A 113,679-nucleotide genomic window follows, 5' to 3' on the forward strand; every position below is an offset into this window, starting at 1 on the left:
TACCAGGCGCGAAAGCATCAGCCGTTTGATGTCATAACGGTCCACCTACCCGTTTTCGAGCGCAGCCTTGCAAGCGTCCTGCTCCCAGGGTTCGAAATCGTCGTTGGCGCCGCAAGCCTTCGATAGGTGGACCTGTTTCGCTGCCCCACAGGTCAGTGCGTCCGGATTCTGAAACCGGATATCCGAGATACGCAGCGCCGTCCCTTCCCCGACACTTGCCCTGTTGAAACGGAAGATAACGGCATGCAGCTGGGACCGGTCAGCCTGAGCCTCTTCGCCGTCACCGGCATCGTCCGATGCCGCAAAATCCGGCTCCTCTTCAGGCACTGACCGGCCGAGATCGACGAACAGCGTGACACCGCGATATCGGTTGCTGTCGCGATCCTTGTCGGTAAAGACGTAGCAGCCGAAATGATTGACACTTGCCGGTCCGGAGAGCTGATCGAATATCTCTTCGAGCGCTTGCCGCCCTCCGGCGCCCGAACTCGTGGTGAAGGCAGCGCCGCCATCGATGACCGCACCGACATCCAGGTGGCTGTATAGGTCCTGTTCCCTGAACTCCCTATCGGGGTTCTTGGCCTTTAAAAGGGTCCCGATGCGACCCAGGACGGATGATAGCTCGTTAACGCTGAAACCATCGCCCAACGCCTCATCTTGAGCGGCCGCAGCCTCGTCTTCTGCTTGCTGAGCACGTTCCCTTTCCTGGCGCTCCAGGCGGGCCGTCACCTCTTGCTGCGCGACATAGACCGCATTCCAGTCGGTGTTGATCTTACGAAGCTCAGCAAGGCGATCGACCCGGTTCTTTGTCAGACAGGTCCAGAACCAGGCGATCCGGTTGTCTTCATTGATGTCGACAAATCCCTCGAGCGCACCGCGAAACACAAGATAAATCGGCAGGACATCTGAGGAGTCCATATTGATCGTGGTCGCATTGACGACACTCGTCAGATTGCGGCAGAACGCCGATATATCGTCGTCCAGAATGTATTTTTCGTCCTTCCAGAAGAACTTGCCGTCTTCGATTTCCTCAAGCGGCTCTGTGACATCGGCAATCGAGAGCTTTTTGCCGTCGGCGTCAGGCTTGGCAAAGGCATCGAGATACCGCACAGTTGCATCCGCATAGCCGGATATCTTGGCCTGCTCGAGGTAAGGTTCTGCCGGCGAGAGGATCGTTCTTGTCGTCAATCGGTATACTTCCTGTCCCCTGTAGAACAGATGCATGCTGTTGAGGTCCCGGTTCAGCCCCACATTGTCACCGACAAATTCGCTGCCGTTGGAAAGTGCAAGAATCGGCGTGAGGATCGTGCTGTAGTTGGTCTGGGTAGCGTCGGCCAGCGTCTTGATCTTGCTGTCAGAATATTGACTGAACAGGATCGGGAGTAGCAGATTGGCCGCCTTGGCCAGAACCCCCGGAATCGGGCCGGGCGTAACACTGCGTGACGTATCAATACCGAATGCGACACGGTAATCCGACCCATCCGGCTGCTGGTGGGGAAAGGTCACGATCTTGACGGGGTCGCTCGGGCACAGGTTTGTCCGAACAAACTCCTCGATATTGGCGGCCGATGTGGCCAACAGGCTGTATATCTTCTTCGCATTCTCCTGAGACCGGCTGTCATAGGTGAACAGCGATACATCTCTGTTGTTGTCCCGCGAAGTGAACAGCCCCCCACTGCTCCGGAAACTGTCGATCATGGACCGGGCGGCCCGCCCGGACCGGCACTCGATAGCGAGTTCCCCATAAAGCCCGAACCGCTTCGTACCCCCGTTCAGATATTGCGCATTGTCCGTATAGGTGACGAAGGAGAAATCCCGGTTGTGCCGGCTGATGGTCACATTCTGCCGTGGGTGTTCGCAGTCGATGATTGTGCCGGTGGCATCGCGCACCTGCGCGGCGCCGGATTGCAGGCAAGCGCGAATGAGCGGATCACCCAGCGGATTCGCAGCCCACCCGGTCGCCGGCAAGTTGAATGAGATCAAGATGATGAATAAGTAACCCGTCAGATGTCGCATATTGCCCCCCAATTTCAGGGGTAGAATACGCCAGTCACGCAGGAAATAACTCTGTATAAATACTGGTAGGAAAGACGGAGCGCAGCTCTCTTGGCCTCCTCGCGACGTCTATCCGGAGACCTCATCCTGAGCCCTCATGGTGAGCTCGTCGAACCACGAAGGGCGAGGGCGAGCAGCCGGCAGCCGTGCGAGGCGTCGCAGCCATTCGAGCGCAGCTCTCATGGCCTCCTCGCTTCAAATCGATCCACTGGATCGATTTGGCGCTGCACGCACGGCTCGGAGTGGTGCGGGCGGCGGGGCTCGAACCCGCACGGCCATACGGCCTCAGGATTTTAAGTCCTGTGTGTCTACCAGTTCCACCACGCCCGCGGCGGGCATCTGTGTACATTGAGGCCGCGCAAAAGCAAAGCGCCGCCGCCAGCGCATCCCCGGCTCAACAAAAAGGGCCGCACAGCGGCGGCCCCTTCCGAGTTCATCTCACGTCAGCTCCGGCCTTCACCCCTTGTCGGGCAGCGGTTCGAGACTGCGCAGATAAAGGATGATCGCGTCGAGATCGTCCGGCGTCATCCGCGCGAAATAACCATAAGGCATTGGCGGGAACATGGGCCGGCCATCGGGGTGCACACCCTTTGTGATGATGGCCTTGAGTTCGTCATCCGAATAATTGCCGATCCCGTCCTCATGTGGCGTGATATTGGCCGCCACCGAAACACCCCAAGGACCATGGAATTCGAAACCGCCGCGCCCGAGATCTGTCTCGAACATCGGCCCCATCTCGCCCATCGGCGTGTGACATTCCGTGCAGTGGCTGATCGCATTGGCGAGATATTCGCCATATTCCACAGTCACGCCCTGCTCGGGCGCTGTCACGCTTTCGATCGGCGGGCCATAGGCCGGCGGCAGCGGGATGTTGTATTGCGATTCACCCGGGTCGTTCTCGACCGCCGGCACCGTGCGCAGATACATCACGATCGAGGCGAGATCGTCGTCGCCCAACCCGCGATAGAGCCCGATGGGCATGGGTGGGCCGATCACCGAGCCATCCGGCCGGATGCCTTCGCGGATCGCCTTGGCCAGCTCTGCGTCCGACCAAGCGGCAATCGGGCCACCCGGCGTGATATTCGGCGCGATGGCGGTGAACGCCTCGCTTTCCTCGACCACGCGGCCGCCAAGGTCCATGTCGAACATGGGTCCCTCGGGCCCTAAAGGGGTGTGGCAGTTGCCGCAACCGCCAGGACCCTGAACGATATATTTGCCCCGCTCGACAGTTGGTTCCGCCAGCGCAGGCGCCGCTGCCACGGACAAGGCCGCCACAACGCACAAGGCTAGAGTTTTCATGATGAGTGCCTCCCTCGCACACCACCATTATAGCACGCCGGAAGCAGGCCCTGACAGGGAAATCCTGCGGTCCACCGGGGGTGGTCGGCCCCTAGTCGGCCTGCCCCGATATGGGCGGCACATAGCTCACGTCGAGGTCCCAGGGGAAGTAGATCCAGGTGTCCTGGCTCACCTCGGTGATGAAGGTGTCGACCATTTCGCGGCCCTTGGGCTTGGCATAGACCGTGGCGAAATGCGCGCCCGGCAGCATGTCGCGCACCACCCGCGCCGTCGCCCCGGTATCGACCAGATCGTCGATGATCAGCACACTGCCTTCGGCCCCGCCATTGGCTGCCAGAACGCTGTCGGCGATCGGCTTGAGCACGCGGATATTGCCCTGGTCCTTGTGGTCGTAGGAGGCAACCGAAACGCTCTCGATCACCCGAATGCCCAGTTCGCGCGCCACGATGGCCGCGGGCACCAGCCCGCCACGGGTGATGCAGACCACCGCCGAATACGGCCCCTTGTCCATCAGGCGCCAGGCCAGCGCCCTGGAATCGCGGTGGAATTGGTCCCAGGTGACGGGAAACGACTTGGAGGACGGACCGTTCATGGTTCTGGTGTGCCCTTGCTTCAGGTTTTGGGATGGTTGGCGATTTCCGCCTGGTGTTCGGTGTGCAGCCGTTCGACAAGCGCCTGTACCGCGTCGGTGGCCGCATTGAGCCGGCTTTGATCGGCGGAGCGTAGCACGACCTGGGTCAAAAACCGCCGCCCCCCGCCGAATTGTGGATAGCTGCCGATCTTGACGTCGGGGAACTCGGCCTGCAATGCGCCCAGCGGATCACCGAGCCGTCCTTCGCCGACAAAACAGTCGATCGATGTGCTCAACACCCGCTTGCCGGTCTCAAGCGTCGGCGCGATCGCCGCCAGCATCGCCTCGAACACGCTCGGCACGCCCGCCATCACATAGACATTGCCGATGTGAATGCCGGGCGCCGCCGAAACGCTATTCTCGATGAGGTCGCCCCCTTGCGGGATCCGCGCCATGCGCAACCGCGCCGGGGTCATCTCGTATCCGGGGAAACGGTCCATCATGGCTTGCTTGGCGGCTTCGCTGATCTCGAGCTCGACCCCGAACGCCGCTGCCACCGCATCGGCGGTGATATCGTCATGGGTCGGCCCGATCCCGCCCGAGGTGAAGACATAGCGGTACTTCTCGCGCAGGGCATTGAGGGCGGCAACGATCTCGCTGAGCTCGTCGCCGATGATCCGCACCTCCTTGAGGTCGATCCCGAGTTCGCCGCAGAAATCGGCGAGGACGCCGATATTCTTGTCTCTCGTCCGGCCGGAGAGGATCTCGTCGCCGATAACGAGCATGGATGCGGTGATGTCTTTGGCCGGCATATCGGTTCCCAGATGCGCGTTGCGCCATGACGTGGCGGGGTTGCGTTGCGAACTGTCTGGATTAAACAAGGCGGCGCAGATTGCAAGCGCCGCGCATCCGCGCGGTGTGAACGAGTTCGCGAGGATGCAGCCGGTGAAACTCCCCCAGCCCCTGGTCAAAGCCCGGCTCGAACGCCGTTACAAACGGTTCCTTGCCGATGTCACGCTGGAAGAGACGGGTGAGACGATCACCGCGCACGTTGCCAATCCAGGCGCCATGACCGGCCTTGCCATGCCGGGTCTGACCGTCCACCTCTCGAAAAGCGATAATCCCAAGCGCAAGCTTGCCTATTCGCTGGAACTCGTCGAACTGGAGACCGGCCTTGTCGGCATCAACACCGCCCACCCCAACCGGATCGTGCGTGAAGCACTCGAGGCGCGGGCCATTCCCGAATTCGCGGCCTATACCAGCGTCCGCCCCGAGGTCCGCTACGGCGAAAACAGCCGCATCGATTTTCTTCTTACCGAGCCGGGCCTGCCGGACTGCTATCTCGAGGTGAAAAACGTCCATCTGTGCCGCAACCCGGGCCGGGCCGAATTCCCGGACGCCGTCACCGCCCGTGGCGCCAAGCATATGGGCGAACTCGCTAAAATGGTGGAGGCCGGTCACCGTGCCGCGACCCTCTACCTCGTTCAGCGCATGGACTGCGAGACCTTTTCCCTCGCCGGCGATATCGACTCCGGCTATGCCGCTGCCTTCGCCCATGCGCGAAAATCCGGGGTAGAAATGATCTGCTATGATTGCGATATCGGTAAGGTCGAAATCACCGTTCGGCGGTCCCTTCCCATTTTGGCGGGGGAGAGTTAGGGTCCGACCGTTTTCAGGAAGGCTTCATGGTTACCTACGCACCCGCAAAACCCGACAGCAAGCGCATCTCCGGGGTCATCCCGCTCCATGGCGAGGAAGGCTTTGAGGGCATGCGCCGTGCCGGCCGCCTCGCGGCGGAGGCACTGGATCTGCTTTACGATCATGTCGAACCGGGCGTCACGACCGAGAAACTGGACGATCTCGCCTTCGAATTCGCCCGCGATAATGGCGCCTTCCCCGCGACCCTGATGTACAAGGGCTACCGCCATTCGGTCTGCACCTCGATCAACCACGTGGTCTGCCATGGCATTCCCTCGGACAAACCGCTGCGCGAAGGCGATATCGTCAATATCGATATCACCCTGATCGTCGATGGCTGGCATGGCGACACTTCGCGCATGTATCCGGTCGGCAATATCTCCCGAAAGGCCGAACGCCTGATCGAGGTCGTCTACGATTCCCTCGCCCTCGGCATCGAGGCCGCCAAACCCGGCAATACCACCGGCGATATCGGCGCCGCCATCCAGGCCCATGCCGAGAGCGAGCGCACCTCGGTCGTCCGCGATTTCGTTGGCCACGGACTTGGCCGCCTCTTCCACGACGAGCCGAACATCCTGCATTTCGGCACACCCGGCACCGGCGCCGAACTCAAGCCCGGCATGATCTTCACTATCGAGCCGATGATCAATCTCGGCCGCCCGCATGTGAAAGTGCTCTCCGATGGCTGGACCGCGGTCACCCGCGACCGCACCCTCTCGGCCCAGGCCGAGCACTCCATCGGCATCACCGAGACCGGCCATGAGATCTTCACCCTCTCGCCGCGGGGCCTGTTCAACCCTCTCGCCGCCCGCAACGCGCAATGACCGACGGCAAGCCCCAGCCCGAAACCGCTGAGGCTTCTCCGTCAGAACCGGACACCGCCGTCCGCGCGCCCAAGCCGCATTTCCACGGCCACCGCGACCGGTTGCGCGACCGCTTTCGCCGCAACGGCGGCGACGGCATGGAAGACTATGAACTCCTCGAAATGCTGTTGTTCCGGCTCCTGCCCCGCCGCGACACCAAACCGGTCGCCAAGGCGCTGATCGCCCGCTTCGGCAGTTTCTCGGAGGTTCTGAGCGCGCCCGAGCACCTGCTGGCCGAGACCGAAGGCCTGGGCCCCACCGCCATCGCCGATCTCAAGGTCATCCACGCCGCGGCCCGCCGCTATGGCCGCGACAAGCTGCCCGGACGCCCGGTGCTGGGCAGCTGGTCGGCGCTATTGGATTACTGCCGCGGCCAGATGGCATTCGAAAGCAAGGAGCAGTTCCGCATCCTATTCCTCGACAAGAAAAACCGCCTGATCGCTGACGAAGTGCAACAGGTCGGCACTGTCGATCATACCCCCGTCTATCCCCGCGAAGTGATCCGCCGCACGCTCGAACTCTCCGCCACCGCGATCATCCTGTTGCACAATCACCCCTCGGGCGATCCCACACCCTCCTCGGCCGATATCCAGATGACACGCGCCATCATCGACATTGCTCAGCCGCTTGGTGTCACCGTGCATGACCACATCATCATCGGGCGCGATGGCCACGCCTCGATGAAGGGCCTCAAACTGATTTGATGCAAGGGGTCAGGAGGCTGCGCGCGGCGCCAGGGCAATGATCGCCGCCCCCGCCAGAACCACCAAAGCGCCGGCAACATCCCACAGGTCTGGCCGCCTGCCCTCGGCCAGCCACAACCACATGAGCGAAGCGACGACATAGATCCCGCCATAGGCCGCGTAGGTTCGGCCCGCGTGATCGATGGGAACCAGGGTCAGCAACCAGGCAAAGACCGCGAGCGCGGCGAGCCCCGGCGCCACCCAGAACACGCTTCCACCCTGTCGTAGCCAGACCCAGAATGCGAAACAGCCGGCGATCTCTGCAATCGCCGCCCCGACAAAAATCAGCATCGCCAAAGGTGTCATGGTCATGCTCGGCCTCCCCAATCTCGGTGAGGAGGATAGGCGCATAGAGTTTGGCAATGAAGGGGCCGGACCGGTCCGCTAGTCGTCGTCACCCTCGGAGGCAGCGGCGGTAACGCCCTTGGAACGCAGCCGCTTGTAGAAACCGAACAGCTTCTCATTGCTCTTGATCGCGACCTTGATCCCGTCGGCGCTCTTGCGCGCGAGCATATAGGCCAGTCCCTGCGGGGTCCGCGGCAAATAGTGGTGACAAACGCCAAGCTGCACATTGCACCAGTTGCGCTTTTCGTCCGATGCGCCAACGCCCAGATCGTACGACCGCCAGCCCTCATCGAAAATGGTCTGCACAATCCTCAAAAGGGACTGTTTGCCTGGCGAGCCCACCTGGAACGCGGGATCTTCAGACATCGAGGAGATCAGCGCGAACAGCCTGTCCCCATAACCGATGCAATAGCGCACCGAGACATACTCGCCGTTCAGCAGCATCACATAAAGCAGGGGTTTGAGCGTTTCCGAGCGCGCCAGCACATCGTGATAGGCCTTCTGGATCGCCGGATCCGCGAACGGATCGCGTATGCCCAGCACTTTGAAACGCTCAGCCTTTTGCGCGAACATCGTATCGAGCGCCGCCTGGTATTCCTCGGGACCGGCAACCCGGAACGCCACATCGCCCAGGCTGTCGAGCTTGGTGCCCTGCTGGCGGTCACGTTTGCGCCGTTTGCGATTGCGCTGGACGGAATCGCATTGCTCCCAGCTCTCGAATTCCGAACGATAGAGAAAATCGCAGGCACCGGTTCTGCTGGCCCCACCGAACAGATCGGCCTGGCCGAGAATATCCGCGGGAATGGCCTTGAGAGAGATCACGTCATGGGCCGGCAATGCCGCAATGATCCGCCGCCAAAGCGCCCGGCGCCCGGCATCGCCCAGTGCGGCAAGTCGCGCCTTGGCGGCCACCGGTGCATTGCAGCCCACGTGATCGCCGGGAATCCATTCGAGCTTGCGCACGCCAAAGCGGCTCGAACGGCACAGCGCCAGCACAAGCACGGGACGCCCGCCTTCGCGCACACAGGCGTAGACCTGCTTGTTCCTGGGCAACCCGATCGCGTCGACCCAGGCCCGGATAAAATCATAGCTTTGCCCGGGCGAATCGATCCCGGCCTGTTCAAGCTGCCGCCAGTCCGCCTCGAAGGCGTCGATATGATCCGCAACCGCGATCTCAGCGGTGTCGACCCAGCTGGCGTCACTGCCGGCTGAAGGTACAGTTTGGCTGTCGATGATCGAGCTGGCGTCCATTGCGCCCTCCGTTTGTCGCGCGAAAACGCTAGCGCCCGCGCGGTAACGGATTGTGAATCAACACCATTGTGCGGGCATTGAGCACGAAATCATCGATTCGAGGGTTAAGGCCGGGCTAACGGTGCTCAGCCAAATGTCTGCAGAACCGGGAAGGTATCGAGCAACCAGAAGGAAATCCGGGTGAAATTGCCGGTGATGAACAGGAACCCGGTGACGATCAGCAGCGCGCCCATGATCTTTTCCACCGTCCCCAGATGCTTGCGGAACTTCGCAAAGAACCCGAGGAACGGCCCAAAAGCCAGCGCCGCGATCAGGAACGGCACCCCAAGCCCGGCCGAATAAACCGCCAGAAGCCCTGCGCCTTGCCAGGCCGTCTCGCTGGTGGCCGCCACAGGCAGGATCGCGGCCAGGATCGGGCCGATACACGGCGTCCAGCCCAGCGCAAAGGCAAGCCCGAGCAGATAGCCGCCGCCCGGTCCGGTCGCGACCGAGGGGCCTTCCATGCGCGCCTGCCGATAAAGCAGGCCGATCCGCAACACGCCAAGAAAATGTAATCCCATCAATATGATAACCACACCCGCGACCTGCGCCAGGATCGGCAAATACTCGCGCAGCACCTGCCCGAACACCGTGGCCGTCGCACCGAGGCCCACAAAGATCGTCGAGAATCCGAGGATGAAGAAGATCGAGGTGAACAGCACCCGCCACCAAACCTGGCTGCCGACGCGGCTATCCGTCTGCAATTCCTGAAAGGTGGTGCCTCCCATATAGGTCAGATAGGGCGGAACCAGTGGCAGAACGCAGGGTGAGAGAAAACTCAGAATGCCGGCCCCGAATACGATCGGGAGGGATAAGTCGAGCATCGGTACCTTCCTTGTGAGGCCTGAATACCGGATGAGTTCGCGAAGGCAATGAGGTAAACCGACGCTCCCGGGGAAGTGAAGCCTGTGGCGGCAGGTGAATTACGCCAAAACCGGCAAAAGTGCCCCTGCCCCGCTTGCGATTTGACCCAACATTGCTAAGGCTTCAAGGCCCCGTGCCCGCGTCTTCGGGCCCTGACAACCCGGAGAGAATAATGCTTCCCCATCGCCTCGTCATGGCGGTCTTCTTCTTGCAGCCCTTCGTAATGGGGGCCTGGATTCCGCGTATCCCGCAAGTTCAGAGCGCCCTCGGGCTTGACCACGCCACCCTGGCCCTGGCCCTGATCGGCATGCCGGTCGGCACTCTGTTCGCCTTGCCTGTTGGCGGCCAGCTGGTCACGCGCTTTGGCGCCCGCAAGATCATCATCTGGGGTTTCGTGGCCTATCTCATCGCAGTCTGTTTCCCGGTCTGGGCCTGGGATCTGCTGTCGCTGTTCCTCGCGCTTGCTTTTGCCGGCGCCTCCATCGCCATCCTTGAACTCGGCCTCAATGTCGAGGCAGATTCCGTCGAGAAATCCTCGGGCAAGATGATCATGTCGACATGCCACGGCTTCTGGAGCCTCGGCATGATGACCGGCAGCCTGATCGGCGCAGGCCAGGCCTTTATCGGCCTCGCCCCTGCCCTTTCCCTGCCCATTCTGTCGGCGATCATGGCTGTACCCTGCTTATGGGTCGCAACCTCGCTGCCCAAGCCGCTGCCTTCCTCGGAAGAGGAGGGGCCGAAGGGGCCACGCTTTGTCATGCCCCATCCGATTCTGCTCGGCGTCTGCCTGTTTGCTTTCGGCATCACCATGAGCGAGGGCGCGGCCGCAGACTGGTCGGCCATCTTCCTGCGCGACATGTTCGCGGCCGGCCCCGCCATCGCAGGTCTCGGCTATTCGGTCTTCGCCCTTATGGTGTCGGTTGGCCGTTTCAGCGGCGATTATGCCCGCAAGGCCATCGGCCCGGTCATGCTCGCCCGTATCTGCGCGGTGCTGGCGCTTATCGGTGTCACGATCCTCTATTTCGCCCCGAGCACTACCATCGCCATGATCGGTTTCGGTTTTCTTGGCGTCGGCGTGTCGGTCGGCTTCCCCCTGGGAGTCACCGCCGCAGCGTCTGCACCGGGCCGCTCGCCGGCAGTCAATGTGGCCACCCTGAGCTTCATTGCCCTGGCCGGTTTCCTGGTCGGTCCGCCGTTTATCGGCTTCGTGGCCGAAGCAACCAGTATCCGTATCGGTCTGACGCTCCTTGTCCCCATGCTGCTGGTGTCCCTCGGACTGACCGTTTTGCTCAAGCCCCGACCTGCCTCACAAACCGAAATGCGCACAACTGCCGCAGAGTAGGCCGAGGCAATTGCGGGTTGGCGTCGCGCATGCTAGAGGCCGCGCGACGCAACCGGAAACCCCGGAACCAGCATGAAACCGATCCGCATTGCCCCCTCGATCCTGTCCGCCGATTTTGCCCGCTTGGGCGATGAAGTCCGCGCCATCGACGAGGGAGGCTGCGACTGGGTGCATGTGGATGTGATGGACGGGCATTTCGTGCCCAACATCACCATCGGCCCGCTGATCGTCGAGGCGATCCGCCCGGTCACTGACAAGGTGCTCGACGTTCACCTGATGATCGAGCCCGCCGATCCCTATCTCGAAGCCTTCGCGAAGGCCGGCTCGGACATCATCACCGTGCATGCCGAAGCCTGCAAACACCTCGACCGCTCGCTGCAGGCCATCAAGGCACTGGGCAAGAAGGCCGGCGTGTCGCTCAACCCGGCCACCCCGGTCTCGGTGATCGAAAATGTTCTCGACCGGCTCGACCTCGTCCTCATCATGAGCGTCAATCCCGGCTTTGGCGGCCAGGCCTTCATCCCGCAATCGCTCGAAAAGCTGAGGCAGACCAAGGCCCTGATCGGTGATCGGGATATCGAGATCGAGATCGATGGCGGCGTCACTGCAGACAATGCCGAAGAGATCGCCCGCGCCGGAGCCAACGCGCTGGTCGCCGGTTCCGCGATCTACAAGGGCAATGATCCGGCCACCTATGCCCCGCGCATCGAGGCGATCCGCGCCGCGGCGCAGAAGGGCCAATGAGCGCCGGGCGCGCTCCTCAGCCCTCCGGCATCAGCCACATCACCCTCATTGTGCGCGATCTCGACCGCGCCGAAGCCTGGCTCACCAGCGTGCTTGGCGCGGAACGGGTCTATGACAGCGGTGCGGAGACCTTTTCCCGCTCGCCGGAGCGTTTCTTTGTGATCGGCGCCGACCGGGTCTGGGTCGCCATCATGCAGGGCGAGCCTCAGGGCGATCCTGGCTATAATCACATCGCTTTCAAAGTCGACCCCGGCACACTTGCCGCCTACCGCACCCGCCTCGAAACCGCGGGCCTCGAGATCGAAAACGGCCGCAGCCGCGTCCAGGGCAAAGGCGATTCACTCTATTTCCGCGATTTCGACAACCATCGCTATGAGCTTCACACGGGCACGCTCGAAGAACGTCTGGCCCGTTATGCCGAGGGGCGTTAGGCCCCAGACCCTCACCTTTCAGATAAAGAAACGACGATAAACCCATGATCCCTCGCTACTCCCGCCCCGAAATGGTCGATATCTGGTCCCCCGAGACCAAGTTCCGGATCTGGTTCGAGATCGAGGCCCATGCGGCCACCGCCCAGGCCGAGCGCGGCGTGATCCCGAAAGAGGCTGCCGAAATCGTCTGGGCCAAGGGCCGCGACGCCCGGTTCGACGTCGACCGCATCGACGAGATCGAGCGCGAGGTGAAGCACGATGTCATCGCCTTCTTGACCCATCTCGCCGAGATCGTCGGGCCGGAAGCCCGGTTCGTGCATCAGGGCATGACCTCTTCTGACGTGCTCGACACCTGCCTGTCGGTGCAGCTCGCCCGTGCCGCCGACCTGCTGCTCGCCGATATGGACCGCCTGCTCGAGGCGCTGAAAAAGCGTGCCTACGAACACAAAGACACCATCACCATTGGCCGCAGCCATGGCATCCATGCCGAACCGACCACCTTCGGGGTCAAGCTGGCCCAGGCCTATGCCGAGTTCGACCGCTGCAAAAAGCGCCTCGAAACCGCCCGCGAGGAGATTGCCACCTGCGCGATTTCCGGTGCGGTTGGCACATTCGCCAATATCGACCCGAGCGTTGAGGAATATGTCGCCGAACAGATGGGCCTCGCCGTCGAGCCGGTCTCGACCCAGGTCATTCCGCGCGACCGTCACGCCGCCTTCTTTGCCGCTCTGGGTGTCGTGGCCTCGTCAATCGAGCGCCTGGCAACCGAAATCCGGCACCTCCAGCGCACCGAAGTGCTTGAGGCCGAGGAGTTCTTCTCGAAAGGCCAGAAGGGCTCGTCGGCCATGCCGCACAAGCGCAACCCCGTGCTCACCGAGAACCTCACCGGTCTCGCCCGCATCGTGCGCTCCGCGGTCACCCCGGCGCTCGAGAATGTTGCCCTCTGGCACGAACGCGATATCTCGCACTCTTCGGTCGAACGCATGATCGGCCCGGACGCCACCATTACCCTCGATTTCGCCCTAGCGCGCCTCGCCAACGTCATGGAGAACCTCGTCGTCTATCCCGAGAACATGCGCAAGAACCTCGACCGCCTTGGCGGATTGCACAATTCCCAGCGCGTGTTGCTCGCGCTCACCCAGGCCGGATTGAGCCGTGAAGACAGCTACCGCGCCGTCCAGCGCAACGCCATGAAGGTCTGGCGCGGCGAAGGCGATTTCGCCACCTTCCTCAAGGCCGATGAGGAAGTCTCGGCCGCCCTTGAGGACAGCGCAATCGACGCCATGTTCGACGAAGGTTATCATCTCAAGCACGTCGACACGATCTTCTCGCGTGTCTTCAAAGAGGGCTGAGATGCACATTTCCTACGCCGTCGAGCCGGACCTTTCGCTCGACGAGTTCATGTCGGTGGTCACCCGGTCGACACTGGGTGAGCGCCGGCCCTACAAGGACGATCCTGAACGCGCGCAGCGCATTCTCGACGCCTCCGACCTCATGGTCACCGCCCGCGACGAGAACGGTACCCTGCTCGGCATCGCCCGATGCATCACCGATTTCGATTATTGCCTGTATTGCTCCGATCTCGGCGTTGTCCCCGAAGCGCAGGGACACGGCCTCGGCAAAGGGTTGCTGGCGGCGGTCAAGGATCTCGCCCCGGGCTGCAAGAACTACCTGCTGATCTCGGCGCCAGGCGCCGTCAGCTTCTACGAACAGGCGGGCTACACCCGACACGATCACTGCTTTCTGTTTTAGTTGGCGTGATCGAACCCATTGAAAATACTGATTTGTAATGGGTGCGGGGGCGGACAATAGTCTGCCCCTCGCCTGTTTCAGGCGCTCATCCGCCTGAAAGGCTCCGCCATGCCCCTCAAAGACGTCCTGCTCGCCCTGATGGTGACGATGATCTGGGGCTTCAATTTCGTCATGATCAAGCTCGGGGTCGGCGACGTCCCGCCCCTGATGCTGACCGGTCTGCGGTTCCTGTTCGCCGCCCTGCCACTCGTCTTCTTCATCAAGCGCCCGGCCGTCGGTTGGCCAACCCTGGTGGGCTACGGCTTCGTCCTCGGCGTCATCAAGTTCGGGCTGCTGTTCGTCGCCATCAAGATCGGGCTGAGCGCCAGCCTGTCCTCGCTGGTCCTACAGCTCCAGGCGTTCTTCACCATCGCCTTCGCATTCCTCGTGCTTGGCGAACGCCCCGGCCGTTGGCAGATCCTGGGCGCCGCCATTGCCTTTGCCGGAATCGGGGTCATCGCCGCCGAACGCTGGGTCGATGCCGAGTTGGTGCCCCTGCTGCTGTGCGTCGCCGCAGCCGGGTTCTGGGGTGTGGCCAACATCGTCTCAAAGCGCGCCGGCAAGCTCGACATGCTGAGCTTCATGGTCTGGGCGTCTCTCATCCCGCCCTTGCCGCTTTTCGCGCTCTCGGCCATTTTCGAAGGCGAGGCCGCGCTCACCGCCCTCAGCCACCCGACTCCGATGGCGATCGTCTCTGTCGCCTATCTTGCCTATCCAACGACCGTTCTCGGCTTCGCCATCTGGAACCATCTGCTCCACAAGCACCCGGCCTCGACGGTCGCGCCCTTCTCGCTGATGGTGCCTGTTTTTGGCTTCATTTCCGGTATGCTGGTGCTGGGCGAGACCGTCAGCCCCGCCGTTGCCATAGGCGCCGTGGCGATCTTCGCCGGCCTGCTGGTCAATGTGTTCGGGCGCCGGCTGTTTGGCCGGCGCGCCCCTGTCCCGGGTATCTAGAGTGCCTGGCCTCTAGTTTGCCTTCACAAGCGCTGCATAGCTTTCAAGAATGCCCGGCCAGCCTGTCGGTGACGAGATCGACTGCCGCACCCCGGCAGCGTTCTCGCCATAGCGCTCGAGATTACGGTGTTCGAGCCGCACAAGCGTTCCGCTGTCGACCGCGGCAAAAGTCACTTCGACTTCGGTCACGAAACCGGCATCGAACACCCATTCGGCATTGAGCTGCCAGCCGAGCACCAGGCGTTTCCCCGGCTCGAAGGCGATCACATGTCCCCATTCGCAGCGCACACCGTCGGCATCGACCTCGTACAACGCGCCGCCCTCACGAGGTTCGATCACGACCGTATCGAGCGCCGCGTCCGACAGCTTGTGATCGCGCGGCCACCATGTCCCAATGCCATGGACAAACACGTCAAAGGCCCTGTCCGGTTTGGCCGGCACCATCAGTTCCTTGACCACCGGTTCCAGACCGGCCTCATTGGCAATCGCATTCATTTGTGTTCCTCCCCATTCGCTTCATCCTCAAACGCGGCGGCATACCCTTCGAGCGCCGTATCCCAGAACCCGTCGATCCAGTCGCGCATGGCGGTCAGCCCGGCCCTGTTGATCGCATAGATCCGTCTCACACCCTCTGCCCTGTCGGTCACCAGCCCGGCCTGCTTCAACACCTTGAGGTGCTGGCTGACCGCCGGCCGGCTCACCGGCAATCCCGCCGCCAGCACGCCCACCGGAGCCGCCCCGCGCTTGAGCTTTTCAAAGATCGCCCGTCGGGTCGGGTCGGCCAGGGCCACGAGAGTGTCTTCTATGTAAGTCATAACTTACCGTAAGTGATTACTTACTGATAGTCAAGGCGGTCGCCCCTTGCACCCGGCCGGACAAATGGCGCATACCTCACCCCCCGCCCGTCTGCCCGCCTTCGAAGGAGAAGTCCGCGTGAAGATCGCCGAAGCCGATGTCCTGTTCGTTCCCGGCCTTGGCGGTGCCCCCGCCGATCACTGGCAGGCGCGCTGGGTCGACCGGCTTTCGACGGCCCGCCTGATCGAACAGGCGGAATGGGATACGCCGGCGCTTGAGGATTGGGTCGACGCCATCGCCCGCGAGATCATGATGGCAACCCGCCCTGTCGTGCTGGTCGGCCATGCCCTGGGCGTTGCCGCCATCGTGCACACCGCCGGCCGCCTCGCCGACACCAAGGTCCGCGGTGCCTTTCTCGTGGCGTGCCCCGACATCGAGGAAAACCGCGACGCCCCAAGGGAAACTGCGCCCTTCGCGCCCATGCCACGCGATCCTTTGCCATTCCCTTCAATTCTGGTTGCTTCGGCCACCGATCCCTATTGCTCGCTTGAGCGCGCCGCCGAATTCGCATCGGCCTGGGGTTCGGATTTCCGCGATGCCGGCAATGCGGGCGGCATCAATATCGAGAGCGGACATGGCGCCTGGCCGGAAGGCTCGCTGGTCTTCGCCCGCCTCATGAAACGCCTCAAATAGAAAAGGCCGGCGAAACGCCGGCCTTGAACTGTATGGTGATGTGGCCGTGAGACCGGAAGGGAGAGCTAGCCTTCCTTCGAAACCTGCTCGCCGGCCAGAGCCAGCAATTCGAGCATCTTTTCGCGGATATCGGCCTCGGACACATCGACCGACCCGGCATCGAAATCCGACTTCACCTTGCGGAACACGTCCTCATCGCCCGATTCTTCGAAATCGGCGGCAATGACTTCGCGCGCATAGGCCTCGGCGTCGGTACCGGTCTTACCCAGCTTTTCCGCTGCCCACAGCCCCAGAAGCTTGTTGCGGCGGGCTTCTGCCTTGAACTTGAGTTCCTGGTCGTGGGCGAACTTCGCTTCGTGGGCGCGCTCGCGATCGTCAAATCCGGCCATGGTGGGTCCCTTTCGCATGCCATAAGAGGCGCAACAGCGCCGGCTCGTGTTGCCAATATAGGCATTATTCGCGCAAATCAACGGCCCAGACTTTCGCCGCGACACTGCGCCCCGCGCTGTGAGTGTGGCCACAAAACCCTTGCAATCCACCCCGGAAAAAGCGCAAGAGAGGCGCCTGAAGCCACCCTCCCCAAACGAACGGATGAAACCGAATGAATCGTCGGCGCCGTATATATGAAGGCAAGGCCAAAATCCTTTACGAGGGCCCCGAGCCCGGCACGCTGGTACAGCATTTCAAGGACGATGCCACCGCCGGCAATGGCGCCAAGCACGAGATCATCGACGGCAAGGGTGTGCTCAACAACCGGATTTCCGAGTTCATCTTCGACAAGCTGAACGGGCTGAATATCCCCACCCATTTCATGCGCCGTCTCAATATGCGCGAGCAGCTGATCCGCGAAGTCGAGATCATCCCGCTCGAAGTGGTGGTCCGCAATGTCGCCGCCGGCTCCCTTTGCAAGCGCCTGGGCCTCGAAAGCGGCACGCCCCTGCCCCGTTCGATTATCGAGTTCTACTACAAGGACGACAAGCTCAACGATCCGCTGGTCGCCGAAGAACACATCACCGCTTTTGGCTGGGCGAGCCCCCAGGAACTCGACGACATCATGTCCCTGGCCATCCGCGTGAATGACTTCCTTTCCGGCTTGTTCATGGGCGTCGGCATCCAGCTCATCGACTTCAAGATCGAGTGCGGCCGGCTGTTTGAAGGCGACATGATGCGCATCGTAGTCGCCGACGAGATTTCCCCTGATTCCTGCCGGTTGTGGGACATCAAGACCCGCAACAAGCTGGACAAGGACCGCTTCCGCGAGGATATGGGCGGACTCGTGGACGCCTACCGCGAAGTTGCGCAGCGGCTCGGCATTCTGGTCGAATCCGAAAACGCACTCGCCACCGGCCCCCGCCTCGTCAAATAGCGCTGCAATTTCAAAGCCCAGAAGGACTGAACCGTGAAAGCCAGAGTTACCGTCACCCTCAAGAACGGCGTCCTCGATCCGCAGGGCAAGGCCATTGAAGGCGCGCTCGGCAGTCTCGGCTTCGACGGGGTGGGCAGCGTCCGCCAGGGCAAGGTCTTTGACGTCGAATTGACCGCCGGCTCCGAAGGCGAAGCCCAGGACAAGCTCAAATCCATGTGCGAGCAACTGCTCGCCAATACAGTTATCGAGGACTACGCGATCACGCTCGTCGAGTAACGCAGCGCCTTCTTTCACCACATCGCCAAATGGGCCGGCCTGGCACCCCTTACCGTTCAGGCCGCGTTCATGCTGCGCGACTTAACGTCAACGTCACAAATTCCACCTACAGTGGAAAAGCCCCGGGAAATGCCGTCAGCGGCGTATAGGGGCAGCAATCAGGGATGCAATCAATGATCAGAACCATCGGCATGTCCGTCCTGTTTGTCCTCGCCCTCGGGCTCATGATCGCGGCCTACGCCTCCGTACCGGTCTGATTTCGCTGGCGGCACCTGCCCGCGTCGCCTCTCTTGAAACCCCCGCCAATCGGCCGCACATAAGCGGCTTCCGCCGTGTTGTCTCAGGCGGAATGGGGGTGTACACACCCGTGAAACGAGATCGGGTCCTCACTTAATGGCGAAATTCGCGATCCTGGGTGTCGCTGCTCGCGGGCATTTCAATCCCAGCCTTCCGGTCATTGCAGAGCTCGCCGCACGCGGGCACGACGTCACCGTCTTCAACTGTGCGGAATATGAATCGATCGCACGCAGCGTCGGCGCGGATTTCGTTGAATTTCCGGGCGATTTTTCGTCCCGAAAGCTTGCAGAGGTCCTTTACGACGGCAATCTCGGCCGCGCCCTGACCTTCTCTCGCGAAGCAGCGATGGTCGTGGTCCCATGGCTCAACGAACAATTACCCCGCTTCAACCCCGACGTCGTGGTTTATGACGCGCAGGCCATATTCGGGCACATCTCGACCAAGATGCTCGATATGAAGTCCGCCGCCATGTTCCCCTACCCGGTGATCGAGGCGACGCGCCACCTGATGGGCTGGCAGGCGACCCTGCGGTCGATTCGGCTGAATGGGCCTTTCCTGTTCCCGCTCCTGAAGACCCGCTTCGATATCGAGCGGAAGTTCGGTCGCGAGACCTTTCCTCACACCCGGCCCCGTTTCCAGTCGCGCGGCGACATCACCCTGATGCTGACCAGCCCGGTGCTTCAGCGCCCCGATGCCTATCGTGACGACTCCATGTTTTATGTGGGGCCCTGCATCGAGGAGAAGTCCCGCGAGGACGACTTTCCCTGGGACAAGCTCGATGAGCGCCCGCTGATATACATTTCCATGGGCACGTTGGTCACCTCGAACATCGAGTTCTTCCGCACCGCCATAGCGGTACTGAAGGATCTTCCTGCCCAGTTCGTCATGTCGATCGGGCAGCTGTTCGATGTGAAGGACCTTGGTGAAATTCCGGATAATTTCATCGTCCGGCCCTACGTCCCGCAACTTCAGATACTCAAGCGTGCCAGCATGTTCGTCACCCATGCCGGCTTCACCGGCTTTCAGGAAGCCCTGTGGTACGGCGTGCCCATGGTCGCCATTCCCCAGCAACTCGAACAGCTCATGAATGGCCGCCTCGCGGGCGAGCGTGGCGCCTGCATTTCCATCGAGGATTCCTATATGGGCAAGCCGGTGGATGGCACCAGACTGCGCCAGGCAGTCGAACAGATGCTGGGGGATCCGTCCTATCGCGCGGGTGCCAAGGCGCTGGGAGATGAACTGCGCGGGCTTGGCGGGGCGACCCGTGCCGCAAAGGTGCTCGAGGCCTTTGTCGAAACACCCGGCCACACACCGCCGCCTCCGGCCATCGGCCTCGACGGCTAACTCCCTAAAATTAAATTCGAATTGGCGTATCTGGTTAACCCTAGCAGGTGAATTGAGGCGCGCCAGGACCGCCATTAACCGCGCGCGACGGCATTTTTCGCTATGTGTTTTCCAGCACATGCTGGAGGACCACTCATGAGCGCCCAATCCACCAACCGTATTGCCTGGGTCGACGCCGCCAAGGGCCTCTCGATCATGCTGGTTGTCATGATGCATTCGACCCTCGGGGTGGGCGAAGCCACCGGCCAGATCGGCTTCATGCACTATGTCGTGGCCTTCACCATGCCCTTCCGCATGCCCGAATTCTTCTTGATTTCCGGCCTGTTCCTCTCCGCGGTCATCGCCAGGGAGTGGAAGCTCTATGCCGACCGCCGAATCGTCCATTACCTTTATTTCTACGCGCTCTGGGCCGTGATTACCCTTGTGTTCAAAGGGGGTCTCCTGACCGGCGACATCACCGGATTCGGCCAGTCGCTCCTCACCGCCATTGTCGAACCCTATTCGGTCCTGTGGTTCATCTATGATCTGGCGCTGTTCGGGCTGGCAGCCAAGCTTCTCCATACCCTGCGCGCACCGCACTGGCTGGTTCTGATCGGCGCGGCGATGCTGCAGATAGCGCCCGTCCATACCCCCAGCTACGCCCTCGACCAGTTTGCCGAGTATTTCGTCTACTTCTATGCCGGCTATGCCTTGGCGCCGCTGGCCTTCCGGGTGGTCGAAGAAGTCATCGCCCGCCCTTTGCTCGGCCTTGCCGGCTTCCTCGCCTGGGCCGTGATCAACGGGTTTGCGGTGTTCTCGCCGGGCTTCTTGATGGAACTCAGCCATATCGAGGCCGGATTCGCCGACCTGCCGGGCATCCATCTCGCCTTCGCCCTGACTGGCGCTCTGGCCGTCTGCGTCGCGGCGGGCCTGTTGAGCACCCTGCCCTTCATGAAGTGGCTGAGCTGGCTCGGCGCCCGCTCCATCGTGGTTTACCTCGCCTTCGTCATCCCGATGGCCGCAACCCGCCTTGTGCTGATCAAGCTCGGTTTCATCACCGATGCCGGCGTGCTGAGCCTTCTCGTCATGATCTCTGCGATTATCGCGCCGCTGATCCTCAACGCCGCGATCGAATGGACCGGCTGGGGCAAATTCCTGTTTACCCGGCCCCGTTGGGCGCATCTGCCGGGCGCTCTTGCCCAGCATGAGGCGCGCCGCGCAGCCCGCCGGGCGGCGGTCCAGCCTGCCGAATAGGCCGATTTCACAATGCCATCGCCGCGCCGCAGAGACGCGGCGCTTTGCCCGGGATTGTCTTGCCACAGCCCCTTGCCTTTTGTGCCAAACCTGCAACAAAGGGCCTCGCCGGACCCCGCTTGTCCGGATACCGAGATTGAAGAGGCTCCGCGATGAAATCCGCCATCATTCAGTTTCCCGGTCTCAACCGCGATCGGGACATGATCGCGGCCTTGACGAAGATCACCGGACAGGCCCCCGAACTGGTCTGGCACCGGGAATCGGCCCTGCCCGAGGTTGACCTCGTCGTTATTCCCGGCGGGTTTTCCTATGGCGATTATCTTCGCGCCGGTGCCATTGCCGCCCGTGCGCCCTCGATCAAAGCCGTCAAGAAACACGCGGAGGCCGGCAAACTGGTGCTCGGCGTGTGCAACGGCTTCCAGATCCTCACCGAATCCGGTCTGCTGCCCGGTGCGCTGATGCGCAATCGGGACCTCAAATTCCTGTGCAAGACCGTCCACCTGAAGGCCGAGAATACCGACACGCCCTTCACCCGAGCCTATGCCCGCGGCCAGGTCGTCGCCTGCCCGATTGCTCATCATGACGGCAATTACTTCATCGATGAAGTCGGGCTCAAACGCCTCGAGGACAAGGACCGCGTGGCCTTCCGCTATTGCGGGGCCGACGGCGCCGTCAATGACGACACCAACCCCAATGGTTCGGTCAACAACATCGCCGGCATTCTCAATGAAAAAGGTAATGTTCTCGGCATGATGCCTCACCCCGAGAACCTGATCGAACCCGCCCACGGTGGCCAGGACGGCCGAATTCTGTTCCAATCGCTCCTGGAGGCTGTCGCTTAACATGGGCCGAGCCCTTGCAGCACTGGGACTGATTATCGGCGTTCTTGCCGTCGCGACCCAATTCGCGATCTCGCTTGAAGCCTATATGGCGAGTGGCCGCAGTTTCGGCTTCTCTTTGTTCAAGCTGCTGAGCTTTTTCACCATCACCACCAATATCTTCCTGGTGCTGGCTTATCTCGGCTACCTGCTGCCCGGCGCCCGGTGGCTGAGCCTGTTCCGCAAGCCCGTCGTGGTCGCGACCGCCGCCGCCTCCATCACGCTTGTCGGGGTCTACTATCACGCCTTCCTCGCCGCGCACTGGAAGCCCGAAGGGCTGTTCTACGTCTGTGACATTTTCCTGCACTATGTGACCCCGATCCTGTTCGTGGTCTGGTTCGCAGGCTTCAATCGCACCGGAACCCTTCGCTTCTCTGCGCTGTTACCCATGCAGATCTACCCGATCGCCTATCTGGTCTGGGTGCTGATCCGCGGCGCCGTCGCGGGGGATTACCCCTATCCGTCGCTTGACCTGGCAAGGCTCGGGATTGGTGGTCTGGCATTGAACTGCCTCATTTTTCTCGTCTTGTTCCTCGTGCTGGACAGCCTCGCCATTCTGATCGACCGCTTTTCGCCCAACCGGCAGCGGTAACGAACCCCTTTTCCTTTTTGAACAAACGCCCTTTCAGGACGACATGACCTTTCGCAACGACATCGACATCACCAAGGACCTCATCGCCGATCACGGCCTCAAGCCCGATGAGTACCAGAAGATCCTCGAGCTGATCGGCCGCGAACCATCCCTGACCGAGTTGGGCATCTTCTCGGCGATGTGGAACGAGCATTGTTCCTACAAAAGCTCCAAGAAATGGCTGCGCACCCTGCCGACCGAAGGTGAGCGCGTCATCCAGGGTCCAGGCGAGAATGCCGGTGTCGTCGATATCGGGGATGGCCAGGCCGTGGTCTTCAAGATGGAGAGCCACAACCACCCCTCCTATATCGAGCCATATCAGGGCGCGGCCACAGGGGTTGGTGGCATCCTGCGCGACGTCTTCACCATGGGCGCCCGCCCCATCGCGGCCATGAACGCCCTGCGTTTCGGTGCGCCCGAGCATGAAAAGACCCGTCACCTCGTTTCCGGCGTCGTGGCCGGGGTCGGCGGCTATGGCAACTCCTTCGGCGTCCCCACCGTCGGCGGTGAGGTCGAGTTCGACGCCCGCTACAACGGCAATATCCTCGTCAATGCCTTTGCGGCCGGCCTCGCCGACACCGACAAGATCTTCTATTCCAAGGCCGAAGGCGTCGGCCTGCCCGTCGTCTATCTGGGCGCCAAGACCGGACGCGACGGTGTCGGCGGTGCCACCATGGCCTCGGCCGAGTTCGGCGACGATATCGATGAAAAGCGCCCCACCGTTCAAGTCGGCGACCCTTTCACCGAGAAACGCCTGCTCGAAGCCTGTCTCGAGCTGATGGCCACCGGCGCGGTGATCGCCATCCAGGACATGGGCGCTGCGGGCCTCACCTGTTCGGCGGTAGAAATGGGTGCAAAGGGCGACCTCGGCATTGAACTCGATCTCGATCAGGTTCCAGTGCGTGAAGAGAACATGACGCCTTACGAAATGATGCTCTCGGAAAGCCAGGAGCGCATGCTCATGGTACTGCGCCCGGAAAAAGAGGCAGAAGCCCGCGCCGTTTTCGAGAAATGGGAGCTCGATTTCGCAACCGTCGGCAAGACCACCGACGATCTGCGCTTCCGCGTGCTGTGGCAGGGCACCGAGGTCGCCAATCTGCCGATCAAGGAACTGGGCGATGAGGCCCCCGAATACGACCGCCCCAGGACCGAGTTCAAGAAGCCTCGCCCGCTCGGCAAAGTGCCTTCAGATTTTGACGTGGCCAACGCGGTCTTCACCCTGGTCTCCAACGCCAATGGCGCCTCGCGCCGCTGGGTGTGGGAGCAATATGACCACCTCATCCAGTCCAACACCCTGCAGATCCCTGGCGGCGACGCCGGCGTTGTCCGCGTCGAAGGGCACGACACCAAGGCGCTCGCCTTTTCTGTCGATGTCACCCCGCGCTATTGCGAGGCCGACGCCCGTGAAGGCGGCAAGCAGGCCGTCGCCGAATGCTGGCGCAATCTGACCGCTGTCGGCGCCGTTCCCCTCGCCTCGACCGACAATCTTAATTTCGGCAACCCCGAAAAGCCCGAGATCATGGGCCAGTTCGCCGAAGCGATCATGGGCATTGGCGAAGCCTGCCGTGAACTCGATTTCCCGATCGTTTCGGGCAATGTCTCGCTTTACAACGAGACCAACGGCATCGGCATCTTGCCCACCCCCGCCATCGGCGGTGTCGGGCTCATTGCGGACTGGTCGAAAATGGCCCGCATCGGTTTCGAGGAGGAAGGTCAGGCTATCGTGCTGATCGGCGCGCCGAGCCAGTGGGGCAGCCATCTCGGCCAGTCATCATGGCTGCGCGATGTTGTCGGCCGCATTGAAGGCAGCCCGCCGCCTGTCGATCTCGAACATGAGCGCAAAGCCGGCGAATTCGTGCGCAACCTCATCGAACAGGGAATCACCCGTTCGGTCCATGACTGCTCCGATGGCGGCCTGGCCGTCGCGCTCGCCGAAATGGCGATTGCCTCGGGCATCGGTGCCCAGGTCAACCAGCTCAATGATGTGTCCCCCATCGAGACCTTCTTCGGCGAGGACCAGGGCCGCTATGTCGTCGCCCTCGATCCGCGCAATCTCGATGTAGTTTGGGAAAAGGCCGCGCGCCGGGAAGTCTCGGCCTTCTGGATCGGCAATACCGGCGGCGACTCGTTGATCCTGGGCGAAGCGCGTGCCATATCAGTGGAAGCGCTGATCCAGGCGCATGAGAGCTGGTTCCCCGACTATATGGACGACGAGCCCTCCGCTGCCGCAACAGCCTGACGACGATACCGGGACGTGTTTCGCCCGGCGAGACTATTGGGGAAGACCTTTATGCCGATGGATGCCCGCGACATCGAAAAACTCATCCTCGAGGCCCTGCCCGACGCCCGGATCGAAATTCGGGATCTGGCCGGCGATGGCGACCACTATGCGGCAACAGTGATTTCCGAGGCCTTCCGTGGCAAATCCCGCGTCCAGCAGCACCAGATGGTCTACGCGGCCCTAAAGGGCGAAATGGGCGGCGAACTCCACGCCCTGGCTTTGCAGACCAGTGCCCCTGAGTAAGCAACGCCTCGGATCAAATTGTCGGGCTACCACTCGACACCGCGCGGGCAGCTGCTTATCTAGCGAGTGAGAATTCCATGTTTCCGGGCTCTTGAACCCGGGCAACGAAAGGACCCCGCCATGAGCGACGACATTCACACCTTTATCGACGACAAGGTGAAGTCCCACGACATCGCCCTGTTTATGAAAGGCACCCCCGATTTTCCGCAATGCGGTTTTTCGGGTCAGACCGTGCAGATCCTCAATTATCTCGGCGTGCCCTTCGAGGGCATCAATGTGCTCGCCAGCGACGAACTGCGCCAGGGCATCAAGGATTACACCAACTGGCCGACCATCCCGCAGCTTTACGTGAAGGGCGAGTTTGTCGGCGGCGCGGACATCATCCGCGAAATGTTCCAGTCCGGCGAGCTGCAGACTCACCTCACCGACAAGGGCATCGAGGTCAAGCAGAGCGCCTGACGCGCCACTTACTGCTCTCCCCACCCGTCTTCAGAACGCCCCGCTGAGCCGGGGCGTTTTGCATTTCCGGCCTTCGACGAGCTCAGGATGAAGTCTGGATTTGGCTTGAATCTTTGCCGACCCCTCCGCCGTCATCCCGGACCAGCCCGCCGGCGTGAGGCAACCAGCCCGCCGGCGTGAGGGGGTGAGAAGCGGTTGACGCAGCCAAGCCGAGGCTCCGGTGGAGCCTTGGCAGCGCACGAACGCGAGCAGGATTTGGCTTGCCAAATCCGTTGCGAGACAGGGTGGGGGTAACACGGAGATTGGGTGATGGCCCTGCCTCCCCTCCTTCGTCACCCTCGGGCTTGCCCTTCGACAGGCTCAGGACGAGGGTCCATGATGAGGTGGCGCACGGGAAGCGGGCGTGTGGTGGAATAGGCCGCCGCGACGTTGAGATGCGGGGCCACAGATCCTCCCATTTCAAGTTCATGCCCTCGATCAGGTCGAGTTTCCATTGCCGAACCCAGCGCTTGAAGTTCTTCTCCCGCTGAATCGCCAACGGCATGGTGGGGTGTTCTTCGAAATAAACCAGCACCTTCAGACCATGCTGACGGGTGAAGCCTTCCATCTCACCTTCGCGGTGTTGCCAGACACGCCGCACAAGGTCGCTGGTGACGCCGACATAAAGCGTTCCCCTCGCCTTGTTGGCCATGATGTAAACCCACGCGCTCATTGCCGGATTGAGAGGCGTCATGGACCCTCGGGTCTTACCCGCCTCGCGCCGGCGGGCTGCCCGAGGGTGACGAGGAGATTGGAGGAGTGCAGTGCCACACGCTCTGTGCTGTCCCGGACTTGATCCGGGACCTACATGCCCAAATGCAACCAGGCCCCGGCTCGGAGGCCGGGGCGGCGCGAGGCAAAACGAGGCCGGGGCGGCCCGGGAGGATGCACCCCCAAGCCCTCACCCTGAGGTGCGAGGTGAAACCGAGCCTCGAAGGGCGAGGGCGTGGTTGGCTTGTGCCCCCACTTTCCCTTCGCGCGTTGGGGGGAGGGTTTGGGCGGTGCCGGCTTCACCGATGGAGTTGAAGGAACAATGAGCTGGCCCCAATGTCACCTCCCCCTTGACGGGGGGTGACAAGCGGTTGGGCGAAGCCCAAACCGAGGTTCCGGTGGAACCTTGGTAGTGCTGGAACGGGTGGGGGTGGTGTCTCCGCCATTCGAGCGTAGCTCTCATGGCCTCCCCTCCCTCGTCACCCTCGGGCTTGACCCGAGGGTCCATGATGAGGTGGCGCACGGGAAGCGGGCGTGTGGTGGAATAGGCCGCCGCTACGTTGAGATGCGGGGCCACAGATCCTCCCATTTCGAGTTCATGCCCTCGATCAGGTCGAGTTTCCATTGCCGAACCCAGCGCTTGAGGTTCTTCTCCCGCTGGATCGCCAACGGCATGGTGGGGTGTTCTTCGAAATAAACCAGCACCTTCAGACCATGCTGACGGGTGAAGCCTTCCATCTCACCTTCGCGGTGTTGCCAGACACGCCGCACAAGGTCGCTGGTGACGCCGACATAAAGCGTTCCCCTCGCCTTGTTGGCCATGATGTAAACCCACGCGCTCATTGCCAGATTGAGAGGCGTCATGGACCCTCGGGTCAAGCCCGAGGGTGACGAGGGTGGAGATGCAACCCCAAGCCTCAACCTGAGGTGCGAAGCGAAGCTGAGCCTCGAAGGGCGAGGGCGACAGGCTCAAGCCATTCGAGCGTAGCTCTCATGGCCTTCTCACCTAAGATCAGTCCATCTGACTGATTTTGACTTTCGTGCCGGATCGAAATTATCCCCGCCCCAAAAACCTCCCTTATCCTGCCCGAACGGTCCCGCAAACAGGGCGCGGATGCATACGAGCTCCGGCGGGAGGTTGGCAGGAAAAGTGTGAAGCGGTGTTCGCGGGGCGCGGCCCTTCGGGTCCGGTTCGCCAACCGACCAACTTCATAGACCGGTCCGGGTCCGATGGAGGTCGCTCCAGCGGAGGCCAAAACTGCGCCGGAGCCGGCTGCCGTCAAGGCGGCGGTGTACTTCCGAAAGGGAGCGGGGATTGACCCCAGCCCGTTGACGCAGTCCAAGCCCAAAACCCCGGATGAGTGGGACGCGGTGCGCCTCGCTTTTACTAGTTTCGGATGAGACGTTCCGCGTCCCACTCCCGCTCTACCCTTTGAGACCTTGGAGACGTCAGTCTGCCGGGTTACAACGCCTGCGCGCAGCCCAACCGAAGGAGTGCAAGTGATGAGCAAGGTCTGGTCGATCTACCTTTCAGGAGAAATCCACTCGGACTGGCGCGAGCAGGTCGAGGCCGGAGTGCGGGACGCAGGACTGGCTGTTGAGATCAGTGCACCGGTGACCCATCACGAGGCGTCGGACGACGTCGGTGTCTCCATACTGGGCGCTGAAGACGACAAGTTCTGGCACGACCGCAAGGGCGCCGGCATCAACGCCATTCGCACCCGCACGCTGATCGAGGGCGCCGACATTGTGGTTGTGCGGTTCGGCGACAAATACAAGCAATGGAACGCAGCTTTCGATGCTGGCTACGCCGCCGCCCTCGCCCGCCCTTTGATCGTCATGCACGGGCCGGACCACCAGCATGCCCTCAAAGAGGTCGACGCCGCCGCCAACGCGGTTTGCGAAACCCCGGCCCAGCTGGTCGAGATTCTTACCTATGTGATTGAAGGCCGGCTCAAGGGCTATACCGACCGGCGCTGAGTGTGCAGACCGGGTTTGGAGCTTCACTTCGCGTAACCCACTTAACGCGTTCAGTGCTTGTCTTGGCGAACGCGGGCTGACATTCTTCGCGCCGGCGACTCCGCGCCAGGCCGATTGATCTTCTTGCGGAGCCGACGTCCGCGACGGCCAATTTCCGCCGCTTTGATTCTATTTTGCACCGGTGTGCGCCCGCAGCGGACACCGCTCTATTGTATTTGGAGCTTTTCATGCCCGCTTCAAAGCTGGATCCGCACAAAAACCGCTGGGAATTCATCGCCCTTGCCGCCTCGATCATGGCGCTGAATGCCATGGCCATCGATATCATGCTGCCCGCCTTCCCCGAGATCGGCGAAGCCCTGCGCGTCGAAAGCGAAAACCACACCCAGTTCGTGCTGATTTCCTATTTGCTCGGCTTCGGGGTCGGCCAGATCGTCGTCGGTCCGCTCTGCGACCGGTTCGGCCGCCGCATCCCCCTGCTCTGGGGCCTGGTGATCTATTCCCTTGCTGCGCTGGCTGCCGGCTTCGCCCCGACATTCGAGACCATGATCGCCTTGCGTGTGCTGCAGGGCCTCGGTGCCGCCTCCACCCGGATCGTTGCCACCTCGGTCGTTCGCGACACCTATTCTGGCCGCGCCATGGCCGAGATCATGTCGCTGATCTTCGTGATCTTCATGGCTGTGCCGGTGCTCGCCCCCTCGATCGGGCAGCTCATCGTCCTTTTCGCCCCCTGGCAGTTCATCTTCATCGGCATGGTCGCCATGGGCGTTGGCGTGCTGCTCTGGGCCTATTACCGGCTGCCCGAAACCCTCGCGCCGGAAAACCAGCGCCCTTTGCAGCTGAAAACTGTCACCGACGGCTTCGTGATCGTCTTCTCCAACCGCCAGGCGATGATGTATGGCATGGCACCGGGCATTCTCACCGGTGGCCTGTTCGCCTTTGTCTCGAGCTCACAGCAGATCTTTGACGGGATTTACGGGCTCGGCGTGCTGTTTCCCTTTGCCTTCGGCTCCGTTGCCCTTCTGATGTCGGCCTCTTCCTTCATGAATGCCCGGCTGGTGGGCCGTTTCGGCATGCGTCCCCTCTCCCATGGCGCGCTGCTGGTCTTCACCGCCGTCTCGATCATTCTTTATTCGTGGAGCCTGATGGCGGTCGTGCCGTTCTGGTGGTTCATGGTGCTGTTCGCCTCGATGATGGTGTGTTTCGGGTTCATCGGGAACAACTTCAACTCGATGGCCATGGAGCCGCTGGGCAATGTCGCCGGCACCGCCTCCTCGGTCTTCGGCTCGGTGCAAACCGTCGGCGGCGCACTGATCGGTGCGCTGGTCGGTCAGCAGTTCGACGGCACCATTTCCCCGATCATCTTCGGTTACATGGCCTGCGCCATTGTCGGCATCATCATGGTTGCGGTTGCCGAGGACGGTCGCTTCTTCAAGACCCAGCATGACCCGGTTTGATCGATTTTCCCCATCCGATCAAAATCGCTTATGCTTGGCATCACTGGATTGAATTTGCCTCGGCTTTATCTGCTGGCTAGGCTTGATCGTCAAAAGGCGATGGAAAAACAATGACCCAGGCTACCCTGTCCACGCGGCCCGCGATCCGCTTTCCCCTGGCAGTGATCATCGCGTCGGGCTGCGTCCTGGCCATGATCAGCTTCGGCGTTCGTGCCTCGGCCGGGTTGTTCACCATCCCGATTACAGAATCCAACGGATTTGGCCGCGACGTTTATGGCCTCGCCTTTGCCATCCAGAACCTTGTCTGGGGCCTGACCCAACCGATTTCCGGTGGACTGGCTGACCGCTACGGCTCGGCCAAGGTCATCGCCGTTGGCGGCGTCATCTACGCCGTCGGCACGCTCGGCATGGCGCTGTTCAGCGGCGCCGGCCTGTTCACCCTGTTCGCTGGCGTCATTTCCGGTGTCGGCATTGCCACCGCTGCCTTTGCCATCGTGATGGCCGCTTTTGGACGCGCTGTGCCGCCCGAAAAGCGCCCGTTCGTCTTCGGCATCGCCACGGCAGCCTCATCCGCCGGCCAGTTCGTCTTTGCACCGCTCGGTCAGGCCCTGATCAACGCCGTGGGTTGGCAGACGGCGCTGATCTATTTTTCGCTGATCCTGTTGCTGATCATCCCGCTGTCCATTCCGCTCCAGGGCAAGGCGGAGGACCCCGAATCCCAAGGCCCGCTCCTGCCCACCTTCACCGCCTTCAAGCGTGCCTTCGCGCACCGCTCCTATGTCTTTCTGGTGCTGGGCTTTTTCACCTGCGGCTTCCACCTGGCCTTCGTCACCGTGCATATGCCGGCTTATCTGGTCGAATGCGGGCTATCCCCGACAGTCGGCAGCTGGGCATTGGGGCTGATCGGCCTGTTCAACATCGTCGGCTCGCTCGGATCGGGCTGGCTCGCCTCGCGCATGCCCAAGCAGATCCTGCTCGCCAGCATCTATTTGAGCCGCGCCATTGTCACCGCGCTGTTCCTGCTGTTGCCGGTTACCGAGTTCACGGCCTACACCTTTGCCGCCGTCACCGGACTGCTCTGGCTCGCCACTGTCCCGCCCACCGCATCGCTGGTGAGCAATTTCTTCGGCCCGCGCTATCTCGGCATGTTCTACGGGACCGCCTTCCTGTCGCATCAGGTCGGCTCGTTCTTCGGGGTGTGGCTGGGCGGCGTCGTCTTCTCGATGACCGGCGGCTACGACCTTGTTTGGTATCTCGGAATCCTCTTGGGCCTGGCGTCGGCTGCCATCCATCTGCCTATCAACGACCTCAAGGTCGCCAATTTCGAGCGCCCGCTCACCGCACCGGCGCAATAGGCCTCAGGCGTCAGGGGTGAGCCCGGTAAAGTCGAACAGCTTGGTATCGAGCAGGTGGCTCGGGCGCACATTGGCGAGCGCCCGGATCATCGTATCCTTTCGGCCCGGATTCTTGGCCTCGATCTGGTTGAGCATGCGCTTGGTCGCTTCGCGCTGCAGCCCTTCCTGCGTGCCGCACAGATTGCACGGGATGATCGGAAACTGCATCCCGTCGGAGAATTTCTGAAGGTCCGGCTCGGCGCAAAACGACAGCGGGCGTAAAACCGTCACATCGCCTTCGTCATTGAGCAACTTGGGCGGCATGCCGGCCAGCCTTCCACCATGGAACAGGTTCATGAAGAAGGTCTCGAGGATGTCTTCGCGGTGATGGCCAAGCACCAGCGCCTCGCACCCTTCTTCACGCGCAATCCGGTAGAGATGCCCTCGCCGCAGCCGCGAGCACATGGCGCAATAGGTCTGGTGCGCAGGCACCTTTTCGGTGACGATCGAATAGGTGTCCTGGTACTCGATCCGGTGTTCCACCCCGATGCGGGCCAAATAGTCGGGCAGCACGTGTTTCGGGAAGCCAGGCTGCCCCTGGTCGAGATTGCAGGCCAGAAGCTCGACCGGCAGCAGCCCACGATATTTGAGCTCCATCAGGATCGCCAACAGCCCGTAGCTGTCCTTGCCGCCAGATAGCGCCACCAGCCAGCGCGCGCCGGGGCGCACCATGCCATAGGTCTCGATGGCATCCCGGGCCTGCCGCAACAACCGCTTGCGCAGCTTCTTGAACTCCACCCCACCCGGCGCGTCGGCGAACAGCGCTGCAAGGCTGGCCTCCGCCTCGTCCGCGGCTTCGCTCTGTTTCGGGTCAAGCGCTGTGGTGTCGGCCATCATGGTTCTCCTTGGCGCCGTGATAGCGCCGATCCTGCCCCGGATAAAGCCCGCGGGTCACCACGCCTTCCGTGCCGCGGCGCACGGCTTATGCACCGTTTTGTGAATGCCATCACCCATTTGCACCAAATCGCTCGCTTGTTCCGTATCTGCTGTGGCAGTTAGATGACAGCACACACTGCCAGTGGGAGGTGTAGCCGTGTTCCGTTCGTTCTTTCCCGAACCCAAGATCTTCTTTCCTGCCGCAATGCTATGGACCGCATTCGCCATGCTGGTGTGGTTCACCGTTGGCGGCGCCATCGGCTCGGTCCTCAGTCTCGGCCCCTTGATCGCCATCCAGCCGTCCGAGTTCGACCCCCAGCCGTTCTTCAGCGAGGAGAAAGTCTGGCTCTACCAGTACATTCTCGCGATGGGCTATCTGTTCTGCGTTCCCTGGTACTTCTACAAGCGAACGCCCTGGTACTGGTGGTCTGTCGTGGGCTCGGTGACCATCATCCTGGTGGTCTATTTCAACGTGCAGATCGGCGCATGGCTGAATGACTGGTACGGCAGTTTCTACAACATGGTGCAGCAAGCGCTTTCCGAACCCGGCTCGGTGTCAGGCGAGGATTTCTTCGGCGAACTGTGGACTGTCGCCTATGTGCTGGTGCCCAACATCACCGTGCTGGTGCTCAACGCCTTCTTCACCGCCCACTACCTGTTCCGCTGGCGGCGGGCGATGAACGCCTTCTACCTCACCCATTGGCCGGTGCTCAGACAGATTGAAGGTGCTTCACAGCGCATCCAGGAAGACACCCAGCGCTTCGCCCGCATCGTCGAAGGTCTGGCCATCACCTTCGTTTCCTCGGTGATGACCCTCATCGTCTTCCTGCCGCTGCTCTACAATCTCTCCCAGAACATTACCGAGCTCCCGCTCGTCGGCGCCGTCGACGGTTCGCTGGTCTGGGTGGCGTTGATCTCCGCAGCCTTCGGCACGGTGCTGCTTGCCGGCGTCGGGTACAAGCTGCCCGGACTCGAATTCGAGAACCAGAAAGTCGAGGCCGCCTTCCGCAAGGAACTCGTTTACGGCGAAGACTATGGCGAACGTGCCCAGCCGGTCACCATGCGCGGGCTCTGGTCCAATGTGCAGCGCAATTATTTCCGGCTCTACCGGCACTACCTCTATTTCAACATCGCCCGCTATGCCTATCTGCAGGTGACGAACTTCGTGCCGCTGATCGCCATGGGCCCCTCGATCCTTGCCGGCGCCCTGACCCTCGGGCTCTTCCAGCAGATCTCGAACGCCTTCGGCCAGGTTGAGGACTCCTTCAAGTTCCTCGCCTCGTCCTGGACGACGATCATTGACCTCATCTCGGTGTTCAAGCGTTTGCGTGCTTTCGAATCGAACGTGCCGCGCGATGCAGATGCAGCCTATGATTTCGATAGTGATGTCTATCTCAATTCGGGCGTCATGCCGGCCTAGCTCCGGCGGTTCGCCCGCCGCCGAACGCAAAAAAAGGCCGCCCCGAAGGGCGGCCTTTTTGAATTCGATGGGTTCGATGTGAACCGGTCAGCGCGAATAGAATTCGACGACCAGGTTCGGTTCCATCTGCACCGGATAGGGCACATCACCAAGCGCCGGCACCCGGACATAAGTCGCGGTCTGCTTGCCGTGATCGGCATCGATATATTCCGGCACGTCGCGCTCGGGCAGCTGGTTGGCTTCGAGAACAAAGGCGAGCTGCTTGGAGCGCTCGCGGATCTCGATGACATCGCCCGGCTTGCAGCGATAGGAGGGAATGTTGACCCGCTGACCGTTCACCTTCACGTGGCCGTGGTTGATGAACTGGCGCGCGGCGAACACGGTCGCCACGAACTTGGCGCGATAGACGATCGCATCGAGACGGCTCTCGAGCAGACCGATGAGGTTTTCACCGGTATCGCCGCGCATGCGGGTGGCTTCCTTGTAATTCCGCAGGAACGCCTTTTCGGTCATGTTCCCGTAATAGCCCTTGAGCTTCTGCTTGGCGCGAAGCTGCAGACCGAAGTCCGAGAGCTTGCCGCGGCGGCGCTGACCATGCTGGCCCGGCCCGTATTCCCGGCGGTTCACCGGGCTCTTGGGGCGACCCCAGATGTTCTCGCCCATGCGGCGGTCAATCTTATACTTCTGAGACTGGCGTTTCGACATCGCGTCGTCCTTCCATAGAGTTAAGGATCAAGCGCGCCCTCCTCTGCTGGCCGTTTGGGCCAACCGACAGACCAAATCGAAAAACGCAAAAGGTTCGAACCGCTATGGGCCGAACCGCAAGCTAACCGACGGTCCCGGGTGCTCCCTGCCCGCACCAGGTGCAGGCAAGTGGCGCGGTTTCTATGCCGCGCAGACCGGCAAGTCAACGGTTTTCGGGGATTTCTGCGCTCTGGTGGTATCGTGCTTGTCCACGTTCCTGTCCGCCGTGCTAGCTTGCCACCATCGCGGGGGCGAGAGGGACGCATGATGAATTCCACTCTTTGGACCATAGGGGCCCTGTGGTCCTGCCGAACCCTTGCCGGCCTTGTTACCCTGTCGGCACTCTGGCTCGGAACAGCCGGCGGCAGTCAGGCGGCTGATTTCACCCTCCTTCCCGACATGCCGATGAACTGCGTTGCCAAACTCGACGGCCAGATAGCGCCCGGCGATGCGGACAAGCTCAAGAGCCTGCTGGATCGCGGCGTTTTCGAGATCGATGAACCCGCCAATGCCTTTTCCGGCGAGGCCGCCTCGCCCCTTGGCAATTACGAATGGTTCAATCCCCGGCTCTGCATGAACAGCAATGGCGGATCGCTGGGCGAAGGTGCCCGTCTTGCGCGCCTGATCGCCGAACATTCGATCACCACCGCCGTCGGCCCCGGCGACAGCTGCGGCTCCGCCTGCGCCCTTGCCTTTATGGCCGGACGTCACATTCCTTTCGAATATTACATCACCGGCGTGGACCGCGTCCTGCATCCGACGGCAAAGCTCTGGTTTCATTCGCCTCTCGTCCTGTCCGGCGATCCCGACAGGGTCTATTCCGAGGACGACGTCAATCAGGCCATGAATATCGGGCTTCAGATCGTCCGCGATCTTCTCCTGAGTGACCGCCTGCTCAACATGCCCTCCTCCCTTGTGGTCAATATGCTGGCCACCCCGGCCCGGGAACAATTCGTCGTCACCACCGTCGAACAGGCCCAGCGCTGGCAGATCGGCATAGACGGGTATTCGGACTATCGCTTTTTTGCCGACACCGACACGCAGACCCTCAGAGACAAGCTCTCGATCTGCGCCCATGACTTCATCAAGACCCAGGACCAGGTCTCACCCACCTGGCTTGATCCCTATCGCACGACCCTCACCGCCGACAGCCGCGTCCGGTTCGAGGCGGCTCGCATCTGGCTGGGCGGTTACACTTATTACGATGGTACACAAGGCGCGCCGCTGTTGCAGTGGGGCGGCGATCACTCCGATGACGAAGCCGTTTATTGCAACGAACGGGTATTGCAGGACCAAAAGCCGTTCCTTGACAGTTTTCCCGCCAATTTGCGTCTTGCCGACCTTCCCCATGACGGACCGGACTACGAGACCGGTGCAGCGCTCGATGCCGCATGGACCCATGTCGCCCTGCCCGCTGTCAGGGGGCGGTGCCGGACCGGAAACCCGAAAGACCGGGCCGATGGCGAGCTCGAATGGACCATCATCGACGACGAACCCTGCACTGCCCGGGCGTTCCTGACCGCCGAGGCGGACGGCACGCGCAACGTCCTGATGGAGTATCGCTGGCCGAGCGGGTCGGTCACATCGCTCGAACTCAATGACCGCAGCGAAACCTGCCGACCGGCCCGCGATCCATACAGCGGCATCTCTCAGTGCGTCGCGCGTCTCAACGGGGAATCGGCAAGCGGTTATCGCAGCGAGTTCGGCGAAAGTGGCGGCGTCATCGGAGTGTACTACGACTATTGCGCCATCCGGGATTCCTCGGAAACACAGTTCTGTTTCGAGGTCGACGGCCAGAACCCGCTTCTCTGAAAATCCTCGCAACACGCTGTTCTTAAAACAAAAAATTTCGCCTGGCTGAACCGGAACCAGGTGGCGGAAAAAAACTTTGCCGCCACTATTGAATTCGCGCTTGCAATCCTGATTTGGTGTGTTACATCTCTAGCACACTAGATAGGCAAAACACATGGTGCAATTCAACGAGACACAGCCGATCTTCCTGCAGATCCGGCAGCGCATCATCGCCCTCATTCTCAATGGGGTGGTGAAACAGGACGAAGCGCTGCCCTCGGTCCGTCAGGTTGCCGGCGATCTTTCCGTCAATCCGCTCACGGTCACCAAGGCATATCAGTCCCTTGTTGACCTGGGCATTATCGAAAAAAGAAGGGGGCTGGGCATGTTCGTGGTGAACGGTGCGCGCGACAAACTTCTCGAACACGAGCGCGATCAGTTTCTCAATGAGGAATGGCCGCGCATCGCCGAACGCATCGAAGCGCTCGGCCTCTCCCTTGAAACCCTCATCAAGAAGGGATCGTCCAAATGAACGCCCCCATCATCCAGGCGCGCGGTCTGCGCAAGCGCTTCGGCAAGACTGAAATCCTGCATGGCCTCGACTTCACCGTGCCCGCCGGCCGCATCTACGGCCTGATCGGGCACAACGGCGCCGGCAAGACCACCACTCTCAACGCAGTGCTGGGACTGACCCAGTGCGAGGGCGAGGTTTCCGTTCTGGGCATGGACCCGTTCGCAAACCGGGCCCGGCTCATGCAGCAAGTGGCGTTCATGTCGGACGTTGCCAGCCTGCCGCGCTATCTGCGCGTCTCCGAGCTCTTCGATCTGATCGAGGGCATCCACCCAGCATTCTCCAGGGAGAAGGCCAATGCTTTTCTTCAAGGCACAGATGTACGGCCGCGAGCTAAGATTCGCACTCTATCAAAAGGTATGGTCGCTCAGCTCCACCTTGCTGTCGTCATGGCTATAGACGCGCGGCTCCTGGTGCTGGACGAACCCACCCTCGGGCTCGACATCACCTACCGCAAACGCTTCTACCGCCGGCTTCTCGAAGACTACATGACCGAGGATCGTACGCTGGTGATCACCACTCACCAGGTCGACGAGATCGAGTTCATGCTCACTGACGTGATCTTCATCAAGGAAGGCCGCATCGCCCTTGATGCCCCGACCGAAGAGGTTGCTGAGCGTTATGCCCAGCTCGTCACCTCCGGGGACAATGCCAGCAAGGCTGCAGCCCTCAAACCGATCTATACCGAAACCCGTTTCGGCCAGACGGTCATGCTGTTCGATGGCGCCGACCGCGAGGCGTTGGAAGCTCTTGGGGAAGTCACCTCCCCCAGTCTTTCAGACCTTTTCGTCGCCCTGATGGACCGCACGACCTACAACGCCGAACCTGCCTCTTCCAATGAAAGGGCTGCACAATGAAGTCCGAAATCGCCCTTCTCAAGCGCGAGTTTCTCGAACATCGCGCCATGTTCCTCTACGCTCCCGCGATCCTGATCGGGCTGTTGATCGTCATCATGGTCGGCGGACTGCTGTTCGGCGACGCCAATCCCGAAGGTGATGGCCCGCCCAACGGCGAGACGGTCATGCGCGTTGGCCTGATGATCAATATTGCCGTATGGACCGGCCTGGGCGTTGTGGCGCTGTTCTTCTACTACGCTGACGCTTTCAGCGCCGATCGCCGGCACAACAACATGCTGTTCTGGAAGTCCATGCCGCAGTCGGACCTCAAGATTCTGGGGCTCAAGGCCGCTTCCTCCCTGGCCGTGTTCATGCCGATCCTGTTCGTTTGGGCCGCAATTACCGGCATCGTGATCTATCTCGGCTTCATCGGAGTAGGCTTCAAGTTCGACCACCACTTCGCACCGAATCCGCTCAGCGCGCTGCTGATCTGGATCGAAGCCGGCCTGTCGGGCATCATCTTCATGGTGCTGAGCGTGTTGTGGTACGCCCCGGTCCTGGCCTGGGTTGCCGGTTTGAGCACAGTGTTTGGCCGCTGGAGCATTCCGCTTGCCTTCATCATCCCCGGCTTCGTGGTGCTGATGGAACGGCTCTACCTGATCAATCGGGACGCTGAGCCGGTCATCGCCAACTTCCTGGCCCATCGCCTCGATGGCGAAACCGGCACCGAGTCGCTCGAAGCCGATATCGTCTCGGGCAGCCTCGACAGCATCTGGAATGGCCTCGCCATCTATGTGCAGGGCTATGACTGGATCGGCATGGTCGGCGGTGTCGCTTTTGCGGTGGCCGTCGTCTACCTCGCCAGCGAATACCGCCGCCGGCTGGTGATCATCTGATCGCCGAACCCGCACAATGGCTGCAGAATGCAAGGGGCGCTCCTATTCGGGGCGCTCCTTCTTCTTCTGGGGCCGGCTGGGATTGGGCCGAAGGTGCCGCCGGTCGAGCGCCGCGATCACGCCGCGCAGTGTGCGCACTTCCTGATCGTTGAACCGGGCCCGTGAAAACATCGAGGTCAGATTGTTGAGAAAGGTCGGCTTCTTGTCAGGCACGGAAAAGAACTCGGCCCTGTCGAGCGCCTCCTCGATATGCCCGACGAGACCGATCACCTCTTCGCGCTTTGCCGGCGTGCCGAGATCGCCTTCGAACGGCAGCGCATCCGCGGTGGCGAGCCGCCGCCACTCATAGGCCAGCACCAGCACGGCCTGGGCAATATTGAGCGAAGCAAAGGCGGGCTCGACCGGCAAGGTGACGATGAAGTCGGAAAGGGCCACTTCGGCATTGTTGAGCCCCCAGCGCTCGCGCCCGAAAAGGATACCGACCTTGCGCCCATCAGCGATTTGGGGCTGGGCCTGCCGAACGGCCTCATCCGGACCGATCACCGGTTTGAACATGTCCCGGGAGCGCGCTGTGGTTGAAAGGATCAGGTTGAGATCGGCCACCGCCTCCTCGATCGTGTCGAACACCGCCACCCGTTCGATGATGTGATTGGCCTTGGCGGCGGTCGCCACCGCCTTCTCGCTCGGCCAGCCTTCGCGCGGATTGACCAACCTCAGGTCCCACAGCCCGAAATTGGCCATGGCGCGGGCCACCATGCCGATGTTTTCCCCCAGCTGCGGTTCACACAGTATGATGATCGGGCCGGGCTGCGGGGTCAGCGCCTGCGATTTGTCCGTCCCTGCCATCAGGCCGCCCCTTTGCGCTGACGCCGCCATTCATCCTCGAGAATGGCGAATATCTGGAGTTCGTCCCAGGCGCCTTTGAACAGGGCGTGTTCTTTGAAATGGGCTTCGAGCCGCATGCCCATGCGCTGCATCAGCTTTGCGGAGCCGGTATTCGCTGCCGAACAGCGCCCATAGATCCTATGGAACCCGAAAGCCTCGAACCCCAGGTCGATTACTGCCGCCACCGCCTCGCTGGCGTAGCCCTTGCCATGAAAATCGGGATGGAACACATAGCCGACTTCCCCCTGCCGGGCGCCGCAATCCCTCAGGAACAGCATGACCTCACCGATCAATTGCCCGCTTTCCTTCTCGATGACCGCCAACACCATGGGCTCGGTATCGAGTCCCAGTGCATCGATCTCGACCACCTCCTTGAGCTTTTCCTCGGCAGCGACGCGGTCCCGCGAGGCGTAAGGCAAATGCTCCGTAACGCTGTCGAGCGACTGATAGGCGTGCACCGCATCGATGTCGCCCATCGAAAGGCGCCGCAAAACCAGCCGATCGGTTTCAACCGGCAAGGCGGGGAATGGCAGGCAATCGGGCAAAGGGGTCGGCAAATCAAGGGACATGTAGGCAATCCGAAGGCGGGGAAGTTTGTCTCTTACCTATCCCCGGCACAGCCTGGCCGCAATATGGCCTCCGCAACCGGGCGTGGACGCCACACCATTTCCCGATAAGATCGCTCCAAAGACGAAGGGAGGGAGTGATGGATTTGAGCGGACACTGCCATTGCGGGGCAGTCAGCTACACCGTTAACGGCGAACCGGTGCGCATGGCCCAGTGCCACTGCAATGCCTGTCGGCGGACTACCGGAACCGGGCACCTGGTTCAGGCGTTTTTCAAGCGCGATGACATCACCATAACCGGTGAGACAAAGACTTACGAGAGCACCGCGGACAGCGGGTCGAAGCGGACCCGGCATTTCTGTCCAAACTGCGGATCGCGGCTGTTCTCGGAGAACGAAAAAACTCCCCATCTCATGGGCATTGCCATGGGCAGTTTCGACCAGTCCGACTGGTTTCACCCGCAAGTCATTCTCTACAACGCCGAACGCCCCGGTTGGGACGTGATCGACCCCGATATCGATCAGCATGAGGGTATGTAGATGTCGCCGGACCTCGAAGAACGCGTCGAGCGCATCCGCGCCATCATTGGCGACGATCCCAACATCACCGAAAAGCGCATGTTCGGTGGCCTCGCCTTCATGCTCAATGGCAACATGCTGTGCGGTTATACCAACAAGGGCGACTTCATGGTCCGTGTCGGCAAGGATCTCGAAGCCGAGGCGAGGTCCCTGCCCGGCGCACGCGACATGGACTATACCGGCAAGGCCATGGCGGGTTTTCTCTTCATCGATGAAGAAACGCTCACCGAGGATTCGGCCCTCGCCCGATGGATCGCCCTGTCGACACGGTTCGTCGGCACACTCCCCCCAAAATAGCCACTCTTTCCGGCAACTTGCATCCATCTCGGCACGCGCCTAGATGAGTGAGGGCAACAGGCCCCGGGGCGGAATCATGGACATTTCATTCAAGGAATTCGGCGCCCCCGGCGGGGACCCGATGATCTATTGCCACGGCTGCCCGGGCAGTCATCTCGAGGCCGAACTGCTGCAGGACGCCGCCTGGGATCACAATATCCGTCTGATCGCCTTTGACCGCCCCGGCTTTGGCGAAACGCCGCACGTCCGCGGCCGCACCCTGCGCGACGAAGTCAAATGCGTCGAGGCAGTCGCTGATCATCTCAATCTCGACCGTTTCGCGATTTCGGGAGCGTCAGGCGGAGCCACAACAGCGTTGGCCGCAGCCCATTTCATCCCGGACCGCCTGACCTTTGTCGCCAGCGTTGTCGGCTGGGCACCCGTTGCTGACATTCCAGCCCTGCAAAAGACCATGGCTCCGCTCGATCGCGCCTTCTTCTCGGTCGCCGGTGCCATGCCCTTTCTCTTCGGGCCGCCGTTTGCATTTCTTGGCTGGCGGATATCCCGGGGGAAGAAGAGCCTGATGAGCATACTGAAATCGTCGTTGAGTGAGACCGACCGGGCGATGATCGAACGCGACGAAGCCTTCGCCGATTTCCTCGTCCGCGATATGCAGGAGGCCTTTCGTCACGGTTCGGCTGGTCCGGCCCGCGATGCCTGGTTGCGCTACCGACCCTGGGGTTTCGATCTCGCTGAAGTCACCACCCCCGTCAGCGTCTATGCGGGCGACGACGACAAGTTCGCCCCGCTTGCCCTGGCCGAAGCCGTCAATGAGCGTCTGCCCCACAGCACACTGAAGGTCTGGGAGAACACGGGCCATTTGACGGCTTTTAGCCAGTTCGGGGACGTGTTCTCCGACATGCGACGGACGCTGGACACACTGGCCTAGGCGTTGATGGCCCCGAAGACCAGCGCCGCGTTCACGCCACCAAAGCCGAACGAATTCGACAGCGCGTAGCGCACCGACTTCTCGACGCCCTTGCCGCGGATAAGATCGAAACGTGTCGCCTCGTCGTCGGGATTGTCGAGATTGATCGTGGGCGGCAGGATGCCCGTGCGCAGGGCCTGAACCGAGATCAGCGCTTCCATCGCACCTGCTGCGCCGAGCATATGCCCGGTCGAGGCCTTGGTGGAGGAAAGGGCCGGCATCTCGGCTGAATCAGCGAACAAGGACCCGAGCGCCGCGAGTTCGATGGCATCGCCCACTTCAGTGGAGGTTGCATGGGCGTTCACATAGCCGATATCGCTCGAATTGAGCCCCGCCATGCGGATGGCCGAGCGCATGGCCCGCTGCGCCCCTTCGCCGTCGGGCCGGCCCGCTGTGAGATGATACGCGTCCGCTGAGGTGCCATACCCCGCGATTTCAGCCAGTGGTATGGCACCGCGCGCCTGTGCGTGGCTGAGCCGTTCGATGACCAGCGCCGCCCCACCCTCAGACAAGACGAACCCGTCCCGGCCCTTGTCGAAGGGCCGCGAGGCCAGCGCCGCCTCCTCAGCGGGGCGCGAGGACAGGGTGCGCGCTGCACCGAAGCCACCGATCGAGATGGGATCAACGGAGCCTTCGGCACCCCCGACCACCGCGATCTCGGCTTCGCCCGAAAGGATCAGCCGCATGCCGTCACCAATTGCCTGAGCCGACGCGGCGCAGGCGGTGACCGGCGCCCCGATCGGGCCCTTGAGTTCGTGAACGATCGAAACCCAACCCGCCGCCAGATTGGCCAGAAAGGACGGGACCGTGAACGGTGACAGGCGCCGAGGGCCCTGGTTGAGGATAATCTCGACGGTGCGGGCCATCACCGGCGAACCGCCTACGCCCGATCCGATCACGGTCGCGGTGGCTTCCTTCTCCTCATCTGTCGTTGGCGACCATCCGGCCTGTTCCAGCGCTTGCGCCGCGGCTCCCAGCGCATAGTGGATGAAGACGTCCGCCTTTTTGAGATCCTTGGGATCGAGTACGCTCGACGGATCGAAACCGGCTTCGGGGTCGCGGTAAAGGCCCGGCACAAGCCCGGCGATCCCCGAGCGGAATCCCGTGGTGTCGAACCGATCATTCGGCACGATGCCGCTTCCGCCATCGATCAACCTTTGCCAAACCGCGTCGACACCCACACCTAAGGGAGAGACGACGCCCATGCCGGTGACAACGATGGGATCATTCGGATCGGTCTTCATCTTGCTTTCTCCGTGTAATTACACGCTGATTTGTGCAGTCGATAAGGCATCTTCAAGCCTCGCGGCCACATTCGTTCAGAGCCTTGCGAGCTTGCCAAGCATGCCCAGCAGCCGCTCCATCTCTTCAGCGCCCAGCAATTCGCGCATCTCGGCCTGGGCCTTGCGCCATTCCGGCGTCAGCCGTTCGACCATCGCCCTGCCCGCCTCAGTGGGGACGCACTGCCGCTCATTGCCCTTCCGGATGCTTCGGGACGCAACCCAACCCTTACGTTCGAGCAGATCGAGATTGCGCGACAACGTCGTGCGCTCCATCGCCATATCGTCTGCAAGTTCGGTCACCGAGCGGTCGGCATTACGCATGAGATTGCCCATGATCGAGAATTGTGCCGCTGTGAGGCCGAACCTGCGAGCCTTTTGATCGTAGCGACGGGTGATGGCCCGCGCGGCCATTCGGGTGTTCAAGACCAGGCATTCTGCGAATTCGTCACTCATGGCCGTCACTATGCCGTGTATATGCACGTAGTCAAGCCACCTGCAGGCAAACCCCGGTTTCAAGCCCGCATCGACCAATGATCGGGGGGAACGGTGCCACGTGCTTTGCGCCGACCGCTTCAGATGCTATAGGGGCGCACCATTCAGGGCATTTCGCCCCGTAATCTCCCTGTTCGTTACGGAGCCGTTCATGAGCAAAATCAAGGTTGAAAATCCTGTCGTCGAGCTGGACGGCGATGAGATGACCCGGATCATCTGGCAGTTCATCAAGGACAAGCTGATCCATCCCTATCTCGACATCGACTTGAAATATTACGACCTCGGCATCGAGCATCGCGATGAGACCGATGACCAGGTCACCGTTGATGCCGCCAACGCGATCAAGGAATTTGGCGTTGGCGTGAAATGCGCGACCATCACGCCCGACGAAGCACGCGTCGAAGAGTTCGGGCTCAAGCGCATGTATCGCTCACCGAACGGCACCATCCGCAACATTCTGGGCGGCGTGATCTTCCGCGAGCCGATCATCTGCCGCAACGTGCCGCGCCTCGTCCCCGGCTGGACCGAGCCCATCATCGTTGGCCGTCACGCCTTCGGCGACCAGTACCGCGCCACCGATTTCAAGTTTCCCGGCAAGGGCAAGCTGACGATGAAATTCGTCGGCGAGGACGGCACCACCATCGAGCACGACGTCTATGACGCCCCGTCAGCCGGCGTCGCCATGGGCATGTACAACCTCGATGAATCGATCCGCGATTTCGCCCGCGCCTCGATGAACTATGCGTTGCAGCGCAAGGTGCCCTGCTATCTCTCGACCAAGAACACCATCCTCAAGGTCTATGACGGCCGCTTCAAGGACATCTTCCAGGAAGTCTATGAGAGCGAGTTCGAGGACAAGTTCAAGGACGCCAAGATCTGGTACGAACACCGCCTGATCGACGACATGGTGGCCTCGGCCCTCAAATGGTCCGGCGGCTATGTCTGGGCCTGCAAGAACTATGACGGCGACGTGCAGTCCGACACCGTGGCCCAGGGCTTCGGTTCGCTCGGCCTGATGACTTCGGTGCTGATGACCCCGGATGGCAAGACTGTCGAAGCGGAAGCCGCCCACGGCACCGTGACCCGGCACTACCGCCAGCATCAGAAAGGCGAAGAAACTTCGACCAATTCGACCGCCTCGATCTATGCCTGGACCCGTGGCCTCGCCCACCGGGCAAAGCTTGACGACAATGCGGCCCTGGCCGACTTTGCCAACAAGCTCGAACAGACCGTGGTCTCCACTATCGAAGGTGGCCAGATGACCAAGGATCTGGCGCTGCTGGTCGGCCCCGATCAGGAATGGCTGTCGACCATCGGCTTCCTCGAGGCCGTCGACACCAACCTGCAGAAGGCCATGTCGTAATCACGACTGAATCTGACCGCCAACGCGGTCAGCAACAACGACTTGGACGGCGGCGCGACACTCTCGCGCCGCCGTTTTTTGTACCTGAGTGGATGCCCTGACCACCGCTTGGGGTTGCAACCTTGCGGTCTGCAGCCAATAAGTCAGCACCCCGCCAACTCGCTCACAGTCTAGACCATGTCTGAAACCATCAACGTCGTGTCAGTCATTGATGCGAATTACATCGCCCAGATCGAAGTGATCGCAACCTCCATTGCTGCCCACGCAAAGGGTGACCGACGGATCGTCTATCATGTCCTCTACCAGGGCCCGGATGACGAGGCGGCGCGGCGCCTTGCGGCGTTCCGGCGCGGACCGTTGGAAGTTGTGCTGCACCCGACAAGCAATCCCCTCGCGAGCATTGGTCAACGCGGCTACATCAGCTCAGCTCAGTTTCTCAAATTTGCCATCGCCGATACGCTCTCAGACATCAGCAAGGCCCTCTTTCTCGACGCTGACGTTCTGGTTCTGAAAGATGTCGCAGAGCTCTATGACACGCAATTGGGTGAACTGAGCGCCGCCGTTGTCCGCGATCCTCCAGCCATGCGCCGCTACCGCGAAGACGAAATCATGGTGGTCGGCGAGAACCGGTTCACACTCAGAACCTATTTTCCGGAGGTTCTCGGCCTGCCGGTGCCTGACATATACGATGCCTACTTCAACGCCGGCGTCATGCTCTTGAACCTGGATCAACTGCGCCACGACCGATTCTCCGATTCCGCGGTCGATATGGTCCGTCGCCTGCACGACAGGATGGTCTGGCGAGATCAGGATGTGTTCAACACCTTGCTCTTCGGCAAGACCATGCTCGTGGACGGTCGTTGGAACGTATTGAATTCGCTGTTTTGGAACCCGGCTGTCGCCGGTGACGATCCTGAGATGCAGACCATGGTCGAGCAACAAAGGCGAGACCCATGGCTGGTTCATTTTGTCAGCGGCCTCAAACCCTGGCGCGCCCGGGCCCGCTATTCATTCAAGCCGGTCTGGTGGCATTTTGCCGAACAGACACCCGACATAAGACGGCTGAGGCGCGATCATTTCTGGGACGCATTTGTACGTCTTCTGCCCCTGTTTCCGCCAAAATCGAGCGCTGAACCTTACGAATACTAAGGGCTGTTGGTGCCACTAGAGAGATAATTCAAGTCAAACTTGGCACGATTTCGCGCTTGCGCTTGCGTCGAGCCTGCCCATATCGGCAATGGCAACTCGATCCAGACGCGAGATTCAGATGAACAACACCCTCAAGACGGCCGCTTTCGCCGCCACCACCGCCACCGCACTTGTGGCGGGAGCAGCTCAGGCCGACGAACGCAAGTTCGATGTCGGCACCTTTGACCGCGTGCATATCGCGACCGGTATCAACGCAGAAATCACCTTGGGTCAGCCGCACACTGTGCGCGCAGAGGCCCGCTCCAACATCCTCGACAAGCTCAAGGTGGAAGTGTCGAGCGGTGAGCTTTCCGTCTCGGTCGACCAGAGCTTTCTTGATTTCATTCTCAACGGGGGCATCCTCGGCGGCCTGCTGTTCGGGGAAAACAAGACAACAGTTTATATCACCGTTCCAGAACTGACCGCCGTGGCGGCATCTTCCGGCGCCGAAGTGAGGGCTGATCGAATTGAGGCAGACGGATTTGAAGTGAATGCCAGCTCTGGTGCAGACATAAACCTGACCGATTTCGTTGGCGCCAATGTGGATGCGCGGGTCTCGTCGGGCGCCGATATCCGCATGTCCGGCACCTGCGGGGCTCTTGATATCCGCGCTTCAAGCGGTGCCAACGCTCATTTGAGGGACCTCGAATGTCAGGTCGTCGACGCTGACGCCTCTTCGGGCTCCGACATCGACGTAACCGCCCTCGAAGAGGTCGATGCACAGGCCAGTAGCGGTGCCAACGTCAATATCTATGGCAGTCCGGCGCGCACGAATGTCGAATCCAGTTCGGGCGGCGACGTGAACACACGCTGATCGATTGCGGCGGCGCATGCGACAATGGCGCGCCGCCAAACGTTTGCCTTGACTGGGCTTTCCCCTGTTCTCGCCACATTGCCTGATTTAGAATTGCGGCGCGGGGACACAAGGGAATGCTCACAATGCGTCGACTTCATACCATTATTCTGGCGGGCCTGACTGCGGCTTTTGCCATGGGCGGGGCGGCCAGTGCCGCCACGATCTCCATCAAATCGATGACCTATTCACCCAAGAAGCTGGTGCCGCACCTGCATCTTGATGGCCCTATCGTTCAGGGGGACGTCGAAACCCTCAAGAATTTCTACCTCGATTTCGTTGGCTGCCGCGAGAGCTGCTTCACCCCGGAGGGCAACTCCACCGCTGTCATCACCCTGAACAGCCCCGGTGGTAGTTACGAGACCGGCCTCGGGCTCGCCAAGTTCCTGCGTGAGAACCGCATCTCAGCAATCGTTGAAAACGGCATGCGCTGCTATTCTGCCTGCGCTTTCGCTTTCCTCGGTGGCACAGCCCATTCCACCCAGGACGGGATCGGCGATTTCATCGACCGCACCGTCGAACCTGGCGGCATTCTCGGCTTCCACGCTCCCTATTTCCCCGACCAGGCCCTCACCGGGCTGATCGAGGATTTCGGCGCGGGAGAGGTATTCGGCGAAAGCCGCGAAATGATCGCCACCATGGTCGAAAACCTGGTCGACTGGAATGTCGATCAGCACATCGTGTCGACCATGGTCTCCATGGGCCCCAACGAGACCTACGATCTCGACACGCCCAATGACTACTTTCTGGTCCGCACCTCCCTGCCGCCGGGAAGCCGCACGGCCTATCAGCCGGACGATATCGAGGCTGTCCGCAACGCGTGCATCCGTCTTCTGGCGATGCATGAAAGTGCGGAGCCGCGCGAAGTCGCCGACCGGCTGGCCGGGCTTCCCTTCACCGACAACATTTCCAAGGATGAATTCGGCAACCCGCTCTCCGGCTTCAAGCTCAGCGACAAGCCGCTGGGGCTCGGACATTGCTCTGTTTCCGGCGCAGACTGGCGCGGCAGCGGCGATCTCGACATCGCGCTTTACCAGACCGAGGGGTTGACCGGGTATTCGCGTCCAATGTTGTCCATGTTCAACCGCGAACAGGGCTGGTCGACCGCGGGGACCGGTGCGAACGCGTCGCGTCGCATCTTCCAGAAGGAATCGCTCAATCACTTCTTTCTGCCGGTGGATATGAACCTGGCCGAGATCGCGGGCACCAATTCGCCCGGCATTGACCCGTTCGAGGTTTCGCCTGAAATCGCCTTCCCCGATCTGGGAGCGGATCTCGAGATCTTCGCTGAAGACAATGGCACCCGCATTTCGGGTAAGGGCGACGTCTTCGTATTCACTCAACTCGCCAATCCCCTCGCCTTCCTGACGGCTAAGGGCCGTTTGACGGCCCCGGGCACGCCTTTCAGCTATGAATCGGTCAGCGAGATCGCACTTGTGCGCGGCGGCACTTATTCCGATTCTGGAGATACCTTCTCCTGGATTGCCTACAAGGGCAGCGATGCCAGCGCGATCGTGCGGATCGAGATTCTCAAGCCGGATGGGGTTCCCCCGACCGAAGAGGAGATGGCCCTGCTGCGCCGCATCGAATGCGACACCGTGTTTGAGGGTGTCTCGCTCTCCTGCGGCAACTGAAGAACTGCTGGCCCGCTCCCATGGGCGGGTCAGTTCTCCGCGGTGGCTAGGCCTTGGGCTTGGGGTTCCAGATAGAGATCGGCAGCCAGGGAAAACGGTTGCGATTGACCATGCCGCAATGTTTGCGCCAGTCGAGCCTCGACCAGCGCCTTCCAAAGGGCGGATAAGCCGTCAGCACCTCGTCCCAGTTCTGGATGGTCGGCGCGATCTCAGTCCAGAATTGGTCGAAAAGCATGCCGCTGCGGATGTGATGCCTCGGTTGGATCGATCCCGTGATGTCGGAAACATAGTCATGATGCGGCCGGACCATCGGGAACGTATACGTCTTGCCTGAATCGAACAGCATGAACTCCGAGGTCGACCGCCCATCCTCATACATATCCAGGCGAAATTTCTCGCCGCTCGCGTGTATGCGCATGAGTTTTTCCGCATAGGGCCGCGTGAGCACGTAGCAGCAGGAAGAAAAGTCGGCCTCCCCCCGGGGATGCAGAACATAAGAGACCCGGTAGTTGCTGAACACCGACACCTGAATCGCATCGGCATCGGCGGGCACAGCAGCCCGGAAGTGCTTCCATGAAAACGGCCAGTGCGCGATCGCGTCCAGCACGCAGTCGTCTTCCATCACCATGAGTTCTGACGTGTCGCTCGTCTCGAGCCAGTCCCGGATCGCACTCAGGTGGGACAGCGAACAGGCAGCCCCGGCAATGTCGCGATCCGCAGGCAGGCCACCATCAAGAAGGTTCGGCACCTCGCCTGCGCGTCCATCGACAGCCCGGATCCGTTTGAAGTCCGTAATACTCCAATCAGCGAATTGCGCTTCAAGCGCCTCTCGACGCCGGACTGAACGGTCGAGATTGATGAAGCGGATCGGAGGCAGGCCGGCCAACTTCTCCTCGGATCGCATCATTTCGCTCACAAGAACTCTCCATCAAACCGGCAGCACGCCACCAACCGCGAAAGCTCCCCAATTACAAACCGCTTCGCCCTGTGTCGACACTCGGCTTAAAACCAATTCGGAACAGTTTCATATTTGTGACCGAATGCGTGACTAGCTCGACTGCGGCCAAAGAGGATCTCTCAACATGCTCAAGCGTATACTGATGGCTGTCACACTGCTCGTGATCGCGCTGTGGGCATGGAATTCCTCCTTGCTCGCGCCGCCTCCAGAGGGCGAGCCACGCCTTCTGGCGCATCGCGGCGTTCACCAGACCTTTCATCGCGAAAACCTCGAGAACGACACCTGCACCGCCGAACGCATCGACCCGCCCACCCACGGTTTCATTGAGAACACCATCCCCTCAATGGCCGCGGCGTTCGAGGCAGGCGCTGATGTTGTTGAACTCGACGTTCACCTGACGACAGACGGCAGGCTGGCTGTGTTCCACGATTGGACGCTCGACTGCCGAACGGAAGGTACCGGCGTAACCGGCGAAACCGGAATGGCGACGATTCGAAGCCTCGACGCCGGCTATGGATACACGGCCGACAATGGAAAGACCTTTCCCTTGAGAGGCAAGGGAATCGGCATGATTCCGTCGTTGGACGAGGTTCTCCAACGCTTCCCCGAGCAACGCTTTCTGATCAACTACAAGAGCGGTCGGCCCGAAGAAGGCGAAGCTCTTGCTGAACTCGTTGCCGATCACCCCGAATGGAGAAACGCGATCTGGGGCGCCTATGGCGGTGCCGAGCCAACTTTTGCGGCGATGGAAGGCATAAACGGCCTGCGCGGCTATTCCCGAAAATCCGCAATGAATTGCCTCATCAACTATCTGGCCTTGGGCTGGACCGGGTATGTCCCCGAAGAGTGCCGCAATACCCTGGTGCCCGTGCCGGCCAACTACGCCTGGCTACTCTGGGGCTGGCCCAATCGTTTTGCGCAACGGTTGAATGACGCTGGCAGTGAAATCATCCTGCTCGGGCCATTCGAGGACGGAGATTTCGGCAGCCGCGGCATCGACAGCCTCGATGAGGTATCCCTGATACCTCACATCTTCACCGGCTATGTCTGGACCAACCGAATCGAAGTGATCGCGCCGGCCCTCACTCAGCGATAGCGCCCTCGGATTCCTGAAGAACCGGCATCAGGCCAGCGGGTCATAGCCGAACACGCGCCGCGGCAAGAGCGGAAACCGGCGTCGTCGAACCATGCCCACATGCAGGCGCCAATCGAGAACATTCCAGCGCTGTGAGAGCCAGGGATTGAGCACGGGCGCCCAGTCGGTCACGCGCGGCGCTTTTTGCGTCCAGAAGGTCTGATGCAGTGCATCTGAGCGCACATGCATCCCGTCGCCGGTGTTGGTGTAAAGGCTGGATGGGGCACCTGCATCGAAGCTGAACAGCGGAAAGCTGAAACAAAGCCCGGAGGAGAACACGAGAGCCTCCGCGCTGCTCTTTTCCGGCCGCAGTCGGTCGAGGCAAAATCCCTTCTCCCCGCGATAGAGCCGCATCAGCTTTTCGGCATAAGGCCGGTTGATCAGATAGGCGGCCGCAGATTCATTATTCGGCAGCCGTGGGTGCATGACAAAATGGAGCTTGTAGGGGTGCATGAGCGCGAGCTGCACCACATCATAGTTCAGCGGTATCTGTGAGCGGAAATAGGTCCAGTCGAAAGGCCAGTGATCAACACTGTCGAGCTTGAGATCATCCTCGGCGATAATGACTTCGTCACCGCCACCGTCCTCTAGCCAGCGTTCGATCGCCCTGAGGTGGGACAGCATGCAGGCGAGGTAGCCATCTCGCTTGGGCAGGATGGGCGCGGTCTCCAGGTAAGCCGCCGCTTCACCGGCGGCACCATCGATCGCGGTCACACGCGCAGCCTCGCTCAACCCATAGGCCTCAAACTGGCGTTCCATCTGTTCCCGGCGATCGGCACTGCGCTCGAGATTGATGTAGCGGATCGGCGGCAGGCCCTCGAGCCGGGGGTGACGGCGCATCAGCCCTGCCCTGCAATCTGCGATGCGGGGACTTCAGCGTTCTTCCGACGCCACCAGTTGATGGTGCGCATCAGTCCTTCATCGAGTGAGATGCGCGGTGACCAGCCCAGCAGCGCTTGCGCCCGCCCGATATCGGGGCAACGCCGTTTCGGATCGTCTTGCGGTAGCGCGCGGTAATCGATGCCCGCATCACTTTCCGTCAGGGCCAGGATCTTCTCAGCCAGCTCCGCCACAGTTATTTCGCCGGGGTTCCCGATATTGACGGGGTCCTCGATGGTTCCCGGCGTAGAAAACAGCCGCAACAGACCTTCGACCAGATCATCCACGTGGCAATAGGAGCGGGTTTGCCGCCCGTCGCCATAGATCGTGATCGGCTCTCCGCGCAGCGCCTGCTGAACGAAGTTCGGAATCACCCGGCCATCATCGGACCGACTGCCTTCTCCATAAGTGTTGAAGATCCGCACAATCCGGGTTTCGACGCCATACTGGCGCCGGAAATCGCGCGTGAGCGCTTCGGCAGCGCGTTTTCCCTCATTATAGCAGGCACGCGGACCAACCGGATTGACTGCCCCCAAGTAATCCTCACTTTGCGGGTGCCGGTCGGGGTCACCATAGATCTCGCTGGTAGAGGCCTGCACGAATACACACTCTGACCGCCGAGCAACCTCAAGCATGGCCAGCGTTCCCATCACGTTGGTGCGCAAGGTGCGCACGGGGTCGATGAGATAGTGGTCGGGAGCAGCCGGGGAAGCGAGATTGAAGACACCGGCGAATGTGCCGGCGAGTCCGTCCACCACATCGCCTTCTACGAACCGAAAATCCGGGTTGCCGTCCCAGGACGCAATATTCTCGCGGTGACCGGTCGAGAGATTATCGAGGCAAACGACCGGAAAGCCTTTCGCCATCAGATGCCGACACAAATGGTGTCCGATCATGCCGGCGCCGCCGGCAACAAGGACCGGACGGGCTCCGGGCTCGATCTGAGGCATGGGCATCGTCATCTGCCTTCCGCGTTCGGCGGGTGTTGTGCGACCGGCGATCAGCCGGCCTCAACCAATGCCCTCACAGCCGCAATTGCATCATCGGCCTTGCCAGGCTCCGAGCCGCCGCCCTGGGCCATGTCGGGGCGGCCGCCGCCACCCTTGCCGCCAAGCGCCTCGACCCCGGCCCGTACCAACGCCACCGCGTCGAAGCGCTCGGTGAGATCCTCGGTCACCCCGACGGCGATCGTCGCCTTGTCGGCATCTTTGAGCACATTCACGACGATCCCCGACCCGATCTTTTTCTTGCCCTGATCGACCAGTCCGCGCAGCTCCTTGGCCGGCAGGTCACTGACCACGCGGCCCATGAACTTGACGCCATTGATCTCCGCAACAGCATCGCCTTCGCCCCCGCCACCCAGCGCCAGCTTCTGACGTGCATCGGCAAGTTGCCGTTCGAGTTGCCGGCGCTCTTCGACCAGCGCTTCGACGCGAGAAAGCGCATCGCGCGGCGCAACCTTCAGCGCTCCCGCGATGGCGCGCAACTCGGCATCCTGCCCCGCCAGATAGGCACGGGCGCCATCGGCCGTCAGCGCTTCGATACGCCGGACACCCGCCGAAACGGCCCCCTCGGAAACCAGCGTGATCAAGCCGATATCACCGGTGCGGCCGACATGGGTGCCGCCACACAGCTCCATCGAATAGGTCCTGCCGGCCGCATTGCCCCGGACCGCCCTGCCCATCGACACGACCCGGACTTCGTCCCCGTATTTCTCACCGAACAGGGCCATCGCCCCGGCCTCGATGGCATCATCAACGGCCATCAACCGGGTTTCCACCGGTGCATTTTGGGCGACGATCTCATTGGCCATCGACACGATGCGCGCGAGTTCTTCTTCACTCACCGGCTTGTTGTGAGAGAAATCGAACCGCAGCCGATCCGGGGCCACCAGCGACCCTTTCTGGGCGACATGCGAGCCGAGCACTTCGCGAAGCGCTTCATGCAGCAGGTGGGTCGCCGAATGATTGGAGCGGATGGCCGTGCGGCGGGTGTGATCGACCTTCAGCGTCAGCGCGTCCCCGGCTGCAACACTGCCTTCGGTGACTTTCACGCGGTGTGCGAACACCCCACCTGCCTGCTTGGTCGTGTCGAGCACCTCGATACGCACGCCGTCACCCGACATCTCGCCGGTATCACCAACCTGACCGCCACTCTCACCATAGAACGGCGTCTGGTTGAGAATGACAAAGCCTTCCTGGCCCGCTGCCAGGCTCTCTACTTCAGCACCCTCCCGCACCAGGGTCAGAACCTGGCCCTGCGCCTCCTCGGTTTCATAGCCAAGGAATTCAGTCGCGCCGGTCTTGTCAGCTATGCCGTACCAGACAGTGTCGGTCGCCGCTTCGCCCGAACCGCTCCAGCTCTTGCGGGCCTCGGCCTTCTGCGCAGCCATGGCTGCGTCAAACCCGGCATGATCGACCGTCACGCCGCGGGTGCGCAGCGCATCCTCGGTCAGGTCGAGCGGAAAACCATAGGTGTCATAGAGCTTGAAGGCGGTTTCACCCGCCAGCACGTCGCCTTCACCCAGCCCGGCGCTCTCGTCTTCGAGGATCGAAAGGCCGCGGCTGAGGGTCTTGAGGAAGCGTTCTTCCTCGATCTTGATCGTCTCGGTGACCGTATCTTCGGTCTGGCGCAGCTCGGGATAGGCCTGCCCCATCTCCATCACTAGCGCCGGCACCAGCTTGTGGATCACCGGCTCGGCAGTCCCCAACAGCGTTGCATGGCGCATGGCACGCCGCATGATGCGCCTGAGCACATAGCCGCGCCCTTCATTCGACGGCAGCACGCCCTCCGCAATCAGGAACGACATGGACCGCAAATGGTCGGCGATCACGCGAAGCGACGTGAGGCCGTCACCGCCCGTCGCGGTATGGGTCGCTTCCGCGGCCGCCTCGACCAGGGCACGGAACATGTCGGTCTCGAAGACATTATTGGTGCCCTGAAGCACCGAAGAAATCCGTTCGAGACCCATGCCGGTATCGATCGAGGGCCGCGGTAGGTTCACACGATTGCCTTCCGCGATCTGGTCGAACTGCATGAACACGAGGTTCCAGATCTCGATAAAGCGGTCGCCGTCTTCTTCGGGAGTACCCGGAGGGCCGCCCCAATACGCATCACCATGATCGTAGAAGATTTCCGAGCATGGCCCGCAGGGACCGGTGTCACCCATGGACCAGAAATTGTCCGAGGTCGGAATGCGGATGATCTTGTCGTCGCTGAGCCCGGCAATCCTCTTCCAAAGCGCGGCGGCCTCTTCATCCTCGGAATAGACAGTGACCAACAACTTGTCCTTGGCCAGGCCGAAGTCGCCCGTCACCAACCCCCAGGCCAACTCGATCGCGCGTTCCTTGAAATAGTCGCCGAACGAGAAATTCCCCAGCATCTCGAAAAAGGTCAGATGCCGCGCGGTGAACCCGACATTGTCGAGGTCATTGTGCTTGCCACCTGCACGCACACATTTCTGCGAGGTCACGGCACGCGAATAGGGACGGCTTTCGAGCCCGGTGAATACATTCTTGAACTGCACCATGCCCGCATTGGTAAACATCAGGGTCGGGTCGTTGCGCGGGACCAGCGGCGCCGAAGACACATGCTCGTGTTCGGCGGCCTTGAAATAGTCGAGAAAGTTCGACCGGATATCGTTGACGCTCGTCATAGGGCGTACTCTGAGCCTGTGTTCAAGAAACCGGCGGTGGAATTTCCGCCAGCGGAATAAATCACACAAAATGCCCTGCGAAACGGCTTCACGCTCTCGCAAGGCGTTGAGCCCGCCTTGTAGCGCCATGGCAGGCGGGCTGTCCAGCATCCGGACCCGTTCGGATAACCCAGCATCCCCCTGGCCCAACAGAAAACCGCGGCGTCAGTGCTGGCGCCGCGGCAAACTCACTGCAAACTGTTGACGGCCTAGTCGTCCTCGGCCTCATCGCTTTCGGGCGGCGCGATCAGATTCTCCTGCAAGAGCCCCGCGCTTTCGCGCACACCCTGCTCGATCTGCATGGCAATCTCGGGATTGTCCTTGAGGAACTGGCGCGAATTCTCGCGTCCCTGCCCCAGCCGCTGACTGTCATAGGAGAACCAGGCGCCGGACTTCTCCACCAGCCCGGATTTAACGCCGAGATCGAGCAGTTCACCGGTCTTGGAAATGCCTTCGCCATACATGATGTCGAACTCTACCTGCCGGAACGGCGGTGCAAGCTTGTTCTTGACCACCTTGACCCGGGTCTGGTTGCCGACAACCTCGTCACGGTCCTTGATCGCGCCGATGCGGCGAATGTCGAGCCGTACCGAGGAATAGAACTTGAGCGCATTACCACCAGTAGTGGTCTCGGGTGACCCGAACATCACCCCGATCTTCATGCGGATCTGGTTGATGAAGATCACCATGGTTTTCGAGCGCGAGATCGAGGCAGTCAGCTTGCGCATTGCCTGGCTCATCAGGCGAGCCTGCAATCCGGGAAGGGAATCGCCCATCTCGCCTTCGAGCTCGGCACGCGGTGTCAGCGCGGCCACCGAATCGACCACCAGCACATCAATCGCGCCGGACCGAACCAGCGTATCGGAAATTTCAAGCGCCTGTTCGCCGGCATCAGGCTGGGAGATCAACAGGTCATCGACCTTGACCCCCAGCTTGCGGGCATAGATCGGATCAAGCGCATGCTCGGCATCGACAAACGCGCAAATGCCGCCATTCTTCTGCGCTTCGGCCACGACATGCAGCGCCAGCGTGGTCTTGCCCGAGCTTTCCGGGCCGAACACTTCAACGATACGCCCGCGCGGCAGACCACCGATCCCCAGCGCGATATCGAGCCCCAGCGAGCCCGTGGAGATCGAATCGATCTCGACGAGAGCGTTCTCGCCCAGGCGCATGATCGAGCCTTTGCCGAAGCTGCGCTCAATCTGGCTGAGCGCCGCATCAAGGGCCTTGTTCTTGTCCATCGATCCCCCGTCGATCACTTTCAGCGGCGCAGTGGCCATCGCGAATCTCCTTATTTCAAACCCTCAACGGCCTTGCAACGCAAATAGAGGAAACGCTTTTCGGCCCTGTTTGTACGACATTTGTTCTTATTTTGTTTCAAATGTCAAGTGCCCTTTATTGATCGCTGCAGTCAATAGGTTGAACACCGGGACCGATTCGCATGGGTGCGATCGATTTGTTTCCGCACCGCGCCGAAATCCTCAGTCGGCGGATTCGCGTTCCGGTTCCTCGGATTCGTCGAGCAACACCGACTTCACCTTGGCGGCGAGTTGTTTGAGGGAGAACGGCTTGGGCAGGAACGCCACGGATTGATCGTCCTCGAGACCCTCGCGCGCATCCTGGTCGGCATAGCCTGAAACCAGAATCACCTTGAGATCGGGCATCTGCTTGCGGATCTCTCGCAACAGGGTTGGCCCGTCCATCTCGGGCATGACAACGTCCGAGATCAGCAGATCGATCTTGCCTTCGATTTCCTCGAAAACTTCAAGCGCTTCGAGCCCGCTCGCGGCCTGAAACACCTTATAGCCCGCCGATTCGAGCGCCTTGGCAGAAAAGGCGCGCACGCTCTCCTCATCTTCGACCAGCAGGATCCGCTCATCTCCGGTGAGGTCACGAACCTTCTGCGTCACCTGCCGTTCGACGGCTTCGCGATGCGTAACGATGTGGCGCGGCAAGAAGATCCGAAAGCTCGTCCCCTTCCCGACTTCGGATTCGGGGTAAATGAAACCACCGGTCTGTTTGATGATGCCGTAAACCGTAGCCAGCCCGAGCCCCGTGCCCTTACCGATATCCTTGGTGGTGAAAAAGGGCTCGAAAATCTTGTCCATCACATCGCTGGCCATGCCGGTGCCGGTGTCGTCCACCTGAATCAGCACATATTCCGCCGGCGGCATGCCACGATAGGTGAACCCTTCTGCCTCGCTTTCGGTGACGTTGCGGGTGTTCACTTTCACCGTGCCGCCATCGGGCATCGCGTCGCGGGCATTGACGACCAGATTGATGATGACCTGCTCGAGCTGTGTGAGATCCGCCTTCACTGGCCACACATCGCCCGAATGCTCCACCTTGAGCGAAATATTGTCGCCGATCAGCCGGTTGAGCAGCACCGACAGGTCGTCAACGAGCGGCGGAACATCGAGAACATCGAGCCTCAGCGTCTGCCGGCGTGAGAACGCAAGCAGCTGACGCACCAGCCCTGCGGCCCGGTTGGCATTCTGCTTGATCTCCATGATGTGCTTGAACGGCGGATCGTTCGGCCGTTGATGCAAAAGCAACAGGTCGGAAAAGCCGATAATCGCGGTCAGCACATTGTTGAGGTCGTGGGCCACACCGCCTGCAAGCTGGCCGATCGCCTGCATCTTCTGGCTCTGGGCGAATTGCTGCTGCAAAAGCCGTTGTTCAGTTGTGTCGAGGGTGTAGGCAATCGCCGCTTCATCAGAATCGCCCCCCTGCTCGACCCCGGACAAATAAATGCGCACCGAGCGCTCCGTATCCGCGCTCAGGACCGCGTCCACCGGCTCGATCTGCGACTTCTGCGCTGCAATAGCCGAGAGCGCGTCGGTCAGCTTCTGCCGCGCATCGGGCACCAGCAATTCGGAGAGCGGCAACCCGGATGTGGCCCGTTCACCCCCTTCATTGCCAAAAATGCGCATGAACGGCGCATTGGTGCGCACGATCCGTCCGTCCGCATCCAGCGCTGCGATGGCAAAGGGCGTATTGTTGAAAAAGCGCGAGAAGCGGACTTCCGCGGTCCTCAGGTCCTCCGAGACATCCGCGCCACGCTGGCGGTCGAGCACCAGTGTCCGGGATTCGCCCAGATCTCCTTCGGCCAGCCGCGCCACCCGGTGCAGCAGGCGCACCGGCATCGCGGTGCCGTCATTCTTGACGAGGTCGAGATCGATGATCTCGGTCTGAATCTCGCCATCGGGCCGGCCGCCAACCAGCAGGCCCGCCCCGTCCCCCGGGACGATATCGGTCAGGCGGATCGCCCCTGCCTCGAATGAAGCGAGATCGTAGCCCAGCCAGTCGGCCAGGGTGGCATTGAGGTATTGGATACGGCCGTTGGAATCTGCCGAAAAGAACCCTGCTGGCGCATGATCGAGATAATCGATGGCGCGCTGCAGCTCGAGGAACATGTTTTCCTGGGTGTCGCGGTCGCGGCTGATGTCTTCCACGGACCACATGACCAGAGCCTTGGCGCCCCCGGCATCGACGCGGGGCAAGGGCGTCACACGGATACGGTACCAGCACGGTCGCACCTGGCGCACTGCGCCTGCCGCGGCCAGCGGTGCGGTCAGCCGTACATCTTCATAGGCAGCGCGGCCTTCCTTGGCCGCCCGGGTGAGGCGATAGATTGCTTCGCTGGCCTCCGGATTGGACACAAACAGCCGCGGCACATTGGCCGGCGGCCCGCCATCGTCGCGCCCGCCAGCCACGGCTGCATAGGCCGCGTTGGCATAGATCACGCGCCCGTCCTTGTCCGAGATCACAGCACCGTAGGGCAAGCTGTCGATCGCCGCATCGGCCAGGCCACGTCCGTCCTCGCTACGCGCGATCCGGAACAGCCCCGCAGCCAGCGCAAACAGCGAGAACACGCCGATCAGCGTCAGGATGCCGAGAAATCCCAGCGTCACTTCGACCGGGATAACGTCGCCCATGAAAGAAAAGGCCAGCGCAGCGAGCACGAAGAACGCGGCCAGAACGCCTACGCGCCAAAGCCCCTGCCCGGCGCCGCCCTTGTCGACCGCCGGTTCGGGATAACTGCCATCATCCAGCGGAGAAACCGCCATCAGCCTTGCCTCTCGTTTCACTGCTCACAGCCCCGGGGAGCTGCCCCCGGCAAATCGGTCGCCGTGACCGTCTTGTACGCAATTGTATGGCGCTCGCCAAACCTCAAGAACGCCATGATCCCCGGTCTTTCAGGCGCATGACATAGCCGATCACCTGCGCGACGGCCTTGAAGTGCTCGACCGGAATGACTTCGTCGATATCGACACTGGCATAAAGAGCACGCGCGAGCGGCGGATTTTCGACGATCGGCACCTCGGCTTCCGTTCCGACTTCCCTGATCTTGAGCGCCACGGCGTCGGTTCCCTTGGCGACACATTTCGGCGCGGGCATGGAGCGGTCATATTTGAGCGCAACGGCGTAGTGGGTCGGGTTGGTGATGATCACATTCGCGTTCGGCACCTCAGCCATCATGCGCCGGCGCCCGCGCTCCTCGCGGATCTGGCGGATGCGGCCCTTGACCTTGGGGTCGCCTTCCATCTGCTTGTATTCATCGCGCACTTCCTTGACGGTCATCTTCTGGCGCTCGAACCATTTGTGCCGCTGATAGAGAAAGTCCAACAGCGCGATGACGGTGACGATGATCAGGGTCGCCGCCAGCAGCTTCAGCCCGAGTTCCTGGAACACGATGAGCAGTGACAAGGGGTCCGCGGTGATGATCGTGTCGAGCCGGTCGCGCTCGGGCCACATCACTGCCACCATCACCGTGGCAACAACCACCAGCTTGAACATGCCTTTGGCGAAGTTCACCAGGGAGTCGGTCGAAAAAAGCCGCTGAAACCCTTTGATTGGCGAAATCTTGCTGAATTTGGGCGTCACCGGGTCGAATGACCAGACCGGCTTGTGCTGCACCAGGTTGGCGGCGATCGCGAACACGGCCAGCAACGACAGCGGCGCCAGTGTCACCATCAAAACCGTCTGCGCCATTTCGCGCCAGAACTCGCCGAACCCGGATCCGGTCATGCTGATCTGGTCGGCATTGGCAACAATGCCCTTGAGGTGTTGCAGCAGATTGGCGCTGAGCGTCGGCGCCATCAGCCCGAACACCATCGTCGTGCCTAGCATCATGAACCAGGTCGTTACCTCCTGGCTCTTGGCGACATCGCCTTTCTTGTGGGCGTCATCAAGCTTCTTTTGGGAGGCGTCTTCTGTCTTTTCACTCTTGTCTGGTTCGTCGGCCACTCAAGCCCCCTGACCAGCCAGCGCAGAGAGAAATTGCTCGATATGCGCCATGTAGAAATTCATGATCATCACGATCAGAACCGCAAACAGGACCAGCCCCAGCATGATGTTTGCGGGCATGGCGATGAAGAAGACCTGGATCTGCGGCATCAGCCGGGCCAGCACCCCGAGCCCGAAGTAGAAAACCAGCCCGAACACCACGAACGGTGCCGCCATTTGCAATCCAACGGTGAAACTCGCCGCCACAACCTTGATCGCCATCTGGGTGGCGTCACCCACCATCAGTTCGGATTGAGGAGTGAACAGTTCATAGCTGTGATAGATCGCTGCCAGCACGAGGTGGTGCAGGTCGAGCGCGAACACCATTGCAATGCCGGTAACCGCGATGAAATTGCCGAAGACCGCCCCCTGCACCCCGCCCTGCGTCGGGTCAGCGGTCTGGGCGAAGGCGAGTCCGGATTGAAAGGCAATGGTGGAGCCGGCCACCTGTGCCGCCGATGTCAGCAACCGGGCCACACCCCCGATCATCAACCCGACGGCGAGTTCATGGCCCAACAGCACCAAGGCACCGAAAACGGTCTCCGGCACATCCGGGAAGTATTGGGAGATCAGCGGATACATCACAAACGTCACAGCGAGCGCGAAGGCCAGCCGGATGCGCGTGGGGATCCCGTTCGCGCTGAAACCCGGCATCAGCATCACCAGGGTGCCCAGCCGCGCAAAGATCAGGATCAGGACAAGGGCCGTCTGTGGCAGCCACTCAACGGTCATCACACCTGCCCGCTGGCGATGATCAGATTGACGATCCGGTCCATGAAGGCGCCCATCGTCGCGCCCATGAAAGGCAGCGTCAGCAACATCGCCACGAAGATCGCCAGGATCTTCGGCACGAACACCAGTGTCATTTCCTGGATCTGGGTCAACGCCTGGAACAGGGCGATCACGACACCCACGATCAAACCGACCAGCATCAACGGCGCGGAGACCCAAACAAGGGTCCATATCCCGTCCTGGGCCACATCAAGCACTTCTGCGCCGGTCACCGGTTCACTCTCTTTTTTACGGGGAATCACCCCCAGCGTCCGTCACAGGGTCGCCCCGCCTCCCGTCACGCGCAAGCGCATTTGCGGATCAGGCGAAGCGCCCGCACTTGCGGATCGTCTAGATCGGCATGCGCATGATTTCCTCATAGGCCGAAATCACGCGGTCACGGACCGTGACCATGGTCTGAAGGGCAACTTCGGTTTCCGAGATCGCCGTCACCACATCAACGACATTCGACTTGCCGTTGAGCATTTCGAGGCCTTTCTGGTCAGCCACGCGACCGGACTCGACCACTTCATTGACGCTTCCCGCCAGAAGCTGGGCAAAATCCTGGCCCGCCGGCGTGGTCATCCCCGCTTCGGGCATCATCGATTTCTTGGGATCGGCCAGCTTGGTGGCCGAGGTGTAGGCATTCGCCGCCGCTGAAAATGGCACGCTCATTCTGTGATACTCCCCAAAGAGATTTCAGTCTCGCTGCCGGCCCGGGTCCCCCAACCCGGGTATCGGCAGCGGAGCGCGGGTTAGCCGCGCAAGATGTCGAGCGTCGACCCAAGCATCTGCCGGGTCACGGTGACGACGTTGAGGTTGGCCTCATAGCTGCGCTGGGCCTCGCGCATGTCCATGGTTTCGATCAGAGAATTGACGTTCGGGTAACGGACATACCCCTTCTCGTCCGCAGCGGGATGACCCGGCTCATAGCGGCTCTGGAAGTCGCTCTGGTCATAGGCGATCTTGCCGATCTTGACCTCATAGGCTTCCATCTCCCGGTCATAGATGGCGTCGAAGGTCGGCATTTTGCGGCGATAAGGATCCGCACCGGGCTCCTTGGCCGCTGAATCCGCATTGGCGAGGTTTTCGGCAATGATCCGCATCCGCGCGGACTGCGCATGCAGCCCTCCGGCAGCGATCTTCATGGAAGACAAAAAGTCGGACACTGTACCCCCTTACCGCTTAGCCTTTGCCGAGCGCTGTTTTGATCAGACGGATCGAACGAGTGTAGAGAGTTGTCGCCGCCTGGTAGTCGAGCTGGTTGGACGTGACCTTCATCATCTCGTCCTCGAGCGTCACCCCGTTCCCCTCCGGCGTAATCTCGAAACTGTTCAGCTTGTTGGTGCCGAATCCGCGCCCAACTTCCGAATGCACGGCAAAATGTGCCTTGTGGGTTGCCGAGGTCTCGACGCCTTCGAGCTTGAGCGAATTGACGTGGTCTTCAAAAGAGAAAGGCTTGAGGTCCCGCCCCCTGTAACCGGGGGTTTCCGCGTTGGCGACGTTCTCGGCCAACAGCGTCTGGCGGGATTGGTGCCAGTTCATCTTTTGCTTGAGAGCCGACAGGATCGGCATATCGCCAAGGGCCATTGCGAGCCTCGAACCATTTGAAACTAGGCACATTCTGCCCAGTGCATGGTTAATGCGTCGTTAACAGCCCTCCCATTGCGACACTCATTCGTCATATAGCGGCCATTTCCCGCTGCCATATCAGCGCAGTCCCGCTATGCTAGGCAGGACTTGCCCGACTGTCCCCTGCGGCAGGATTGCGGGCACAAGGCAGATTCCGGGCGCCACGCAGACACAAGAGGTTCGTCGTTGGGTTTTATTTCGAGTTTGTTTGGCGGCGTTGGCGGCGACATCTGGACGGTTGTGACCGCCCTCGCCATCGTGTTGTTGCTCATTGTCCTGCTCGTGTGGGTGCTCAAATTCGTCCTCAACGCGTCCCGTTCGGTCGGTTCGGGACGCACCAGACGCATTGAAGTGTCCGAAGCCGTCATGGTGGATGGCAAAAGGCGTCTGGTGCTTGTGAGGCGTGACGATCGCGAACATCTGATTCTGACCGGTGGCGCGCAGGACCTCATCGTTGAATCCGATATTCCCCTGCCTGATTACGCGACAAGTTCGGCACCGCAACGTCAGTCACGCCTTAATATGGCGCCGATCGGCCAGATTGCGCGGCGTCAAACCGCCCCGGCGGGGCAGGCAATGCCCGAGCCAAGGGTGGCCCGCCCCGAACCTGGCCCCGAACCTGGCGCTGAACTCGGCCCCGCAGATGCGCCGTCCGAAGCCCCCGAGGAGCCGCAAACAACATCCCGCCCGCCGATTCCCGGACTCCGGCGCCGTTCAGAGGCCACCTCGAACGCTGTTGGCCGGAACGACCCGCCCCCCCGCCACAATGGATCGGGCGGGCCGGACAATACGGAAGCAGAAAGTTTAGAGCGTGCGGCGCGCCCTGCCGCCGCGGACGAAACCTCTCCAATGGAAAAACTTCGCCAGTTGGGCCGCCGGTCACCGCCCCGCAACGGCACTGCCGCATTGCGCTATCCGGGCCTTCTGCGTCCGGTTACGCGGCACAGCGCCGTTCCTCCACAGTTCGTGCGCAACAAAGCTGAGGCCAATCCGGCCGACTCAGATATGTCTGATGCCGACGAAACCCCCAGTGCACAGGGCGGAGACGCGGTTGACGAAGTTCGCGGCAAATCTGCGAAAGCCAAACCAGGAAAAAGCCGAAAAGGCTGAACCCCTTCGCAGGCTTTCCCGCGGTCGAATGATCGCCTTGGCCTTTGTAGGGCTGGTCGGCCTCCTGCTCGCGATTCATCCGGCCTTCGCCCAGGACATATCTGTCGACTTTGGCGATGATTCCACCATCACTGAGCGGGCAGTTCAACTTGTCGGGCTGCTGACGATCTTGGCGCTTGCGCCTTCGATCCTGGTGATGGTGACGTCGTTCACCCGGATTGTCGTGGTGCTTTCCCTCCTGCGAACCGCCATTGGCCTGCAGACCGCACCACCAAATTCCGTGATGATCTCCCTGGCGCTGTTCCTCACCGCCTTCATCATGATGCCGACACTGCAGCAGTCCTATGATCAGGGGATCGCGCCGCTGGTTGCCGGTGAGATCGAGTTTGAAGAGGCTCTCCCCCTTGCCAGCGGCCCGGTGCACGAATTCATGCGCGCCAATGTCCGCGACAAGGACGTTCAGCTCTTCCTCGATTTGACCGAAACCGACATTCCCGAGGCGCCTGAAGAGCTTGAATTGCGCATCTTGATCCCGGCATTCATGATCTCCGAACTCAGGCGCGCCTTTGAAATCGGCTTCCTCCTGTTCGTTCCATTCATCGTCATCGATATGGTCTGCGCTTCGGTGCTGATGTCGATGGGCATGATGATGCTGCCACCGATCATCATATCGCTGCCGTTCAAATTGATCTTCTTCGTGCTGGTCGACGGCTGGTATCTGGTCGCCGGATCGCTGATCCGAAGCTTCGTACCCGTCAGTTGATCAGGCGCCGCTGCCCTGGGGCAGATCCGAAGCCTTGAAGCTGTTGGGGGACAGCGCCCCACCCGGCTCATATCGGTCGCGATAAGCCTTGAGGAAGGCTCCCAGCGTGTCTGTCGCAGCAATCTCGCGGGCGATCTCGCGGAACTTGAGCGTGGTCGGCGCAGCCCGCCCGGTGACGAATTCAAACACTGGCCACTCAGGTGTCGGCTTCATCAAATCGGCGAATTTGCCGCGAAGGCGTGACAGTCCGATCTCGTCGCTGTCGAGCGCATAGCCGACAGCAGCGCGCACCAGATGCGCCCTGACCGACGGCTGGATCGGCGTATCGAGTTCTTCGGGCACATAGAGCCGCTCGAGGATCTCCGCCGCCATGCGATAGCGCCCCGCAGCCCAATGGGCTTCGACCTTGAGCAGCTCGGCATCCCGGCCGGTCATCGACGCCAGCAATTCGATCGCCAGATCATTGCGCCCGGCATCGATCAATGCCTTGGCTTCAAGAAGCTTGCGCTGCCGTTCAACCGTGGGCGAAAGATTGGCGATCCGGGTCCTGTAGAGGGCCTTGAGGGCCGCTTCGGGATGACGGTCCGCAATATGGATTACCGCCAGATCGGCGGCGATCTGGGCGCGCCCCGCCCCTTCAAGTCGATTATCGACCTGGTATTCCAGCAATCCCGCCGCCTGCTCCAGCAAGTCCACCTTGACCAACCGGCGCGCCAGATTGCGGATCATTTCGTCGCCCTGAATGCCGGCGGGGGTCAAGGTGCGGAAATCATAGAACAGGCCCAGCGCTTCGACGGGTGACAGGGCATCCGCCTGGCCGTTGAGGAACAAATCGGCAAACACGGCTTTGCCGGTATCCAGCAGCTCTGTCGCCGGCCGCAGGTCCTCATGAACCCGCACTGCCTGCCGCATGATCTCGAAGCCTTCCCGATAGGCACCATTGCGGAAATAGAGTTCACCGAGCTTTTGCTGGATTCTCGCTTCGAGCGCATCACCGCGCCAGACCATCGCCTGGGTCGACAAAGTATCAACGGCGCTGTCGAGATCGAGCCGTCCCAGCCCGTCCAGCACCAGTGTCGTGCGATAGGTCGCTTCCGCCTCGGTGGGGCGATAACCGGCCGAGATCACACTTCCATAGGTGACGAGCGCCTCCTCCGGGCGCCCTTCGAGCTCGTCGATCCAGCCCATCAAGAGGTCGAACGCGGCCCGCTGCTCCTGGTTCATATCGGCAAACTCGAACTGGCTCGACAGCCTGGTCGCGAGCGCCGTGTCACCGGTTTCGAGCGCCGCGCGCATCGCCGCGAACAGGAAGCGGTTCTTCAGCCAGCTCGGATAATTATCAGTAACCCCCTCGGCGGCCAGCGCATCCGCCCGGGCATTCTCCCAGTCGGCGGTCTGCGCCCGCGCCATTACCCGCCACATCACCGCATCAGGTGAATCCACGAACTTGTCTTCCAACAGAATGCTGAGCGCCTCTTCCGGCCGGTTCGCCAGGACGGACGCGGCGGCATGAGTAATCTCGATCCGGTCGCGGAATTCGATCCGGTCGGTTTCCCGCTGTAGAACTTCGACCACCCCGAGGGATTCCTGCGCGAAATCGTTCGCCAGGTAAAACCGTGCCAGCTCGAGCCGGGCAGCGTCGAGGAACTGGCCCTCCGCCGCTGCGGCCCGCTGCATGATCTGTTCGCGGTCCTCGGAGAATTCCCGCGGATTGGAGCGGATATAAGCACCCATATCGATGAAGGTGGTGCGGGAGAGCGCATCGTCGCGGCTGCTGGCAACCGCAACGGGGCCGGGTTCGGAAAGACTCAGCCCGTCCGTCGCATCGATCACCGCGCGCGACCCTTCGATCGCCACTTGGACCTCGGGCCTGTTGGGCCGGATCGCAAGGCCGTGCACCGCCTTGATGGCCTGGAAGTCGACATAGTCCAATGTCCGCACCACCGCGCGGGCTGGCGGATAGGCGGTTACGACCTGCAGCAGGTCACCCACATTCGGATCCCGGACAGTGTGCACCTTGGCGGGCCGCACAAGATCAGCGCTCATGCGCAATGCGCCGCTTGTCGCCCGGTCGCGTTCGAGTTCAACCGGTTCGGTCGGCCCGAACAGAATATCACCCAGCGAAAGCACCCAGGAACGACCTTCCGCACCGAGCGTTGCCAGCCGGTCGGTACCGGTGTCGATCCTGACGATCTGAAGGTCGCGTGCGCCATCAACCGAGAAGCCGCTGGCGAAGCTGTCGAACTCGCCGGGCTCGGGACTATCGATCGTCACATGGGTATCGAACAGCATCCAGATCGTGCCGGCACGCTTGAACACGGCCGCAGGTGTGTCCTGGTCGAACGGGAAGACGATGCGCACTGTGTCGCCGATCGTATTCATGAAAGGCTGAATGCTGGTCTGAGCGGAGCGAACCGGCGCGAGCCCGGGATCAGACTGCTCGGCCTGTTGGTCGGCGCTGGCAGCGTCCTCGGTTTCCGGGGCCTCGTAATCCGTTTGCTTGATCAGCTCATCGAGCGTAACCGACCGGCCCGGCATGGCCGTAAAATCCATGTCGAGCACATAGGTGCTGTCGCTCTCCTTGAAGAACCGGGGCGTGACCCCGTTTGCCAGCTCGATGATCACCGTGCTGCCGTCAGCCGTGACCTCGTTTTCGAGCGATAGGATATCGGGAGGACGGTCACCCTTGAGATCGGTGAGATCGATCCCGACTGGCCATTCGAATTTGATCTCGGCGTAATCACCCACTTCCTGGAAATTGGCGTCCGTCGACATCGACCATTCAAAGCGCATCCGCGTGAAGGTCGGATGGCGGCCCACCCGCACATCCACCTGTGGGTTATTCTCTCGGGCGATTTCGGCCTTACGCCGTTGCTCCGCCAGAATATCGGCATTCTCCGCCCGGTCGGCCAGCGCGGCAACGACCTCGGGCGGCAGGCTGGGCGGCAATCCTTGCCAGCCCTCGGGCAACAGATCGATGAACAGCTTTTCGCCAGCTTCCAGAATAGAGGTCGTGAACCGCCGCTTGAGACCGAACCGAACGCCCTTCCCGTCCGGGTCGGCGCGTGTCACCGCGACATAGTCGTGAAGTTCATCGGAGATGTCCGGCGATTCGATACGAACGGGTTGGTCGAACTCGATGGCGAGCACGTTCTGTTCGTTCGTCACTTCGTATTCGGGAAGCTTCAGACGGTCGGGGAAAGTCAGGACAATTCGGCCGAAACCATCCAGCGCCTCCGGCTCGATGGTCAGGAAATCCGCCGCCCTGGCCGGAACGCCTGCAACCAGCACCACGATCAGCGCGAGTAGGGCGCGCAACATGCCAGTGCCGGAACGGCGCACGCGCCGCCGACCCGCAAATCTGGCAATGAGGCGAATAAAGCTCACAGATTAGCCCGTCCGTCGGCCGCCTTCGTTATGGTTAACCTACCTCTTCAGCTTTAACGCAGCCTTACCGGGCGGGCATTTGAACTGCCGGTTACTGCCCCACGATCTGGGGCAGGGAATCGAGGTTCGCGGTCGAAGGATCGCGCATCGGCTCGGGGTCGATATTGGCCAGCCGGACCGTCAGCAATTCGGCTTTCTCGGGCGACATACTGGCCAGGATCGGCGCCATCTTGCGTGGGTTCATGGCCTGGACCAGACGCACCAAAACATCGATCCCCAATTGATCGAAGATAGTGGCGGCTTCTTTTGACTTCATAGTTTCATACATGGCGACAAGCGACTGGAATTGCTCGTCGTCCATCTGCTTCTTCTTCTCGACCAACGCATTGACCTCGGCCTCGAGGTCCTGCAGTTCGGCAATCCGGATTTCGAGTCGCTTCTCGGCGGCCTCAACGAGTTTCTCGCGCATCGCGAGATCGGCAGCAAACTGCTCCAGCTCTTCTCGCCGGTCCCCCAGGCGTTCGAGCACCTGCAATTCGGTGTCGGCGAGGTCTTCGCCCATCCTCAGCGGTATGCGTTCGCCCTTGAGCGTCAGCTCGACCGGAATCGCATCCTGCGGTTCGTTTGAGCCCCCATCGGCGCTTTCGGCCATATTCTGCCCGGCCGCGGCATTGTCGGCAGTAGCGAGTTGGGAATCCGTGGTTCCCTCGCCGGTTGCGCCGGTTTGCGGCGCGGCTTCGTCCGACGGCGCGTCCATCATCCCTTCGACAGCATCGGCAGGAGCCTGTTGTTGCGTCTGGGCGAGAACCGGAAGGTCCCCCAGAATGTAGCCATGCCCGCTCATCAGCCCGATGGCCTTGAAGGCCAGCAGGGCGCCAGTGGCGGCGATAACGACCGGGATGAGGCGAAGCGATCTCACGCAGCGGCCTCACGGGACTGCTGGTGGCGATCGAGCTGTTCGAGCGCCAGCCGGCTGCGGTTTTCCTGAACCTGGCTGGCATGTTCACGCTGCTCGCGCTCGGCGCGCACCACCTCGGTAATCTGGGCGATCCGCGTCAGAACCGTGTTGCCAGCGTTCACATGCCGCGCCAACTCGACCGAGAAACGGTCTGCTTCCTCAAGCCGGCTGGTCAGCGCTTCGTCGCAATCGCGGGCGGTTTCCTTGAGCCCGGTGATCGCGCGATTGGCCAATTCGGTCGCGTGAATGATTTCGACCGCCATCTTCTTGAGCTCGTCGCGATCGGCGTGAAGCCTTTTGAGCCGGGCATTGAGTATGACGCAATACCCGATGGTGAGCACCAAAAGGACCGCCACGGCACCTTCAACGATCAGTCCCAGGGGCAAACCCGTCATTTCTCACTCTCCTGCTCATCCATGGCCTCAAACACCGACATGTTCACTCTCGGCGGATTGAGGGGTTTGTTGATGCGCACTGACACATGCCGCCCGATATGCCCCATCAGGGCCTCGGTCAGGCGTACGTCCCCGCACCGGAGCGCAACCGGTTCATCCGGCCCCCGCTCGAACATCACAGTCTGTCCCTGCTCGAGGCCGAGGACCTGCGAAAGCGGCATTTCCCACTCATGCAGCACCGCTTCGACCTCGGTATCGGCAGCGAAGATCTCCGTGGCCAGATGGCCTTCCCAGATCGGATCGCGCCCGAATTTCTCCCCCATGAACATCTGCAGCAGCTGTTCACGGATCGGTTCGATCGTGGCGTAGGGCAAGAGCACTTCGATCTTGCCGCCGCGGTCTTCCATATCGATGCGGAATTCGACCAGGATCGCGGCATTCGCCGGGCGCGTGATCGCCGCAAAGCGCGGATTGGTCTCAAGCCGCTCGATCTTGAAGTTCACCGGCGAGAGCGGATCGAACGCCCGGTGCATGTCGTCGAGAATGACCTCGATCATCCGCTTGGTGAGCGTCATCTCGATGGTCGTATAGGGACGCCCTTCGACCCGGATTGCATTGTGACCGCGGCGACCGCCCAAAAGCACATCGATGATCGAGTAGATCAGCGCGCTATCGACAGTGATGAGCCCGAAATTGTCCCATTCTTCCGCCTTAATGACCGAAAGGATCGCAGGCAGAGGAATTGAATTCAGATAGTCCCCGAACCGCACGGAGGAGATACTGTCGAGCGAAACCTCGACATTGTCGGAGGTGAAATTGCGCAATGAGGTCGTGGTCAGCCGGACCAGCCGGTCGAACACGATTTCAAGCATCGGCAGGCGTTCATAGCTGACTAGCGCCGAATTGATCAGCGCCCGAACGCCGGAAACTTCTGCCGCAACCGATTCCTCGGGGTTGAATCCGAGAAGATTGTCGATCTCGTCCTGGTTGAGAATGCGGTCGGCGGCGTCTTCGCCATCCTCGCTTTCGGCTGCAATCATTGCCGCCCAGTCGGCGGAAAGACTGTCGTTCTCCTTTTTGGGGGCGCCCTCACCCTCACCGGACTTTTCGCCATCGCCCTCGATGTCGAGGCCGAACTCGCTCAGGATATCGTCTTCGTTCTGATCTTCGGGTTCGTCTGCCATCATGCGCCTACTGGATCAGGAGTTCCTTGAACAGGATGCGGTCGACTTCTGCGGGGTAGACCGCAATGTTCACGCGGCGGCGCAGCTCTTCCTTGAGCTGGTAGATGCCGGCTGACCCTTCGAGATCGCTTTTACGGAGTTCGCGCAGATAAACCTGGAACGCATCGAGCACGCGCGGCATTTTCGGTTCGATCTGTTCGACCATCGCCTTGTCGGCAAGTTCGAGCGCTATGTCGATCTTGAGATATTGCTCCCGGTCCCCCTCCGGATTGAGGTTCACCGTCATCTGCGGGATGTCATAATAAAAGGACTCGCGCACGAGAGGGTCCTTGGCCGCTTCACCTCCCCCTGAACCGAGAAGGAAGAACGCGGCAGCCCCACCGGCAGCAAGAACCAGCACCGCAGCACCGATGATGATCAGGAGCTTCTTGGAAAGCAGCCGCTTCTTGCCGCCTTCCCCTTGCTCCTCGCCACCTTCATCTGCGTCGTCGGCGGCATCTGCCTCGAGCGCGTCCAGGTCGGCATCGGCTACGTCCGTCATCGCCATTGGTGCGAATCCTTGCCCTTCGGTGTTCCGGTTCCCACCGAGCTAAGGCGGATTAGGTTAACGAGTAGTTAGGATTTACCGGCAAGGCGGCAATTTTTGCCGGGCAATTCATGCCCTCAACCCTGCAAACGGCAGTGCTTTCCGGCCCTTCGAAAATCTAAATTATTGAAATCATTAATTTTTTCATTTTGGCACAGCTCCTGCAATTGATTTGGCAGGTCCAACGCTTGGGGAAGTGAAGGACCGGGGAGAAATCGGGAGTTCGTGCAAAATGGAAAATGCACAGTTGATAGGCCTGTCCCGCCAGGTCGCCTTGAGACGCCAGATGGATGTGGTGGCCAACAATATGGCCAACCTCAACACGACCGGTTTCAAGGCAGAATCCATGCTGTTCGAGGAATACATCATGCCGGTCGCAGCCGACCGGGATTTTCAGCTTCCCGACCAGCCGCTCAGCTACACGCAGGATTGGGCGACCATTCATGACTTTCGCGCCGGCAGCATCTTTCAGACCGGTAACGATCTGGACATCGCCCTGGAAGGCGAAGGCTTCCTGGTCGTCCAGACCGAGGCCGGCGAGCGCTACACCCGCAACGGCGCCCTGACCCTGAACAACCTCGGCGAACTGGTCACCGCGGAAGGTGACCGCGTTGTCTCGGATGGCGGGTTCATGGTTTTCGATGCCTCGGAAACCAACATCGCCATCGGCAAGGACGGCTCCGTTCGTTCCTCGGCTGGCGCCAAGGGCACGCTGCGCATCGTCGAGTTCGAGAACCCTCAGGACCTCACCCGTGAGGGCGACACCATGTTCGCGGGCGACAACCCGCAAATCGCCACCAATACCCGTGTCATCCAGGGCGCCATCGAGCGCTCCAACGTCTCTGGCGTCGCCGAGATGACCGAGATGATGCGCATCACCCGCGCCTACACATCCCTGGCCCAGCTCATGCAGCGCCAGGATCAGCTCCGTTCAAGCGCGATCCAGAAACTCGGCACCCTGAGCGCCTGAGCCGGCTCGCAGAAAGGACACGGAAAATGAAAGCTCTCTATATCGCATCGACCGGCATGAGCGCGCAGGAGCGCAATGTCGAAGTCATCTCGAACAACATCGCCAACATGCGCACCACCGGCTTCAAGCGGCAGCGCGCAGAATTCCAGGACCTGCTCTACCAGGTCTACCGGCGCGCCGGTTCATCGACCTCGGAATCCGGGACCCAGCTTCCCGCCGGCGTCGAAATCGGCTCGGGTGTCAAGACCGGTGCAACCCCTCGCATCATGAGCCAGGGCAACATGCAGCCCACCGAGAAGGAGCTTGATGTCGGCATTCGCGGCGAAGGCTTCTTCCCGATCCAGCTTCCCGATGGCCGCACCGCATACACACGCGACGGCGCTTTCGAGCGCAACGCAAACGGCATGATGGTCACCATCGAGGGCTATCAAGTGCAGCCGGGCATCATCATCCCGGACAATGCCCGCTCGATTTCGATCTCGTCTGAAGGGGTTGTCGAAGCCTTCCTCGACAATGACGGCGCCCCGACCCAGCTCGGACAGCTCCAGCTCGCCCGCTTTGCCAACAAGGCCGGCCTCGAAGGCATCGGCGACAACCTCTATGTCGAGACCGACGCCAGCGGCGCCGCCCAGGTCGGCACGCCCAACGCCGACAGCTTCGGCAATCTGCTGCAGGGCCACCTCGAACTTGCAAACGTCAACGCTGTGACCGAGATCGCTGACCTCATCGCCGCCCAGCGCGCTTACGAAATGAATGCGCGCGTAATCTCAGGTGCCGACGAGATGCTCTCCGCCACCTCGCAGCTCCGCTAGGAACCTGACCGATGACCCTTAAGCTCATCAAATCCCTGATCCTGGCAGGCAGTGCCACGGCGCTGACCACCATGGCGGGCCTCGCCATGCCGGTTCTCAAATCGAGCGTCACCGTCGAGCATGGCATCGTCACCGTTGGCGACATGTTCAACGACGCTGGCCCCTGGGCTGAAGAACCCCTGTTCCGCGCGCCGCAGCCGGGCACCGTCGGTACCGTCTCGCTGGCCGCGATCGAGCAGGCCGTACGCCGCGCCGGACTGTCTGACTTCGATCCGGCGGGTCTTGCGACCATCCGCGTCGAACGCTCGGGGATCGCCGTCGATGTCGAACGGATCACCCGGCTGATCGCCGGCGAATTGCGCAAGGGCGGCCAAATCGGGGTGGGCAGCGAACTGACCCTGACCCTCGATAATCCGCTTGAGCGGTTTTACGCAGACCTCAGTGGCGAACCGGTCGTGGTTTCCGAGTTCCGCCGGTTCGAGGCCAATGACCGCTTCTCCGCGCGTCTTCTGATCGCGGGTCAACCTGCGCCGGTCACCATTTCCGGCCGCTTCACCGAGATGGTCGCCATCCCGCATCTGGCGGAAAACCTCGACCGCGGCGACATCGTCAGCGCCGGCGACATTGAATACAAGCTGGTGCCCGCCCGGCTGGCCCAGCAATATGCGGACCTCACCTCCGCGGACTTTGAGGGCCAGGCTGTTCGCCGGTCGATCCGCGCCGGCTCCATTCTGCGCCCGGTCGATGTGGTCGAGCCCACCATCGTCAAGCGCAACGAACTGATCACGCTTTTCTATCAGACCGGGGCTCTCAACCTTAGCCTGCGGGCAAAGGCCCTGAGCGACGGGGCGGTGGGGGATACCGTGCCAGTGCTCAATCCCATGTCGAACAAGATCATCCATGGCGTCGTGACCGAAGGGGGAAAAATTCTGGTCACGAATGCGCCGACCCGCGTCGCTGACGCGTCCTAACCTCTGGGGGAACCGGAAATGAAACTCGCAAAAACCATTATCGTGCTCGGCCTCGCCGCAACCCTTGCGGGCTGCAATACGGCCAGCCGGCTTGCCAATGTCGGCAACGCACCGCAGCTGACCGCTATCGCGGATCCGACCGCCCAGGCCGGTTATCAGCCCGTGCGCATGCCGATGCCCGAACCCGAAGTCGCCAGCTACGCTCCCAACTCACTGTTCCGCTCCGGCGCCCGCGGCTTCTTCAAGGATCAGCGCGCTCATAAGGTCGGCGACATCCTGACCGTCATGGTCACCATCGCCGACAAGGCGCAAATCGCCAACCAGACCGCCCGCTCGCGTCAGTCGAGCAATGAAGGTGGCGTCGGCGGCGTACTTGGCTCGATCTTCAATGCTGTGGCACCCAATGTCAGCGCCGATGCGGCCGTCACCGTCGACACAGGCGCAGGTGATACCGGCACCGGCTCGGTCAACCGCTCCGAAACGCTGGAGACCCAGGTCGCAGCCGTCGTCACCCAGGTCCTGCCCAATGGCAATCTGGTCATCGAGGGCCGACAGGAAGTGCGCGTCAACTTCGAAGTCCGCGAACTGATCGTGGCCGGCATCGTGCGGCCCGAAGATATCGGCGCCGACAACACCATCGAAAGCGCCAAGATCGCCGAAGCCCGCATCGCCTACGGTGGCCGCGGCCAGATCACCGACGTCCAGCAGCCGCGCTATGGCCAGCAGGTCCTCGATGCGATCCTGCCCTTCTAAGGGCTGATTTCCCCCGCCGCCCGGCTTCCCCCTTCATCACGCCGGGCGGCACTCCCGATCACGTCTTCCCGAGATGTGATCCTCCCCAGAAGGGGCGCGGCCTTCCCCCAATGTGGCCGCGCCCTTCTTCTTTTTGGACACTGGCAGCCTGGGTGGTTCTTCGGGGTTGCCTTGTGCCCGGCTCGGCGGCACTGTTCACTCTCCTACCGAGAACGGAAGTCCACATCATGTCCTGGCAAAAACTCGACGAGCTCGGGCACGGCCTCGAAGCCTTGTCCCACGCTCAGAATTTCCTCTCCATCGATGAAGCGGTCTCAATGCCAGCCGGTGGCGGCGAAAAGCGCGCCGAAGCAGTTGCAGCCGTCGCCGCCATCATTCACGAGCGCATGACCGCACCACAGGTGGGCGACTGGCTCGAAGCCGCCAAGCAGGAAGGCCTTGAAGGCGACAAGGCGCGCGCAATCGAGGAATTTGAGCGGGTCTATGTGAGCCAGACCTGCCTGCCGGCAGACTTTGTGCGCCGCAAGACACTCGCGACCATGCGCGGCGAACAGACCTGGCGCAAATGCCGGGCCGAGAACGATTGGAATGGCTTCCTCCCGGCACTCGAAGAGATTGTCAAAGTCGCCCGTGAGGAGTCCCAGCTCCGGGCAGAAGCCACCGGCTTCGCACCCTATGACGCCCTGCTCGAACAATTCGATCCCGGTGCCCGCACCGCCACCATCGATCCCGTGTTCGACCGGCTCAAGGGCTTCCTCAAAGACTTCGTGCCCGAAGTGCTTGAAGCGCAGGAGGCCCGGCACGCAAGACGCCCGCTCCGTCCGGTCGAGGGACCCTTTCCCATCGCTGCCCAGCGCGAACTTGGCCTGGCCATGATGAAGGTGCTCGGCTTCGATTTCGAGCACGGCCGGCTGGATGTCTCCTACCATCCCTTCTGCGGCGGCGTGCCCACCGACATCCGCATCACGACCCGTTACCGCGAAGATGATTTTCTCACTGCACTGATGGGCACGATGCACGAGACCGGTCACGCCCTTTACGAGCAGGGACTGCCTGCCGAATGGTCACACTGGCCGCTCGGTCACGCCCGTGGCATGGCAGTGCATGAAAGCCAGAGCCTGTTTGTCGAAAAGCAGATTGGCCGCAATCCGGCCTTCTGGGAATTTGCCCTGCCCGAGGTCAAGAAACACCTGCCCATGCTCGATGACTGGAGCATAGAGGACGTGCTCGACCACATTCTGCTGGTCAAGCCCGGCTTCATTCGGGTGGATGCCGACGAGGTCACCTACCCGCTGCACATCATCTTGCGCTATGAGATCGAACAACTGCTGATCGCCGGAGAAATGCAGGCCGCGGATCTGCCTGAGGCTTGGGACGCCCGCATGCGCGACTATCTCGGCCTGTCGACCCTCGACAACCCGAAGGACGGCCCGATGCAGGATGTGCATTGGCCAGGCGGTGCCTTCGCCTATTTCCCCTCCTACACGCTCGGCGCCATCATGGCGTCCCAGCAATGGGCAGCGATCAACAGCGAGATGCCCGATATCGAAGACGATCTGCGCCGGGGCGACGTGACCCGCCTCAACGACTGGCGGCGCGATCATATCTGGTCGAAAGCATCGCGACTTTCGACCCCGGACCTCATGCAGGCCGCAACCGGCTCGCCGCTCGATGCCGAGGTGTTCATCGACCACCTCAAGGCGCGCTATTTGCGATAGCCGGCCAAAACGAAAAGGAGCCGCGATCATTCGCGGCTCCTTTCTTATCTCTTGTGGCTACCGATCAACCATCGGTGCGCAGGTTTCATCAGTCGTCGCGGTAAACCTTCTCGCGCCGTTCGTGCTTTTCCTGGGCTTCCAGCGACAGTGTCGCGATCGGACGGGCGTCCAGACGTGCCAACCCGATCGGCTCCCCGGTTTCCTCGCAATAGCCATAGGTGCCATCCTCGATCCGCTTGAGGGCAGCATCGATCTTTGAGATCAGCTTGCGCTGCCGGTCGCGCGTCCGCAACTCAAGGGCCCGGTCGCTTTCCGACGAAGCTCTGTCGGTCATGTCCGGGTGATTGTGGCTTTCCTCCTGAAGGCTCTCGAGCGTTCCCCTGCTCTCACGCAGAATGTCGTTCTTCCAGTTCTGGAGCTTCTTGCGGAAATACTCTTTCTGGCGGGGGTTCATGAAGGGTTCGTCGTCGGATGGACGATAGTCATCGATCTCGGCATCGATCGCCATATTGGTCACTCCACTGCCAAACGCCGCGCATATATAAATCCGCGGGGCCTTGCGGGCAAGCCGGGCCTTTGATTCCGGTTTATCCCGCCGCTTTCAGCCGAGGCTATCTACTAAACTATTGCGACAGTTCGACAAACCTGCAGGAGTTAGTAGTGCCCGAGCTTGGCCAGCTCCACCCTCGCCCTCAATTCTATATCCGTAATGATCGAATCAAGTGCTGGATCGACGTCATTGCGCGCATCGCGGATCAAGGTGAGAAGCCGCTCGATGCGGGCTTCCGGCACTCGGCCGGCCAACAAGTCTGCTTTGAGGGCGTCGAGCGCATCAAGAAGCATGTGACCTCGGCGGGTCGCCTTCTTCTTCGCCAAGAGCGGGTCTTCCACCGCCTGAAGCGCCAGGATCGCATCAATGCCGGTGGCGTGACTGGTTGAGGCCGTTTGGGCCGGCGCGCGGCTTTGCGAGGAGGAATCGATAGAGAATCCGCTGCCGCCTCCAGCGCGTTTTGCCTGGCCGGAACTGGTTCGTGCTGTCCGCGTGGTGTTGGTGATCCGCACCACAATCTCCTTGTCGGGCGCTTACCCGGCACACTCTGCCCAGCACGGTTAACAACCCCTTAATGACCCCGGCAATTTTTGCCCACACCACCTGCGGTCAATCAATACCGGACAATTTGATTGACATTTTCATTAATGATTTCAGTGTATTAGGGGGTCTGTTGGGGCAATATGCAATCTGGCACGGATTTCGCAACAGGTGGAGCAAAGCATGTTTGCCGATCCGGTCTTTGGGGAAAGACTACGGCGAAAAAACTGGGGAAGACCATGTATCGTCACCTTCTCAAATGGCTGAGCGTCGCGCTGATAACGCTGACGACCCTCCTGCCCAGCACCGCACCGGTCCACGCGGCCCGCATCAAGGACATCGTTGATATCGAAGGTATCCGCGAGAACCAGCTCGTTGGCTACGGCCTGGTTGTCGGCCTCAACGGCACGGGCGACGGCCTCAACAACGCACCGTTTACCCGGCAAAGCCTTCAGGCGATGCTCGAAAGAATGGGCGTAAACACCCGTGGGAATTCAATTCGTACGGCCAATGTTGCGGCCGTTATGGTGACAGCCAACTTGCCGCCCTTCGCCGCCCAGGGCACCCGGATCGACGTCAACGTCTCCGCCCTTGGCGACGCCAAGAGCCTGCAGGGTGGCACGCTCCTCGTCACACCGCTTCTCGGCGCCGACGGCGAGGTCTATGCCATTGCGCAAGGCTCCGTCAGTATCAATGGCTTTCAGGCTCAGGGCGACGGCGCTTCGGTAATATCCGGCGTTCCCACCACTGGACGGATTTCATCCGGCGGCCTTGTCGAACGCGAAGTACCCTTCCAGCTTGCGGCCCAGCGCCATCTGCGCCTGTCGCTGCGCAATCCCGATCTCACGACCGCCCGCCGTATCGCCATCGCCATCAATAACCTGATTGGCATGCCGACCGCCGTGCCGGTCGACCCGGCCACGGTTCAGCTTCGCCTGCCTGAAGGCTTCAATGGCAATATTGTCGACTTGCTGACCGATATCGAACAGCTCGTCGTTACTCCCGACCAGCCGGCCAAGATCGTGATCGACGAGAACTCCGGCATCATTGTCATGGGCTCGGAGGTTCGGGTCTCGACGGTGGCGGTGGCCCAGGCCAATTTGACCGTGACCATCACCGAAACCCCTCAGGTGAGTCAGCCCAACCCCTTCTCGCTGGGCGAAACCACCGAGGTTCCACGGACCAGTATCGACGTGTTGACCGAGAACTCGAACCTCGCACTGGTTGAGGAGTCGGTCACTCTCCAGGAGCTGGTGGATGGCCTCAACGCCCTCGGCATCAGTCCGCGCGACATGATCGCCATACTGCAGGCCATCAAGGCAGCCGGTGCGCTGCAGGCCGAGATCGAGGTGCTGTGATGTCAACTGTTCCCCTTCCCCCGATTACCCGGCCCGAACACATGCCTCAGGCCCAGTACGACCGCCTGAACGGACAGGCACAGGAAATGGAAGGCCTCTTCATCAATACCCTGGTGTCCCAGATGTTCTCGGGCCTGGGCGAGGAAGACGCGATGGGAGGCGGCTATGCCGAACAGACCTATCGCGGCCTGCAAGCAGAACACATCTCCGACGCCATCGCCCGTGCCGGCGGATTCGGCCTCGCTGACAGCATTCTGCGCGACATGATTGCCACCCAGGCCACACCGGCCGCCGCCCCGACTTCAACCCCTGCGCAAGCCGCCGGAGCCTACGCACGATGATGACCGCGCCAGCTACCCCCCAGAACAACGAAGAACTGGCTCCCGCAGAACTCTGTGCTGCGACACAGACCGCGCTCGAAGCCTTCATCGACATCATGAACCGCGAGACCATCCTTTTGCGTGCGGGCAAACTCGAGGAAGCCGGACAGTTGAGCGCCGATAAAGCGCGCCTGGCCCAGGACTATGTTCTCTACGCGAGGCGCGTTCAGCACAACGCCGCCGCCATCGCCGCAGAGGCACCCGACGCGGTCAAGGCGCTCAAACGCGGGCAAGAAGCACTCGCTGCCGAAATGGCCGCCAACCTCAAGATGCTCGCTTCCGCGCGCTCGATCACCGAGCAATTGATTTCCGATGTTGCAGGCCGCATGGGCCAGTCCGCCCAGGTTGGCTCCTATGGCAATACCGGCAAGGCCCCGGCCGCCAGCACGTCCCAGGTCAAGGGCATTTCCGTGAACCGGGCGCTCTAGCGTCCGGTTGCCGCGTTTTTCTGACAATTTTCATCAATAGCCATCATTCCTGCTAAGCCGCTGGAAAAACGGCTGAGTTACCGTCTCACCGAGAATAGTCTCGCTTCCTTACGCCGAAACCGGCGAAGTGCGGGACCGAACGGCTGCCGCAATGACGCGGCCGCCTATCGTGGAGCGTACGGTGACAGCAAGGTCGATTCAGCCTGCAGGACTGCTCGGTGCGACGATCACGGGCACCAACAAGACGGTTGTGGCACGCGGCGACCGCATGGGGCCGCGCCGAACCCAGCCGACGCACACCGAAATGAACGCCACGGGCCAACGCCCGTCCAGGAATGTGGGCTCCGCTCATGGCCGAAAGCCGGATGCAGGCATCCAGGAGGAGCCCCGCTCCCGTGCCGTGCCGCCTGCCACACCGTTCGAGACCTCGCTGATCGCAGCAGAGCTGCCTTTGCCCACCGGTTCGCGCGCACAGGCGCTCAGCTATGCGGATAGCCAGTGGAAGCCACCGGCCTCTTCCTTGGCCCTTCACGACAAACAAGCCTGAAATAGTCCACTTTTGAACCCGATTCCCTCCCGCTCAGGGTCTCGATTCGCGTTCGCCCGCCCAAAGGTTAACGGCTGTAAAGCCCCGTAAACCGGGCGTTAAGCCTGTTCGCTGTGAACTTGTTAACCATAAATTAGCCCCTTGGAGTCACTGTCTGGGTAACGTCTCAGGAGGAGGCGTCATGAGTAACGGCAACCCAGAATAGGATATTCAAATGGCCGAGATCACCCTTTCGAAAGCGGTACGCTCAAACCTGCTTAGCCTGCAGAACACGGCTGTGCAGCTGGGCAAGACCCAGGAACGTCTGGCGACGGGCCTGAAGGTCAACTCCGCTCTCGACAATCCGACCAACTTCTTCACTGCGTCTTCGCTGAACTCCCGCGCGTCGGATCTGGGTCAGCTTCTGGATTCGGTGTCGAATGCGGTTCAGACCATCGAAGCTGCCGACAATGGCATCACCGCCATCACCAACCTGGTGGAAAGCGCTCAGGCGACTGCCCGTCAGGCTCTGCAGACTGCAGCGACCGTTGAACAAACCACCACCACTGCCGCGACTGCCGGCACGCTGGCGGGCGGCGCTTTCTCGGCCGTTGACGTTTCGGGCACCGGTTCGGCCGCGACTGCCGGCTCGGTTTCGGCAACTTTCGGTTCGGCTCTCACCTTCGACGACACTGGCGATACGCTGACCTTCGACATCGCGATTGATGGCGGCTCCACTGCTTCGATCACCATCGATCAGTCGGTGGTTTCCGGTATCGGCAACAACGATAACGTCATCGATGACGAAAACGAACTTGCCGCGGCAATCAGCGCTGCGATCGACGCGGAAGGCACCTACACGTCCGGTGCTGACCTGACCGTGTCTGCCGCCGGTGGCGATGTGACCATCACTTCGGGCACCACGGGCAGTTCGTCCTCGATCGATATCAGCAACGTTGCCGTGAATGACAATGGCGGCGCCGACACCATCACCAACACGTCGGGCCTCGGCACCGACTCGGATACTGGTGCTGCTGCTGTTGCGGCCGACGCGATCTCCTTCGACCTGACGGTCGACGGCGGTTCGGCAACCACCATCACCATCGACGATGCGGCGGTTACCCAGTACAACACCGACAACGGCGCCAGCCTGGATTCCTCCGCGCTGACCGCTGACGATATTGTGGCCCTGATCAACGATCAGGCCGGTGCGACCATCGCCTCGAACAATGGCGGCAATGTCGATCTGACCTCCACCACCACCGGTGCTTCGTCCAGCGTTGCTGTGGCGAGCTACTCGGCTTCGGTGACCGGCGGTTCGACCGGGATCTCCAATGGCTCCAACACTGGTGCAGACGAGACCTCGACCACCACTGACGTTGCCAACCCGAAGCGTGACGAACTGGTAACCCAGTACAACGAACTGCTCACCCAGATCGACGACCTGGCCAAGGACGCCAGCTTCAATGGTGTGAACCTGCTCGACGGTGACAGCCTTTCGGTGCTGTTCAACGAAGACGGGTCTTCGAGCCTCGATATCGGTGGCGTGACCTACAGCTCGTCCGGGCTGGGTCTGTCTGAAGTCGCTTCTGGCGGCTTTGACGACGATGCCGACATCAACTCGACCCTGGACACCCTGAAGAGCGGCATCGAAACGCTGCGCACTCAGTCCTCCAAGTTCGGTTCGAATCTGTCCGTGGTTGAAATCCGTCAGAACTTCACCAAGGACATCATCAACACGCTGGAAACCGGCGCGGCCAACCTCACGCTGGCAGACAGCAACGAGGAAGCGGCCAACCTGCTGGCCCTGCAGACCCGTCAGCAGCTGTCTTCGACCGCTCTGTCGCTCGCAAGCCAGGCCGACCAGAACGTGCTTCGTCTGCTGTAATCGGCAGCGAAGAGATGTTTCGGAAGGGCGGGTCTTCGGACCCGCCCTTTTCTTTTGCCCCGCTGGTCACTCCTCCCACGCTGCCCTATATCTCGGACAGGGAGGGCTGCCATGTTCGGCTATCTGAAGATCTTCGGCGTGAAGGGTTTGCGCCGCCTGGTATTTGCCAACATCCCCGCCGATCTGGCGGACTGGCTCGATTACACCGCGGTCGTTGTGTTGCTGGTCTATGTCTTCGACGGCGGCCCATGGTCTCTCGCCCTGTTCGCACTGGCCATGAGCTTGCCCTATGTGATCATCGGCCCACTCGCAGGCGCGCTTGTCGACCGCATTAATCTGCGCTGGGTCCTGATCGCATCCAACCTGGGCCGGGGCCTCGTCACCCTTGCATTCATTTTCGCGCCGGGCATCGAGACCGTGCTCGTCCTCGTCTTCTTGCGCGCCAGTGTAGACTCTGCCTTCACGCCGGCACGGCAAGCCGCCGTGCAACGGCTGACTGATGCAGAGAACCGCCAACCCGCCAATGGGCTCATTCACGGCATCAACCAGACTTCCAAGGTGGTAGGCCCCGCGCTTGGCGGTGCTTTGTTGCTCTTGCTCTCGGTGAACGCGATCTTTGTCCTGAACGCTGTTCTCTCGCTTACCGCTGCACTGATCCTCGCCGGGCTCGCCATCCCCAGGCGTGAGGCCGAAGAAGCCTCTAAAGCCCCGTTCTGGAAAGAAGCGCCCGAGGGCATCATGGCCTTCTTCCGCAACCGGTTGATGATGATCACCCTTCTGTTCGCGGCGGCCGGCTACTTCTCGATCTTCCTCTACGACACATTGATCGCACTGCTGAACCGCGATTTCGGCTTCGATGAAACGGTGTTCGGGGTCTCGATCGCGCTGGCCGGTCTTGGCGGCATTGCTGGTGCCCTGATTGCAGGCACTCTCAAGTTTGCGACCGGACCGTTCCGCGTCATCGGCCTCGGTGCCGTGGTTTCGGGGCCAATCGCCGCCCTGTTGGGACTCGCTGGCATTTTCGGATTTTCCATCAGCGTGCTTGTGTTCCTTGGTGCCGTGTTGCTGCTTGGGGGCGCCGTCGCCTTCATTGTCGTGCCCTACCGGACCATCGTACAGAACGAGACGCCGCCTGAGCATGTCGGCAAGGCCTTTGCCGCCGGCGAGGCGGTGATCGTGACCGTGATGCTGACCGCCCCGTTCCTCGGCGCCGCTGTCGCGAGTTTCCTGGGCACAGGCATGCCGTTCGTTCTTGGTGGGACGGTGATGTTCCTGCTCGGTCTTGGCGCCTTTTCGATCCGTCCCGATAAGACCTCTGCAACCAAAGTGAGCGATGATAGGCTCAACACGGAACAGGAAGAATCCACCGGTGAACGCCCCATCAAAAGGGACTGACGCCGGCCGCTCCAGGAGAAGCACCAATGTCCCTCAAGGTTGAACTCAAGCCCGGCGAACGCCTTATCATCGGAGACTGCGTCGTCACCAATTCCGACCAGCGCACACGCCTGTATATTGACGGCAAGGTCCCTATCCTGCGCGAGAAGGACATACTGACCGCAGAGACCGCAGATACGCCGGCCAAGCGCATCTATTTCGCCATACAGCTCATGTATTTGGACGAAGACATTGAAACGATACGCGAGTCCTATTTCGGTCTGGTCAACGATTTCGTCCGGGCGGTCCCCTCGTCCATCGCGATTGTGGACGATATCAATAACGAGATATTAACCGGATCGTCATACAAAGCTTTGAAATTGGCGAAGAAACTCATCGAGTACGAAAGCGGCCTTCTCAATGCAGCATCACGCGGCGACAGCGTACCAGCAGACGACGAAGCAAACGGCAGCTCCGCGTGACCTCGAGGCCAATCTTCTCTCCCGTTCGGCAGCCCAGCTGCAGCGTGTGAGAGACGATTGGGACCTGACCCGCAGCGAACTCAGCGACGTCCTTCACTACAACCGCAAGCTTTGGGGCGTGTTCCTGACTACGGTCACCAAGGAAGACAATCCGCTGCCGCACCAGATCAAGCAGAACGTTGCCAATCTCGGCCTGTTCGTGATGAACCACACGATTGAAGTGATCGCTTCTCCGAGCCCGCAAAAGCTCGACGTGCTGATTAACATCAATCGTGAAATCGCAGCGGGCCTGCGCAGCCGCCCGACCTCTGCCTGAGCGCGACCACCAGACGAATACGAGCAAAAAGCCCGGCCTGAGCCGGGCTTTTTCTTGTCGAGGGGTAGGGTCAGTGGGCGCCTGCCGTGCAACTCAATGCACGAAACTGGGTCAGGGCAGGAAGTTGACCAGTGACAACTGGCTGACCTTGCCGATGGTCGCGTAGCTCGCCTCCAGACGCGTCTGCAGGCTCAGCAGTTGCATGGCCACCTCTTCCGGCGGGATATCCTCGATATCCGAGAGCATCGTCTCGAGCGCCACCTCCTGGTGGTCAAGCCGCTCCTTGGCTCGCCCGAGCGATGTCTGTGCAAGGCCGATGTCCATCGAGACGGACTCGATCGAACCGGCCTTGGAGTTATTGGATTCCGAAAGGTTCTCGAAGGCGCGAACGCTCATCGCCTTGAACCGAAGCCCGTCATTGGGATTGCCGCCATTGAAGGATTCAGCGGAAAGTACCGCCAGGTTTCGCACCAGCTCGGCGGTGCCTTCTTCATTGGCCTGCACACCATAGGCGACCTCGGTATTGTCATCGACCTTCGCCAGTGCACTGCGCCGCGGAACGGTCGAATCCTCACCCTGATACCAGGAGATCGTGTCGCTGCTCGTCGCTGCGACAAGTCCCGTCGCACTGTCATAGGGCGGCCCATCGACCCGCATCGCGGTCTCGCCAGGCTTGGTGAAAAACATCTCCGCCGCCGCATAAGCGCTGGCTGCGGGCAGTTCTCCCGTCGCCTTGTCATCGAGTGCCGTGTTGAACGCGGCATTGAAGTTCGTCGCCGTATCACCGGCATTGGCGCCGATCAGGAATTCGCCTGGCTGCGCGGTCGGCCCCAGTGTCGCCTTTAACGAGATCGTGGTCTTGGTGCCGTCAGGCAGTGCCAGCCCGATATTGATGCGATCGCCCGGCCCGGGCTGTCCGGTAAACTCGATGGACAATGTCGAAGGCGAACCGGTTGGCCCGGTGAGGGAAACTCCGCTGCCTTCGGCGGTCAGACTGTCGAGCTTGAAACCGAAAGGATGTACGCCATCTTCAGCCAGTTCGAGCGTCGTGCCGGTGAAGTTGGTGGTGATGCGCCCCTGCCCGCTCGCTCCGAGATCCGCATCGCGGCGTTCGCTCAGCACCTGCCTGAACCCGGCCTTGCCCCCTGTCCCGTCCATGATCACATCGAACGAGGCAACAGGGTTCTTGTCGGTGACATTGCCGCCGAAAAGGTGCCGGCCATTCAGGTCGGTGTTCATCAGCTCAATCACTTCCTTGAGCCGGGTCTCGTTCTGGTATTGGGCCTGCGTCACCGCGCCGGAGGTGAAATCGACGCTCCCGAGCGTCAGGCTTGAGCGCGCCTCGCTCTCCACCCCGTCGAGACGGGTGAAGACCGTGTTCATCATGTCGAGCCGGAGCCCGACTGTCTGGATGTTCTGCTGATAGGCCTGCATGCCTGAAAGCCGCGAGCGGATCGACAGATCGATCACCCTGTCCTTGCCCAGTTGACCCAGCGTCTGGGCTCGCTTGCCGGTCGCCAGCTGCTGCTGGAGCTGATCAATCCGCGATCGCATGTCCGAGACCGCGTTGAAGCCAGATTTGACCGGGAACAGGGAGTTATTGATGATCATCGGTCTGCTCCTAGATAGACAACAGCGTGTCGATCAGTTCTTTGGCGATGGCCACGACCCGGGCATTCGCGGCATATGAATTCTGCAACTCGATCAGCCGCGCCATCTCGGTATCCACGTCGACCCCGAACGCCTCTTCCTGCCGCAGGGACAGCGATTCCATCACCATGTTCTGGGCGTCCGCATTCTGCTGCGTCGCCTGGACCTGGTTGCCCTGGTAGTTGATCGTCTGCTCGATCAGGGTGCGCACATTGCCCGACAGCTTGGCGTTGATCTGCGACAGCCCGGTGTCGGTCGAGGCTTCGAAGGTCGCACTGCTCAACCTGTCGAGCAGGAAGTTGGGCCGCGTATTGTCGCCGGCCGCGGTTCCAGCATCATATTTGACCAGGAGCGAGTTGTTGTTGAGGACAGACTGGTTCACCTGGATCCGGGCCGCGAAACCCAACCGCTGTGTGGAGCCGTCAAGACTGCCCGTATAGGCAGTGCTGGTGCCGTCGGTGAACAGCGGCATCGCCGAGGTTCCGTCCTGCGCGCCGGTCACCGTATAGCTCGAGGAAAGCGAATTGACGTCCGTCGTCGCCCCTGCCCCATCGTCGAGGATCTGGATGGTGTCGCCGGACGGATTACTGACCGATATCCCGGCCCCAAGCGCGGTATCGAGCGCGGATGCCACAGCCCCGATCCCGCCGGAAAAATCAAGCCCGATAGTCCGCACGCCGTCCGCGTCGGTTTCATCGAGCGGCAGCTTGGCCGGATCGTCAATCCGCACCACCCGCACGGTCTTGTCGTCACCGCTTTCGGTGTAGTTGAGGGTGAAGCTGTTGCCCGGCTGAATCGTCGACAGGTCGAGTTCGAACCCGTCCGCCCCGCCGCTCGAGACGGCCGTGCCATCCTCGCTCGTTGTCGAAAGCGAAGCGGAAAGACCGGCCGCAATCTCATCGAGCTGTGCCTGCGCCTCGACAAGCGTGTTGTCGCGCAAATCGACCAGAGCGGCCAGACGGCCCGACTGAAGCACGTTCTGGCTGACCAGATCGAGCGCGAGACCAGACGGCGTCCGAAGGGTCAGCGTGCCAACCCCGTTTTCGTTAGGATCACGATTGAACAGCGAGTGCGGCGACAGATTGCCGGCATTCTCGAACTCGAAGATCGAAGCTTCCACATCAAGCAGGCCGATGCCCGACTTGGTCGTGACATTCACCGTGCCGTTGTTCTCGTTGTAGGCCACCCGGACGTCGATCACATCCGACACCGAGGTCAACAGGCGATCGCGCTCGTCGAGCAGCGCCATACGTGAACCATCGTCACGCGAGGTATCGACCAGCTGCTCGTTGATGCGCTGCAGGGCCGAGAGATTGCGGTTGAGATCGGCCACATGGCTCGAAATCTGCGCTTCGGTCTCGCGCCGCATCTCCTGAACGGAATTCGACAAATAATTGAGATTGCCGGCCAGGGTCTGGGCCCGCGAGACCACTTCGGAGCGGGCAGCAAAGTCTTCAGGGCTGGCCGCGAGATTGGTGAGCGAGTTCTCGAAGTTCGAATACTGGGTGTCGAGCGAATTCACATCACCCGGCTTGCCGAACAGCAACTCCAGCCGCGACATGAACTCGGCCGTTGCGCCGGTGGCACCGGCGCGCCCGGTTTCGGTCAGGATCTGGGACTGGAGCGATTGAGAGAAGGCGCGGTCGATCCCCGCGAGCCGTACATGTGAGCTGCCGCTGCCATTGACCTCGGACAACACCAGCGACTGCCGGTGATAGCCCGGCGTGCCGGAATTGGCGACGTTGCGGCTGAGGATATCGAGGCCCTGCTGACTTGTCCGCATGCCGGACAAGGCATTGGTAAGCGTTACGCCCAGGCTCATCTTCGCGCTCCGTGAAAAGGGGCGCGGTCCGGTTTTCTACCTATCACCGGACCGCCATTCTGCAGTCCGTTACCGGACCATGTTGAGGGCTTCTTGCAACATCTCATCAGAAGTCGAGACGATCCGGGTCCCCGCAGCATAGGCCTGCTGGGTTACGATCAGCTTAGTGAATTCTTCAGAAATGTCGGTATTGGAGTTCTCAAGCGCAGACCCCACGATCGAGGCGTCGGTGGAGATAATTGCATCCCCAGAGTCCGTGGTCGCCGCGAAGATGCCGCCATCGAGCCGCCTGAGCTGGTTCACGGCGTTGAAGTCGGCAGTGATGACCTGCGCCAGTTCGACCTGCTGGTCGTTCGAATAGCTGGCCACGATCCGGCCTTCGGAGTTCACCTCGACGGCCACGAATTCACCGGCAGCATACCCGTTCTGGTTGAGCTGGGTGACCTGCGCGGTGCCGTTGGCATCGGAGAACTGGGTCACGCCGCTATTGCCGTGGCGGACCGTGACATCGCCCAGGTCGATCCCGTTGACCGACATCGAGTTCAATGTCGTTTCGGAGATCCCCGGGTTCAGGGAGCCATCCGGGTCGAACACATAGTCCGAGCCCGCATTCACCCAGGCCGTATCCGTGCCCGTCGCATCAGCATCGGTGAGATAGAACATGTTCCAGGTATCGGAACCGCCATTCTCGACGCTGTCGGTCTTGGCCCAGCGCACCTGCACGTTCACCTGCGCGCCGTTGTCGGCATAGACCGAGATGGCACCACCGGCGATGGACTGCTCGAGGAAGGTCGGGACGTCATCGCCCTGCACCACTTCCGCCCCGCCCGCTGTCGGGTCGACGGCATAGTCGCCAGGCACCAGCAGCTCCGAATTCGCCACCGAGGCATCATAGGCCGCCGGCTTGGGCAGCTGGGGCAGGTTGAGCTTGTAGTTGATCTGCGAGGTTCCCACAGCCGGCAGGAATTCGTTCGACAGCTGGATCACTTCAGGCACTGAACCGGAGATGTTGCCGGTGGCTGGATCGATGGGAAGCCCCTTGAGGAAGAACCCTGCCCCGTTGACCAGATAACCATCCTTGTTGACGTCGAAATCGCCGCGGCGGGTAAAGTAGTCGACCCCGGAGAACACGGCGTTGCCGTCATTGTTGCCGATCTGCTGGTCAACGACGAAGAAGCCGTCGCCATTGATCGCCATGTTGGTCGCGCGGGCGGAACCAATGATATCGCCGCGGTCGTCATTGGTCGCGCGAGACTGCGCAAGCACCGCACCGGCCACCTGCCGCTTCGGGGGCGCCTCGGGGATCAGATCGACAAAGTCGGTCTCGATCCGCTTGTAGCCCGTGGTTTGCGAGTTGGCGATGTTGCCCGAGATGTGCTCGAGGGCGAAGGACTGCGCCTTAAGGCCAGTCACCGCCGTCGCCAGAGCCCCATAAATACCCATTCATTCGTCTCCTTCATCGAGCGGCCTCCAGGGGCCGCACCTCCGCCCGCTTCGATGCAAGGCCAATGCCAAACCGCTAAATCCTTGATTTATATACAAAGTGATATTCTCAACCGGGCCAACAGGGGGCGGTTTCGGCAAGAGATTCCGCGTTACAGGGCAACTTCTGCCGGGATACACACATGCTCGGTATCCTTGTGGCCCTTGCTTGCCGCAAAGCGCAAAACTGGCTATGAGCCGGGCGAAAGGTTTGAGGTGCCATGCTTTTTGACAGCCCCGATGATTTCGAGAGTCTCGACCGCAAGGCAGTGACCCTTTTCGGCATGTCGGGCGTGGGCAAGACCCACCTCGCCGACAGGCTGCGCAAGGACCGCTGGTTCCACTTCTCGGTCGACTATCGCATCGGCACGCGGCACATGGGCGAGTTCATCGTCGACAACTTCAAGCGCGAAGCGATGAAGAACCCCTTCCTCGCCCAACTTCTGCGTTCGGATTCGATCTACATTTCTTCGAACATCACCTTCGCCAACCTCGACCCGCTCTCGACCTATCTCGGCCGGCCGGGCGATCCGGACAAGGGCGGGCTGCAATTCGAGGAATACAAGCGCCGCCAGGAGCAGCACCGGGTTGCCGAGATCTATGCCCTCAACGACATTCCCTATTTTATCGGGCGCGCCAAGGAGCTCTACGGCTACGACAATTTCGTTGCCGATACGGGCGGCTCGCTGATTGAGGTCTTGGACCCGTTCGACGCAGGGGACCCGCTCGTCACCATGCTGGCGGACAACACGGTGATCGTGCAGATCAAGGGCTCCGAAGAGGACGCCCAGAACCTCGTCGACCGGTTCAAGAAGAGCCCCAAGCCGATGTATTACCGTCCAGACCTGCTCGAGCAGAAATGGGCCGAGTTCAAACAGGCCCATGGCGTCGATCACGACGACGATGTCGATCCGGATGCTTTTGGTGCCTGGGGCTTCGAAGCGATCCTGCGCGACCGCGAGCCGCGATATCAGGCTCTGGCCGACAATTATGGCTACACCGTTTCCTCGGCCGATGTGGCAACCGTGCGCGACCATGACGATTTTCTGGGGCTCATGCGCAAGGCGATCCGCGAGCGCGCGACGCGCTAGGATCGCCTTTTTGGAATTGAACCCCATATAGTTTGAGATCGCGCCGGAAAATCGGCCAGCACAAAGGGCCAAGCCATGCCCATCAAGATTCCCGACCACCTGCCCGCCCGCCAGACGCTTGAGGCCGAGGGCATCAACATCATGGATTCGACCCGCGCCGCGCGCCAGGACATCCGGCCGCTGCAAATCGGGCTTTTGAACCTGATGCCCAACAAGCAGCGCACCGAAACCCAGTTCGCACGCCTGATCGCAGCGTCCCCGCTGCAGGTCGAACTCACTCTTGTGCGCATCACCGACCACAAGTCGAAATCGACCCCCGAAGAGTACCTCTCAACCTTCTATTCGACCTGGGAAGAAGTGCGGAACCGCAAGTTCGACGGCTTCATCGTCACCGGTGCGCCGATCGCCCATCTGCCCTTCGAGGAAGTGCGCTACTGGCCCGAGATGATCGAGATCATGGACTGGACCCAGACCCATGTTCATTCGACCATGTTCATCTGTTGGGGCGTGCAGGCCGCGCTTTACCACTTTTATGGTGCCAGCCGGAAACGGCGGGAAAACAAAGCGTTCGGCGTCTACAGGCACAAGAACATCAAGCCGAACTCGCCCTTCCTGCGCGGGTTCTCCGATGATTTTGCCGTGCCTGTTTCGCGATACAACGATATCGACCGTGACACCCTGCCCAAGGGCGACGGGCTCGAAATCCTGATCGACAGCGACGAGATCGGACCCTGCATGCTCGAGGACCCCTCGCGACGCTCGCTATTCATGCTCAATCACCTCGAATATGACAGCACATCGCTGCAGGAAGAGTATGAGCGCGACAGGAAGGCGGGGCTCGATACGGCGCCGCCGGTCAACTATTTCCCGGACAACGATCCGACGAAAAAGCCGCGCAACATCTGGCGTTCGCACGCGCATCTTCTGTTCCAGAACTGGATCAACGAGATGTATCAGACGACGCACTACGACATCGAAAAGATCGGCACGCCGAACGAAGACTGATCCAGCGGGCCGGCCCCACCTCCGGGGCCGGTCCCTTGTGCTTGGCCGCAAAACACCTAACTGTGTGAACACACGCGGCAATTCTGCCCCGCCACCAGGAGCGTCATGGCCCAGCGCCCCACCAACTGGCTCGACGAGATCGGCATCGCCGCCGAGAACCTCAGGGATTCTGCAGGCGGCATGTTTACCCCCACGATCCGGCTCGGGGTGACCGGGCTGAGCCGGGCCGGCAAGACGATCTTCATCACCTCCCTGGTGCATAACCTGATCGCCGGCACCCGCATGCCGCTGTTTGGCGCCATGGCCGAAGGCCGGCTGATTGGTGCGCAGCTGGCCGAGCAGCCCGACGATCAGGTGCCGCGTTTTGCCTATGAGAAGCACCTTGAGGACCTGACCGGTCCCGACCCGCAATGGCCGGCCTCCACCTCGCGCGTGGCGGAGCTTCGTCTCACCCTCAGATACCAGTCGGCCAGCTGGCTTGGCGCCATGACTGGTCCGCGCGCCGTCCATCTCGACATCGTCGATTATCCCGGCGAATGGCTGCTCGACCTTCCCTTGCTGACCAAGAACTATGCCGAATGGTCCGCCGAAGCGCTGGGGCTGGCCCGCAACCCGCCGCGCCTCAAGCTGGCCGGAGACTGGCTCAAGGCCGTCGAGAGCGCAGATCCGCAAGCCGAAGCGACCGACACCGCCGCAGAAGGCCTGGCCGCAGCGTTTACCGGCTATCTGCGCGCCTGCCGGGCCGACGAGCACGGATTGTCGACCCTGCCGCCGGGCCGGTTCCTGATGCCCGGCGAGATGGAAGGCTCCCCCGCCCTCACCTTCTGTCCGCTCCCCGAGCCTGATGAGACGCCGCGCTCCAACACCCTCTATGCGATGATGGAAAGGCGTTACGAGGCCTATAAGCGCCACGTGGTGAAACCCTTCTTCCGCGACCACTTCGCCCGGCTCGACCGCCAGATCGTGCTGGTCGATGCGCTCAGTGCCCTCAACGCGGGGCCTGCCGCCGTTCGCGATCTCGAAACGGCGCTGACCGATATTCTGCGCTGCTTCCGCGTCGGGGACAGCAACCCGATCAGCCAGCTCCTGACCCGCCGGATCGACCGCATCCTGTTTGCGGCCACCAAGGCAGACCTGTTGCATCACACATCTCATGACCGGCTCGAAGCGTTGCTGGGCCGGCTGGTCGACGATGCCGCCAAGCGCGCCAAGTTCTCCGGCGCCCGTACTGAGGCCATCGCCCTGTCCTCGGTCCGCGCCACTCGCGAAGGCACGGTCAAGCATGAAGGCGAAACCCTGCCCTGCATCATTGGGCGCCCGCGGCAAGGCGAAGAACTCGAAGGCCACACCTATGACGGCAAGGAGGAAATCGCCTTCTTTCCCGGCGACTTGCCGCAAAACCCGGAATCACTTTTTCAGGCCGCCGAAGCTGTCTCGGCACTCAAATTCCTGCGCTTCCGCCCGCCGGTCCGTGACGCCCGCACAAGTCCTCTGCCCCATATCCGCCTCGACCGCGCGACCGAGTTCCTGCTGGGAGACCGCCTGAAATGACCCGCAAGCCCGTCGCCAAATCGCTCAACCCGGCCGAGCCGGAAAAAGAAGCCGGTGAAAAGCGCGGGCCGGTGGCCTTTACCCCCGACCTCGCCGAGCAGCCTAGCGCAGCCCCGGGCCCCGTGGATAACATCGTGGCCGAGGAGGTCTCGACCAACGCGCTGCGGCCCAAAGGGTCGTTCTGGGGGCGCCTTTTCTGGGGAGCCCTGGGCCTGCTGGTTTCTCTTGGCCTCGGCCTGATGGCTGAACGGCTGATCCGCGATCTCTTCTCGCGCTATGAAGCGCTCGGCTGGATCGGGCTCGGGCTGCTGGCGGTCGTCCTGCTCGCTGGACTTGTCTTTGTCGGACGCGAGATCGTCGCGATCTTCCGGCTACGTCACCTCGCCAAGCTTCAAGCCGACAGCCGCAAGGCGCACGAGGCGGACGACATCGAGGGCGCCAAGGCCGTTACGGGCGATCTGACCGATCTCTATGCAGGCCGCCCAGACCTGGCCCGGGCTCGCGAAACCTTTCTCGGCGACAAACCCGGCGTTTTCGACGGTGCCGCGCTGATCGGGCTGGCCGAACGCGACCTGCTCACTCCAATCGACCATCGCGCCCGCGCCCGCATCGCCTCTTCTGCACGCCGCATTGCCCTGGTTACCGCGGTCAGCCCCCGCGCCCTGGTCGACATTGCATTCGTCATCTACGAAAGCGCCCGTCTCGCCCGGCACATCGCCACGCTCTATGGCGGCCGTCCGGGCTTTTTCGGCAGCCTGCGTCTCGCTCGCGCAGTGCTCGGGCACCTGGTGATCACAGGCGGGCTGGCGCTTGGCGAAGGCGTGATCGAGGAGTTGCTCGGTCAGGGCCTCACGGCACGGCTGTCTGCAAGGCTCGGTGAAGGCCTGATCAACGGCATGATGACCGTGCGCGTCGGCATCGCAGCCATGCAGGTCACCCGGCCCATTCCCTTCACGACCACCCAGCCGCCCAACGTTCGCGAGTTCATGGCGGAACTCGCCAAGGTCACCAAAAAGGCGGAACCACAAAGCCGCGCTTCCTAGCGCAGGCGAGGTGAAGCAAATCCCGGGGGAAACGCCTTAGCTGGCATATCCGGCGGGAACGGAAAAAGTCTCGACCTCGGGTCGGGAAAACCAGTAGCCCTGAAACAGGCGGACCCCGGCATGCCGCAGGCTGTCGAACTCCGCCTCGGTTTCGATCCCTTCGGCAATCACCTCGATCTCCAACTGTCCTGCCATAGACATCAATCCGGCGATGATGGCCTGCTTCGGGGGCGAGTCGGCGATATCCCTGATCAGGGCCATGTCGATCTTGATGATATCGGGCTGGAACTGTGCCAACAGGTTGAGTCCCGAATAACCCGCGCCGAAATCATCGATCGCGGTGACAAATCCGATCTTTTGATAGGCCGCAATGATGCGCTTGAGATGGTTCGTATCAGCGATCTGCTCGTCCTCGGTGAATTCGAACATGATCCGGCGCGGATCGAACCCTACCTTGTAGGCAGCCTTGAGCGACGACTGTATGCAGGCCATCGGCTCATATACGGCATTGGGCAGGAAGTTGATCGAAACCCGCGCCTGACTGTCTGCAGGCAGTCTTTCGCCGGCCAGTTCGATGGCCTTCACGCGGCAAGCCTGATCGAAGGCATAGCGGTTGGCCTCGGTCACCTGTGACAGCACCGCGCCCGCACCTTCGCCATTGATGCCGCGCACCAGCGCCTCGTAGGCCCAGACATTGCCTTCGGAAGCATCAACGATCGGCTGAAACGCCATCGTGAATTCGATGGGAAAGGGCTTTCCATCCCGGCAGCCCGCGCATTGAACCTTTTGCGCCATTTTCGACCTCATTTGTAAGGCCGACAGACTAGCCAAAGCCCGTTAACAAGCGCTGGACGGCGTGACGATTTCTAGCCCTTGGCCACGATATAGGCTGCAGCACCCGCCATCGCCGCTGCCGCACCGCGATTGAGGCCCTTGAGCGCCCTCGGATTGGTCAGGAAAGAACGGGCCTTTGACGCAAGCGCGACATAGGGCAGACCGACAATCGCCAGCACGATGACGGCGATCACCGCCAATTCGGCGAACTCCACCAAGCCGACAGCGTTGAGATCGACCACCGTCGGCAACAGCGCCATGTAGAAGATAATCGCCTTGGGATTGCCGAGCGTGATGAAGTAGCCGGACAAGAAGCTCGGCCAGAACCGGCTGCCGGACTGATTGTCGATCTTGGCCGGATCGATCCCCGCATGCCAGAAATGCCAGGCCAGCCAGACCAGATAGGCGGCCCCTGCAAGCTTGATCACCAGGAACACGCCCGAAAACGTCTTCGCCACGACAGCCAGGCCGAGTACGGCAAGCGTCAAAAACGTGATGTCACCGAACATGAGGCCAATGAGAAAGAACCCGGCCGGTCGGAAACCGGAGCCCAATGCCTTGCCCACAAGCGCGGCAATCCCCGGACCGGGGATGGCGGCCGCAATACCGAGCGCGATGGCAAAGGGAAGATAGGCGGTCAGTGACATGATCGACATCCGGATGGGGGTGCGCCAGGAAGTCTGGCTCCCTTTTCCGCTACTCTCTTTTCACAACATGGTCAAACCCAGCCGAGCGCCGTAATCGCAGCACCGCCCGTAGCGCCCAGGATAACCACAAGCCAGGGTGCCAACTTCCACCACCGCAAGAGCGCGAACAGGGCCACGGCCAACGCCAGATGTGCCCCAACCTGCACGCCGGCTGTGAAGACCGGCGAATAGAATGCCGCGCCCAGAACGCCGACCACGGCGGCATTGACACCGGCCAGTGCCTGCCGCGCCCGAGTGACCTTTCTCAATCGCGCCCAGAACGGCAGCAGTCCGACCACAAGGAAGGCTGAAGGCAGAAAGACCGCGACAAGGCACAGCGCCGCGCCCAACACCCCCGAAGGTGCCGGCCCGGTAACCGCGCCGAGATAGGCCGCGAAGCTGAAGAGCGGTCCCGGCACGGCCTGTGCCGCACCATAGCCGGCGAGGAAGGCATCGGGCGTCACCCAGCCGGACCCGACCACCTCGGCCTGCAGCAGCGGCAGCACCACATGCCCGCCCCCGAACACGAGCGCCCCGGCGCGATAAAAGGAATCGAAATAGGTTACGGCCTGGTCGCTGGTCGCAAGGGCCAGCAGCGGCAGGCCGCCGAGCAGCACGAAGAAACCCGCAAGGCCGATCACCCCTGCCCGGCGAGAGACGGGAACGGCAAATTCGGCATCGCTGTCACCGGCCTGCGCCTTAAGCCAGACCAGCCCGGCAACGGCGCCGATCAAGATCACACCAAGCTGGGTGACCGGCGTCGGCCAGATCAGCAGCACCATCGCAGCGATCGCGGCAATCGAGGCCCGTTCCCGGTCGGGCGCCAGGCTGCGCGCCATGTCCCAGAGCGCATTGGCGACCACCGCAACCGCGGCCAGCTTGAGCCCCGTCAACCAGCCGCCTGAACTGATATCGCCAAAGGCGACAACGCCGAGCCCGAACCCCGCCAGTACGATGGCAGACGGCAGCGTGAAGCCAAGCCAGGCCGCCAGCGCCCCGGCATAGCCGCCGCGCATCAGCCCCAGCCCCATGCCAACCTGGCTCGAGGCCGGACCCGGCATGAACTGGCAAAGCGCGACGAGATCGGCATAGGCCGCGTCACTGAGCCAGCGGCGGCGCTCGACAAAGGCGGTGCGGAAATACCCCAGATGGGCGACCGGCCCGCCGAAGCTCGTCAGCCCCAGGACGAAGAATGCTTTGAGGATCTCGGTGAACGAGCCTTTGGCAGCGCTATCGGTATTCTCGCTCATATCACCCCTGTCGGATCGCCGGCACTGTTCCGGCAAAACGTAACAACTTCATGACACTATCCGCGCTTGACCCCCGTGGGGACCGGGCGTAGACCCACCCGATGAAAACGCCCGCACCGATGAGCGAACGACTGCGCTCGCCTTTTGCCCTCTTGTTGCTGATGTCGATCGCCCTGCAGCTTGGTTTTGCGGCATGGACGGGTGTTGTCTACAATTTCGCCGAAGCCGAGGGCGGGCTCAACGGCGCCGATATCGGTCTGCAGCAGACCATTCGGGAAATCCCCGGTTTCCTGTCCTTCGCGGCGGTCTTCTTTCTCCTCGTTTTCCGCGAACAGACCTTTGCGCTGGTTTCACTGGCCCTGCTCGGTCTCGGCGTCGCGATTACCGGCTACTTCCCCAGCCTTACCGGCCTGTTGATCACCACCTTCATCATGTCGCTGGGTTTCCATTACTACGAGACCGTCAACCAGTCCCTGCAGATGCAGTGGCTGCCCAAGGAAACCGCACCGCGCCAGCTTGGCGTATTGCTTGCCGCCAGTTCGGTCGGGCAACTCGTTGTGTTCGTGCTGATCATCCTCCTGTGGGAATGGATGAACTGGTCCTATCGCGACCTGTTCCTGTTCTTCGGCGTGGTGACGCTGGTGCTCGTCGCGTTCATGGCTGTCTGGTTCCCCCGTTTCCCCGACGGGGTTCTCCAGCACAAGAAGCTGATCCTGCGAAAGCGCTACTGGCTATACTATCTCCTCACCTTTTTCTCCGGCGCCCGACGCCAGATCTTCGTCGTTTTCGCCGCCTGGATGATGATCGAGCGCTTCGGCTATGAAGTGCATCAGGTCTCGATCCTGTTCCTCATCAATGTCGGCTTCAACATGCTGTTCGCCCCGTATATCGGCGGGCTGATCGGCCGGTTCGGGGAACGCGCCGCGCTGAGCTTTGAGTATATCGGGCTGATCCTCGTCTTCGTCGCCTATGCCTTTGTCTGGGATCCGGTATTCGGCGCCGCGCTCTATGTCATCGACCATTTCTTTTTCGCGCTGGCCATCGCCATGAAGACCTATTTCCAGAAGATCGCCGACCCGGCGGACTTCGCGCCGACCTCCTCTGTGGCGTTCACCATCAACCACATCGCAGCCGTCATTATCCCGGTCACCTTCGGGCTTCTCTGGCTGGCCAGCCCCGCTGCCGTGTTTCTCGCCGGCGCGGCCATGGCTGCCTGCTCTCTGGCCGCCGCCCAGCTCATCCCCCGCCTCCCCGCGCCGGGCAACGAAACCACGCTCTCCGCCCGGGTCGCCAAGCCGGCGGAGTAAGGGCATCCGGGGACAGGGCGGCTGGCTGAGCGTGGCATTGCACTGGCTCCAATTCCCGACCTCATCCTGAGGCGGGAGCGCCACCGGCCCGACCCTCGAAGGGTGAGACGGAAACGCGATCGCTCAATTGGGGCGATGGCCCGTCGAACGCGCGTAGAGCTATGCTCGAAGGGCTGGAGGGCCACTGGGTTTGTCCATTCGCTGGCCATCCACCCTCGCCCTTCGAGGCTCGGCTACGCCTCGCACCTCAGGGTGAGGGCTTGGTTTTAGGGCACCCCGACAGGCCCGGCAGACTTGTGTCTCCAAGGTTCGAACAGGTAGAGCGGGAGTGGGACGCGGAACGTCTCATCCGTAAACGAATAGAAGCGAGGCGCACCGCGTCCCACTCACCCGGGGTTTTGGGCTTGGACTGCGGCAACGGGCTGGGGTCAATCCCCGCCATGTTTCCACGGTACGCCGCCGCCTTGACGGCAGCCGGCTCCGGCGTTCAACGCTTCCAAAGGTCCACTGGACCTTTGGATCAGGCTGCGCCTGACCGCGCCTCACTTTGGCCTCCGCTGGAGCGACCTCCATCGGACCCGGACCCAGACCTGCCTGACCGTTCGTCGCGACCACGCTCAATCGCAAGCTGGTCAGGGGAGGATAATCGGGTGCGAGAGGGCGGGGATAAGTTCGATCCGGCCCGAAAGGCAAAATCAGTCCGGTGGACTGATTTGAGGTGAGAAGGCCATGAGAGCTACGCTCGAATGGCGGAAACACCACCCCCACCCATCCTCCCCCGTCAAGGGGGAGGTGACATTGGGGCCAGCTCATTGTTCCTTCAACTCCATCCGTGAAGTGGGCACAGCCCAGACCCTCCCCCAACGCGGGGAGGGTGGACCGGCATAGCCGGGCCGGGTGGGGGGCATACGCCAACCACGCCCACGCCCTTCGTGGTTCGACAAGCTCACCATGAGGGCTCGGGATGACGGTGGAGGGGTTGGCAACGGGGTGGCCAAACAAACCGCGTCGGTGCCACCAAGCCCTGCCCGCGCCACCACACGTCTAGATGATTTCGTCCTCGTCATAGAGCGGGTCGGCGGCAAGTTCCTTTTCGATCCGCTCCATATGGTCGGCCATGTCGAGTTTCTGGACCTGAGCGATATGGAACAGACCATCGCCCTGGTTGACGACAGGCAACCGCGTGCGCCCGATGATCAAGCCGCCATATTTCGCCACCACTTCGAATTCGGTTTCACCGAAAGGGTCGGAAACCATGCCGATCACGTCACCTTCTGCAACGCTGTCGCCGCACGCCTTGTACATCCGCAGAATGCCGCCCTCGGGCGCCCGCACCCAGTAGGAATTCCGTGAAAGGGACGGAAGCATCTTGGATTGGCGCACCGCGCTTGCCGGCACCATGCCGAGGGCACGCATGACCCGCAAAACACCGGAAACCCCGACCCGAATGGCGACTTCGTCGAAGCGGAGCCCCTCGCCTGCCTCGTAGAGGAGAACCTTTGTGCCGACTTCGAGGGCCGACTGGCGCATCGACCCCTCCCGCAGCGGCGCCTTGAGAATGACCGGCGCCCCGAATGACTTGGCCAGTTCGAACAACTGGCCATTGTCTTCGGTAATGCGGATCTGGGGCAGGTTTTCCCGGTGTACCGCCGCCGAATGAAGATCGATCCCCACATCGGCGCGCGCCACGATTTCGCGCATGAAGGTTTCCGCGAGTTGCGCGGCCAAAGACCCCGAGGAACTGCCGGGAAAGGCGCGATTGAGGTCGCGCCGGTCCGGCAGGTAACGCGAATGGCTCAAAAAGCCATAGGCGTTGACGATCGGCACGGCAATCAGCGTGCCGCGTACCCTGTTCATCACCGGCGCGCTCAACAGCCGCCGGATGATCTCCACCCCGATGATCTCGTCGCCATGCACAGCCGCTGACACGAACATCACCGGCCCGGGCTTCTGCCCATGGATCACATGCGCGGACATGTGCATGGGCAAATGGTTCGACATGAAGCCGATCTGGATATTCACCGTCTGCCGGCCGCCGGGGCGGACCGACACATTGCCGACACGGAACGGCTTCGCCTTGTCCATTCAGCCGCGCCCCTTGGTGCGGGTCTTGCCCGGCTTGTAGGTGCGTTCGAGATGCTCGATGATCTTGCCGGCCACGTCGAGCCCGGTGGCATTCTCCATGCCTTCGAGCCCCGGTGAGGAGTTGACCTCCATTACCACCGGACCGTCCTTGGCGCGCAGCATGTCGACACCGCAGACATTGAGCCCGAGCGATTTGGCGGCCTTGACCGCGGTCGCGCGCTCCTGCGGGGTGATCTTGACCGCCGCTGCCGTTCCGCCCCGGTGCAAATTGGAGCGGAAATCCCCTTCTGCACCGGTGCGCTTCATCGAGGCGATAACCTTGCCCCCGATGACGAAGGCGCGGATATCGCTGCCCCCGGCCTCCTTGATGAACTCCTGCACCAGGATATCGACATTGGCACCGCGGAACGCCTCGACGACCGATTTGGCCGATCTCTTGGTGTCCGCGAGCACGACACCGATCCCCTGGGTCCCTTCAAGCAGCTTTATGACGACCGGCGCATCACCGGCGATCTGCAGTACTTCCTCGGTCACCTTCGGATCGCGGGCAAAAGCAGTCACCGGCAGGCCGACCCCGTCACGGGCCAGCAACTGCATCGAGCGCAACTTGTCGCGCGAGCGGCCGATCGCCACCGATTCATTGAGCGGATAGACGCCCATCATCTCGAACTGGCGCAGAACCGCGAGCCCGTAAAAGGTAATGGACGAGCCGATACGCGGAATGACAGCATCGAACCCGGTAAGCTTCTGACCGTTGTAATGCACCTCCGGTCGTCGCGAGGTGATGTTCATGTAACATCGCAGCGTGTTTATGATCTGGATCTCGTGGCCGCGTTGTTCCGCGGCCTCCACCAGCCTCTTGTGCGAGTAAAGGTCCGGGTTGCGCGCCAGCATGGCGATCTTCATATCGGGCCTCGTTTATTTGGGCATTGTCGGGTGAACCGGCTGAGGGCCCACCGGCTCCCCTGCAAGGAACGAGTGGCCCGGGTCCACGGTGATGCCGCGCCGCACGATGGCGGTACGACCGAGTATCAGATCGAATCCCATATTCGAGCGGTCTGCAAGTGACACTTCGATGAGCCAGCGCCGCTCCCCCATCACCAGACGGGTCGCAATGATGTACCGGTTCTCGGGTTTTCCACTTGTGTTCTTGATCGCGCGCACGCCCACAAGCCGCGCTGAGCACTGGATTCGGCGCTTCTCTGCCTTGAGCGGAACTTCGAAATGGATGATCTGCGGATCGTCCGCATCGATGCGCATTTTCTCGGCGTGCAGGGCCGAAGTCCGCGCGCCGGTATCGATCTTGGCCTTGATCCGGTCGATACCGATCCGGGGCAAACCCACCATTTCCCGCCAGCCAATTTGCTGGCTCGACCTTGTTGGCGCTGCCTTGGGGCTCACACGATCACCTTGAATCACCGTTGGTTTCGGCGATCATCGGGCAAAGCGCGGTCCCATGCAATCACAGCCCCATGCAATCAGTTGCGTGCAACCCGGTCAGCCGCCATTGGCGAGCATGGCCTTCATCGGTTCCCAATACATTTGCGACCAGCCCCCTTCGAGCATTTCAGTCGCTTCAGCCGGATGCCCGGCCTGGTCGAAGGCGATTTTGGTGCCCTCTCCGCCATCGCTGAGCTCGAACCGCACAATCGAATACACACCCGGCGGCCAGGCCGCAGAGCGCCAGGCCTGCACCACACGGGTGCCGGGCACCAGTTCGACATTGCGCGCCTCGATATCGCCGCCGAACAGGGACACGGCCCCGCCTTCGTCCGGCGAGATATCCGCGGCACGACCGCCGGTCATTTCGGCGAACTTGTCCGAACTCATGAGAATATCGAAAACCGCCCGCGGCGCCGCGGGAATGGTCACGTCCTGATGAATGCTCACACGTCTCTCCTGTCAATGTTCAACTGAATGGTTGAATGTTGACACCCAAACAACGCGCAGGCTAATTGTCAACCATATAGTTGAATGTTAAGCCGAAGACCGTGACCACGACCACCACCAACCGCGACGACCAGCTCGATCTCATCTTTCACGCGCTGGCCAACCGCACCCGCCGCGCCCTGCTGGCTCTTTTGGCCAAGGGCCCGTCGCGGGTGACCGATCTCGCCGAACCCTTCGGGGTCTCCCTCAACGCCATTTCCAAGCACCTTGCGGTCCTCGAAAAGGCCGGGCTGGTCAGCCGCCGGATCGATGGGCGGGTGCACCATTGCGCACTCGTTGCCGATCCCATGGCCAGCGCCGGCGAATGGATCGCGGCGTATGAACGGTTCTGGTCCGCACGGCTCGACAGCTTTGTCGACTATGTCGAAAACGAAATGGACTGAACCACTTCCCGCCAAAACCGGAATCTCTTGATGAGCGAAACCATCCATATGCGCCGTCTCGTGCGCGCCCCGCGCCCCCGGGTCTTCGAGGCCTGGACAAGGGCCGAGCACATCACCCGCTGGTGGGGGCCGGGAGAGGTCACCTGCCCGCATGCTGAGGTCGACCTGAGCGTGGGTGGTCGCTACCGGATCGACAATCGTGAGCCCGACGGCACCATCATCACCATCACCGGCACCTATGAGGAGATCGAAGAGCCCAACCGCCTGGTCTATTCCTGGTTCCTTGGCGAAACGCCCGACAAGGATAGCGGTACCCGGGTGACCGTGGAGTTCAACGAGCACGATGAAGGCACCGAAGTGGTGGTGACCCATGAACGGCTGCCCGACATCCCGACCCGCGACATGCATGCCCAGGGCTGGGCCGGCTGCCTCGACGGGCTGGTCGCCTATTTCGACTAGTCCCGCCTAAAGCGTATCGGGCCGCACCAACCGCCAGTCCCGCGCCGGGCCGCTCACTTCGATGACGATGTCGAATCCCGCATCGTCCTCGATCAGCCGGCGGGTGATGCGCTCGTAATTGGCAACGAAGGCGACGATCCGGTCTTCGAGGTCTTCAGGCGGCGAAAGTCCCTTGTCGCGATAGTTCGAGACTTCCTGTTCGATCCGCCAGCGGATGACCATGTCGAAACTGGCCGGCTTGAGCAGCACAGAGCTGTCGAACCGGTCGAAAAAGGCGCGGTAGTCCCCGGCAAGCCGCGCATTGGCATAGCGCCGCCAGACTTCACCGGCGTCTTGTTCCCGCTCAAGCGAATTGAGGGGCACGCTGAGGCCTGCATCGGGTACCGGGCGGGCATTCATGCACCAGCCCTCGACCACGATCACCGATGGACGCCCCGAAAACCGGCCCCACTGCGCCGGCGGCAGGGTGTCGTCGGTGATCTTGTCGAAACGCCGCAACAACGTCTGGGCGCCCTCGCCTGCTGCGCTCAGCGTATCGATGGCAACGGACAACGCCTGGATGTCGTGAGTGCCGGGCACGCCGCGCGTCGCGAGCAGCGGATGCACCTCTTCCGCCAAAGCCGCGCGTTGGGCCTTGGTCAGGTAGTAATCGTCGAGCGAGAGGATGGCGACGCGCCCCGCGCTGCGCTCTTCAATCTGCTGGCTGAGATAGGACTTGCCGATCCCCTGCCCGCCGGCAAGCCCGAGCAGGAACGGACGGCCGCCTTCACCGGGGGGCCGAGAAACGATCCAGTCAATCAGGCGATCGCGAAGCGACATGTCCGGGCCCCGCGCTGCGCGGCCTCAGGCCGCCGCCGTTTCCGGCTTGGCGGAGGGAGCAAGACGCACTTTGAGGCCGTCGAGTTCCTCGCTCATCAGGATCTGGCAGGACAGGCGCGAATTCGGCTCCACATCGGGCACGGTGTCGAGCATGTCCTCTTCCTCGTCGCTCGCCTCATGCAGCTTGGGCAACCATTCGGGATCGACAAAGACGTGGCAGGTGGCACAGGAACACGCCCCGCCGCATTCGGCCTTGATCGGCAATTCCCAGTCGCGGATGACTTCCATCACCCGCCAGCCTTCGAGTGCCTCCAATTCGTGCTCTACCCCGTCATGGTCGGTCACGAAGATCTTCATCAGGCAACCCCGAGTTTCTTCTGCAATTTGGTCGAAGAGGTCGTGTACTGGAAGACCACTTTCTCATCCGGGTGCACGATCCGCTTGGCGGCCTGGGCCATCAGCGCGGCTTCATGAAAGCCGGAAAGGATCAGCTTGAGCTTGCCCGGATAGGAATTGATGTCACCGATCGCATAGATGCCGGGCACCGAAGTCTCGAACTTCTCGGTATCGACCGAAATCAGGTTCTCGTGAAGGTTGAGCCCCCAATCGGCGACCGGACCAAGCTTCATGGTCAGCCCGAAGAAGGGCAGAAGCCGAGTGGCGTGGATGATCTGCTCACCGTCGCCGGTCTTGATGTGGACCGACTGAAGCTGTCCGTCTTCCCCCTGCAACGAACCGATCTGGCCGAGCACGAAGTTGATTTTCCCTTCGTCCGCCAGCGCCCGCATCTTGTTGACCGAATCCGGGTGGGCCCGGAACGCGTCACGCCGGTGCACAAGGGTCAGAGATTTGGCGATGGGCTGCAGGTTCAAGGTCCAGTCGAGCGCCGAATCCCCGCCCCCGACAATCAACAGGTCCTGATCGCGGAAATCGTCCATCCGACGGACCGAATAAAAGACCGATTTGCCCTCATATTCCTCGATGCCCGGCACCGGCGGACGCTTGGGCTGGAACGAGCCACCGCCTGCAGCAATCACCACGACCTTGGTCCGGAACACTTCGCCTTCATCGGTGGTGACGACGAACGAGCCATCATCGAGCTTCTCGAGCCCGGTCACCATGCGGTTGAAGTGATAGACAGGCCCGAACGGTTCGGCCTGCTTGATCAGATTGTCAGTCAGTTCCTGACCCGAAATCTCCGGGAAACCGGGAATGTCGTAGATCGGCTTTTCCGGGTAGAGCTCGGCGCACTGCCCGCCGGGACGGTCGAGGATGTCGATCACATGGCATTTGAGGTCCAAAAGACCCAGTTCGAAGATCGCGAAAAGCCCAACGGGGCCCCCGCCAATGATCACCACATCCGTGACGGTCTCGTTTACGCTCATATCGTTCATCACCAATCCTCAACCGGCACCCGCAGGGCCGCCTTCACCCTTCGCGAGACCACATTCCCAAAGTCGTCCCGAAATATCTCAAAATCGGCGCGCCCGCACCAGGCGGACCGCCTGCTCAGCCTGTTCCGGCCTTACTGGTCGGCCCGGCGCAGGAACGGCCGGGTTCCCACGGGCGCCTCGCCGCGGCTGCCGACCGGCTGCAGGTACACCGAGACTTCTGCTAGCGCATCATTCTCGAGCGCCTTTTTGGTCGCTTCATTCGTAACTGTCAAAGCATCGAAGCCACACCGGCGCAGAAACGGCACCTGATCGGTCAGAATGTCGCCCGTCGCCCGCAATTCACCGGTGAAGCCGTAGCGCTCGCGCAACAGCCGGGCATAGGAATAGCCGCGCCCGTCCGTGAACTTCGGGAACGCCACTGCAATAGAGGCAAAGCGGTCGAAATCCTCGGCAATCGCCTCGAAATCGTCGCCGGGTTCGATCAGCAGCCCGATCGGATGATCGGCAGCGATAAAGGCATCCCGGTTCTCCTGCCAGATGGCCAGGGGAACGTGAACATAGGCGGAGGTCTCCGGTGCATCGCCTTCGCCCCACACGTGGAACGGGTCGGCGATGAAACGCCCGGATTTGAACAGGGTGCGGTTTTCCAATTTGGCAGCCGGTGACGCGATTTGTCCGTTAAAGTCGAAGTGAATACCGCATTCGGCCTTGTTGAGCCCGCGCCAGCGGCCAGCCCGGGGATCTTCCCCTTCCCTGGTCGCCGAAGTGCAGGGTGCGCAGCCGATTGAGCGGTAGCCGTGCTGAACGAGCGGGTGCTCGGGCAGATCGTGCTCGGCCTTGTAAGCCTTCACATCCTCATAGGTCCAGTAGGCAAGCGGGTTGACCTTGATGCGCACATCCGAGGTCAGCTCGAAATGCGGCAGCACCCCGCGCTCCTGGGTCTGATGACGCCGGCGACCCGTGATCCAGCCCGCATATTGATCCAAAGCGCCCTTGAGCGGCTCGGTCTTCCGAATATGGCAGCAGCTATCGGGATCCGTGTCCCACAACGTGCCATGGGGATCGAACCGCTTGAGGTCCGCCGCATCCGGTTCCAGGAACCGGATATTGGTCAGCCCGAAGCGCTGCTTGATGGTCTCGACATACTCCAGCGTCTCGGCGAAATGCTTGCCGGTCTCGAGGAACAGCACTTCCTTGTGCGGGTCGACTTGCGCGATGTGGTGCAAGAGCACCGCGGAATCCGCCCCGAATGACGAGACGACCGCAAGCGGTTCGCCCGGCAGCAGCTCTTCAAGAGCATAGCGGATGACCCCGAGCGTATCGCGCTCGTCGAACATGCCGTTGAGCGCAACGATTTCCAGATCGCTGGCGCGCGGGGCCTTGGCCTCGGCGAGGTTTGAACTAGCGAGTGCCATAAAGCGCCTCCTTGAACGGGGCTTCCCCGAGACGGCGGAACGCGGCGATGAAGGTCTCATCGGCGCTTTCGCGCTTCTCGATATAGAGGTCGACAAGCTTCTCGATGGCGTCGGGCACGTCATCCCCGGCGATACCCGCGCCAAGGATCGAGCCAACCGCCGCATCTTCGGAAGCATCGCCCCCAACGGTGATCTGGTAGTTCTCGACGCCTTTCCGGTCGAGACCGAGAATACCGATATGGCCGACATGGTGATGCCCGCAGGCATTGATGCAGCCGGAAATCTTGATCTTGAGATCGCCGATCTGTTCCTGGCGCTCCGGCGCAGAGAACTTCTGTGAAATCGACTTCGCGATCGGGATCGAGCGGGCTGTCGCCAGCGCGCAATAGTCGAGCCCGGGGCACGAGATGATGTCGGTGATCAGCCCGGTATTGCCTTCGGCGAGGTCGATATCGACCAGCCCCTCATAGACCGCGCGCAGATCGTCGAGCGCGACATGCGGCAGCACCAGGTTCTGCTCGTGGCTGACGCGGAGCTCGTCGAACGAGTATTTCTCCGCCAGGTCGGCAATCGCCTCCATCTGGATGTCGGTCGCATCGCCCGGCGTACCGCCGATCGGTTTCATCGACACGGTGACCGAAACATAGCCATCGCGGAAATGCGGATGGGTATTGCGCTCGATGAACCGGGCGAAGGCAGGATCGGTGATCTTCAGCTTCGGCAGGTCGATGGTCTTCTGCTCGACCTCCTTGAACGCCGGCGCGGCGAAATAGGCCGTGATCCGGTCAAGCTCTTCCTGCGGCAGCTTGAGGATGCCGTCCTTCATGGCGGCGAACTCTTCCTCGACCTGATCGCGGATCGTGTCGATGCCGGCCTCATGCACCAGGATCTTGATGCGGGCCTTGTATTTATTGTCGCGTCGGCCATAGCGATTGTAGACGCGCAGGATCGCCTCGAGATAGGCGAGCAGATGCTCGTGATCGACGAAATCGCGGATTTGCTTGGCGACCATCGGGGTGCGCCCGAGCCCGCCCCCAACATAGACCGTCCAGCCGATCTCGCCATTGGGTCCGGTCTTCGCCATCAGCCCGATATCGTGGAACTTGACCGCCGCACGGTCCTGCGGCGCGCCTGTGATCGCGATCTTGAACTTGCGCGGCAAAAAGGTGAATTCGGGGTGCAGGGACGACCACTGCCGGATGATCTCGGCAATCGGGCGCGGATCGATGATCTCGTCCGCCGCCGCACCGGCAAACTGGTCGGTCGTCACATTGCGGATGCAGTTCCCCGAGGTCTGGATGGCATGCATCTCGACATCGGCCAACTCGGCCAGGATCTTGGGCACGTCGTTGAGCCGTGGCCAGTTGAACTGGATGTTCTGCCGGGTTGTGAAGTGGCCATAGCCCCGGTCATATTTGCGGGCGATTTCCGCCAGGCGCCGCAATTGCTTCGAGCTCAGCGTCCCGTAAGGCACCGCCACGCGCAGCATATACGCATGAAGCTGCAAATAGAGACCGTTCATCAGCCGCAAGGGCCGGAACTGGTCTTCATTCAGTTCGCCCGAAATGCGGCGGCGGACCTGATCCGCGAACTGCTCGGTGCGCTGGCGGACAAAGGCCGCGTCGAATTCGTCATAGCGATACATTGCTGTCCTCCCCCTTGGCATGCGGGGTATCGAGGGTCTGCGGAGTGTGGCGCGGCGAGGTCGGCCCTTCGGCGCGGATCTTTTCGCGAAGGCGGGTCGGCACGACCCGGCCATCGATGATTTCGGCTTTCTCGATCTCGACGCTCAGATACCGGCCGGACGCATTGGCGGCCTCGACGGCAGCATCGCGCGCGGCCTTGTCCTCCGGGCCGAAGGTCTGAGCCTTCGACACCTCTTCAAGCCACTTGCCATCAACAGTCAGATAGACTGTAGCGCCCGAAAGCAGTTCGTTTGCAGTGATGATGTCCATAGTCTTTATGCCACCAGTTCCTTGGCTGCGTCTCTAGCTGCCCGGTCGATAAGGGCTTCGGCTTGCTGCCAGTCGCCTTCGGCCACCGCCGCACCGATGAGAATGAGCGCGGGGCCCTCGGCGAAAGCCTTGTGGCCTCCCGTCAAATCTCCGAGTTCGCCGTAATAAGTTTTGCGGTCGGCCCGGCCCGCATTGACGACGATCCCGACCGGCAGCGCGGGCGACAGCCCCTCCCCGATCAGCGCCGAGGCCGTGCGGCCGGCGACCGACTTGCTCATGTAAATGCCCAGCGTGACACCCGAATGCGCCAGTGCTGCCCAATGGGCGAGTTCATCATCATTGGCGCCATGAGCCGTCGCGAACACGAAGCCGCTCGAGACCTTGCGAAGCGTCACCGGCGTGGCGGTGTCGGCGGCAGCGGCCAGGGCCGCGGTCACGCCCGGTACGATCGAATAGCCGATCCCGGCCTTGCGCAGCGCCGCGACTTCCTCGCCCGCGCGTCCGAAAACCATCGGGTCGCCGGATTTGAGCCTGACGACGCGCTTGCCTTCCCGGGCAAGCCTGATGAGGAGATCGTTGATCCGCTTCTGGGTGAAGGAGTGGGCACCCTTGGCCTTGCCCACGGCTATGCGCTCAGCATCCCGACGACCCATCTGCACAACCTCGTCGGAAACGAGATGGTCGTGCACAATCACATCCGCGCCCTGCAGCACACGCTGAGCGCGTAGGGTCAGAAGATCTTCGGCGCCCGGACCGGCACCAACAAGCCAGACAGAACCCGCAGTGGCATCCTGCGCCTCAAGCAGCGCTTCGGCAGCGCTTTCGGCTTCGGCATCGTCGCCGGCCTCAAGCGCATGTTCGATCCGCCCGGAAGTCAGAAGTGCCTCGAAATAGTGCCTGCGGTCGTCTCCGCCCGGTAGCGCGGCCATCACCCGGTCGCGCATCCGCCCGGCAAGGCCCGCCAGCGCGCCGAGGTGAAGCGGGAGGAGCGCTTCGATGCGGGCGCGGATCAGGCGGGCCAGAACAGGCGCATCCCCTTCCGAGGAGATGGCCACCGAAATCGGGGCACGGTCGACAATGGCCGGTGTGAAGAAATCGCACTCTTCGGGCGTGTCGACGACATTCACCGGAATGCCGTGGGCACGCGCGCGCTCGGCAGCATAGGCATTGTCGGGGCCGGCATCGGCGATGAAGACAAGCGCAGTGTCAACGAGGTCGCGTTCGGCAAAACGGCGTTCGGCCAATTCGACATCGAGGCCGGAGAAATCTGCGGTAATCTGCGGCGCGACCACACGCACCCGCGCTTCGGTCTTCACCGCAAGCCGGGCCTTGGCCAGCGCCTCGACGCCGCCACCGATGATCAAGATCTGCTTGCCCCGCACCTTGTAGGAGACGGGGAAAATGCCGAGCCGGGCCACGGCACACCTCCATATCGCGATTGGCCCGGAAAATAAGGCTGTGCGGGCGACCTAACAAGGCATTGAAATTGAATAGTTTTACTATTTCACACCGTGGCCCGCCGCTAGAATGAGGAGCGGCCCACCGGGCGAAACTGCGCAAAAACCAACCACGGATCGGCCCTCACGCAAAACGCCGCTTGCCCTGATGGACCGGTTGACAGCTCGGGGCCCTGTCGTGACCTTTGACGCGCGGGGATCGCGGAAAAATCTACTCCAAGGGACGCTTTTCACGAAATGAACCGAGAATTCACACTGACAGCGGTCGCCACGCTGGCGATGGGGCTTTCTGCCCTGCCCGCGCTCGCCGAGGATTTCCCGCGTCAGAGCCTGATGCCCGAACTGGATGGAAAGGCCTCGTCTTTCGTCGGGAACTGGCAGATGGCCTTCCCGGAATCCGACCCCTATTTCAAGGGCCGTGTGATCTATGGCTGCGAGGACCCCATGACCATCACCACCGATGGCGATCTGGTCGTGCATGGCTTTCCCGACGGCCCGGACGCGATCTTTGCGGTCTCGGTGCGGGACGGCCACACCATCCTCGACCTGGCGACCGAGAAGGTCCCGCCCTGGGAGATCGTGTGGGTGGACGAGAACACGGCTAATTTCCACACCGTCGGTGTGGACGGCACGACGGACTGGAAAGTGCCGTTCGTCTATTCGAGATGCGATTGAGAGGGCAACCACCGGGCTGTCGCGGACATGATCCGCGATCTTGGGCAACCTGGTCCCGGCTCAAGGCCGGGGCGGCCCGGAGTTTCTTCGAGACTGGCCCGGCTAGCCCTGCTTTTCAGGGACGTGCACGACCAGCCCGTCCAGATCGTCGCGCACTTTGATCTGGCAGGACAGCCGCGAGGTCGGCCTGACGTCATAGGCGAAATCGAGCATGTCCTCTTCCATTGCCGAGGGCTCGCCGGTCGCATCCGTCCAGGCATCATCGACATAGACATGGCACGTCGCACAGGTGCACGCGCCCCCGCATTCCGCGACAATGCCGGGCACGTCGTTGCGGATCGCATTCTCCATCACGGTCGAGCCATTCTCGGCCTCGACTTCATGAGTGGTGCCATTCGCTTCGATATAGGTGATCTTGGGCATGGTCAGGGACGCTCGCGGAAAGAAACAGGTGCGCATAACAGGCGGCGCGGCCTTATAGCCCCCGCTTTCGAGACCGTGCAAGCCCGCCCGTCCCGAAATGACACGCTGCGCGCAATTGCCCCGATTTCCGCAGGTAAGGTTAAGCGAATGCTCCCGCCCCGGGGGGAGCCGCAAATGGCCTATTCGGCCAGGATATCGGCGATGTAGGCGTTGGCTTCGGCGATCGCCGTTTCGAGGTCGCCAAGCAATTCGGGGCTCACCCCGCCATGCCGCGCGATCTCGCGTTCGCCGGTCTGGGCCAGCTTGCCGATAGCCTCGGCGCCGACCCCGAAGGCCGATCCCTTGAGGGTGTGCATTTCCACAGCCAGCGCCGCGCGATCATGGGTATTGCGAATGCGCTCAACATATTGACGCATTTGCCGGTCAAACAGTTTCAGGATCTCGCATTCAAGTCCCCGGTCGCCCATGGTCTGGCGCGCGAGGTGAACCAGATCAATGGGTCGCTCGCGGTGGGATTTGACCGGTCCGAAGGGTTCAATGTTGGATACGGGATTCGCCTGTCCCATCGTCGGCTCCATGCTGTGCGCGCCACCGCGCCTCACCTTTAACGATACTGTTCACAGATGAATGGTGGCTTAAGGCAGGAACGCCCGATGGATCAAACTCTGGTGGCATTTGAGTGATTGCGTTAACGATTTCTTAAAGATGGTCTCGGTTGCACCGAGAATTCGTGTAATAGTACATGATACCAACGCGCGGCGGCGTGGGCATGGGGTGGTTAACAGACTGAGTTAACAACTGTTTTCCCTCCAAGAGGACGCTCCCCGATCACCTCTGGTGTTAAGAGGTTGGAAGGGCCCACACGATACCGCTCGTACGGGAAGTGCGGACTAAGGAATGTAAAGAGTATGGCCAATAAATCGAATGACCCGGCGGCACTGGCGTTTTCCGCGGTCGAGAGCGCCCTGCAAAAAGGCGGCGCGAACGCGGGCAACCAGCAGGAACAGGCCAAACCCTCACGCCCTGAGCCGTCCGGCGACCGGCGCCGCTCCGCCGAGAAAATCGCCAGTCGTGCGGCCAATGTTGCCAATGACGACCGCTATTTCGGCTCCTCGATCCTGTATTCGCTGCAGAACAAGCCTTCATCGGCGCCGTTCTGGTTTGCGGTGATCGCCTCGGTTCTGTGGATCGCCGGCGTCGGCACCATCGGCTATTTCAACTTCGGCGACAGCTTCTCCGAGCCCGAACAGCTCCGCGCCTTCGTCCAGAGCCCCGAATTCTCGGGCTTCTTCGCTGTTCTTGCCCTTCCCGTCCTCGGCTTCTTCGCCCTCGGCTTCCTGATGCGCCGCGCGCAGGACCTGCGCCTTGCGGCCAACTCGATGACCCAGGCAGCGCTGCGCCTTTCGGAGCCCGAAACCGCAGCCACCCAGCAGATCACCACCGTGGCCCAGGCCGTGCGCCGCGAAGTGAACGCCATTGGCGACGGTCTCGAACGCGCCCTCTCGCGCGCTTCCGAGATCGAGGTGATGGTCCATAACGAAGTGAACTCCCTCGAGCGCTCCTATTCGGACAATGAAGCGCGCATGCGCGCCCTGATTGACGAATTGTCGGGCCAGCGCGAGGCGCTGATCACCAATGCCGAACGGGTTCGCGAAGCGATTTCCGGCGCCAAGGGTACCTTTACCGCTGAACTGGAAGGCGCTGGCGAAGCCCTGCGCCTGCAAATCGATTCCCTATCCGGCGAACTCGCCGTCCGCCTTGGCGACAAGGGCACCGAGGTCACCGAGACCCTTCAGGAAATGGGCTCGCTGGTTGAAAACATCCTCGATGACAAGACCACGGCCTTTGCCAGGACCATTGAAGGCCGGCGTTCGGATCTGTTGACCGCACTCGACGAGACGACCGACCGCTTCTCTGCTGCCATCGAAGACCGCACCAACGCCCTGGCCGATGCGCTTGACGGTCGTTCCGGTCAGTTCATCGACGCGATCGATCAGCGCTCCACGCAGCTTGACGGCGCCCTGGCCAGCCGCACGGCCGAGTTCTCGACGCTTCTGGAAAACCGCTCGGGCGAACTCAGCGAAGCCATCGACAGCCGCACCAGCGAACTCTCCCGCGTGCTCAACGAAGGCTCGACCGCCTTCACTATCGAGCTTGAGCAGAAATCGGCCATGCTGGCCAATATCCTGCGCGCGTCAGGTGAATCGATCCTCGTCGACCTGTCGCTGCGCAGCGACGAGATCGCCGAGCGCCTGTCCAATGTCGGCCAGCGTCTCTCCGGCGATATCGTCGAGAAGGCAAACGCGGCCAACAACACGCTGACCGATATCGGCGACCGGTTCGACGAAGCCTTCGCCATTCAGTCCAACAATCTCGAAAGCCGCATCCAGACCGCACTGATCGAGATGGCCTCCACCATGGAGGAGAACACTGATCAGGCGCGTGCCGCATTCCTCAAGGCCGGCCAGGACGGCATGACCTATCTCGACGGCCGTGTGACCGAGATCACCGGCTCGCTCGAGGCGCACATCAAGTCGATGGACGAGGTTGTCGGCGACAAGGGCGGAGCCCTGATCTCCACCCTCTCCCGCCAGCAGCAGGTGCTGACCGAGAACGCCAACCTGCTTGAAACCGCGCTCAACGAGAAGGCCTCGCACCTCAACGAGGTGATGACCACGCATACCCGCGAATTCGCGGACGCGTTCACCCGCTCCTCGGAACACTTCTCCGAGAAGGTGGAACTGAGCCTGACCAACATCACCGAGACCATGGACAGCCGCACCACCCAGGTGTCTGCGCTGATCGAGCAGAAGGTGGCCGAGGTCAACGAAAGCC

115 protein-coding genes and 1 tRNA gene (1 of these 116 running past the window's edge) are annotated in these 113,679 nt (G+C 61.5%); 59 read left to right on the plus strand and 57 right to left on the minus strand.

All coding sequences use genetic code 11. The features are described from left to right. Positions 1-45: 45 nt before the first annotated feature. The 5 genes from G489_RS0106300 to G489_RS19385 form a co-directional block, all read right to left on the minus strand. The gene (locus tag G489_RS0106300; RefSeq protein ID WP_162142411.1) at positions 46-1,695 is read right to left on the minus strand and encodes a hypothetical protein; all 1,650 of its coding nucleotides are present in this window, start codon (positions 1,693-1,695) and stop codon (positions 46-48) included. 600 nt (positions 1,696-2,295) lie between these two features. Beyond that, positions 2,296-2,382, minus strand: a tRNA-Leu gene (locus G489_RS0106305). A gap of 126 nt (positions 2,383-2,508) precedes the next feature. Next, complete coding sequence (locus tag G489_RS0106310) at positions 2,509-3,351, minus strand: c-type cytochrome (protein WP_155889330.1); 843 nt, start codon at positions 3,349-3,351, stop codon at positions 2,509-2,511. Positions 3,352-3,442: 91 nt separating this feature from the next. Beyond that, positions 3,443-3,943, minus strand: a complete 501-nt coding sequence (gene gpt / locus G489_RS0106315; protein WP_029040821.1) for a xanthine phosphoribosyltransferase — start codon at positions 3,941-3,943, stop codon at positions 3,443-3,445. 20 nt (positions 3,944-3,963) lie between these two features. Beyond that, positions 3,964-4,734, minus strand: a complete 771-nt coding sequence (locus tag G489_RS19385) for a competence/damage-inducible protein A (RefSeq protein ID WP_051332378.1) — start codon at positions 4,732-4,734, stop codon at positions 3,964-3,966. Between the two features lie 133 nt (positions 4,735-4,867). On the opposite strand from G489_RS19385, the gene sfsA reads away from it, so the two are divergent. Genes sfsA through radC form a run of 3 tightly spaced genes read left to right on the plus strand, consistent with a single transcriptional unit; the run spans position 4,868 to position 7,187 of the window. After that, positions 4,868-5,581 (plus strand): DNA/RNA nuclease SfsA, encoded by a 714-nt coding sequence (sfsA, locus tag G489_RS0106325; RefSeq protein ID WP_029040822.1) that lies wholly within the window; start codon positions 4,868-4,870, stop codon positions 5,579-5,581. Positions 5,582-5,607: 26 nt separating this feature from the next. Continuing rightward, positions 5,608-6,444 (plus strand): type I methionyl aminopeptidase, encoded by an 837-nt coding sequence (map, locus tag G489_RS0106330; RefSeq protein WP_029040823.1) that lies wholly within the window; start codon positions 5,608-5,610, stop codon positions 6,442-6,444. After that, the gene (gene radC, locus G489_RS0106335) at positions 6,441-7,187 is read left to right on the plus strand and encodes a RadC family protein (RefSeq protein WP_029040824.1); all 747 of its coding nucleotides are present in this window, start codon (positions 6,441-6,443) and stop codon (positions 7,185-7,187) included. Before map ends, radC begins: the two co-directional genes overlap by 4 nt. Before the next feature lie 9 nt (positions 7,188-7,196). Here the strand turns inward: radC and G489_RS0106340 are convergent, their stop codons facing one another. From G489_RS0106340 to G489_RS0106350, 3 genes are all read right to left on the minus strand, one after another. Then, on the minus strand, positions 7,197-7,538 hold the full coding sequence (locus G489_RS0106340) for a YnfA family protein (RefSeq protein WP_029040825.1): 342 nt from the start codon (positions 7,536-7,538) through the stop codon (positions 7,197-7,199). A 72-nt stretch (positions 7,539-7,610) separates the two neighbouring features. Continuing rightward, entirely contained in the window at positions 7,611-8,822 is a 1,212-nt protein-coding gene (locus G489_RS0106345) for a GNAT family N-acetyltransferase (RefSeq protein WP_029040826.1), read from the minus strand. Positions 8,823-8,947: 125 nt separating this feature from the next. Beyond that, positions 8,948-9,685 carry a cytochrome c biogenesis CcdA family protein gene (locus G489_RS0106350; protein ID WP_029040827.1) on the minus strand — a complete coding sequence of 246 codons (738 nt, stop codon included), beginning with the start codon at positions 9,683-9,685 and terminating at the stop codon, positions 8,948-8,950. 212 nt (positions 9,686-9,897) lie between these two features. On the opposite strand from G489_RS0106350, the gene G489_RS0106355 reads away from it, so the two are divergent. The 6 genes from G489_RS0106355 to G489_RS0106380 all read left to right on the plus strand — a co-directional run bounded on the left by G489_RS0106355 (position 9,898) and on the right by G489_RS0106380 (position 14,987). Beyond that, on the plus strand, positions 9,898-11,067 hold the full coding sequence (locus tag G489_RS0106355) for an MFS transporter (RefSeq protein WP_029040828.1): 1,170 nt from the start codon (positions 9,898-9,900) through the stop codon (positions 11,065-11,067). Between the two features lie 72 nt (positions 11,068-11,139). Next, positions 11,140-11,811, plus strand: a complete 672-nt coding sequence (gene rpe / locus G489_RS0106360; protein ID WP_029040829.1) for a ribulose-phosphate 3-epimerase — start codon at positions 11,140-11,142, stop codon at positions 11,809-11,811. Then, on the plus strand, positions 11,808-12,242 hold the full coding sequence (gene fosX / locus G489_RS0106365) for a FosX/FosE/FosI family fosfomycin resistance hydrolase (protein WP_035871804.1): 435 nt from the start codon (positions 11,808-11,810) through the stop codon (positions 12,240-12,242). Before rpe ends, fosX begins: the two co-directional genes overlap by 4 nt. A 44-nt stretch (positions 12,243-12,286) precedes the next feature. Then, entirely contained in the window at positions 12,287-13,594 is a 1,308-nt protein-coding gene (gene purB, locus G489_RS0106370; RefSeq protein ID WP_029040831.1) for an adenylosuccinate lyase, read from the plus strand. A 1-nt stretch (position 13,595) separates the two neighbouring features. Then, positions 13,596-13,994 carry a GNAT family N-acetyltransferase gene (locus G489_RS0106375; protein WP_035871806.1) on the plus strand — a complete coding sequence of 133 codons (399 nt, stop codon included), beginning with the start codon at positions 13,596-13,598 and terminating at the stop codon, positions 13,992-13,994. A 108-nt stretch (positions 13,995-14,102) separates the two neighbouring features. After that, positions 14,103-14,987: an EamA family transporter gene (locus G489_RS0106380; RefSeq protein WP_029040833.1), complete on the plus strand. Its 885-nt coding sequence runs from the start codon at positions 14,103-14,105 to the stop codon at positions 14,985-14,987. Between the two features lie 12 nt (positions 14,988-14,999). On the opposite strand, the gene G489_RS0106385 is transcribed toward G489_RS0106380, so the two are convergent. After that, complete coding sequence (locus G489_RS0106385; protein ID WP_029040834.1) at positions 15,000-15,482, minus strand: SRPBCC family protein; 483 nt, start codon at positions 15,480-15,482, stop codon at positions 15,000-15,002. After that, positions 15,479-15,802 (minus strand): ArsR/SmtB family transcription factor, encoded by a 324-nt coding sequence (locus G489_RS0106390; RefSeq protein WP_029040835.1) that lies wholly within the window; start codon positions 15,800-15,802, stop codon positions 15,479-15,481. Before G489_RS0106390 ends, G489_RS0106385 begins: the two co-directional genes overlap by 4 nt. Before the next feature lie 118 nt (positions 15,803-15,920). On the opposite strand from G489_RS0106390, the gene G489_RS0106395 reads away from it, so the two are divergent. After that, positions 15,921-16,475 (plus strand): RBBP9/YdeN family alpha/beta hydrolase, encoded by a 555-nt coding sequence (locus G489_RS0106395; RefSeq protein WP_029040836.1) that lies wholly within the window; start codon positions 15,921-15,923, stop codon positions 16,473-16,475. Positions 16,476-16,540: 65 nt separating this feature from the next. Here G489_RS0106395 and G489_RS0106400 read toward each other — a convergent pair whose 3' ends face one another. Then, positions 16,541-16,864 carry a DUF1476 domain-containing protein gene (locus G489_RS0106400; protein ID WP_029040837.1) on the minus strand — a complete coding sequence of 108 codons (324 nt, stop codon included), beginning with the start codon at positions 16,862-16,864 and terminating at the stop codon, positions 16,541-16,543. A 212-nt stretch (positions 16,865-17,076) separates the two neighbouring features. On the opposite strand from G489_RS0106400, the gene purC reads away from it, so the two are divergent. The 9 genes from purC to grxD all read left to right on the plus strand — a co-directional run bounded on the left by purC (position 17,077) and on the right by grxD (position 25,483). Next, positions 17,077-17,841 carry a phosphoribosylaminoimidazolesuccinocarboxamide synthase gene (gene purC, locus G489_RS0106405; RefSeq protein ID WP_029040838.1) on the plus strand — a complete coding sequence of 255 codons (765 nt, stop codon included), beginning with the start codon at positions 17,077-17,079 and terminating at the stop codon, positions 17,839-17,841. Positions 17,842-17,874: 33 nt separating this feature from the next. Continuing rightward, positions 17,875-18,117: a phosphoribosylformylglycinamidine synthase subunit PurS gene (gene purS, locus G489_RS0106410; protein WP_029040839.1), complete on the plus strand. Its 243-nt coding sequence runs from the start codon at positions 17,875-17,877 to the stop codon at positions 18,115-18,117. 393 nt (positions 18,118-18,510) lie between these two features. After that, complete coding sequence (locus tag G489_RS0106420; RefSeq protein WP_029040840.1) at positions 18,511-19,758, plus strand: nucleotide disphospho-sugar-binding domain-containing protein; 1,248 nt, start codon at positions 18,511-18,513, stop codon at positions 19,756-19,758. 135 nt (positions 19,759-19,893) lie between these two features. Then, the gene (locus G489_RS19390; RefSeq protein WP_035871810.1) at positions 19,894-20,991 is read left to right on the plus strand and encodes an acyltransferase family protein; all 1,098 of its coding nucleotides are present in this window, start codon (positions 19,894-19,896) and stop codon (positions 20,989-20,991) included. A 152-nt stretch (positions 20,992-21,143) separates the two neighbouring features. Next, positions 21,144-21,833, plus strand: coding sequence for a phosphoribosylformylglycinamidine synthase subunit PurQ (gene purQ, locus G489_RS0106430; RefSeq protein ID WP_029040841.1), 690 nt, complete (start codon positions 21,144-21,146; stop codon positions 21,831-21,833). A gap of 1 nt (position 21,834) precedes the next feature. Beyond that, positions 21,835-22,461 carry a Pr6Pr family membrane protein gene (locus G489_RS0106435; protein WP_029040842.1) on the plus strand — a complete coding sequence of 209 codons (627 nt, stop codon included), beginning with the start codon at positions 21,835-21,837 and terminating at the stop codon, positions 22,459-22,461. A 43-nt stretch (positions 22,462-22,504) separates the two neighbouring features. Beyond that, entirely contained in the window at positions 22,505-24,739 is a 2,235-nt protein-coding gene (purL, locus tag G489_RS0106440; protein WP_029040843.1) for a phosphoribosylformylglycinamidine synthase subunit PurL, read from the plus strand. Positions 24,740-24,790: 51 nt separating this feature from the next. After that, positions 24,791-25,024: a BolA family protein gene (locus G489_RS0106445; RefSeq protein WP_029040844.1), complete on the plus strand. Its 234-nt coding sequence runs from the start codon at positions 24,791-24,793 to the stop codon at positions 25,022-25,024. Positions 25,025-25,144: 120 nt separating this feature from the next. Continuing rightward, a complete protein-coding gene (grxD, locus tag G489_RS0106450) occupies positions 25,145-25,483 on the plus strand; it encodes a Grx4 family monothiol glutaredoxin (RefSeq protein WP_029040845.1) in 339 nt (112 codons plus the stop codon). An 82-nt stretch (positions 25,484-25,565) separates the two neighbouring features. On the opposite strand, the gene G489_RS22870 is transcribed toward grxD, so the two are convergent. Together G489_RS22870 and G489_RS0106460 are read right to left on the minus strand one after the other, a co-directional pair. Then, positions 25,566-26,216 (minus strand): GIY-YIG nuclease family protein, encoded by a 651-nt coding sequence (locus G489_RS22870; protein ID WP_342667635.1) that lies wholly within the window; start codon positions 26,214-26,216, stop codon positions 25,566-25,568. A gap of 572 nt (positions 26,217-26,788) precedes the next feature. Then, a complete protein-coding gene (locus G489_RS0106460; protein ID WP_029040846.1) occupies positions 26,789-27,076 on the minus strand; it encodes a GIY-YIG nuclease family protein in 288 nt (95 codons plus the stop codon). A 660-nt stretch (positions 27,077-27,736) separates the two neighbouring features. Here G489_RS0106460 and G489_RS0106470 point away from each other — a divergent pair. From G489_RS0106470 to G489_RS0106480, 3 genes are all read left to right on the plus strand, one after another. Beyond that, on the plus strand, positions 27,737-28,213 hold the full coding sequence (locus G489_RS0106470) for a YtoQ family protein (RefSeq protein ID WP_029040847.1): 477 nt from the start codon (positions 27,737-27,739) through the stop codon (positions 28,211-28,213). 227 nt (positions 28,214-28,440) lie between these two features. Continuing rightward, positions 28,441-29,667, plus strand: coding sequence for a multidrug effflux MFS transporter (locus G489_RS0106475; RefSeq protein ID WP_029040848.1), 1,227 nt, complete (start codon positions 28,441-28,443; stop codon positions 29,665-29,667). Between the two features lie 110 nt (positions 29,668-29,777). Next, entirely contained in the window at positions 29,778-31,022 is a 1,245-nt protein-coding gene (locus G489_RS0106480; protein ID WP_029040849.1) for an MFS transporter, read from the plus strand. Positions 31,023-31,025: 3 nt separating this feature from the next. Here G489_RS0106480 and ttcA read toward each other — a convergent pair whose 3' ends face one another. After that, on the minus strand, positions 31,026-31,895 hold the full coding sequence (gene ttcA, locus G489_RS0106485; protein WP_029040850.1) for a tRNA 2-thiocytidine(32) synthetase TtcA: 870 nt from the start codon (positions 31,893-31,895) through the stop codon (positions 31,026-31,028). A 199-nt stretch (positions 31,896-32,094) separates the two neighbouring features. Here ttcA and sbmA point away from each other — a divergent pair, with 199 nt between their 5' ends. Beyond that, entirely contained in the window at positions 32,095-33,357 is a 1,263-nt protein-coding gene (sbmA, locus tag G489_RS0106490) for a peptide antibiotic transporter SbmA (protein ID WP_029040851.1), read from the plus strand. 87 nt (positions 33,358-33,444) lie between these two features. Here sbmA and rpsD read toward each other — a convergent pair whose 3' ends face one another. Continuing rightward, the gene (gene rpsD, locus G489_RS0106495) at positions 33,445-34,062 is read right to left on the minus strand and encodes a 30S ribosomal protein S4 (protein WP_029040852.1); all 618 of its coding nucleotides are present in this window, start codon (positions 34,060-34,062) and stop codon (positions 33,445-33,447) included. A 303-nt stretch (positions 34,063-34,365) separates the two neighbouring features. Here rpsD and G489_RS0106500 point away from each other — a divergent pair, with 303 nt between their 5' ends. From G489_RS0106500 to G489_RS0106515, 4 genes are all read left to right on the plus strand, one after another. Further along, complete coding sequence (locus tag G489_RS0106500) at positions 34,366-35,913, plus strand: COG3904 family protein (protein ID WP_029040853.1); 1,548 nt, start codon at positions 34,366-34,368, stop codon at positions 35,911-35,913. 154 nt (positions 35,914-36,067) lie between these two features. Continuing rightward, positions 36,068-36,424 (plus strand): GntR family transcriptional regulator, encoded by a 357-nt coding sequence (locus tag G489_RS0106505; RefSeq protein ID WP_029040854.1) that lies wholly within the window; start codon positions 36,068-36,070, stop codon positions 36,422-36,424. Then, complete coding sequence (locus G489_RS19400; RefSeq protein ID WP_051332380.1) at positions 36,421-37,320, plus strand: ABC transporter ATP-binding protein; 900 nt, start codon at positions 36,421-36,423, stop codon at positions 37,318-37,320. Before G489_RS0106505 ends, G489_RS19400 begins: the two co-directional genes overlap by 4 nt. Next, positions 37,317-38,195, plus strand: coding sequence for a hypothetical protein (locus G489_RS0106515; protein WP_029040855.1), 879 nt, complete (start codon positions 37,317-37,319; stop codon positions 38,193-38,195). The genes G489_RS19400 and G489_RS0106515 overlap by 4 nt, the downstream gene beginning before the upstream one ends. 42 nt (positions 38,196-38,237) lie before the next feature. Here G489_RS0106515 and G489_RS0106520 read toward each other — a convergent pair whose 3' ends face one another. Both G489_RS0106520 and G489_RS0106525 read right to left on the minus strand, forming a co-directional pair. Beyond that, complete coding sequence (locus G489_RS0106520) at positions 38,238-39,041, minus strand: RNA methyltransferase (RefSeq protein ID WP_029040856.1); 804 nt, start codon at positions 39,039-39,041, stop codon at positions 38,238-38,240. Then, complete coding sequence (locus G489_RS0106525) at positions 39,041-39,649, minus strand: GNAT family N-acetyltransferase (RefSeq protein ID WP_051332381.1); 609 nt, start codon at positions 39,647-39,649, stop codon at positions 39,041-39,043. Before G489_RS0106525 ends, G489_RS0106520 begins: the two co-directional genes overlap by 1 nt. Positions 39,650-39,786: 137 nt before the next feature. Here G489_RS0106525 and G489_RS0106530 point away from each other — a divergent pair, with 137 nt between their 5' ends. The 3 genes from G489_RS0106530 (at position 39,787) to G489_RS0106540 (ending at position 41,449) form a co-directional block, all read left to right on the plus strand. Further along, positions 39,787-40,185 carry a GFA family protein gene (locus G489_RS0106530; RefSeq protein WP_029040858.1) on the plus strand — a complete coding sequence of 133 codons (399 nt, stop codon included), beginning with the start codon at positions 39,787-39,789 and terminating at the stop codon, positions 40,183-40,185. After that, entirely contained in the window at positions 40,186-40,521 is a 336-nt protein-coding gene (locus G489_RS0106535) for a TfoX/Sxy family protein (protein WP_029040859.1), read from the plus strand. A gap of 76 nt (positions 40,522-40,597) precedes the next feature. After that, the gene (locus tag G489_RS0106540; protein ID WP_029040860.1) at positions 40,598-41,449 is read left to right on the plus strand and encodes an alpha/beta fold hydrolase; all 852 of its coding nucleotides are present in this window, start codon (positions 40,598-40,600) and stop codon (positions 41,447-41,449) included. On the opposite strand, the gene fabF is transcribed toward G489_RS0106540, so the two are convergent. Both fabF and G489_RS0106550 read right to left on the minus strand, forming a co-directional pair. Continuing rightward, positions 41,446-42,732 carry a beta-ketoacyl-ACP synthase II gene (fabF, locus tag G489_RS0106545; RefSeq protein WP_029040861.1) on the minus strand — a complete coding sequence of 429 codons (1,287 nt, stop codon included), beginning with the start codon at positions 42,730-42,732 and terminating at the stop codon, positions 41,446-41,448. The genes G489_RS0106540 and fabF overlap by 4 nt on opposite strands. 75 nt (positions 42,733-42,807) lie before the next feature. Beyond that, complete coding sequence (locus G489_RS0106550) at positions 42,808-43,224, minus strand: MarR family winged helix-turn-helix transcriptional regulator (protein WP_035871819.1); 417 nt, start codon at positions 43,222-43,224, stop codon at positions 42,808-42,810. Between the two features lie 190 nt (positions 43,225-43,414). Between G489_RS0106550 and G489_RS0106555 the strand changes: the two genes are divergently transcribed. The 4 genes from G489_RS0106555 (at position 43,415) to G489_RS0106570 (ending at position 48,301) form a co-directional block, all read left to right on the plus strand. After that, complete coding sequence (locus tag G489_RS0106555) at positions 43,415-44,626, plus strand: NADP-dependent isocitrate dehydrogenase (protein ID WP_029040863.1); 1,212 nt, start codon at positions 43,415-43,417, stop codon at positions 44,624-44,626. Positions 44,627-44,803: 177 nt separating this feature from the next. Then, a complete protein-coding gene (locus tag G489_RS0106560; RefSeq protein ID WP_029040864.1) occupies positions 44,804-45,775 on the plus strand; it encodes a glycosyltransferase family 8 protein in 972 nt (323 codons plus the stop codon). A 118-nt stretch (positions 45,776-45,893) separates the two neighbouring features. Further along, positions 45,894-46,628: a head GIN domain-containing protein gene (locus G489_RS21670; RefSeq protein ID WP_051332382.1), complete on the plus strand. Its 735-nt coding sequence runs from the start codon at positions 45,894-45,896 to the stop codon at positions 46,626-46,628. Between the two features lie 125 nt (positions 46,629-46,753). Beyond that, positions 46,754-48,301, plus strand: a complete 1,548-nt coding sequence (locus G489_RS0106570; protein WP_035871820.1) for a COG3904 family protein — start codon at positions 46,754-46,756, stop codon at positions 48,299-48,301. Between the two features lie 46 nt (positions 48,302-48,347). Here G489_RS0106570 and G489_RS0106575 read toward each other — a convergent pair whose 3' ends face one another. Continuing rightward, positions 48,348-49,217 carry a glycosyltransferase family 25 protein gene (locus G489_RS0106575; RefSeq protein ID WP_035871821.1) on the minus strand — a complete coding sequence of 290 codons (870 nt, stop codon included), beginning with the start codon at positions 49,215-49,217 and terminating at the stop codon, positions 48,348-48,350. A 166-nt stretch (positions 49,218-49,383) separates the two neighbouring features. Between G489_RS0106575 and G489_RS0106580 the strand changes: the two genes are divergently transcribed. Beyond that, complete coding sequence (locus G489_RS0106580; protein WP_029040867.1) at positions 49,384-50,355, plus strand: glycerophosphodiester phosphodiesterase family protein; 972 nt, start codon at positions 49,384-49,386, stop codon at positions 50,353-50,355. A gap of 27 nt (positions 50,356-50,382) precedes the next feature. Here the strand turns inward: G489_RS0106580 and G489_RS0106585 are convergent, their stop codons facing one another. From G489_RS0106585 to flgB, 11 genes are all read right to left on the minus strand, one after another. After that, the gene (locus tag G489_RS0106585) at positions 50,383-51,234 is read right to left on the minus strand and encodes a glycosyltransferase family 25 protein (protein ID WP_029040868.1); all 852 of its coding nucleotides are present in this window, start codon (positions 51,232-51,234) and stop codon (positions 50,383-50,385) included. Further along, positions 51,234-52,235 carry a UDP-glucuronic acid decarboxylase family protein gene (locus G489_RS0106590; RefSeq protein ID WP_245578833.1) on the minus strand — a complete coding sequence of 334 codons (1,002 nt, stop codon included), beginning with the start codon at positions 52,233-52,235 and terminating at the stop codon, positions 51,234-51,236. Before G489_RS0106590 ends, G489_RS0106585 begins: the two co-directional genes overlap by 1 nt. A gap of 38 nt (positions 52,236-52,273) precedes the next feature. Beyond that, positions 52,274-54,928, minus strand: a complete 2,655-nt coding sequence (gene alaS, locus G489_RS0106595) for an alanine--tRNA ligase (protein ID WP_029040870.1) — start codon at positions 54,926-54,928, stop codon at positions 52,274-52,276. Between the two features lie 248 nt (positions 54,929-55,176). Next, entirely contained in the window at positions 55,177-56,247 is a 1,071-nt protein-coding gene (gene recA, locus G489_RS0106600) for a recombinase RecA (RefSeq protein ID WP_029040871.1), read from the minus strand. Between the two features lie 201 nt (positions 56,248-56,448). Further along, entirely contained in the window at positions 56,449-59,037 is a 2,589-nt protein-coding gene (gene cckA, locus G489_RS0106605; RefSeq protein ID WP_029040872.1) for a cell cycle histidine kinase CckA, read from the minus strand. A 103-nt stretch (positions 59,038-59,140) separates the two neighbouring features. Then, positions 59,141-60,217, minus strand: a complete 1,077-nt coding sequence (flhB, locus tag G489_RS0106610) for a flagellar biosynthesis protein FlhB (protein ID WP_029040873.1) — start codon at positions 60,215-60,217, stop codon at positions 59,141-59,143. Beyond that, on the minus strand, positions 60,218-60,988 hold the full coding sequence (gene fliR, locus G489_RS0106615) for a flagellar biosynthetic protein FliR (RefSeq protein ID WP_029040874.1): 771 nt from the start codon (positions 60,986-60,988) through the stop codon (positions 60,218-60,220). Continuing rightward, a complete protein-coding gene (gene fliQ, locus G489_RS0106620; RefSeq protein ID WP_029040875.1) occupies positions 60,988-61,260 on the minus strand; it encodes a flagellar biosynthesis protein FliQ in 273 nt (90 codons plus the stop codon). The genes fliR and fliQ overlap by 1 nt, the downstream gene beginning before the upstream one ends. A 118-nt stretch (positions 61,261-61,378) precedes the next feature. Beyond that, positions 61,379-61,702: a flagellar hook-basal body complex protein FliE gene (gene fliE / locus G489_RS0106625; RefSeq protein WP_029040876.1), complete on the minus strand. Its 324-nt coding sequence runs from the start codon at positions 61,700-61,702 to the stop codon at positions 61,379-61,381. Between the two features lie 80 nt (positions 61,703-61,782). Then, positions 61,783-62,175 (minus strand): flagellar basal body rod protein FlgC, encoded by a 393-nt coding sequence (gene flgC, locus G489_RS0106630; RefSeq protein ID WP_035871822.1) that lies wholly within the window; start codon positions 62,173-62,175, stop codon positions 61,783-61,785. A 37-nt stretch (positions 62,176-62,212) separates the two neighbouring features. Next, positions 62,213-62,617: a flagellar basal body rod protein FlgB gene (gene flgB, locus G489_RS0106635; RefSeq protein ID WP_029040878.1), complete on the minus strand. Its 405-nt coding sequence runs from the start codon at positions 62,615-62,617 to the stop codon at positions 62,213-62,215. Positions 62,618-62,845: 228 nt separating this feature from the next. Here flgB and G489_RS21675 point away from each other — a divergent pair, with 228 nt between their 5' ends. Both G489_RS21675 and fliP read left to right on the plus strand, forming a co-directional pair. Next, positions 62,846-63,769, plus strand: coding sequence for a flagellar biosynthetic protein FliO (locus G489_RS21675; RefSeq protein WP_051332383.1), 924 nt, complete (start codon positions 62,846-62,848; stop codon positions 63,767-63,769). A gap of 28 nt (positions 63,770-63,797) precedes the next feature. Then, entirely contained in the window at positions 63,798-64,532 is a 735-nt protein-coding gene (fliP, locus tag G489_RS0106645) for a flagellar type III secretion system pore protein FliP (protein WP_035871823.1), read from the plus strand. On the opposite strand, the gene G489_RS0106650 is transcribed toward fliP, so the two are convergent. The 5 genes from G489_RS0106650 to G489_RS0106670 all read right to left on the minus strand — a co-directional run bounded on the left by G489_RS0106650 (position 64,533) and on the right by G489_RS0106670 (position 71,003). Continuing rightward, complete coding sequence (locus G489_RS0106650; RefSeq protein ID WP_029040880.1) at positions 64,533-67,853, minus strand: tetratricopeptide repeat protein; 3,321 nt, start codon at positions 67,851-67,853, stop codon at positions 64,533-64,535. Between the two features lie 157 nt (positions 67,854-68,010). After that, a complete protein-coding gene (locus G489_RS0106655; RefSeq protein WP_029040881.1) occupies positions 68,011-68,838 on the minus strand; it encodes a MotE family protein in 828 nt (275 codons plus the stop codon). Beyond that, positions 68,835-69,272, minus strand: coding sequence for a DUF6468 domain-containing protein (locus G489_RS19415; RefSeq protein WP_051332384.1), 438 nt, complete (start codon positions 69,270-69,272; stop codon positions 68,835-68,837). The genes G489_RS0106655 and G489_RS19415 overlap by 4 nt, the downstream gene beginning before the upstream one ends. Beyond that, entirely contained in the window at positions 69,269-70,456 is a 1,188-nt protein-coding gene (fliM, locus tag G489_RS0106665) for a flagellar motor switch protein FliM (protein WP_029040882.1), read from the minus strand. The genes G489_RS19415 and fliM overlap by 4 nt, the downstream gene beginning before the upstream one ends. A 7-nt stretch (positions 70,457-70,463) precedes the next feature. Then, entirely contained in the window at positions 70,464-71,003 is a 540-nt protein-coding gene (locus tag G489_RS0106670; protein WP_342667636.1) for a flagellar basal body-associated FliL family protein, read from the minus strand. 271 nt (positions 71,004-71,274) lie between these two features. Between G489_RS0106670 and flgF the strand changes: the two genes are divergently transcribed. The 5 genes from flgF (at position 71,275) to G489_RS0106695 (ending at position 76,266) form a co-directional block, all read left to right on the plus strand. Next, on the plus strand, positions 71,275-72,012 hold the full coding sequence (flgF, locus tag G489_RS0106675) for a flagellar basal-body rod protein FlgF (protein WP_029040884.1): 738 nt from the start codon (positions 71,275-71,277) through the stop codon (positions 72,010-72,012). 26 nt (positions 72,013-72,038) lie between these two features. After that, a complete protein-coding gene (gene flgG / locus G489_RS0106680) occupies positions 72,039-72,824 on the plus strand; it encodes a flagellar basal-body rod protein FlgG (RefSeq protein ID WP_029040885.1) in 786 nt (261 codons plus the stop codon). Positions 72,825-72,835: 11 nt separating this feature from the next. Further along, a complete protein-coding gene (gene flgA / locus G489_RS21680) occupies positions 72,836-73,795 on the plus strand; it encodes a flagellar basal body P-ring formation chaperone FlgA (protein WP_029040886.1) in 960 nt (319 codons plus the stop codon). Positions 73,796-73,813: 18 nt separating this feature from the next. After that, positions 73,814-74,548 carry a flagellar basal body L-ring protein FlgH gene (gene flgH / locus G489_RS0106690; RefSeq protein ID WP_029040887.1) on the plus strand — a complete coding sequence of 245 codons (735 nt, stop codon included), beginning with the start codon at positions 73,814-73,816 and terminating at the stop codon, positions 74,546-74,548. A gap of 227 nt (positions 74,549-74,775) precedes the next feature. Then, positions 74,776-76,266, plus strand: a complete 1,491-nt coding sequence (locus tag G489_RS0106695) for a carboxypeptidase M32 (RefSeq protein WP_029040888.1) — start codon at positions 74,776-74,778, stop codon at positions 76,264-76,266. 88 nt (positions 76,267-76,354) lie between these two features. On the opposite strand, the gene dksA is transcribed toward G489_RS0106695, so the two are convergent. Beyond that, on the minus strand, positions 76,355-76,774 hold the full coding sequence (gene dksA / locus G489_RS0106700) for an RNA polymerase-binding protein DksA (RefSeq protein WP_029040889.1): 420 nt from the start codon (positions 76,772-76,774) through the stop codon (positions 76,355-76,357). 146 nt (positions 76,775-76,920) lie between these two features. Then, the gene (locus G489_RS0106705; protein WP_029040890.1) at positions 76,921-77,328 is read right to left on the minus strand and encodes a flagellar assembly protein FliX; all 408 of its coding nucleotides are present in this window, start codon (positions 77,326-77,328) and stop codon (positions 76,921-76,923) included. Positions 77,329-77,595: 267 nt separating this feature from the next. Between G489_RS0106705 and G489_RS0106710 the strand changes: the two genes are divergently transcribed. The 8 genes from G489_RS0106710 (at position 77,596) to flaF (ending at position 84,108) form a co-directional block, all read left to right on the plus strand. Further along, positions 77,596-78,714: a flagellar basal body P-ring protein FlgI gene (locus tag G489_RS0106710; RefSeq protein WP_029040891.1), complete on the plus strand. Its 1,119-nt coding sequence runs from the start codon at positions 77,596-77,598 to the stop codon at positions 78,712-78,714. Beyond that, positions 78,714-79,055: a rod-binding protein gene (locus tag G489_RS19430; RefSeq protein ID WP_081691439.1), complete on the plus strand. Its 342-nt coding sequence runs from the start codon at positions 78,714-78,716 to the stop codon at positions 79,053-79,055. Before G489_RS0106710 ends, G489_RS19430 begins: the two co-directional genes overlap by 1 nt. Beyond that, positions 79,052-79,522, plus strand: coding sequence for a hypothetical protein (locus G489_RS0106720; RefSeq protein ID WP_029040892.1), 471 nt, complete (start codon positions 79,052-79,054; stop codon positions 79,520-79,522). Before G489_RS19430 ends, G489_RS0106720 begins: the two co-directional genes overlap by 4 nt. A 181-nt stretch (positions 79,523-79,703) precedes the next feature. Continuing rightward, positions 79,704-80,069 carry a hypothetical protein gene (locus G489_RS0106725; protein ID WP_155889331.1) on the plus strand — a complete coding sequence of 122 codons (366 nt, stop codon included), beginning with the start codon at positions 79,704-79,706 and terminating at the stop codon, positions 80,067-80,069. A 214-nt stretch (positions 80,070-80,283) separates the two neighbouring features. Beyond that, the gene (locus tag G489_RS0106730; RefSeq protein ID WP_029040894.1) at positions 80,284-81,936 is read left to right on the plus strand and encodes a flagellin N-terminal helical domain-containing protein; all 1,653 of its coding nucleotides are present in this window, start codon (positions 80,284-80,286) and stop codon (positions 81,934-81,936) included. 111 nt (positions 81,937-82,047) lie between these two features. Next, on the plus strand, positions 82,048-83,331 hold the full coding sequence (locus G489_RS0106735) for an MFS transporter (RefSeq protein ID WP_029040895.1): 1,284 nt from the start codon (positions 82,048-82,050) through the stop codon (positions 83,329-83,331). 26 nt (positions 83,332-83,357) lie between these two features. Continuing rightward, on the plus strand, positions 83,358-83,792 hold the full coding sequence (flbT, locus tag G489_RS0106740; RefSeq protein ID WP_029040896.1) for a flagellar biosynthesis repressor FlbT: 435 nt from the start codon (positions 83,358-83,360) through the stop codon (positions 83,790-83,792). Next, a complete protein-coding gene (gene flaF / locus G489_RS0106745; RefSeq protein WP_029040897.1) occupies positions 83,731-84,108 on the plus strand; it encodes a flagellar biosynthesis regulator FlaF in 378 nt (125 codons plus the stop codon). Before flbT ends, flaF begins: the two co-directional genes overlap by 62 nt. A 111-nt stretch (positions 84,109-84,219) precedes the next feature. Here the strand turns inward: flaF and G489_RS0106750 are convergent, their stop codons facing one another. From G489_RS0106750 to G489_RS0106760, 3 genes are all read right to left on the minus strand, one after another. Continuing rightward, on the minus strand, positions 84,220-85,719 hold the full coding sequence (locus G489_RS0106750; RefSeq protein ID WP_029040898.1) for a flagellin: 1,500 nt from the start codon (positions 85,717-85,719) through the stop codon (positions 84,220-84,222). A 10-nt stretch (positions 85,720-85,729) separates the two neighbouring features. Next, positions 85,730-87,580 carry a flagellar hook-associated protein FlgK gene (gene flgK, locus G489_RS0106755; protein ID WP_029040899.1) on the minus strand — a complete coding sequence of 617 codons (1,851 nt, stop codon included), beginning with the start codon at positions 87,578-87,580 and terminating at the stop codon, positions 85,730-85,732. 69 nt (positions 87,581-87,649) lie between these two features. Then, positions 87,650-89,023 carry a flagellar hook protein FlgE gene (locus tag G489_RS0106760; RefSeq protein ID WP_029040900.1) on the minus strand — a complete coding sequence of 458 codons (1,374 nt, stop codon included), beginning with the start codon at positions 89,021-89,023 and terminating at the stop codon, positions 87,650-87,652. A gap of 260 nt (positions 89,024-89,283) precedes the next feature. Between G489_RS0106760 and G489_RS0106765 the strand changes: the two genes are divergently transcribed. The 4 genes from G489_RS0106765 to G489_RS0106780 all read left to right on the plus strand — a co-directional run bounded on the left by G489_RS0106765 (position 89,284) and on the right by G489_RS0106780 (position 93,752). Beyond that, positions 89,284-90,153: a hypothetical protein gene (locus G489_RS0106765; protein WP_029040901.1), complete on the plus strand. Its 870-nt coding sequence runs from the start codon at positions 89,284-89,286 to the stop codon at positions 90,151-90,153. A gap of 75 nt (positions 90,154-90,228) precedes the next feature. Next, complete coding sequence (locus G489_RS0106770) at positions 90,229-91,158, plus strand: homoserine O-succinyltransferase (protein ID WP_029040902.1); 930 nt, start codon at positions 90,229-90,231, stop codon at positions 91,156-91,158. A gap of 105 nt (positions 91,159-91,263) precedes the next feature. Beyond that, a complete protein-coding gene (locus G489_RS0106775; protein WP_029040903.1) occupies positions 91,264-92,709 on the plus strand; it encodes a YcjX family GTP-binding protein in 1,446 nt (481 codons plus the stop codon). After that, the gene (locus tag G489_RS0106780; RefSeq protein WP_029040904.1) at positions 92,706-93,752 is read left to right on the plus strand and encodes a YcjF family protein; all 1,047 of its coding nucleotides are present in this window, start codon (positions 92,706-92,708) and stop codon (positions 93,750-93,752) included. The genes G489_RS0106775 and G489_RS0106780 overlap by 4 nt, the downstream gene beginning before the upstream one ends. Positions 93,753-93,788: 36 nt before the next feature. Here the strand turns inward: G489_RS0106780 and G489_RS0106785 are convergent, their stop codons facing one another. From G489_RS0106785 to chrA, 3 genes are all read right to left on the minus strand, one after another. After that, positions 93,789-94,547, minus strand: a complete 759-nt coding sequence (locus G489_RS0106785) for an EAL domain-containing protein (RefSeq protein ID WP_029040905.1) — start codon at positions 94,545-94,547, stop codon at positions 93,789-93,791. Positions 94,548-94,618: 71 nt separating this feature from the next. Beyond that, positions 94,619-95,233: a LysE family translocator gene (locus G489_RS0106790; RefSeq protein WP_029040906.1), complete on the minus strand. Its 615-nt coding sequence runs from the start codon at positions 95,231-95,233 to the stop codon at positions 94,619-94,621. A gap of 71 nt (positions 95,234-95,304) precedes the next feature. Beyond that, positions 95,305-96,522: a chromate efflux transporter gene (chrA, locus tag G489_RS0106795; RefSeq protein ID WP_029040907.1), complete on the minus strand. Its 1,218-nt coding sequence runs from the start codon at positions 96,520-96,522 to the stop codon at positions 95,305-95,307. A 101-nt stretch (positions 96,523-96,623) separates the two neighbouring features. On the opposite strand from chrA, the gene G489_RS0106800 reads away from it, so the two are divergent. Next, on the plus strand, positions 96,624-97,829 hold the full coding sequence (locus G489_RS0106800) for an MFS transporter (protein ID WP_029040908.1): 1,206 nt from the start codon (positions 96,624-96,626) through the stop codon (positions 97,827-97,829). A 1,044-nt stretch (positions 97,830-98,873) separates the two neighbouring features. Here the strand turns inward: G489_RS0106800 and G489_RS0106805 are convergent. The 4 genes from G489_RS0106805 to G489_RS0106820 form a co-directional block, all read right to left on the minus strand. Beyond that, on the minus strand, positions 98,874-99,914 hold the full coding sequence (locus G489_RS0106805) for a succinylglutamate desuccinylase/aspartoacylase family protein (RefSeq protein ID WP_029040909.1): 1,041 nt from the start codon (positions 99,912-99,914) through the stop codon (positions 98,874-98,876). Then, positions 99,915-100,820 (minus strand): 30S ribosomal protein S6--L-glutamate ligase, encoded by a 906-nt coding sequence (rimK, locus tag G489_RS0106810; RefSeq protein ID WP_029040910.1) that lies wholly within the window; start codon positions 100,818-100,820, stop codon positions 99,915-99,917. It abuts the gene before it with no gap. 12 nt (positions 100,821-100,832) lie between these two features. Then, the gene (locus G489_RS19435) at positions 100,833-101,315 is read right to left on the minus strand and encodes an ATP-dependent zinc protease family protein (protein ID WP_210162586.1); all 483 of its coding nucleotides are present in this window, start codon (positions 101,313-101,315) and stop codon (positions 100,833-100,835) included. 96 nt (positions 101,316-101,411) lie between these two features. Continuing rightward, positions 101,412-101,804 carry an SRPBCC domain-containing protein gene (locus G489_RS0106820; RefSeq protein WP_029040911.1) on the minus strand — a complete coding sequence of 131 codons (393 nt, stop codon included), beginning with the start codon at positions 101,802-101,804 and terminating at the stop codon, positions 101,412-101,414. Between the two features lie 101 nt (positions 101,805-101,905). Here G489_RS0106820 and G489_RS0106825 point away from each other — a divergent pair, with 101 nt between their 5' ends. Together G489_RS0106825 and G489_RS0106830 are read left to right on the plus strand one after the other, a co-directional pair. Further along, complete coding sequence (locus tag G489_RS0106825; RefSeq protein ID WP_029040912.1) at positions 101,906-102,247, plus strand: ArsR/SmtB family transcription factor; 342 nt, start codon at positions 101,906-101,908, stop codon at positions 102,245-102,247. Positions 102,248-102,277: 30 nt separating this feature from the next. Beyond that, the gene (locus G489_RS0106830; protein ID WP_035871829.1) at positions 102,278-102,706 is read left to right on the plus strand and encodes an SRPBCC family protein; all 429 of its coding nucleotides are present in this window, start codon (positions 102,278-102,280) and stop codon (positions 102,704-102,706) included. Between the two features lie 6 nt (positions 102,707-102,712). Here G489_RS0106830 and G489_RS19440 read toward each other — a convergent pair whose 3' ends face one another. The 7 genes from G489_RS19440 to cysG all read right to left on the minus strand — a co-directional run bounded on the left by G489_RS19440 (position 102,713) and on the right by cysG (position 109,707). Then, positions 102,713-103,525 carry a hypothetical protein gene (locus G489_RS19440; protein WP_035871830.1) on the minus strand — a complete coding sequence of 271 codons (813 nt, stop codon included), beginning with the start codon at positions 103,523-103,525 and terminating at the stop codon, positions 102,713-102,715. Between the two features lie 24 nt (positions 103,526-103,549). After that, positions 103,550-103,882 carry a 2Fe-2S iron-sulfur cluster-binding protein gene (locus tag G489_RS0106840; protein WP_029040914.1) on the minus strand — a complete coding sequence of 111 codons (333 nt, stop codon included), beginning with the start codon at positions 103,880-103,882 and terminating at the stop codon, positions 103,550-103,552. Continuing rightward, positions 103,882-104,910: an NAD(P)/FAD-dependent oxidoreductase gene (locus tag G489_RS0106845; protein WP_029040915.1), complete on the minus strand. Its 1,029-nt coding sequence runs from the start codon at positions 104,908-104,910 to the stop codon at positions 103,882-103,884. The genes G489_RS0106840 and G489_RS0106845 overlap by 1 nt, the downstream gene beginning before the upstream one ends. 140 nt (positions 104,911-105,050) lie before the next feature. Continuing rightward, positions 105,051-106,334, minus strand: coding sequence for a phosphoadenylyl-sulfate reductase (locus G489_RS22220; RefSeq protein ID WP_081691441.1), 1,284 nt, complete (start codon positions 106,332-106,334; stop codon positions 105,051-105,053). Beyond that, entirely contained in the window at positions 106,321-107,979 is a 1,659-nt protein-coding gene (locus tag G489_RS0106855) for a nitrite/sulfite reductase (RefSeq protein ID WP_029040916.1), read from the minus strand. Before G489_RS0106855 ends, G489_RS22220 begins: the two co-directional genes overlap by 14 nt. After that, positions 107,966-108,289, minus strand: a complete 324-nt coding sequence (locus G489_RS19450) for a DUF2849 domain-containing protein (RefSeq protein WP_051332386.1) — start codon at positions 108,287-108,289, stop codon at positions 107,966-107,968. Before G489_RS19450 ends, G489_RS0106855 begins: the two co-directional genes overlap by 14 nt. 5 nt (positions 108,290-108,294) lie before the next feature. Further along, a complete protein-coding gene (gene cysG, locus G489_RS0106865) occupies positions 108,295-109,707 on the minus strand; it encodes a siroheme synthase CysG (RefSeq protein ID WP_029040917.1) in 1,413 nt (470 codons plus the stop codon). Positions 109,708-109,983: 276 nt separating this feature from the next. Here cysG and G489_RS0106870 point away from each other — a divergent pair, with 276 nt between their 5' ends. Beyond that, positions 109,984-110,421 (plus strand): hypothetical protein, encoded by a 438-nt coding sequence (locus tag G489_RS0106870; RefSeq protein ID WP_029040918.1) that lies wholly within the window; start codon positions 109,984-109,986, stop codon positions 110,419-110,421. A gap of 102 nt (positions 110,422-110,523) precedes the next feature. On the opposite strand, the gene G489_RS0106875 is transcribed toward G489_RS0106870, so the two are convergent. Further along, entirely contained in the window at positions 110,524-110,844 is a 321-nt protein-coding gene (locus G489_RS0106875) for a 2Fe-2S iron-sulfur cluster-binding protein (protein WP_029040919.1), read from the minus strand. Between the two features lie 179 nt (positions 110,845-111,023). Then, positions 111,024-111,410: an Hpt domain-containing protein gene (locus tag G489_RS0106880; protein WP_051332387.1), complete on the minus strand. Its 387-nt coding sequence runs from the start codon at positions 111,408-111,410 to the stop codon at positions 111,024-111,026. Between the two features lie 342 nt (positions 111,411-111,752). Here G489_RS0106880 and G489_RS0106885 point away from each other — a divergent pair, with 342 nt between their 5' ends. Continuing rightward, positions 111,753-113,679, plus strand: the start of a protein-coding gene (locus G489_RS0106885) for an apolipoprotein A-IV repeat region-like domain-containing protein (protein WP_029040921.1). Its footprint extends 2,996 nt past the window's final position; the window shows 1,927 of its 4,923 coding nt (coding positions 1-1,927); it begins with the start codon at positions 111,753-111,755; the stop codon falls past the right edge of the window.

It is taken from the genome of Cucumibacter marinus DSM 18995 (genome assembly GCF_000429865.1).
Classification (GTDB): Bacteria; Pseudomonadota; Alphaproteobacteria; order Rhizobiales; family Devosiaceae; genus Cucumibacter; species Cucumibacter marinus.

Coding starts and splice junctions, on each gene's coding strand:
- cckA (WP_029040872.1), bottom strand. CDS start 59,037: ATGGCGGTTTCTCCGCTGGATGATGGCAGTTATCCCGAACCGGCGGTC.
- fliP (WP_035871823.1), top strand. CDS start 63,798: ATGATCGCCTTGGCCTTTGTAGGGCTGGTCGGCCTCCTGCTCGCGATT.
- G489_RS0106445 (WP_029040844.1), top strand. CDS start 24,791: ATGCCGATGGATGCCCGCGACATCGAAAAACTCATCCTCGAGGCCCTG.
- G489_RS0106300 (WP_162142411.1), bottom strand. CDS start 1,695: ATGATCGACAGTTTCCGGAGCAGTGGGGGGCTGTTCACTTCGCGGGAC.
- G489_RS22220 (WP_081691441.1), bottom strand. CDS start 106,334: ATGGCACTCGCTAGTTCAAACCTCGCCGAGGCCAAGGCCCCGCGCGCC.
- flbT (WP_029040896.1), top strand. CDS start 83,358: ATGTCCCTCAAGGTTGAACTCAAGCCCGGCGAACGCCTTATCATCGGA.
- G489_RS0106785 (WP_029040905.1), bottom strand. CDS start 94,547: ATGGCGCAAAAGGTTCAATGCGCGGGCTGCCGGGATGGAAAGCCCTTT.
- G489_RS0106585 (WP_029040868.1), bottom strand. CDS start 51,234: ATGCGCCGTCACCCCCGGCTCGAGGGCCTGCCGCCGATCCGCTACATC.
- G489_RS0106420 (WP_029040840.1), top strand. CDS start 18,511: ATGGCGAAATTCGCGATCCTGGGTGTCGCTGCTCGCGGGCATTTCAAT.
- G489_RS0106855 (WP_029040916.1), bottom strand. CDS start 107,979: ATGTATCGCTATGACGAATTCGACGCGGCCTTTGTCCGCCAGCGCACC.
- G489_RS0106345 (WP_029040826.1), bottom strand. CDS start 8,822: ATGGACGCCAGCTCGATCATCGACAGCCAAACTGTACCTTCAGCCGGC.
- gpt (WP_029040821.1), bottom strand. CDS start 3,943: ATGAACGGTCCGTCCTCCAAGTCGTTTCCCGTCACCTGGGACCAATTC.
- rpe (WP_029040829.1), top strand. CDS start 11,140: ATGAAACCGATCCGCATTGCCCCCTCGATCCTGTCCGCCGATTTTGCC.
- G489_RS22870 (WP_342667635.1), bottom strand. CDS start 26,216: ATGACGCCTCTCAATCCGGCAATGAGCGCGTGGGTTTACATCATGGCC.
- G489_RS0106515 (WP_029040855.1), top strand. CDS start 37,317: ATGAAGTCCGAAATCGCCCTTCTCAAGCGCGAGTTTCTCGAACATCGC.
- G489_RS0106650 (WP_029040880.1), bottom strand. CDS start 67,853: ATGTTGCGCGCCCTACTCGCGCTGATCGTGGTGCTGGTTGCAGGCGTT.
- G489_RS0106355 (WP_029040828.1), top strand. CDS start 9,898: ATGCTTCCCCATCGCCTCGTCATGGCGGTCTTCTTCTTGCAGCCCTTC.
- G489_RS0106580 (WP_029040867.1), top strand. CDS start 49,384: ATGCTCAAGCGTATACTGATGGCTGTCACACTGCTCGTGATCGCGCTG.
- G489_RS0106790 (WP_029040906.1), bottom strand. CDS start 95,233: ATGTCACTGACCGCCTATCTTCCCTTTGCCATCGCGCTCGGTATTGCG.
- G489_RS0106845 (WP_029040915.1), bottom strand. CDS start 104,910: ATGAGCGTAAACGAGACCGTCACGGATGTGGTGATCATTGGCGGGGGC.
- G489_RS21670 (WP_051332382.1), top strand. CDS start 45,894: ATGAACAACACCCTCAAGACGGCCGCTTTCGCCGCCACCACCGCCACC.
- alaS (WP_029040870.1), bottom strand. CDS start 54,928: ATGACGAGCGTCAACGATATCCGGTCGAACTTTCTCGACTATTTCAAG.
- grxD (WP_029040845.1), top strand. CDS start 25,145: ATGAGCGACGACATTCACACCTTTATCGACGACAAGGTGAAGTCCCAC.
- purC (WP_029040838.1), top strand. CDS start 17,077: ATGAATCGTCGGCGCCGTATATATGAAGGCAAGGCCAAAATCCTTTAC.
- G489_RS0106350 (WP_029040827.1), bottom strand. CDS start 9,685: ATGCTCGACTTATCCCTCCCGATCGTATTCGGGGCCGGCATTCTGAGT.
- G489_RS0106535 (WP_029040859.1), top strand. CDS start 40,186: ATGTCGCCGGACCTCGAAGAACGCGTCGAGCGCATCCGCGCCATCATT.
- ttcA (WP_029040850.1), bottom strand. CDS start 31,895: ATGGCCGACACCACAGCGCTTGACCCGAAACAGAGCGAAGCCGCGGAC.
- purB (WP_029040831.1), top strand. CDS start 12,287: ATGATCCCTCGCTACTCCCGCCCCGAAATGGTCGATATCTGGTCCCCC.
- G489_RS0106750 (WP_029040898.1), bottom strand. CDS start 85,719: ATGATCATCAATAACTCCCTGTTCCCGGTCAAATCTGGCTTCAACGCG.
- G489_RS0106830 (WP_035871829.1), top strand. CDS start 102,278: ATGAGCGAAACCATCCATATGCGCCGTCTCGTGCGCGCCCCGCGCCCC.
- dksA (WP_029040889.1), bottom strand. CDS start 76,774: ATGGCGATCGATGCCGAGATCGATGACTATCGTCCATCCGACGACGAA.
- radC (WP_029040824.1), top strand. CDS start 6,441: ATGACCGACGGCAAGCCCCAGCCCGAAACCGCTGAGGCTTCTCCGTCA.
- purL (WP_029040843.1), top strand. CDS start 22,505: ATGACCTTTCGCAACGACATCGACATCACCAAGGACCTCATCGCCGAT.
- G489_RS0106720 (WP_029040892.1), top strand. CDS start 79,052: ATGATGACCGCGCCAGCTACCCCCCAGAACAACGAAGAACTGGCTCCC.
- G489_RS0106590 (WP_245578833.1), bottom strand. CDS start 52,235: ATGACGATGCCCATGCCTCAGATCGAGCCCGGAGCCCGTCCGGTCCTT.
- G489_RS0106735 (WP_029040895.1), top strand. CDS start 82,048: ATGTTCGGCTATCTGAAGATCTTCGGCGTGAAGGGTTTGCGCCGCCTG.
- map (WP_029040823.1), top strand. CDS start 5,608: ATGGTTACCTACGCACCCGCAAAACCCGACAGCAAGCGCATCTCCGGG.
- fliR (WP_029040874.1), bottom strand. CDS start 60,988: ATGACCGTTGAGTGGCTGCCACAGACGGCCCTTGTCCTGATCCTGATC.
- G489_RS0106875 (WP_029040919.1), bottom strand. CDS start 110,844: ATGCCCAAGATCACCTATATCGAAGCGAATGGCACCACTCATGAAGTC.
- G489_RS0106800 (WP_029040908.1), top strand. CDS start 96,624: ATGAAAACGCCCGCACCGATGAGCGAACGACTGCGCTCGCCTTTTGCC.
- G489_RS0106390 (WP_029040835.1), bottom strand. CDS start 15,802: ATGACTTACATAGAAGACACTCTCGTGGCCCTGGCCGACCCGACCCGA.
- recA (WP_029040871.1), bottom strand. CDS start 56,247: ATGGCCACTGCGCCGCTGAAAGTGATCGACGGGGGATCGATGGACAAG.
- G489_RS19430 (WP_081691439.1), top strand. CDS start 78,714: ATGTCAACTGTTCCCCTTCCCCCGATTACCCGGCCCGAACACATGCCT.
- G489_RS0106520 (WP_029040856.1), bottom strand. CDS start 39,041: ATGGCAGGGACGGACAAATCGCAGGCGCTGACCCCGCAGCCCGGCCCG.
- G489_RS0106730 (WP_029040894.1), top strand. CDS start 80,284: ATGGCCGAGATCACCCTTTCGAAAGCGGTACGCTCAAACCTGCTTAGC.
- flgC (WP_035871822.1), bottom strand. CDS start 62,175: ATGAAGATCGCTGCCGGAGGGCTGCATGCGCAGTCCGCGCGGATGCGG.
- G489_RS19400 (WP_051332380.1), top strand. CDS start 36,421: ATGAACGCCCCCATCATCCAGGCGCGCGGTCTGCGCAAGCGCTTCGGC.
- G489_RS0106870 (WP_029040918.1), top strand. CDS start 109,984: ATGAACCGAGAATTCACACTGACAGCGGTCGCCACGCTGGCGATGGGG.
- G489_RS0106470 (WP_029040847.1), top strand. CDS start 27,737: ATGAGCAAGGTCTGGTCGATCTACCTTTCAGGAGAAATCCACTCGGAC.
- purQ (WP_029040841.1), top strand. CDS start 21,144: ATGAAATCCGCCATCATTCAGTTTCCCGGTCTCAACCGCGATCGGGAC.
- fliM (WP_029040882.1), bottom strand. CDS start 70,456: ATGGCAGACGAACCCGAAGATCAGAACGAAGACGATATCCTGAGCGAG.
- chrA (WP_029040907.1), bottom strand. CDS start 96,522: ATGAGCGAGAATACCGATAGCGCTGCCAAAGGCTCGTTCACCGAGATC.
- G489_RS0106385 (WP_029040834.1), bottom strand. CDS start 15,482: ATGAATGCGATTGCCAATGAGGCCGGTCTGGAACCGGTGGTCAAGGAA.
- G489_RS0106480 (WP_029040849.1), top strand. CDS start 29,778: ATGACCCAGGCTACCCTGTCCACGCGGCCCGCGATCCGCTTTCCCCTG.
- G489_RS0106780 (WP_029040904.1), top strand. CDS start 92,706: ATGACCCGCAAGCCCGTCGCCAAATCGCTCAACCCGGCCGAGCCGGAA.
- G489_RS0106765 (WP_029040901.1), top strand. CDS start 89,284: ATGCTTTTTGACAGCCCCGATGATTTCGAGAGTCTCGACCGCAAGGCA.
- G489_RS0106555 (WP_029040863.1), top strand. CDS start 43,415: ATGAGCAAAATCAAGGTTGAAAATCCTGTCGTCGAGCTGGACGGCGAT.
- G489_RS0106340 (WP_029040825.1), bottom strand. CDS start 7,538: ATGACCATGACACCTTTGGCGATGCTGATTTTTGTCGGGGCGGCGATT.
- G489_RS0106710 (WP_029040891.1), top strand. CDS start 77,596: ATGTATCGTCACCTTCTCAAATGGCTGAGCGTCGCGCTGATAACGCTG.
- G489_RS0106805 (WP_029040909.1), bottom strand. CDS start 99,914: ATGGACAAGGCGAAGCCGTTCCGTGTCGGCAATGTGTCGGTCCGCCCC.
- G489_RS0106840 (WP_029040914.1), bottom strand. CDS start 103,882: ATGAAGATCTTCGTGACCGACCATGACGGGGTAGAGCACGAATTGGAG.
- flgB (WP_029040878.1), bottom strand. CDS start 62,617: ATGGCCCTTGGCGATATGCCGATCCTGTCGGCTCTCAAGCAAAAGATG.
- G489_RS0106880 (WP_051332387.1), bottom strand. CDS start 111,410: ATGGGACAGGCGAATCCCGTATCCAACATTGAACCCTTCGGACCGGTC.
- G489_RS0106310 (WP_155889330.1), bottom strand. CDS start 3,351: ATGAAAACTCTAGCCTTGTGCGTTGTGGCGGCCTTGTCCGTGGCAGCG.
- rpsD (WP_029040852.1), bottom strand. CDS start 34,062: ATGTCGAAACGCCAGTCTCAGAAGTATAAGATTGACCGCCGCATGGGC.
- G489_RS0106380 (WP_029040833.1), top strand. CDS start 14,103: ATGCCCCTCAAAGACGTCCTGCTCGCCCTGATGGTGACGATGATCTGG.
- G489_RS0106760 (WP_029040900.1), bottom strand. CDS start 89,023: ATGGGTATTTATGGGGCTCTGGCGACGGCGGTGACTGGCCTTAAGGCG.
- G489_RS19450 (WP_051332386.1), bottom strand. CDS start 108,289: ATGGACATCATCACTGCAAACGAACTGCTTTCGGGCGCTACAGTCTAT.
- G489_RS19440 (WP_035871830.1), bottom strand. CDS start 103,525: ATGTCGCTTCGCGATCGCCTGATTGACTGGATCGTTTCTCGGCCCCCC.
- G489_RS0106475 (WP_029040848.1), top strand. CDS start 28,441: ATGCCCGCTTCAAAGCTGGATCCGCACAAAAACCGCTGGGAATTCATC.
- rimK (WP_029040910.1), bottom strand. CDS start 100,820: ATGAAGATCGCCATGCTGGCGCGCAACCCGGACCTTTACTCGCACAAG.
- G489_RS0106530 (WP_029040858.1), top strand. CDS start 39,787: ATGGATTTGAGCGGACACTGCCATTGCGGGGCAGTCAGCTACACCGTT.
- G489_RS0106400 (WP_029040837.1), bottom strand. CDS start 16,864: ATGGCCGGATTTGACGATCGCGAGCGCGCCCACGAAGCGAAGTTCGCC.
- G489_RS0106540 (WP_029040860.1), top strand. CDS start 40,598: ATGGACATTTCATTCAAGGAATTCGGCGCCCCCGGCGGGGACCCGATG.
- G489_RS0106435 (WP_029040842.1), top strand. CDS start 21,835: ATGGGCCGAGCCCTTGCAGCACTGGGACTGATTATCGGCGTTCTTGCC.
- G489_RS0106525 (WP_051332381.1), bottom strand. CDS start 39,649: ATGTCCCTTGATTTGCCGACCCCTTTGCCCGATTGCCTGCCATTCCCC.
- G489_RS19415 (WP_051332384.1), bottom strand. CDS start 69,272: ATGACGGGTTTGCCCCTGGGACTGATCGTTGAAGGTGCCGTGGCGGTC.
- G489_RS0106670 (WP_342667636.1), bottom strand. CDS start 71,003: ATGGCGATGACGGACGTAGCCGATGCCGACCTGGACGCGCTCGAGGCA.
- G489_RS0106550 (WP_035871819.1), bottom strand. CDS start 43,224: ATGAGTGACGAATTCGCAGAATGCCTGGTCTTGAACACCCGAATGGCC.
- fliE (WP_029040876.1), bottom strand. CDS start 61,702: ATGAGCGTGCCATTTTCAGCGGCGGCGAATGCCTACACCTCGGCCACC.
- flgH (WP_029040887.1), top strand. CDS start 73,814: ATGAAACTCGCAAAAACCATTATCGTGCTCGGCCTCGCCGCAACCCTT.
- G489_RS0106375 (WP_035871806.1), top strand. CDS start 13,596: ATGCACATTTCCTACGCCGTCGAGCCGGACCTTTCGCTCGACGAGTTC.
- G489_RS0106505 (WP_029040854.1), top strand. CDS start 36,068: ATGGTGCAATTCAACGAGACACAGCCGATCTTCCTGCAGATCCGGCAG.
- G489_RS0106775 (WP_029040903.1), top strand. CDS start 91,264: ATGGCCCAGCGCCCCACCAACTGGCTCGACGAGATCGGCATCGCCGCC.
- G489_RS0106460 (WP_029040846.1), bottom strand. CDS start 27,076: ATGAGCGCGTGGGTTTACATCATGGCCAACAAGGCGAGGGGAACGCTT.
- G489_RS19385 (WP_051332378.1), bottom strand. CDS start 4,734: ATGCCGGCCAAAGACATCACCGCATCCATGCTCGTTATCGGCGACGAG.
- G489_RS0106695 (WP_029040888.1), top strand. CDS start 74,776: ATGTCCTGGCAAAAACTCGACGAGCTCGGGCACGGCCTCGAAGCCTTG.
- G489_RS0106500 (WP_029040853.1), top strand. CDS start 34,366: ATGATGAATTCCACTCTTTGGACCATAGGGGCCCTGTGGTCCTGCCGA.
- flaF (WP_029040897.1), top strand. CDS start 83,731: ATGCAGCATCACGCGGCGACAGCGTACCAGCAGACGACGAAGCAAACG.
- flgK (WP_029040899.1), bottom strand. CDS start 87,580: ATGAGCCTGGGCGTAACGCTTACCAATGCCTTGTCCGGCATGCGGACA.
- flgA (WP_029040886.1), top strand. CDS start 72,836: ATGACCCTTAAGCTCATCAAATCCCTGATCCTGGCAGGCAGTGCCACG.
- flgF (WP_029040884.1), top strand. CDS start 71,275: ATGGAAAATGCACAGTTGATAGGCCTGTCCCGCCAGGTCGCCTTGAGA.
- G489_RS0106570 (WP_035871820.1), top strand. CDS start 46,754: ATGCGTCGACTTCATACCATTATTCTGGCGGGCCTGACTGCGGCTTTT.
- fosX (WP_035871804.1), top strand. CDS start 11,808: ATGAGCGCCGGGCGCGCTCCTCAGCCCTCCGGCATCAGCCACATCACC.
- G489_RS0106770 (WP_029040902.1), top strand. CDS start 90,229: ATGCCCATCAAGATTCCCGACCACCTGCCCGCCCGCCAGACGCTTGAG.
- flgG (WP_029040885.1), top strand. CDS start 72,039: ATGAAAGCTCTCTATATCGCATCGACCGGCATGAGCGCGCAGGAGCGC.
- G489_RS19390 (WP_035871810.1), top strand. CDS start 19,894: ATGAGCGCCCAATCCACCAACCGTATTGCCTGGGTCGACGCCGCCAAG.
- fabF (WP_029040861.1), bottom strand. CDS start 42,732: ATGAAGACCGATCCGAATGATCCCATCGTTGTCACCGGCATGGGCGTC.
- G489_RS0106560 (WP_029040864.1), top strand. CDS start 44,804: ATGTCTGAAACCATCAACGTCGTGTCAGTCATTGATGCGAATTACATC.